Raw genomic sequence first — 90,951 nt, 5'->3', positions numbered from 1 at the left:
TTCGTTGAGTACGCAAAAAGAGCCGGTCCTGCAGCGGCAGTCCAGGTTGCAGCCGGATCAGTCAGGGAAATTCTTTTCGGCGGCGGTGGCACTGGATTGGCTTGTTCCAGAGCCGCCAAATACTCTCGCACTGGTCGACTTGCCTGCTCTGGATTACCCCAATCGATACCGGCTTCGCCCGAACACGAACGTTGACGCTGGGCGTCAGCCTTGATCATACTGGCATCAGTTGCAAACCCTTCGCCYTGCACCAAGCCCTCGGCCATACAACGTCGAAGAACGGAATCGAACAGCTGACGAAACGCATCATGGTCACGGAAACGACCATGTCGATTTTTGGAAAARCTCGAATGATCTGGCACCTTGTCCTTTAGTSCCAGCCTACAGAACCAACGGTACGCCAGGTTCATGCCCACTTCTTCGCACAACCGGCGTTCTGATCGGATGCCATAGCAGTAACCGATGATCAGCATGCGGGCCATGAGCTCGGGATCGACTGATGGCCGACCGGTATGGCTGTATGACTCAGCCAAGTTCTCGCGAAACTCGCTCAGATCGAGATACCGGTCCACCGCTCTCAGCAGATGGTCTTCGGGAACGTATTCGTCTAGACTGATCATGACGAACAGTTCCCGCTTCGTTGCCTGACGTCCCATCATCTCGGCCTCCGTCTTCGCGCTCTACCTAGATAACGGTAGGCGCTGACGGGGCTGCCATCAAGGGGAGTTTTTCAACACAATAGGTCGGCATCGGTCAACCGGATCCCGAGCAGCGCGGCGGCTTCCTGCAAACCGACGCGCTGCGCCATGATGATGGCGGCGTCCTGGTGACCGGGCTTTCGGCCCTGGCGGGCGCCGATCTGGATCAGTTGACGAAAAGGCGCGCGTTTGTCGCGAATCTCGACGAGCGTACCGTAGACATCGAAGAGGATGGCTTTTACCGCGCCGCTATCAAATTCTTCCATAGATCATCCCAGGCGCCGTACCAGATCCGCCAGGCGGCGGCAGTCGGCGGCCACACGGTCCGCATCCACGTTGGTCACGCCCAGCAGCAGCCCTTGCCGCCGGGGAGGCTGCGCATACCACGGCGACAGCGGCGTCGGCGCGAGGCCGAATTCGCGCGCGCGCACGGCAATCTCCACGTCCGATGCGGCACTCCGGAGCCGCGCCACCACCGCCATGCCGGCCGTCGCCTGGACCGCGATCGCGTCCGCGGCTTCCTCGCGCAGGCTGCGCAGCAAGGCTTCGCGGCGGGCAGCGTACACGCGCTTCATGCGGCGCAGGTGACGCAGATAGTGGCCTTCCCGCATGAAGTCGGCCACCGCCCGCTGGATCAGCTCGCTTGGCGCCGGCGCCAGGCAGGCCACCAGGTCGCCGAAGCGCCGGACCAGTGCCGGCGGCACCACCAGGAAGCCCAGGCGCAAGGCCGGGCTGATCGTCTTGCTGAAGGTACCGATATGCAGTACGCGCTCGCCTCGGTCGAGCGAGGCGAGGGCCGGGGCGGCCCGTCCGGCCAGCTGCAGCTCGCTCAGGTAGTCGTCCTCGACGATCCAGGCATCCTTGCGCCCGGCCCATTCGAGCAAGGCCAGCCGGCGCGGCAGCGACATCGTCATGCCGAGCGGCGCTTGCTGGCCCGGCGTCACGACGGCAAGGGCGGCGTCGGCGGCGGTCCGCATGCCGGCTTCCACATCCAGGCCTTGTTCGTCGACCGGCACCGCCACCGCCGTCATCCCGGCCAGGCCGAGCGCGGTACGGGTGAGCGGAAAGCCCGGTTCTTCCATCCAGGCGGTCCTGCCCTCGAGTCCGAGTCCGCGGCATGCGATGCCCAGTGCGCCGCAGAAGCCGGCCGTGACCAGCACCTGCGAGGGGCTGCATCGCAATCCCCGCGCGATGCCGAGATAGGCCGCGATTTCATTGCGCAGTCCCGGCTCGCCGCGCGGATCCGGGTAGCCGACCGCGCCGGCGCCGCTGCGCCTGGCCTCGCGCGTCAGGATGCGCGACCATGGCTTGTCGGGGAACTCATCCTGGGCCGGCACGCCCATCTGGAAGGGCAAGGGCACGGTGCCGAAGTCGTGGAACAGCTCGGGCATCGGCGGCGCATCGACCGACCATGGGGAGGCGGAAGCGCCGGGGCGGCGCTCGGTGACGCGGGTGCCGGCCGCACCCAGGCCGAGGGCAAGCTGCTCGTCGATGAGGCGTTCGTAGGCCAGGCGCACGGTGCCGCGCGAGACGCCCAGCTGCGCAGCCAGGTCGCGCCACGAGGGCAACCTGGCATGGGGAGGAATCCGTCCCGCCTCGATGCCTTCGCGGATCGTCGCATAGATTTGCGTGGCGAGCGGCGTCTTTTTGGCGCGGTCGAGGCTGATGGAAAATTGGTCCATCGGCGGATGGTACATTAAAACTTTCAATTCTTGGCCCTGTTTTTTGACCACCCGATGGACCATCCTTCTCCTGTGACTCATTCAATCAAGGAGAAAACAGATGACACAGCGAATGGACTACAACGCCGCAACCCCGGCCGGCATGAAAGCACTGGGCGGCGTCTACGGGCATGTCCTGCAGTCGGGCTTGCCGAAGGTCCTGGTCGACCTGGTCTACCTGCGCGTCTCGCAGATCAACGGCTGCGCGTTCTGCATCGACATGCACTCGCGCGACCTGCTGAAGGAGGGCGTCACGATCGACAAGCTGGTGCTGGTGCCGGGCTGGCGCGAGGGCGGCGGATTGTTCAGCGCCACCGAGCGTGCCGCCCTGGCCTGGGCGGAAACCGTCACGCGCGTCGCCGAGACCGGCGTGCCGGACGCCGAGTATGAAGCGGCCGCCAGCGTGTTCGACCAGAAGCAGCTGGCCGACCTGACGATCGCGATCGGCCTCATGAACGCCTACAACCGCATGGCGATCAGTTTCCGCGCGGTGCCGGCGGCGGTGCAATGATGAAGCGCGCCATTCCCGCCATCTGCCTGGCGCTGCTGTCCATCACGGCGCTTCCCGCCGGCGCACACGGCCCGGAGACGGTCACCCCGCTGTTCAAGCGCGCGCTGCCGAATGTGCCCGGCAAGGCGCTGGTCGCGGTCGAGGTGTCCTTTCCGCCAGGCGCAGCATCGCCGGCGCACACCCATCCGAAGTCAGCCTTCATCTACGCCTACGTGCTGTCCGGCGAAATCGTCAGCGCGGTCGGCGACGAGCAGCCGCGCCTGTACCGGGCGGGAGAAAGCTGGTACGAGGACCCGGGAGCACGCCATACCGTGGCCCGCAACGCCAGCAAGGACAAGCCGGCAAAGCTGCTCGCCGTGTTCGTGACGGACCGGGACGATCGCGAGCTGGTCCTGCCCGCTACCAGGTGAGAGGGGGACCTGCCATGGAAAACAGCGGCATCTGCGGCGTGCGCCTGCCGGACAGCAGGATCGCGCGCGAGATTACCGAGCTCGTCCGCGATACCGAAAGCGATCTGCTATACCAGCATTCGGTGCGCGTCTATTACTGGGGCGCCCTGGCCGGCCGACCAGTTCACGGCGGAAGAGCGCGCCGCCGTGATGGCCGCCCACCCGCGTGGACGGGATTTCGGCCACCGGGTGATCGACGCCTTCTACGAGGGCTTGAGGCAGCGCCCGGACACCACTTTCGGGACCTTCAATGACGATTTCCTCGCCTTCAAGGATCCCGCATTCCAGCGCGGGAACATGTGCAGCATCCTTCTCGGCTCGCGCTGGGAAGGATGAGGCGTGCGCCCGGCTCAGGCCTGGCCGACCACCACCTCGCTGATCTGGACGACCGGCGACTGGTTGGTGTAGTTCGGAATGTCGCCCATGATTTCCTTCGTGTGCGGGCCGAAACCGGCCTGGAAGGCATCGACGGAGTCGCAGAACAGGTGGCCCATGGCGATGTAGGGCGCATCCGACGCCGGCGCACCGCCGGCCATTCCCTTGTCGACGGTGTAGTACCTCAAGGAGTCGCCCATCAACTGCTTGACCATCGGCATGTGCCGGTCCCGGTAGTAGGCGTCGTCGAAACGGGCGTCCGGACCGTTGGGATACATTACGCTCACCTTGATCATCTCTGTCTCCTCGTCGTGGTTGCTTCAGTTCGATTTCGATGCCGGAATTTCGTAAAAACAGATATCGCCATCGCGATTCGCCATTTTCGTGCCGACCTGGTCCAACGCCTTTCGCGCAGCGTCGTTGTCCTTCGGGCAGGTGATGATGAACGAGTCCATTCCGTGTCGCGACGCCAGCTCGCCCAGGGCCTTGATTGCTTCTTTGCTGTGACCTCTGTTCCGGTACGCTGCTTCCACGTATCCCCCGGCGTTGCCGATTTCTCCCACTGCTTCCGGCGCGCCCGGTGCAAAGTGATACCGGCCGACAAGAGCTCCGTCGTCGTCGATGAGGTTGAAGACATAGAGTGGAAGGTGTCGTATCGGATCGAATCGGAACCCTTCCAGATCGAGCCGGGTTCGGCCTTCGTGCAAACTACCAATGTCCTCAAGAAGCCCATGGCGGGATGGCGCGCCCGAGAGTTCTTCAACTAAGTTACTTGTCGTCATGTCGACCTCCGTTTTTGCTTGGCCTACGTCCGGACGACCAGCATGTACCGACTGGCTCTTATTGTCGAGGGGAGCGCCTGAAATACAACTCCCTGGCTGCCTGATCATGCCATCGGACTGCACTGCTCGGTCCCGGCCGCCATCGCCTTCAGCCGCGCCGGTTCCAGCAGGGTCACTTCGCGCTTGTCGACCTGCAGCAGGCCGAGCTTCTTGAAGCGCGACAGCAGGCGGCTGATGCTCTCGATGGTCAGCCCCAGGTAGTTGCCGATGTCTTCGCGCGACATGCGCAGCTGGAAGCTGTTGGCCGCATAGCCGCGCGCGGCGTAACGGGCGGACAGGTTGACCAGGAAGACGGCGAAGCGCTGCTCGGCGCGCATATTGCCGAGCAGGAGCATGACGTTCTGCTCGCGCGTGATTTCCTGGCTCATGATGCGGTGGAAATGGCGCAGCAAGGCCGGCACCTGGCCGAACAGGTCTTCCAGGTTGGTGAAGGGGATCTCGCAGACTTCGCTGTCTTCCAGCGCGACGGCGTCGCAATGGTGGCGGTCGCCGGAAATCGCATCCATGCCCAGCAGTTCGCCGGCCATCTGGAAGCCGGTAATCTGGGCTTCGCCGGCCGCGTTCACCTGGTAGGTCTTGAAGTGGCCGAAGCGCACCGCGTACAGGTTGCGGAAGGGCTCGCCCATCTTGTACAGGGCTTCGTCGCGCTCGAGGCGGCGGCGGCGGCCGATGATCTTGTCGAGGCGGTCGATGTCCGCTTCTTCCAGGCCCATCGGCAGGCACAGCTGGTGCATGCTGCAGGCCGAGCAGCTGGCCTTGAGCGCGGAAACGTTCAGCGGCTTGTCGTCGTTCTGGAAAGAGATGGCCTGGATCATCGGATAAAGGAAGCGAATGGATGTCAATACCTGCGATTATACGGCCACATGCCGGGCTGGCGTCCGTAAAGCCGGGGCTTCTTGACTGCCTGATCATACTCTGTGGCATTTTGAACGCGGCCAGCCATCGCCACGCCGCCAATCGTGCGCGGCTCAGCACGTGCTAGATTCTACACACGACAATAACGGAGGGGACTCATGTTCGGCTTGGCGGCATTGGACCTGGCGCGCCTGCAGTTCGCGTTCACGATGTCGTTCCACATCATGTTCCCGGCCATCACCATTGGCCTGGCCAGCTACCTGGCCGTGCTCGAGCTGTGCTGGCTGAAGACCAAGCGACAAGTCTTCGTCGACCTCTACCACTTCTGGCTGAAGATCTTCGCCGTCAACTTCGGCATGGGCGTGGTCTCCGGCATCGTGATGGCCTACCAGTTCGGCACCAACTGGAGCTATTTCTCCGAATACGCCGGCGCCATCACCGGGCCGCTGCTGGCCTACGAAGTGCTCACCGCCTTCTTCCTGGAGGCCGGCTTCCTCGGCGTGATGCTGTTCGGCTGGACCAAGGTCGGCCCCGGGCTGCACTTCCTCGCCACCTGCATGGTCGCGCTCGGTACACTCATTTCCGCCACCTGGATCCTCGGTTCGAACAGCTGGATGCAGACGCCGCAGGGCTACGACATCGTCAACGGCCGCATGGTGCCGGTCGACTGGTTCAGGATCGTCTTCAATCCCTCCTTCCCCTACCGGCTGGTGCACATGTCGATCGCGGCCTTCCTGTCGACCGCGCTGTTCGTCGGCAGCTCCGCGGCCTGGCATTTGCTCAAGGGGCGGGGGAACGAGGCGGTGCGCACCATGCTGTCGATGGCGATGTGGATGGTGCTGATCGTGGCGCCCATCCAGGCGGTGGTCGGCGACATGCATGGCCTGAACACCCTGAAGCACCAGCCGGCCAAGATCGCCGCCCTCGAGGGACATTGGGAAAACGAGGGCGACAAGCCCCTGCCACTTTTGCTGTTCGGCATTCCCAGCATGAAGGACGAAGAAACCAAGTTCGCCATCGGCATCCCGCGCGTGGGCAGCTGGATCCTGACCCATACCTGGGGCGGCCAGATCAAGGGTTTGAAGGAATTCCCGCGCGACCAGCGGCCGAATTCCCTGATCGTCTTCTGGAGTTTCCGCGTGATGGTGGGCCTGGGCCTCCTGATGATCGCGCTGGGCGCCTGGGGCGTGTGGCTACGCTTCAGGAAGCGCCTGTTCGACAGCCGCGGCTTCCTGCGCATGGCCATGTGGATGGGACCGGCGGGCCTGGTGGCGGTGCTGGCCGGCTGGATCACCACCGAGGCCGGGCGCCAGCCCTGGATCGTCTATGGCGTGCTGCGCACCGCCGACGGCGCCTCGAAGATCGAAGCCGGGCCGGTGGCGCTGAGCCTGGCGCTGTTCGTGGTCTCCTACTTTTTCGTGTTCGGGGTCGGCATCGCCTACGTGCTGAGGCTGGTGCGCAAGGGGCCGCAGGCCTTCGATACCACCCGCATTCCGCAGGGCGGGCCGGGCAGGGGACGGACCCCGGCGCGGCCGCTGTCGGTGCCGGAAGCGAGCGCCTCCGTCAACGAAGACAACATGACTTGAAGATGGGCATCGACATGGACATCGACATCACCGCGGTCTGGGCCGGCATCATCTTCTTCTCCGTGTTCATGTACGTGATCCTGGACGGCTTCGACCTCGGCATCGGCATGCTGTATCCCTTCGTCCCGTCCAGGCGCGACCGCGACGCGATGATGAATTCGGTGGCGCCGATCTGGGACGGCAACGAAACCTGGCTGGTGCTGGGCGGGGAGGGGCTGCTGGCCGCCTTCCCGGTCGCCTACGCGGTGATCCTGCCGGGCCTCTACCTGCCGCTGATCTTCATGCTGCTGGGCCTGATCTTCCGCGGCGTCGCCTTCGAATTCCGCTTCAAGGCGAACGACCGCGAACGGCCGGTCTGGGACCTGGCCTTCATCGGCGGTTCGATGACGGCGGCCTTCTTCCAGGGCGTGGCGCTGGGCGCTTTCCTGTCCGGGATCCCGGTGTCGGGACGCAGCTTTGCCGGCGGGCCGCTCGACTGGTTCGCGCCGTTTCCGCTGGCGGCCGGCCTTGGCGTGATGATCGCCTATGCCTTGCTGGGCGCGACCTGGCTGGTGATGAAGACCGAGGGCGAGCTGCAGCGCCGCATGGTCGCCCTGGCGCGGCCCTTCGCCCTGCTGCTGCTGGCGGCGGTGGTGGTGGTCAGCATCTGGACCCCGCTGTCCCAGCACCAGGTGGCCGAGCGCTGGTTCAGCTTCCCGAACCTGCTGATCCTGTCGCCGGTGCCGCTGCTGGTGGCCGGGTCGGCGTTCTGGCTGCTGTGGTCGCTCAAGCGCGATCCGCACCGCCAGCCCTTCATCGCCGCCCTGGCGCTGACCTTGCTCGGCTATATTGGCATGGCAATCAGCATCTGGCCGCACATCGTGCCGCCCGCGATCACGATCTGGGAAGCGGCCGCGCCGCCGGCCACCCAGAGCTTCGCGCTGATCGGCACCCTGATCGTGCTGCCCTTGATCCTGGCTTATACGGGGTGGTCGTATTACGTGTTCCGAGGCAAGGTAGTCGACACGGAGGGTTATCACTGATGAATACGCTCTGGATGCGCAGGCTGGGCTGGATGCTCGGCCTCTGGCTGCTCGGTGTCGCGGCGCTGGGCGCCGTCGCCTGGCTGTTGCGGGTGCTGATGCATGCGGCCGGCATGAAATAGAAAAGGCGGCGAAGTTCAACCGTGCGCTCCTCCCGGGTTCCCCGGGGCTACACTTTCAGTGCAGATTTGCTAACGGGAGAACCGCTCAGTGCCGCAGGGAACCACGTCTTTTCAAACGATCTCCATGCCCATGGCTGTCCAGCTAAGCGACGAGGACCAGGCCAGGGCCGATTTTTATGCCCTGATCGCGCGCCTGATGCTGGCGCCGCCCGACGATGCCCTGCTGGCTGCCCTGGCGGCGGCCGACCCGATCGCCGCCGACGGCGAGGACGAGGCAGGGCGTGCGCTCGAAGACGCATGGCTGAAACTGACCCAGGCCGCCAGCGTGGTCGATGCCGGCGCGGTGTCGGAGGAATTCTCGGACCTCTTCATCAGCACCGGCACGCCGCTCCTGAATCCCTATGGCTCCTTCTACCTGACGGGCCACATGAACGACTTCCCGCTGGCCGGGCTGCGCCAGGACCTGGCGCGCCTGCGCATCGCGCGCGCCCGTGGCGTCGGCGAGTTCGAAGACCACCTGGGCGCCCTGTGCGAGACCATGCGAGTCCTGATCGCCGGCGCGCCGGGCATCGCGCGCCAGCCGCTGCTGGAGCAGAAGCAGCTGTTCGTCACCCACATCCAGCCCTGGTACGCGGCCTGCGTGGCCGCCATCGCGGGCGCGGAACCCGCCAATTTCTACCGGGTGGTCGCCGCCTTCGCCGGCGCCTTCCTGGCGGTCGAAGCCCATGCCTTCAAGGTGTGGGAGCCGGCCGATGCACCACTAGCCGCATGAGGATCGTCATGGCAGACAAGCACACAAACAAGGACAAAGCTCCCGACCCCGCCCGCCGCAGCCTGCTGAAGGCCGCGCCGCTTGGCGCCCTGGCCGTGGTGGCCGCCCGCGCCGGCGCCGCCGAAACCGCGCCGCCCGCGCCGGCCCCGGAGCCGCAGGCCAAGCCCAAGGGCTACCACGAGACCGAACACATCCGCCGTTACTACCAGACGGCCGCTTACTGGTAAGGAGTTGCCATGACCCTGGTGAAGACATCGCGCGACAGCGGGCTGAAACGCCGCAAATTCCTGGTCGGTGCCGGCGTCACGGCCGGCGCCGCGGCGGTCGCGCGCCACCTGCCGCTGAACGTCATCGAACCGGCCAGCGCGGCCGATCCGGCGAATGCGGCCGAGACCAAGACCGAGATCAAGCACACCGTCTGCAGCCACTGCTCGGTCGGCTGCTCGGTGGAGGCGGTGGTCAGCAACGGGGTCTGGGTGCGCCAGGAAGCCGCCTTCGATTCGCCCATCAACATGGGCGCCCACTGCGCCAAGGGCGCCTCGGTGCGCGAGCACGGCTTCGGCGAGCACCGCCTGCGCTATCCGATGAAGCTGGTCAACGGCAAGTACGAACGCATCTCCTGGGACCAGGCCATCAACGAGATCGGCGACAAGCTGCTCGAGCTGCGCCAGAAATCCGGACCCGATGCGCTGATGCTGATCGGCAGCTCGAAGCACAACAACGAGCAGTCCTACCTGCTGCGCAAATGGGTTTCCTTCTGGGGCAGCAACAACTGCGACCACCAGGCGCGCATCTGCCACTCGACCACGGTGGCGGGCGTGGCCCAGACCTTCGGCTACGGCGCGATGACGAACTCCTTCAACGACCTGCACTACAGCAAGGCCGTGATGTTCATCGGTTCGAATCCGGCCGAGGCCCACCCGATCTCGATGCTGCACTTCTTGCACGCGAAGGAGCTGGGCGCCAAAATGATCGTGGTCGACCCGCGTTTCACGCGCACGGCGCGCTTCGCCCACCACTACGTGCGGGTCCGGCCGGGCACCGACATCCCGCTGGTGTGGGGCATCCTGTGGCACATCTTCGAGAACGGCTGGGAAGACAAGGAATACATCGCCGCCCGCACCAACGGCATGGATGACGTCCGCAAGGAAGTCGCCAAGTGGACCCCGGACAAGGTGACCGACGTCACCGGCGTGCCGGAAGCCTCGGTACGCATGGCGGCCGAGATGCTGGCCAAGAACCGCCCGTCCTCGGTGGTCTGGTGCATGGGCATCACCCAGCACCACGTCGGCACCGCCAACGTGCGCGCCCTGTGCATCCTGCAGCTGGCGCTGGGAAATATCGGCATCCAGGGCGGCGGCGCCAACATCTACCGCGGCCACGACAACGTGCAGGGCGCCACCGACGTCGGCCCGAACGGCGATTCGCTGCCGGGCTATTACGGCATCGCCGAGGGCGCCTGGAAGCACTTCGCCAACGTCTGGGGCGTCGACTACGAGTGGATCAAGTCGCGCTTCGGCTCCAAGGAGCTGATGGAGAAGCCGGGCATCACGGTGTCGCGCTGGTTCGACGCGGTCAACGAGCAGAACCAGTACGTCGACCAGCCGAGCAACCTGCGCGCCGTGATCTATTGGGGCCACGCGCCGAACAGCCAGACCCGCCTGCCGGACATGAAGGCGGCCATGCAGAAGCTCGACATGCTGGTCGTGATCGACCCCTACCCGAGCATGACGGCCTCGATGCACGGGCGCGAGAACGGCGTCTACCTGCTGCCGGCCGCCTCGCAATTCGAGACCCAGGGCTCGGTGACGGCCTCGAACCGCTCGATCCAGTGGCGCGAACGCGTCATCCAGCCCCTGTTCGAGTGCAAGACCGACCACGAGATCATGTACCTGTTCGCCCGCAAGCTGGGCTTCGGCGAGGAACTGGTCAAGAACATCAAGGTGGTCAACAACGAGCCGGTGATCGAGGACATCCTTCGCGAGATCAACCGCTCCTGCTGGACCATCGGCTATACGGGCTGCTCGCCAGAGCGCCTCAAGCTGCACATGCAGAACAAGCACACCTTCAACCCGACCACGCTGCGCGCCGAGGACGGGCCCTGCAAGGGCGATTACTACGGCCTGCCCTGGCCCTGCTGGGGCACGCCCGAGATGAAGCACCCGGGCACGCCGATCCTGTACGACCTGCATAAATCCGTGGCCGAGGGCGGCTTGCCGTTCCGCGCCAACTGGGGCGTCGAGCACAACGGCGAGACCCTGCTGGCGGCCGACGGCTCGACCAACAAGGACAGCGAACTCGACGTCGGCTATCCGGAATTCGACCACGTCTTCCTGAAGAAGCTCGGCTGGTGGGCCGACCTGACGCCGGAAGAGCAGGCGGCGGCGGAGGGCAAGAACTGGAAGACCGACCTGTCGGGCGGCATCATCCGCGTGGTGATCTCCCACGGCTGCGCGCCCTGGGGCAATGCGCGGGCCCGCTGCAACGTCTGGAACTTCCCGGACCCGATCCCGACCCACCGCGAACCGCTGGTGTCGCCGCGCCGCGACCTGGTGGCGAAGTACCCGACCTACGACGACAAGGCCGCCTTCTGGCGCCTGCCGACCCTGTACAAGTCGGTCCAGCAGGTCGACTTTTCGAAGGACTATCCGCTCATCATGACCTCCGGCCGCCTGGTCGAGTTCGAGGGCGGCGGCGAGGAGACCCGCTCGAATCCCTGGCTGGCCGAACTGCAGCAGAACATGTTCTGCGAGGTCAATCCGAACGACGCGGCCCAGATCGGGGTCAAGATCGGCGACTTCATCTGGGTCCAGACCCCGACCGGCGCCAACCTCAAGGTGATGGCGATGGTGACCGAGCGCGTGCCGCAAGGCCTGGTGTGGATGCCCTTCCACTTCGGCGGCTGGTGGATGGGCGAGGACCTGGAAAAGCACTATCCGGAGGGCGGGGCGCCGGAAGTGCGCGGGGAGGCCGTCAACACTGGCTGGACCTATGGCTACGACGCCGTGACGATGATGCAGGAAACCAAGGTATCGCTGTGCCGCCTGGTGCGCGCATGAAAATTCCGTCATTCCCGCGCAGGCGGGAATCCAAGTTTTAGGAGGTCACATGGCCCGAATGAAGTTTATTTGCGACACGGAGCGCTGCATCGACTGCAACGGCTGCGTGACGGCCTGCAAGAACGAGAACGAGACGCCGTGGGGCGTGAACCGGCGGCGCGTGGTGACGATCAACGACGGCGTCCCCGGCGAACGCTCGATCTCGATGGCCTGCATGCACTGCACCGATGCGCCTTGCCTGGCGGTGTGCCCGGTCAATTGCATCTACCACACCGAAGACGGCATCGTGCTGCACTCCAAGGACCAGTGCATCGGCTGCGGCTACTGCTACTACGCCTGTCCCTTCGGCGCGCCGCAGTTCCCGGAGAGCGGCCTGTTCAACCACCGCGGCAAGATGGACAAGTGCACCTTCTGCGCCGGCGGTCCGGAACCGGATACCTCGGAAGCCGAGTTCAAGAAATATGGCCGCAACCGCATCGCTGAAGGCAAGCTGCCGGCCTGCGCCGAGATGTGCGGCACCAAGGCCCTGATCGGCGGCGATGCGGGCGTGATCTCGGACATCTACCGCCAGCGCGTCGAAACCCGCGGCTACGGGCCGGAACTGTGGGGCTGGAAGATCGCCTACGGCAAACCGAAGCGCGGCGGCGACATCAAGGCCACCGGCCAGGGTCCGCGCGAAAACCAGAACCTCAAGGATTCGCAGAACGACGAGGGGAGGCTGCCGACATGAAGCGTCTCATCCTGATGCTGGTTCCCATGGCGCTGCTGGCCGGCTGCCTGGAAGTCGACCAGCACCCGCACTGGATCAAGGGCCAGTACGCCGGCAAGAAGGACAACCTGCCGTTCGCCACCCACTTCCACAACGACAGGCTGGCCTGGTGGGGGACGATCAGCAACCGCAACCAGCACCAGAACGAATACAACCGGGCCAATCCCTGAGGAGCCGACCATGCGATCGATCATCCTATGCGTGCTCATGGCGCTCAGCCTGTCGGCGGCCTGGGCCGGCGTACCGAACAACCGGGCCGAGCCGGCCTATGCCGAGGAGCAGACCATCCTGCAAGCCCAGCAGGACTCGCGCGTGCCCGATCCCGGCCTGGCCTCGAAGGATTCCGGCCGCGTGCACATCGACCGCCACTACCTTGGCCAGTACGGCAACAAGGAAGGGGACGTCATCGTCCAGCGCGGCGGCAACCAGTGGCGCGTGTTCCGCAACGGTCCGCTCGCCACCCTGGCCGGCACCGTGCTGGTGCTGGCCCTGCTGGCCGTCTTCCTGGTCGCCAAGGTGGTCGGCAAGCTGCAGACCGGCTCCCCGGATACCGGGCGCCGCATCCAGCGCTTCACCAACTGGGAGCGCAACATCCACTGGGCGACGGCGATCAGCTTCATCATCCTGGCCGTCACCGGGCTGGTGATCTTGTTCGGCAAGAAGCTGCTGATCCCGCTGCTTGGCCATGACGTGTTCGCTTTCATTGCCTATGTCTTCAAGTACCTGCACAACTTCGTCGGGCCGCTGTTCATCGTGTGCTCGGTGCTGATGTTCTTCACTTTCCTGCGCCGGAACTTCTTCCGCAGGGTCGACTGGCTGTGGTTCAGGAAGGCCGGCGGCATGCTGAGCCACGAGCACGTGCCGGCCGGCTTCTTCAATGCCGGCGAGAAGAGCTGGTTCTGGTTCGGCGTGACCCTGCTGGGCCTGGTGATGTCGATCAGCGGCCTGATCCTCGACTTCATCGCCTTCGGCCAGACCCGCTACGTGCTGCAGATCGCGAACTACCTGCACCTGCTGGGCGCCACCTTCTACATTGCCGCCGCCATGGGCCACATCTATATCGGCACCTGGGGCACGCCGGGCGCCTACCACGCGATGCGCCATGGCGACGTCGACGAAGCCTGGGCCAGGGCCCACCACGGCATCTGGTACGACCAAGTCAAGGCCGGCGTGCCGCCGGGAACCTTCGACAATCGCCCATTGCCGCCCGATCATTCGCCGCCCGACCATCCTTCGGCCGGCGGCGCACCGGGCAAGCTGCCGCCGGGAGTCAGGCCATGAAAGCATTAGTTTTCCTTATGCATGCGGGCGCCCTGGCGCTGGTGCTGAGCGCGGCCGGCTGCAAGAAGCACGGCGACGAGTCGATGCGCCAGACCAAGTTCCCGGGCATGGTAACGGCCGGCGGCGAGTCCAGCGGCGTGGTGATGGCAAGGAGTAACAAGCCGAAGACCGACGCCACCTATGCGGGCGGTACGCCGGGTATCGCCGGCGGCGCCGGCGGCAATACGGCGGGCGCCGGCACCGGCGGCAGCACGCACGAAACCGGCCAGGGCCCGAGCTCGGGCGTGTCGACGCCTTCCAGCGGCACCGCCGCGCAGACGGGCGCGACCGAGAAGCCGTCCGGCGACAGCGGCAACAACCCGGTGAAACCGCCGGCGGAACCGGCGCCGCAGCCGGCCGCCGCCCACCGCGATCCGGGTCCCAACAGTGCCGCACCGGGACGTTGAGCCAGGCCTTGGGTGAAGCGCGGAAACGACGAGGACGATGCGATGAGGACCATTCATATCAAACGGGCGCACAAGGGGCGCCACCCGGCGATCAAGGCGGCCCTGCTGATCGCCGGCCTGTTGATTGCCAGCGTGGCCTGGGCGACCCTGCCGCCGCCGACCCCGGCCCAGCAGCAGGCCGCGGCCGAGAAGAAGGCCAAGGCCGACGCCCAGGCCGCCAAGGACAAGGAAAGCCTGGCGGCATCGATGGACGCCGTCAGCGCACGCTGGCGCGCGCGCGCCGGCGAGCAGGGCTGGAAGACCCATCCCGCAGTGGCGATCGCGGCCGCGGCGCCGGCGGCAGGCGCGGCCGTTACCGCCGCCGGGCCGGCAAATCCGCCGCCGGCGGGCTCGCCCGGCGCCGGCAACACCACGCCCGCCGGACAAGCGGCCGTGGTTCCTGCGATCAAGAGCGAAAAGCTGGGCACGGCGCCGCCGAGCGAGGACGTCAAGAAATACCCGACCCAGGCCCAGCCGAAGGATGCGCCGCCGACGGTGCAGAAGGACACGCCGAAGAGTGTCAGCAAGAAGTGAGGATGACGTGAGGAGCATGAGGTGAGCGAACGATGAAGATGGGCAGCATGCCGATCGCGGTGCTGATGCAGCGTCGCAGCGTCCGCCACGTGTGGGCGGACGACGCCTGGGAAGCGGTGGGCGTGGTGCCCGACCGCGGCCACCTGCCGGCCGTGCAGATGCTCAGCCAGACGCCGGAGCGCGATTACTACCTGGTCTCCGGCCTCGAACTGGAACTCTATCCGGACGAGAACGAGGGCTATTATGAGAACGTGATGGCGCCCGAGTCCAAGGTTTTCGTCTTGTGGCGCATGGAAGACGGGCGGGCGATGCCGGTACGGGCCTCGGTCAGCTATGTCGAGGGCACGCGCATGTTCGATTCGGGCGAGAACGCCGACGGCGTCACCATGTCCGCCGAGATCTATGCCTGGGTGGCCGGCTATCTGCGCGAGCACTACCAGCCCAAGCCGCGGCGCGGCCGCCAGCACGGGTGACCATGTCCGACGAAGGCTTCCTGCGCCGCTGGGCGCGCCGCAAAACCGAAGTCCGGGAAGGGGGCCCGGCCCCGGCCGGGCCGGCGCCGGCCCTGCCGGGGCCGCTGCAGCCGGCCGATGCCGCCACCGTTGCCGCGCCCGTCGTGCCGTATGGCGCGTTGCAGCGTCGGCCGCAGCCGCTCGTCCAGCCGGAGCTGCCGCCGCCGACGGTCACGGAGCGCCCGCTGCCCACGATGGAAGACGTCGCCACCCTGGACAGCGGCTCCGACTTCTCGGCCTTCGTCGCCCGCGGCGTCGACCAGGCCGTGCGCCGCAGCGCGTTGAAGAAACTGTTCGCCGATCCGCACTTCAACACCATGGACAGGCTGGACGTCTACATCGACGACTACACCCAGCCCAGTCCGGTGTCGGAACAGATGCTGGCCTCGCTCGATCACGCCAAGAGCGCCTTCCTGAAGATGATCGAGGAACAGGAAGACGGACCACAAACACAAACAAAACAGCCACAACCACCTGAGCAAGAGACACAATGAATATCCGCTTCATCGAAGGGCAGGGCGCCGATCCGGCAATCGAAGCACGCAACCTGCTCGCCCGCACGGCCGCCGTCGCCGCGCTCGGCAGCATCGAGCCGCCGGAGGCGCTGGACACCGTCGGCTACCGCTCCGCCGGCCGCACCCTGGTGATCGGCAGCAGCGCCCAGGCCTTGCCCTGGGCCGACCGCCTGGCCAGCGGCCTGGACGTGACGTTGCTGCTGCTGGATGCCGACGACAAACCGCCGCTGCGCATCTACCCGGTATTCCCGGCCCGCGCCATCGTCCTCAGCGGCTGGCTGGGCGCCTTCCAGGCCACCTGGCAGGCGCCGGGCCGCGCGCCCGAGCACGGCAAGTTCGACCTGGTGCTGGACCTCGGCGCCAGCCCGCAGATCGCAACCCACCAGCATCCGCACGGCTACTACGCGCCGGGACCCGACGAAGCCGCGCGCGCGGCCGCCGTCGAGGAACTGCTGGAGATGGTCGGCGAATTCGAAAAGCCGAAATACTTCAGCTACAAGGAGCGCCTGTGCGCCCACAGCCGCAACCAGCTGGTCGGCTGCAACGCCTGCGTCGAGATCTGCTCGGCCGGCGCGATCGAAGGCGCCGGCGACCTGGTCAAGGTGAACCCCTATCTGTGCGCCGGCTGCGGCGCCTGCACCACGGTCTGCCCGACGGGCGCGATCTCCTACGCCTATCCGTCCGCCGGCCACACGGGCGGCCGCATCAAGACCGCGCTGCAAGCCTATGCGGACGCCGGCGGCGTCGACCCCGTCCTGCTGCTGCACGGTGCCGAAGGGACGGCCCTGCTGGCCCGGCTCGGCGATGCCGTCCCCGGCCGCCTGCTGCCGCTCGGCCTGCATCACACGGCCTCGACCGGCATCGACGTCTGGCTGAGCGCGCTGGCCTATGGCGCGTCCGGCATCACGGTGCTGACGACGGAGACCGAGGCGCCGCAATACGCGGCCGCGCTGGCCCGGCAGATGGAGATCGCCCAGGCCATCCTCGACAGCCTCGGTTACGCCGGCCCCCACCTGCAGCTGCTGCGGGCGGGCAACGTGGACGAGCTGGCGCTCGGCCTGCAGCACGCGCCGCGCGGACAGACCCCGGGCCAGCGCGCCGGCTTCAATATCGCCGCCGACAAGCGCAACACGCTGGACTACGCCCTCGACCACCTGGTGCGCCACGCCCCGGTCAAGGTCGACGAGATCCCGCTGCCGGCCGGCGCACCGTTCGGCACGCTGGCGGTGGACAGCGCCGCCTGCAGCCTGTGCATGTCCTGCGTCGGCGCCTGCCCGAGTTCGGCGCTGATGGATGGCCAGAACGCGCCCCAGCTGCGCTTCGTCGAGAAGAATTGCGTGCAGTGCGGCCTGTGCGCCACCACCTGTCCGGAAGACGCGATTCGCCTGGTGCCGCGGATGAACCTGCTTGAAACCCGCAAGCAGACCGTGGTGCTGAACGAGACCCAGCCCTTCCACTGCATCCGCTGCAGCAAGCCCTTCGGCACCCTGCGCATGGTCGAGACCATGCTGGCGCGCCTGGCCTCGCATCCGGCCTTCGCCGGCAACCTGGACCGCATGCGCATGTGCGGCGACTGCCGCGTCATCGACATGATGACGCCGAAGGATGAGGTCGACATCCGCGAAGTGAAGGAATTGCGCCGCCCCTGAAGCAGGTGTGGCAGGGATGCCGCCAAGCATGGCAGAATGTTCGAAGGAGAACATAACAGGAGACAGCCATGGCAGCATCCCCCTACGAGCGCTTCATCCGCACGCGCGACTTCCTGCAGCAGCACCGCACCGACTACGACACCGCCTACCGTGACTACCCGGCCCCGGAATTCGACGAATTCAACTGGGCCCTCGACTACTTCGACGTCCAGGCGAAGGACAACCAGACCCCGGCCCTGTGGGTGGTCGAGGAAGACGGCAGCGAAAAGAAGATCAGCTATGCCGACATGGCAGCCCGCTCCGGCCAGGTGGCCAACTGGCTGAGGGAGCAGGGCGTGCGCCGCGGCGACCGCGTACTGCTGATGCTGCCGAACCGGGTCGAGCTGTGGGAGATCATGCTGGCCGGGATCAAGCTGGGTGCCGTGCTGGTGCCGACCACGATGCTGGTCTCGCCCGCCGACCTGGAAGACCGCCTGCAGCGCGGCCATATCCGCCACGTCATCGCCCAGGCCTCCGAAGCCCACAAGTTCGCGGAACTGGCCGGCGACTACACCCGCATCGCGGTAGGTGGTGGAAATGCGGGCAGGCCCGACGGCTGGCACGACTTCGCCGACAGCAGCATGGCTGACGGGCAGTTCTCCCCGGACGGCTCTACGCGCGCCACCGACCCGCTGCTGTTGTACTTCACCTCCGGCACCACCGCGAAGCCCAAGCTGGTGCTGCACAGCCACCAGAGCTATCCGGTCGGCCACCTGTCGACCATGTACTGGATCGGGCTGAAGCAGGGCGACGTCCACTGGAACATCAGCTCGCCCGGCTGGGCCAAGCATGCCTGGAGCTGCTTCTTCGCGCCCTGGAATGCCGGCGCCACCATCTTCGTCTACAACTACGAGCGCTTCTCGGCGCGCGCCTGCCTGGACGTGATCTGCCGCTGCGGCGTGACCTCGCTGTGCGCGCCGCCGACCGTGTGGCGCATGATGATCAAGGAAGACCTGGCAGCTTGGCGCCCGCCGCTGCGCGAACTGGTCGGCGCCGGCGAGCCGCTGAATCCGGAGGTGATCGAACAGGTCGAGCGGGCCTGGGGCATCCGCATCCGCGATGGCTTCGGCCAGTCCGAAACCACCTGCCAGATCGGCAATCCGCCGGGCCAGCTCCTCAAGCCGGGCTCGATGGGCCGTCCGCTGCCGGGCTACCGCGTCGCGCTGCTGGACGCCGACGAGCAGCCGGCCGAGGAGGGCGAGATCTCCCTGGTCCTGGACCCGGCGCCACTGGGCCTGATGCTGTGCTACGAGGGCGACGAGGCCAAGACGGCGGACGTCATGCGCGCCGGCCATTACCACACCGGCGACACCGCCACCGTCGACGAAGACGGCTATTACTTCTACGTCGGCCGCAACGACGACGTGTTCAAGTCCTCGGACTACCGCATCAGCCCCTTCGAGCTGGAGAGCGTGCTGATCGAACACCCGGACGTGCTGGAAGCGGCCATCGTGCCCAGCCCGGACCCGCTGCGCCTGTCGGTGCCAAAGGCCTTCATCACCTTGCGGCCCGGGGTCGAACCGACCCGCGAGCTGGCCGGCGCCATCTTCGCCTTCGCACGCGAGCGCCTGTCGCCGTACAAGCGGATCCGGCGCCTGGAGTTCACGGAACTGCCGAAGACCATCTCCGGCAAGATCCGCCGCGTCGAGCTGCGCAGGGCCGAGCAGGCGGGGAGCCGGGCCGGCGCCGAATTCCGCGAGGAAGACTTCGGCGCCTGAGGCCGGGAAATGGGGGCGGTGTGGCAGGCTTGCCGGAATTCAGGCAATAATGAGGCTTCCGTCCCCTCAATCTTTCCGACCCAGAAATGAGCACCACGAAGAAATCCGCCGCTTATGAAGTCAGGAAGTCCCCGGTCCACGGCAACGGCGTGTTCGCCCTGCGGCCCATCCAAGCCGGGGAACGCATCATCGAATACCGCGGTGAGCGCATCAGCTGGGACGATGCCACCGCCCGCGCCGCCGAGCGCGGGGGACCGGTCAACCACACCTTCTATTTCAGCCTCGCCGACGGCAACGTGATCGACGGCGGCCGGCGCGGCAACGACGCGCGCTGGATCAACCACGCCTGCGAACCGAACTGCGAAGCCTACGAGGAAGACGGCCGGGTATATATCCACGCCCTGCGCGACATCGACGAGGGCGAGGAGCTGAACTACAATTACGCGCTCATTTATGACGAGCGCCACACCCCCGCGCTCAAGCGCCTGTTCGCCTGCCGCTGCGGCACGCCGGGCTGCAGCGGCACCATGCTGGCGCCGAAGCGCCGCACGAAAAAACAGGCGCGAGCCCGAGCCTGAACCGAAAGAACCCGATGAAACCAGTCGTCCGCAGCCTGATCGAAACCGACCTCTATAAATTCACGATGTGGCAGGCCTTCCTGCACATGCACCCGAACGCCATCGGCGAATACGAATTCAAGTGCCGCAATACGCCGGCCTTCCCGCTGGCCGAACTGAAGGACGAAGTCGAGCGCGAACTCGATCACCTGTGCGAGATGATGTTCACGGAAGACGAGGTCGAGTACATGCGCTCGCTGCGCTTCATCAAGAGCGACTTCGCCGACTTCCTGACCCTGTTCCGCTTCCAGCGCAAGTTCATCGAGGTGACGACCGACGGCCCCCACCTGCGCATCCGCGCCATCGGCCCGGTCGTGCACGTGATGGGCTTCGAGATCTTTGTCCTCTACATCGTCAACGAGCTGTATTTCCGCCGCTTCGACCAGGCCGCCGCGCTGGAAGAGGCTCGGCGGCGCCTGGCCCAGAAGATCGAGGAACTGCGCGCCTTCGATGCGGAACCGAAGCGCCTGAATCCCTTCGACTTCTTCGACTTCGGCGTGCGCCGCCGCTTTTCCGGCGAATGGCACGAGGAAGTGGTGCGCACCATGGCGCGCGAGCTGCCGCAGTTCTTCAAGGGCACCTCGAACGTCTACCTGGCCAAGAAATTCAACCTGGTGCCGATCGGGACCATGGCCCACGAATACATGCAGGCCTTCCAGTCCTTCGACGTGCGCCTGCGCGACTTCCAGAAGAAGGCGCTGGAAGACTGGGTACAGGAATACCGCGGCGACCTCGGCACCGCGCTGACCGACGTGGTCGGCATGGACGCCTTCCTGCGCGACTTCGACCTGTATTTCGCCAAGCTCTTCGACGGCCTGCGCCACGATTCCGGCGATCCGGTCGAATGGGGCGAGAAGGCGCTGGCCCATTACACCAAGCTGCGCATCGACGCCCGCACCAAGCGCCTGGTGTTCTCGGACGCGCTGACGGTGCCGAAAGCCCTGAATCTCTACCGCCACTTCGCCGACCGCGTGCAGCTCGGCTTCGGCATCGGGACCAAGCTCACCAACGACACGCAATTCGAGCCGCTGAACATCGTCATGAAGCTCACGCGCTGCAATGGCCAGCCGGTGGCCAAGCTGTCCGACAGCCCGGGCAAGGGCATGGGCACGGATGAGACTTTCATCGCTTATCTGCGTCAGGTGTTCGATCAACGCATTTGACAAGGAGGAGGCCGCCATGAATCTCGACCAGCGCAGTGCCATCGTCACCGGCGCCGCCGGCGGCATCGGCTATGCCACCGCGCGCCGCCTGTTGCAGGATGGCGCCAGCGTGCTGCTGGCCGACCTCGACCAGAAGCGCCTGGACGATGCCGCAGCCCGGCTGGCGGAAGACACGAAAGCCGATCCCCAGCGCATCGCCACCATCGTCTGCGACGTCTCGCACGAAGACCAGGTCGCGGCCGCGGCCGATGCCGCCAGCGCCCATTTCGGCCACTGGGACATCCTGGTGAACAATGCCGGCCTGATGAGCTTCAAGCCGATCGAGGAGCAGACCGTCGAGGACTGGCAGCGCATCCTCGGCGTCGACCTGCTGGGCGCCTTTCTCTTCATCAAGCAGGCCTTCCTCAAGATGAAGGGGGGCGGCACGGTGGTGAACGTCTCCAGCGTGCATGCGATCAGGACCGAGCCCCTGGTCGCGCCTTACGCGGCGGCCAAGACGGCGCTGCTGTCGCTGACCCGCTCGGCTGCGCTGGAAGGCAAGCCGAAGGGCATCCGCGTGAATGCCGTGCTGCCGGGTGCGGTCGATACGCCGATGCTGTGGGACAACCCGAACGTGCGCTCCGGCGCCGAGACCATCAACAAGGCCGATATCGGTTCGCCCGACGATATCGCCGCGGCGATCGCCTTCCTGGCCGGGCCCGCCGCCGCCTTCATCTGCGGCGACGCCATCCGCGTCGACGGCGGGCGCCTGGTGCGGCTCTGATACCTCGACCACGACTCTGCTTGCACATCCCCCGATAGCACCTATGCTGCATGGATGGCGCCCTGTGGCGTCCTCTTTGGTGGAGGTGGAGCATGACCAATATGAAAAACGAAGTGGTCGATGCATTCAAGGCCACGCTGCGGGGGCCGGTGCTGCAGCCGGGCGACCCCGGCTACGACGACGCGCGCGCGATCTGGAACAGCATGATCGACCGCCGTCCGGGGCTGGTCGTGCGCTGTTCCGGCACCGCCGACGTGGTGGCGGCGGTCGGCTTCGCGCGCGAGAACGGCTTGCCGCTGGCGGTGCGCGGCGGCGGCCACAATATCGCCGGCAGCGCGCTCTGCGATGACGGCCTGGTGATCGACCTGTCGGGCATGCGCGACGTCCACGTCGACCCGCGCTCGCGCCTGGCCTGGGTGAGCGGCGGGGCGCTGCTGTCCGACGTCGACCACGAGACCCAGTCCTGCGGGCTGGCGGTGCCGCTCGGCATCAATTCCACCACCGGCGCCGGCGGGCTGACCCTGGGCGGCGGCTTCGGCTGGCTCAGCCGCATGTACGGGCTGGCGGTCGACAGCCTGGTCGGCGCCGAGGTCGTCACCGCGGACGGCCAGCGCCATTGGGCCAGCGCCCAGGACGAGCCCGACCTGTTCTGGGCCATCCGCGGCGGCGGCGGCAATTTCGGCGTGGTGACGCTGTTCCAGTTCGCCCTGCACCCGGTCGGACCCGAGGTCACGGCCGGGCTGGTCGTCTTTTCTGCGGCGCAGGGGCGCGAGGTGATGCGGCGCTACCGCGACCTGGTCGACACCCTGCCGGACGAGATGAGCGTGTGGGCGGTGCTGCGCAAGGCGCCGCCGCTGCCTTTCCTGGCGCCCGAGGTGCACGGCAGCGACATCGTGGCGCTGGCGCTGTTCTCGCCGCAGCCCATGGATGCGGTGGCGCCGCTGCTGGCGCGGGTGCGTGCCTGCGGCCAGGCAGTGGGCGAGCACGTGGGGGCGATGCCCTACGAGGCCTGGCAGAAGATCTTCGATCCGCTGCTGGCCCCGGGCGCCCGCAACTACTGGAAATCGCACAACTTCACCCATCTGTCCGACGAGGCCATCGACGTCGTGCTGCGCTATGCCGGTGCGCTGCCGACGCCGCATTGCGAGATCTTCCTCGGCCTGATCGGCGGCAAGGCGAATACGCGTCCGCCGGACGCCACCGCCTATCCGCACCGCAACGTGCAGTTCGCGATGAACGTGCACGGCCGCTGGACCGATGCGGCGGACGACGGCAAGGTGATCGCCTGGGCGCGTGAATTCTTCGGCGCCGCCGCACCGTATGCCGCCGGCAGCGTCTACGTCAATTTCCTGACCCAGGACGAAGGGGGGCGCATCCACGAGGCCTACGGCCCGAACTATGCCCGCCTGGTCGACGTCAAGCGCCGCTACGACCCGGACAACCTGTTCCGCTTCAATCACAACATCCGTCCCGACGCATGACGCGTCGAATGGATGCCCCGGGGCGCCGTCAGCGGCGCCTCGGGGTCCCATGCTACACTCGGCCGATGCCTCCCTCCGTCGACCTCCACCTGCGCAGTTACGGCCAGCCCAGCGCCCCCGACCGCCACGAATTCGCCCAGCTGGTGCTGCCGCTGACGGGCGAGCTGCTGCTCGAGGTCGAGGGACGGGAGGGCGTGCTGGATCCGCTGCGCGCCGGTTTCGTCGCCCCCGGCGCCTGGCATGCCCAGCACGGCGATGCGTCCAACCGCTCGATCATCGTCGACATCGGCACCGAAGCGCTCGACGCCGGCACCGCCGGGCGCCTGTTCGAGCGCCCCTTCGCGCCGCTCGGCGCGGCCTCGCGCAAGCTGGTCGAGTTCATGGCGCTGATGGCGGACGGCGGCGCCGTGGCGCCATCGGTGGTGCGGGGCTGGGTGCCGCTGCTGCTCGACACCCTGACCCTGGACGCGCCGCGTCCGAGCTCGCGCCTGGCCGCGCTGCTGGCACGCATCGAGGCCGAGCCGGGCCTCGCGTGGAGCACCGGCGCGATGGCGAGCTCGCTGGGCTGCAGCGTCAGCCGCCTGCACGCGCTGTTCCGCGAGGAGCACGACACCACCCCGCATGCCTGGCTGCTGGAACACCGCCTTGCCCGCGTGCGCGAATGGCTGGCGCGCACCGATGTGCCGATCGCCGAGCTGGCTTTACGGAGCGGCTTTTCGGAACAGAGCGCGCTGACGCGGGCGCTGCGCAAGGCCACCGGCATGACGCCGGCCGCCTACCGGCGCCGGCATCGGGAAGCAAGCCTGGAGAATACGTCAAAACAATAGTAGGGCCGGTCAAGACAATCCCGGGGTGGACCGGAGATCATTCCGGACTCGGGAGGTTGGTAGAACATGCTAGTACGACATCACTGGCTCGGCATTGGCGCGAGCATCCTGGCCGGAGCCTTCTGGGGCCTGGTCTTTCTCACACCGGAACTGACGCGCGGCTTCCAGCCGATCCAGCTGTCGGCCGGCCGCTACCTGGCCTACGGCCTGGTCGCCGCGGTACTGCTGGCGCCTTCGTGGCGGCGCGTGCGGCCCTTGCTCGGCTGGCGCGAATGGAAAACCCTGGCCTTGCTCAGCCTCGCAGGCAACATCATCTATTACGTGTTCCTGGCGAATGCGGTGCTGCTGGGCGGGGTGGCGATGACTTCGCTCATCATCGGCCTGTTGCCGGTCACCGTCACCCTGGCCGGCCGCCGCGATGCCGATGCCGCGCCTTTCCTGCGCCTGCTGCCCTCGCTGGCGCTGGGCGTGGCGGGGCTGGTCTGCATCAGCTGGCAGTCGCTGTCGGCGCCCCAGCACGGCTCGCTGCAGGGATCCCTGCTCGGCCTGCTGTGCGCGGTGGGCTCGCTGGCTTCGTGGACCTGGTACGCGGTCGTCAACAGCCGCGCGCTGACCCGCCTGAAGGGCATCACGGCCCAGGACTGGAGCCTGCTGGTGGGCGTCGTGACCGGCGCCCAGGCGGTCGTGCTGGCGGTGCCGGCCTTCATCCTGCATCCCGGCGCGCATGCATCCTCGGCCTGGTGGTCCTTCGCCGGCATCGTCACCACGGTTGCGATCCTGTGCTCGGTGGTCGGCAACGCCCTGTGGAACCACGCCAGCCGCCTGCTGCCGCTGACCATGACCGGACAGATGATCGTCTTCGAGACCCTGTTCGCGCTGCTGTACGGCTTTGTGTGGGAGCAGCGCTGGCCGAGCGGGCTGGAATGGCTGGCGATGGGGCTGTTGCTGGGCGGCGTGCTGTCCTGCGCGTCGGCGCACCGGAAGAAGGCGGCGCCGGAGGTCGAGCCTGAAACGGCGCTGAGTGCCTGAGTCGCCGGCACGGGACTTACGAAAGAATGTTGACGGCTCGTGCGGCCACCAAACCGACGGTCAGCAATGACGCGGCCGATTCCACCATGAAGAGCAGTTTGGCGCGTACGCTGAGCGGCAGCGTATCCGTTGGTGAAAATGCCGTTGCATTGGTGAATGACACGAACACATAGTCGAAGAAACCTGGGGTCCACGTCCCGTGTCCGGGGCAGTCCGCATTCATCTGCGGGAACAGGAAGTCCGCGACAGGCTGTCTGTTCAGGCCGCGCGCCGCGGGACCGCCACGGTCAATGTTCCAGAACCAGAGTGCGAACACGACGATATTCGTCAGCCAGATGTTCAGGGCATCGACCAGCAGGCTTTGTCCGGTCGTCCCTTTTGCCCCGTATAGAAGCGCTCGCGTCACGCCGTACAGTGCCTGGAAATTAATGAGCGTGATGATCATGGTGAGGACGATCGCGGCACGCCGGATTTTTCGTCGCCGATGATGAATCAGCGTCCAATGGTGCTCGCTGGTGGCGCGGCGCATTTCGTTATGGTTCCACGCCGTGGCGACCGATAGCGGAACAAGCAGCGCCAGTTCGACCAGGGAAGCAAGCCACCAGGGGAAGATGGTCAGGTCATTGATGAGAAAAGCATTGAGTGCCGCCGTCACCACGATTGCGCCGCGCGCGATCCAGATCTCGCGCATATGCTTTGTCAAATCCTGGTTCATTGCGGGTGAAGGTAAGTGGCCGGGCGGCGAATGTCTTCGGACACCCGGCCATGAGTGCGATGAGCTTCGACGGAGCTTACTTGGTCGTGCCGGTCGCGCCGCTTGCCGGCGCCGGCGTGGCCGATGCGGCGCTTGCCGCAGCCTGTTTCTTCTTCGCGGAATGGTGACCGATCGCGCAGCCGGCGGCGGCGCCGGCAGCGGCATGCTTGCCTGCCATATGACCGACGACGGCACCGGCAACCGCACCTTTGCCGCAGCCCGCATGGGCGGAAGCGGCAACGAAGGCGAAGACGACCGGGGCCAGGGCGAGTTTCAGTTTCGTATTCATGATGGTTCCTCCTTGTGTTAGTCCTGGCTACACAAGCTAGGCTTCTCGCCCGGACGAGACTGTGCGCCCGCTAACAGATTACCATTTTGTAATCTTCACTTTCCTTCCCTTGCCAGCGCCATCATCGTCTGCACCTGGATGTGCGGATGGCTGGCCAGCGGCTCCCACTCGTCGATGAAGGCGAAGCCGTGCTTGCGGTAGAAGCGGGCGGACGGTTTCGAGGCTGTTCCTGTCAGCTTCGGTGGTGGGGCGGATGGTCATCGACATGTATCTCCTTGACGGCGAAATCGACAAAGGCGCGCAGCCGCGCCGGCATGTGGCGGCTGCTCGGCAGCACCAGGTGGACCGGCAGCGGTTCCGGCTCGTAGTCCCGCAGCAGGCGCTGCAGGCTGCCGGCGCGCAGCAGGGGCTCGACCTGGTAGGACAGGGCGCGGGCGATGCCGAAGCCGTCGCAGGCGCTCGACAGCATGGCCTCGACGTCGTTCACGCGCAGGCGCGGACTGTAGCGCACCACCTGCTCGTGGGCGCCGGAGCGGAAACGCCATTCGGCCACGCTGCGCACCGAGGTCGACATGATCAGTTCGTGCGTGGACAGGTCGGCGGGCGTTGCCGGGGTCCCGCGCCGCGCCAGGTAGGCGGGGCTGGCCACCGTCACCCGGCGCACCTCGCCGAGGCGACGCGCCACCAGGCTCAGGTTGGTCAAGGGGCCGATGCGCACGGCGGCGTCGATGCCTTCCTCGATCAGGTCGACGTTGCGGTCCGACAGCAGCAGCTCGGCCTGCACGTCCGGATAGGCGGCCAGGAAGCGCGTGACGACCGGCGCCACGTGGCGGCGTCCGAACACGTTCGGCGCGGCGATGCGCAGCAGGCCGCGCGGCGTCGAGGTTTCCTCGGCATCCAGCGCGGCCTCGTAATCGGCCAGCAGGCGGCGCGCCTGTTCGGCCAGGCGCAGGCCGGCCTCCGTGGGTGTCAGGCGGCGCGTGCTGCGCTCCAGCAGCCGGGCGCCGGCCCGCGCTTCCAGGGCGCCCAGCACGCGGGTCACGGCGGCGGGCGAGCGGCCCAGCTTGCGCGCGGCGGCGGCCATGCTGCCGGTGTCGAGGATGGCGACCAGCACCTGCAGCTCGTCGAATCGGTCCATTATTGCGAATCTTGGAATGGTGAATTGCGATTATGCTGGATTCTCGCAATAAGGCAATGGGCCTAGGATGGCATCTCCCATCACATGACGAACAACGAGAAACGAGACCACCATGGACCAGCCAGCACGCATCCTCCACGGCACCCGCCTGTCCGGACATACCCACCGGGTCATGCTCTTCCTGCACCTGCTCGACCTGCCGTATGCGTTTTCGGACAGCCCGGCCGCGGTGCGCCAGTCGCCCGCATTCCGCCGCCTGAATCCGCTCGGCCAGATCCCGGTGCTGGAAGACGATGGCCAGGCGCTGGCCGACAGCAATGCCATCCTCGTCTACCTGGCCAGGCGCCATGCCCCCGGCAGCAACTGGCTGCCCGAGGATCCGGTCGGCGCGGCGCGCGTGCAGCGCTGGCTGTCGCTGGCCGCCGGCGAGATCGCCTACGGTCCCGCCGCCGCCCGCATCAACGCGCGCTTCTTCGATACCGGCGTGCCGGCCGCGCTGGCGCAGCGCCTCGGCGCCAGGGTGCTCGGCCTGATGGAGGAGGAACTGGGCGCGCGGGACTGGCTGGCCGGCACCGCGCCGACCATCGCCGACCTGGCCTGTTACGCCTACATCGCCCACGCGCCCGAAGGCGGCATCGCGCTGGATGCCTTTCCACAGGTGCGTGCCTGGATCGCCCGCGTGCAGGCCTTGCCCGGCTTCGTGCCGATGCCTGCGGATTGAGGCCGCCATGGACACCGACCGCATCGTCCAGCCTTTCCACGCCGGCGAGCTGCAGGCCCAGCGCCTGGCGGGAGCGGCGCCGGCCGCCGCACCGATCCGCACCCGCATGCCGGAACAGCATCGCAGCTTTTTCCCGCTGCTGCGCTTCGTCTGCGTCGCCGTGCCTGACGCCGAGGGTTGGCCGCTCGCCACCCTGGTGGAAGGGCCACCGGGCTTCGCGAGCTCGCCGGATCCGGCGCAGCTACACATCGCCGCCTTGCCGCAGTCCGGCGACCCGGTGCGCGCGCACCTGCACGCGGGAGCGCCGGCCGGACTGCTCGGCATCGACCTCGGCACGCGCCGCCGCAACCGCCTGAACGGCATCGTCGCCCGGGTGGATGAGGGCGGCTTTTCGGTGGACGTGGTCCAGTCCTTCGGCAACTGTCCACGCTACATCGAGGTGCGCAGCCTGGCGCCGGTGGCGCGCACGCCCGGTGCGGCGACGGCATTCGGGGCCGAGCTGCCGGCGCGGGCGCGCGCGATGCTGGCGGCCTGCGCCACCCTGTTCGTGGCCAGCGCCAGCGGCGCCGCCGCGCAGGGCGCCGCGGCCGGGCTGGACATCTCGCACCGCGGCGGCCCGCCCGGCTTCGCGCGGCTGGAACATGGCGTGCTGGCGGTGCCCGACTACAATGGCAACCGCTACTTCAACACCCTCGGCAACTTCATCGCCGAGCCACGCGTCGCCATCGTGCTGGCCGATTTCGCCAGCGGCGACCTGTTGCAGCTGCAGGGAAGGGTCGACATCGACTGGGCGGCGGCCGATCCGGACCGGACGCCCCCGGTCGAGCGGGTCTGGCGCTTCCGCATCGTGCGCGGGCTGCTGCGCGAAGGCGTGTTCGGACTGGGCTCAGAGATGGCGCAATAGCCACAGCCAGGCCGGAATGGTGGCCGCGCACAGGAGGCTGGACAGCAGGATGGCCGAGTTGACCAGCTGGGCGCCGCCGCCCGCCGGCCTGACCACGAAGGCGGCGTTGACGCCGACCGGGCAGGAAGCCAGCACGATCAGCACCATCGCCGCCGCCGGCGGCAGTCGAAAGACAAACACCGACAGCAGCATCACGCCCAGCGGCAGGAAGACCAGCTTGGCCAGCACGATGGCGCCGGTGGCAAGCCAGCGTCCCGGCGCCAGCGAAGCCACCGAGGCACCGAGCGACAGCAGCGCGCAGGGCAGGGCGGCCGCACCCAGCATGTCGAGCACGCGCAACAGGGCCGCCGGCAGCACGACGTGGCCGAGATTCAGTGCTAGGCCCAGCAGCAGCGCCGCCACGATCGGGTTCTTCAGGGTGTTGAGGACGGGCCCGAACCAGCCGGACGGCCCGCCTTCCTCGCTCAGGTGATAGAGCGTGAAGCAGCACAGGCTGTGGAAGGCGATCACCGGATAGGCGAATTGCAGGCTGCCTTCGCCGAGCACCTGGATCAGCACCGGCACGCCGACGAACACGGTGTTCGAATAGGTCGCCGCCAGGGCCGCCGCCGCACCCGTGCCGGCGCGTCCGGCGAACAGGCGTGCGCCGATGAACAGGAGGCCGAGCGGCAGGTAGAAGGCGCACAGCACTTTCCAGGACAACGAGGGCGGGATGCCGGTGCGCCAGGCGCTGGCGAACAGCAGCGCCGGCACCAGGAATTTCGCCGTCAGGTCGGTCACGCCCGTATGCCAGCCGGGACGCAGCCAAGGGAGTTTCACGAGCAGGGCGCCGAGGCCGGCGAGCAGGAAGACCGGCAGCAGCAGGGTAAATGGCATCGGCGCGAAGAGGAGTCGGGGCAGCCGTATTCTAGTCGAGTGTTGCGTTCTTGTGACTCGTTACAATTCGCGTATTTTTAGCGATCGCGGCTTGGTATGCTGATCGGCTAGAAGTACGTAAATACCAAAACTAGGATAAGAACATGAGACACGCCCTCCCTTCCACCCGCTATCGCCGCCTGCGCGTGCTGACCATCCTGGCGGCCCTGGTGGCGCTCGCCAGTATCGGCCTGCAGGCGCACGCCGGCACGGCGCAGCCCGCCCAGGCCGCCGCCCCTGTCGTCAGCGGCGCCTGAGCGCCCTCAGCCGAAGCGCAGTTTCCACAGCTGCGTCGGCAGCGCCGGCGGTGCGTCCGGCTTGAAGAAGGCCGAATCCTGGATGTGCGAGGTGGTCACGTAGATCGTGCCGTCCGGGCCCTGGCTGAAGGTATCCGGCCAGCGCAGGCGCTCGTCCTGCACCACGACCTTGGCCTCGGCCTGCGGGCCGTCGGACAGCTTGCGCACCTTGATGGCGTTGTCCTGGACCGAGGTAAGGTACATGTCGTCGGTGCCGCGTGAGATCAGCAGGCCGTCGTTGACGCCGTTGATGCCGTATTGCTCGACCTGGCTTGATACGTCGTCGCCCTTCAAACCAGCGCCGATCAAGGCGGCGGTCGGGATGCGGTACAGCTCATCGCCCTTGATCGCCTGCCAGTACAGGTAATCGCCATCCTTGGACAGTTCGATGCCGTCGGCCGAGAACTCGACGCCGCGGCCGTCCGGCCGGCGCAGTTCCTTGCCGTCGGCCGTCACGTTCAGCCCCTTCTTCATCTGCGTGGACGGATGTCCGTCCAGCACGCGCACCGACTTGCCGGCCGCGATGTCGACCACCAGCAGCGCGCCCTGCACGCCCGAATCGGTGATGAAGGCGTATTTGCCGTCCTGCGAAAAGCGCACGTCGTTCAGGTAGGAGCCCTGCGGCGCGGCGTCCTCGTCGAAGGCGATCGTCTGCGCGACCTTGTCGCTGGCCAGGTCGATCCTCACCAGCTTCGGCCCTTTCGACACCACGTGGGCCTGGGCCGGCGCCGCCGGATCCAGTACCCACAGGCTGCCGCGCTGGTCGGCCACCACGCTCTGCACGCAGACCCAGTGGTCGTTCGGCGTGATCTCGTCCTTCTTCGCATTGCGCCAGGCGTTCCATTCCTCGTCGGGATAGGGCTTGACCCCGCCGTCCTTCAGCTCCGCCACCGAGACGGCGCTGTCCTCGGTCCAGCGCGGGAAGTTCACGAAGATGCGTCCTGTTTCCGAGACCGAGACGCCGGTCACCTGGTGCCCGAATTCGGCCACGAGCTCGATACTTGCTGGCATGCTGCTTCCTTTCCTGGTCGTTTGGGATCACGCGGCCTTGCGCGTGTGCTGCACTTTCCTGGGTAACGTCGGCACCTCCTGCGCCAGGCGCTGCTGCAGCATGGCCAGCACGGCCGCCTCCTCGGGCTGCAGGTCCTGCAAGTCTTCGGCCAGCTTTTCCTCGGCGCGCGCGAGCAGTCCTTCGACCATGGTGCCGTCCATATAGGACTCCAGCACGGCCGGATGGACATAGCACTTGCGGCACACCGAGGGCGTGTTGCCGAGCTTTTCGGCCACCGTCTCGATGGCGCGCACCACGTTCTTCTTGGCCTGGGCCTCGGAATCAAACTTCTCGAATTCCTGCAGCGCGATCGCGGCCAGCACCGTGCCCGACCAGGTGCGGAAGTCCTTGGCCGTGTAGTCTTCGCCGCTGATCTCGCGCAGGTAGTCGTTGACGTCGGCGGAGCCGATGGTGTGCGTTTCGCCGTCCTCGTCGAGGTACTGGAACAGGTCCTGGCCCGGCAGGTCGCGGCTGCGCTGGACGATGCGCGCCAGGCGCCGGTCGTTCACCTTGACGTCGTGGTAGACCCCGCTCTTGCCGCGGAAGCGGAACTCGACCTCGCTGCCGTCGATCTTGACGTGGCGGTTGCGCAGCGTGGTCAGGCCGTAGGATTTGTTTTCGCGGGCGTATTCGTCATTCCCGATGCGCATCATGGTCGCTTCGAGCAGGTAGACGATGGTCGCCAGCACCTTTTCGCGCGGCAGCCCGGGTAGGCTCAGGGCGCGGTCGACTTCCTTGCGGATCTGCGGCAGGGCCTTGCCGAACTTGATCATGCGCTCGTATTTCACCTCGTCGCGCACCTCGCGCCACTTGGGGTGGTAGCGGTACTGCTTGCGCCCGCGCGCATCGCGCCCGGTGGCCTGCAGGTGGCCGTTGGCCTGGGGGCAGATCCACACCTCGGTCCAGGCCGGCGGAATGGCCAGCGACTTGATGCGCTTGAGCGTGGCCTCGTCCTCGACCGGATCGCCGCGGGCGTCGAGATAACGAAAGCCCTCCTTGTCCGGCTCGCGGCGGATGCCGGGGCGGTCGTCGTGCACGTAGCGCAGGCCGGCCGCCTTGGCGGCGGCGGGCGGATCGCTGTTCGGTATCGGGTCGCTGCCCGATGCGCGTTCTTCCAGGTCGGTATCGCTCTTCATGATGCTCCCGTTCGACATGCAAACCGTCGCCGGCGGGCACGCGGTGCCCACCGGCGGTCATGCGAAGTCTACGCGGTCGGAGCGGGCGCTCCGTACGGGAGCGCACTTTGTGCGGCCGGCTTGGGGCGCAATAGAAACGTGTGCAGAGTGAAAAAAATCATCACTGGCTGAACATGATTTTCGCTGAATGAATATAAGCGTGGCTTGCTCTGATGGTAACTCGGTTCGTATATTGTTCGCTTGCTGACTTCCGCAATCGGCCCCATTGCGGTCATTCAACAGTAGAACTAAATCGTGACATTTAAAAATTTTTCGATCATTTATTTTCCGGCAATACCGCTCGGTGGCCATAGCTAATGGCTCTTGATAACTTCCAGTCCTTCCCGTTAAGCAGCATCACATGCGTGAAACGGGCACGAGTCACCAACTGATCCGGCTTTCCACTGATAACTGCATAAAACAAATGCTCGCCACTTACCACAGCACCGTAGAGCTTATTGCCATCGTGGACATTTCTTAAAGGCTCGTAGCTCATAGACTCAGGGACAGCTTTCCGCCGCATGTCGGAATACTTGCAGACGTTTTCCATTGTCAGTTCAACGAATGCCTTCTTTCCACGATAGATACCGATTTCGTCGTGAACGAATTCAATGTCGCTAGCGAGCATATCCTCCATTTTTTTCTTGTCACAATGGTTAAACGCCACCTCCCACCAGGTTGCATCGGCTTGTTTCACTTGTGCCAGCCACGGCTCGGTAGATGCAGCTGCAGAAACCGTTTTCGCCAGAAAAACACACGACAGTACTCCAACGCAAAGAAAGCGCATCATTGAGCCCCTTGAATAGATGAACGAGAACGTCTCTATCGCTGTCGGCCTTCTATCGTTCGAGGCCGGCTGTTCAGCAATGAGCAATGTAGCATTCACTGCCATTTAAAAGCAATAAAAATACTACAGCATCGCAAGAAAATTTCGCGCCATAGAGTAGTCGGTATGAAGAATGACTTCGGCAACCACCGATTTTGACCCCTTAGACATCTGCAACTGGTCTGCTTTCGACCTATTGTGTTGAAAAACTCTTGGGCAATAGCGGGGCGGATGAAGTAACTGTACAGCAATGCGGGCGGCTCGGCCCGTCCCAAGCTTGGCTAACTCATCACTAGATTGTCGGCTCTGCCTACCGGCAACAGCTTTTTGGCCATTCGACGGAGATTTTGCGCTGTCGCCGCCAGCAGAAACTCATCATGGGCACCGCTGGGCCCACGCAAGCGCAATTGCCGGAGTTTGAGGATGCGTTTAAGGTGGGCAAACAGCATTTCCACCTTCTTTCGTTCCCGGCGCGAATGACGATAGGCTTCGGTCTTGCCGATTGCGCGTGCCACGTCACGCGCAGGCTCACATGGACTACGGTCGATCTTTCGAATATCCATGTTGGGACAGCACTGCGGTTTTAGCTGGCAAACTTGGCAGTCGTACAAACTGGCGCGATAGCGAAACGGGTTTTTCTGTTGACTGCGCTGAGCTGGCTTCAGGTATTTGCCAGCAGGGCAAACATACCGGTTGTTTTCGGCATCGAAGATGAAGTCGCTACGGCTGAAGGTACCGTCGTGGTGCTCGGATTTGTCCCATACCGGAACGTGCGGAGCGATCCCTTTTTCATCGACCAGCCATCCCAGCATTGCAGCGACACCGTAGTTCGTATTGCCTACCAGACGTCTCGGCTTGATAGCAAACTTTTCCTCGACCCGATTGATCATCGTTTTCGTGGCATCGACCTCGGCCATTTTGTTCACTGACGACGCTTCGACATCGACAATAACGCCGGCTTTCAGATCAATCAGGTAATTCGTCGAGTAGGCAAAAATAGCCGGTCCGGCAGCGGCAGTCCAGGTTGCAGCCGGATCGGTCAAGGAAATTCGTTTCGGCGGCGTTGGCACTGGATTGGCTTGTTCCAGTGCGGCCAGATATTCCCGCACCGGCCGGCTTGCCTGCGCTGGATCACCCCAATCGATACCGGCTTCGCCGGAACCGGCGCGTTGACGCTGGGCGTCAGCCCTGATCATGCTGGCGTCGGCCGCAAATCCTTCGCCTTGTACCAATCCCTCGGCCATGCAACGCCGAAGAACGGCATCAAATAGCTGGCGAAACGCATCGTGATCACGAAAACGACCATGCCGGTTTTTGGAAAAGATCGAGTGATCTGGCACCTTGTCCTTCAATCCCAGTCGACAGAACCAGCGGTACGCCAGGTTCATGCCGACTTCTTCACACAACCGGCGCTCTGATCGGATGCCGTAGCAATAACCGATGATCAGCATGCGTGCCATGAGTTCGGGATCGACCGAAGGCCGACCGGTATGGCTGTATGACTCGGCAAGATTCTCGCGAAACTCGCTCAGGTCGAGATACCGGTCCACTGCTCTCAGCAGATGGTCTTCGGGAACGTATTCGTCTAGACTGATCATGACGAACAGTTCCCGCTTCGTTGCCTGCAGTCCCATCATCGCAGCCTCCGTCTTCGCGCACTGCCTAAATAACGGTAGGCGACGACAGACCCTGCATCAAGGGGAGTTTTTCAACGCAATAGGCCGGTTGCGGACGCTACGATAGTCCGCAACCGGCGAAAAGCCGTCCTTGTTAAATAATGGTCTACATCAATATTCGTTACCCTTATTGATCTGATATATGCCGAGAAGTGCACGCTTAACGAACATCGCAGCCGGATTGTGCGGCTCGTTCGCTAGCCGTAACAATGATCTTGCTGGCTATTGGGCAATCGGGAAATTGCGTTCGCTTGCAGAGCAATATTCGCAAAGTGCGGTGTCGCTTGACTTGCTGGCCCTATCTATTCAGCCATCGTCTCCTGAGTTCGCACAAATGCTCGCGGACTATCACCTCCTTCTTCGAAAGTTGGCGAGCCGATCCGGTATCCTGCTCGAGACAATCAATGCGGCGTATACCACCGTGGATTTTTTGCCCTCTCCGTGGCCCAGGGCGAGCTATTACAAGAAGCAGTGGGGTCAGCAGTTCCTCGTAACTGTGAGTATTAGCAGCGACGGCAGAGCAGAAGGCATTGTTAGCCATGCTGGCTATTGTCGGCCGCACGATCCGATTAGAGAACGTCGTCGGTCCGGTGCTTGACGAAGATGGGCTGGGTCCGCTTCGGGTCGTGAACTGCCGTACACTGGACGGCAGAAATCGACCAAAAGCGGCCAACGCACCGTAAGTACCTGCCCTCAGCCCAACTCTGTGCATTCTCACGAATTTTGTAGGATTTCCCCTACATTCCTAGCTCATTTGCAGGTAAAGTAGCGCGACATGAAGCCTATCCTTACCATAACGCTGAGTTCGGAACTCGAGGTCATCGCATCGCGCCAACGTGCACGCCAGATTGCGGCATTTTGCGGCTTCAATCGGCAGGACCAGACACGACTGGCTACGGTTGTCTCCGAACTCGCGCGGAATGCGTTGGCCCATAATGGGGTAGTGGAGTTCTCGGTGACGACAGAGCCTGGCCAACAGGCGCTGCTTATTCGTGTGGAGTCCGGTTCTACGGCAGTCCTCGAAATCGACGGCATCGAGCTTTCGATAGAGCAATATAACGTGGCCGAAGGTAGCGGGCGTACCCGCGTCACTTTTCGTAAGTCGTTTCCATCGAAGTCACCTCACCTGAACGCGTCTGCTCTCCAACATGCGATGCTTCGGCTTGACGCGCTGCCGGCTAATGTGGCGTTGTCGGATGCAACACAGCAAAATAGGGATCTGAGCGATGCGCTGTTGGCGCTCAAATCGAAGCAAGATGAATTATTGATCGTTTCGAAGAATCTGGAAGAAACCAACAAGACTGTCGCGACGCTGAACCGCTTGCTACACGAAAAAGCGGAATCGCTGATCCTCGCAGACCGGCGCAAAGACGAGTTTCTCTCGCTCTTGAGCCATGAATTGCGCAGCCCTCTGTCAGCGACGGCGATGGCAGCACAGATGCTGCAACGAAATACTTCTGACGCGGCCCAACCAGCCAAGCTCGGTGAACTGATCGCCAGGCAAACAAGCCATATGAGCCGCCCGGTCGAAGACCTGCTCGACGTATCTCGTATCGGCATGGGACTGATTACGATCGAGAAGACGCCTGTCGATATGCGCGAGGTCGTCAAGATCGCTGTCGAACAGCTGACACCCGCGATGCATCGGAAGAAGCACAATATCGACATTTTCGTTCCGCAAAACGCGTGCTTCGTGGATGGCGATCAGGCCAGGCTCATCCAGGTGATCGGTAATCTTCTCGCCAACGCCATCCGCTATACGCCCGACGGCGGCGAGATCACGGTGACTTTACGGGCGCTTGAGACGACGCTCAGTGTGGAGGTGAGGGACAACGGTGCGGGCATTTCAGCTGCGCTGCTGCCCCATCTGTTCGACATGTATGTCCAGGCAGAGCGGTCCTCCAACAGGCGGGAGGGTGGACTTGGCCTCGGGCTGGCTTTGGTGAAAAGCTTGGTCGAAATCCATCATGGTACGGTTCTCGCCGCCAGCGATGGTGAGGGCCGAGGCAGCGCCTTCACGGTCATTTTGCAGCTGATCAAGCATGACGGTGCAGCTGCATTACTTGACGAGTCTAACTCGGCGGCCGGCTAATCCGCTTTGCCTCGACCAGGGCCGTCTGTGGCCCCGGCAAATGTCATAAATCTTGCTACGAGTTGAATGAATGTTATAGTCGATTGGTTTTGCACTTGAAACCCGATGCTTCCTCGGTCGGATATGAATTTACCGCTGGACCGACAAGGAGCAAACCAATGACCACCATCAGCCATTCCCCTCTCATCGCCGAATTGATCCGGGATCAAAGCGCCGCCATCCGCACCGAATGGGAAATACAGCTCGACAAGGCCAGGCTGGGCAATTGGCGGATCAAGAAAGATGAGCAACGCAGCCGGTGCGAGGACTTCATCTCCGCGTTTACGAAGGCAATGGCTGACGATGCACCCGACAATATCGAGGACCGCGCCTGGAACGAGGTGCGTCAGGTGCTGGACGACATCTCTTTCTCCAGCGCAAAGAACGGATCCACTCCTTTTGAAACAGCAAGCTTCGTTTTTTCGTTCAAGCAGCCGCTGTTCGCCGTCCTGAATATCCGCCTTGCCAAGCAGCCCGACGTGCATGTCCTCGCTTTCTGGATAGCCAGCACGGTGCTGGACCGTCTCGGACTGTACACCGTCGAGGTGTTTCAACGCAGTCGCGACCAGATCGTCGCGCGCCAGCAGCAAGAGCTGCTCGAGCTTTCCACACCTGTCATCACCTTGTGGGAGGGCGTGCTGGCCTTGCCGCTGATCGGCACGCTGGATAGCATGCGTTCGCAGGTCGTGATGGAAAGCATCCTTCAGAAAATCGTCGATACCGGTGCCACGGTCGCCATCATTGATATCACTGGCGTACCGACCGTGGACACCTTGGTGGCCCAGCATCTGATGAAAACGATCGCGGCCGCGCGCTTGATAGGCGCCGATTGCATCATCAGCGGTATTCGCCCACAAATTGCCCAGACCATCGTCCACCTTGGTATCGATCTGAGCAACGTCACCACGAAAGCAACCTTGGCTGACGCTTTTCTAGTAGCTCTCGAGCGCACTGGCGCGCGGCCTGCCGCTGCCGGTTACTAAAGCGTTTAATCGAAATACTTATTTCCGGCGTTGCCATCGTTACCGTTACGGCACTGCAGTTTGGATGATTTCGGTGGCCGACTATGAGTGCTTTGGGCCGAAATCCCGTCGGTGCTACCACTCTGCTGCGACCAAGCCGCTGTCCACAGTGGCCTGGAGACACGCCGGTCGACCCCGGACCAACTCACTCAGCGCGGATAAACGAAACCAGTGCGGATATCAGTGGGCAGCAGACGCTTACCGTCACGTACCATCAAGCGCTGGGGCGGTTCGTCGCCGGCCAGCGCGCGCCATATGACGGGCAGCCCTTCGCCCTTGCGCAAAAGTTCATTACTGCGTTCGAATACGTTGAGGCAGCCCGTCGCCGCCAGCAGCGCCTGCACGATGGTCACCTTCCACAAGTCGACCCCGGCAGCGTTGAACTGGCATACCAGGTAACCGCCGGTTCCACCGTAGCTGTGCACCAGAAGGCCCGGCAGGCCATCTTTTTCGCCATCGATCACGAGGACCAATGCTTGCGGATCGGCGTCGCGTATCGCAGCGGCCCGCCGCGCGACCGCAGCCTGCACTCGACGCTTGATCATTGCGTGGTCGACCGGCTCGTCCTCGCGGAGGGTCCAGACGCGGGCCGCGATCTGCGACTTGGCGTTATACGCCGCGCGCGCCAGAAACTGGCGCGACGACGACTGCACGATCGCCGTGGCGCCGGACTTGCCGCGTTCCTGGGGGCGCCCCTCGACCTTCTCGATGGCTGAGAGGTAAATCCAGGGATCGCCGGAGAGCAAAGCTTTTTCCTTGCCTTGTTTGACGGTGATGATGAGCATATACAGGCTTCGTTTTCGGGAGACGAATGATACAGCAAGACCTTGTCGCCCCGGCTGTCCTGCTAAGGCTGGGCATCCCCGGCCCTGAAGAGTATGATGCTGACCGGTAACGTAGTCCTGCCGAAGTCCGAAAGCATCAATGAAGCCCAGCCTGAAAATCGCCGCGCTCGCGTTCTGTGCAGCCGTGGCGCTCGCTCCCCGTCCCACCCTCGCGCAGCCCGTCCCCGCCACCATCCGCAGCCTGGCCGTCCAGGCCGCGCAGTCGCCGGCCACGCCGGCGGGGCCCTACGACGAACGCGGCTGGCTCGACCGTTTCTACGCCCCGCGCAAGTACGCGCCGGCCTGGACGACGTCGACCGCCGCGGCCGCCTTGTGGGTGCTGCGCCAGGCCAGGGTGCAGGGCCTCGACCCGCGCGACTACGGCGCCGATACGCTGCAGCGGCAACTGCTGGCGGGCGAAGCCGACACCGCCCGCTTCGACGTCGCCCTCACGGCGGCGATGCTGCGCTACCTGGCCGACCTGCGCGTCGGCCGCGTGCGTTCCGAATATCACACCCGCCTGCCCGATGCGCGCCTGAAGCAGTACGATCCGGTCGAACGCCTGCGCACCGGGCTGGCCGCCGGCAAGCTGCAGGCGGCGGTACAGGCGGCCGAGCCGCAGTTCAGGCAGTACGGGCAGGTCAGGGCGGCGCTGGCGCATTACCGCGAGCTGGCCAGGCAGCCCTGGCCGGCGCTGGCGAAACCCCAGGCCAAGGTCGCGCCCGGCGGCGCCTATGCGGATGCGAAGGCCTTGTACAAGCGCCTGGTGCTGCTGGGCGACCTGCCGCCCGAGACGGCGGCGCCGCCCGACGGCAACTACGGCGCGCGGATGAAAGAGGGCGTGCGGCGCTTCCAGACCCGTCATGGCCTGGATGAGGACGGGGTGCTGGGCCGCGGCACCATCGACGCGCTCAATGTGCCGCCGGCGCTGCGCGTGCGCCAGCTCGAACTGACGCTGGAGCGCCTGCGCTGGCTGCCGGACATCGGTTCCGGTCCGCTGATCGTGGTCGACCTGCCGGCTTACCGGCTGTGGGCGCAAGCGCGGGACAGCGCCGAGCCGCCGCTCGAGATGCGGGTCGTGGTCGGCACTTCCGCGAAGACGGAAACGCCGCTGTTCGTCGGCCAGATGCGCTACCTCGAGTTCAACCCCTACTGGAATGTCCCGCGCAGCATCGTCGACAAGGAAATCCTGCCGAAGCTGCAGCGCAATCCCGCCTATCTGAAGCAGAACGAGCTGGAGACGGTGCCGCCCAACGCCAGCGTCGCCGACCTGCAGTCAGGCCGGGCGCGGCTGCGGCAGCGTCCGGGGCCGAAGAACTCGCTCGGCGCGATCAAGTTCGCGATGCCGAACCCGATGGACATCTACCTGCACTCGACCCCGGCGCGCGAGCTGTTCAAGCGCAGCCGGCGCGACCTGTCGCATGGCTGCATCCGGGTCGAGGACCCGGCTGCGCTGGCGCGCTATGTGCTGGCCGGGCAGCGCCAGTGGAATGCCGATGCCGTCAAGGGTGCGCTGCAGCCGGGGCCGACCCGGCATGTGGACCTGGCGCGTCCAATTCCCGTGGTGCTTTTCTATACGACCGCCACCGTCGACGGCAAGGGAAGCCCGCGCTTTGCGGCGGATATCTATGGCCGCGATGTCACGCTCGAACGGGAGCTGGCGGCGCGGCACAGCCAGCTGCTTTCCCCGGTGAGCCAACCGGCGAAATAGCTGTCCTCACCAGTTCAAGGCCCGGGCCTTGCAGCGCTGCCGATCCTCGCAAGTTCGTCGGAAGCAAGCACCCTCAAGCCCCGCGTCAGCGGAAGCGTTCGCACCAGCGCGGCCGCCACGGCGCCGGCTTCGACCGGCGCGTAGCGGCCGGGCATGAAGGGACCGAGCATCCGGGCAAAGGGCATGGCGAGCTTTTCGCCCCATCGCGTCGGCTGTTTCAGGCGATCCCGATCGCCAAGCAGCAGAGAGGGGTGGGCGATCAACAGGTTCGGATACAGGGTCTTGAGCGCATCTTCCAGTTCGCCTTTGACGCGGTTGTAGAAGACCGACGATGCGGCGTCGGCGCCGACCGCGCTCACCAGGCCGGCGCGCGAGGCGCCAGCCGCGGCGGCAGCCTTGGCCACGGCAAGGTTGGCGTCCAGGTCGACGGCCCGGAACGCCTGCTGGCTTCCCGCGACCCGGATCGTCGTGCCGAGCGCCAGGTAGACCTCATCCACCCCGGGCAAGGCCGGCAGGCGGGTGAAATCCACGAGTTGGACCTGCACCCTGGGATCGGCTTCGGCGAGGGGCCGCCGGCTGAGCACATGAATGTCGCTCACTGTCGGGTCGTCCAGCAGGGCGCGGAGGATATGCCCTCCGACCAGCCCTGTGGCGCCGGCAAGCAAGGCCCGTCGAGGTGCGAGATGTTCAGGCATGGTTGTCCAGGTAAGTTCAGGCGCGGATGTTCAGGATGATGCCGGCAGCGTTCGTGCCGATTGTACTGCGCCTGGATGGCGGATTATCGCCGCATGCGTCGCTTCTGCCTCGGCCAGGATCCAATCCCGTACCGCCGCCAGCGCATCGCTGCCGGCGCCGCGCCGCTCCAGCAGCCAGTAGCCGTGATCGGTGGCCACCGGCGGCCGCTTGCTGGCGACCGCGAGCTGGCCTTCGGCAAGCAGCTTGCCGACCAGGGCCAGGCGGCCGAGCGCCACGCCCTGTCCGGCGAGCGCCGCCTGCGCCACCTGGTCGTACTGGTTGAAGAGCAGCCGCCCGCTTCCGGAGGCGCTTGCGGAGGCGCCTTTCTTGAGGCCGGCGGCCCGCAGCCAGTTCTTCCACTGCATCCAGGGCCGCGAACTGTCGTCGTAATCGATCAGCACCTGCCCGCGAAGCTGCGTCGGGTCCTCGATCGCCGTCACGCCCAGCGAGGGATGGGCCACCGGTACCAGCACCTCGCCGAACAGCCGTATCGCACCCTCCGGCGCCAGCGCGTCCGGACAGAAGCGCAAGGCCAGGTCCATGCCGTCGCGCTCCAGGTCCATCACGCGGTTGGTGGCGGCCACCCGCACGTCGATGTCGGCGGCCCTGCGCTGGAAGGCGCCCAGCCGGGGCAGCAGCCACAATGCGGTCACACCGATGGTGGCGGTGATCGTGATGCACGGCCGCTCGCCGGCGGGTTGCAGGGAGCCGATCACGCTGCCCAGCTGTTCCAGCATCGGGTCCGCGGAGCGGAACAGGTGCCGGCCTTCCGGCGTGAATTCGATACTCCGGTAGGCGCGCACGAACAGGCGGCAATCGAGCGCCGTCTCCAGCGCCTGGATCTGGCGGCTGACGGCGGACTGCACGATGCACAGGTCCTGGGCGGCGAGCGTGATGCTCATGCGGCGGCCGACCGCGACGAAGGTGCGCAGGAGGTCGAGGGGCGGCAAGTCGATCAGGCGGTTCGGCATTCGTCAGCTCTCCCAGGCGGATGGTATCGTCGGTCTCGCATGCTCGTTCGGCATGCCAAGGGGTCATTTTAAACGTTTGAACGGCGCCCGGCATCGTCGTGTAATGAAGGCTTCAGACCACATCATTCCTTCGAGGGACCAGCATGCATCCGACACCCGTCAACATCGAGCCCGTCAGCGCGACGCTCGAGTATCTCCAGAGCGCGCTTCACAAGCCCGTCACGCATATGCTCGCGCCGCCGGGCGGACATACCTGGGAAACCGGCTACTACGCCGCGATGCCCGTGACGATCCGCGACGGCCGCGGCAGGGCCGAGGCGCCGTCGCTGGCACGCGAAGGCTTCCAGCTGTGCGCCGCACCGAGCGCGATGCGCGATTTCTCGGAACGCGAAGCCATCGTGCGCGTCTACTATCCGGAGATGGAGGAACTCGCGCGCTCACTGAGCGGTGCGCGCCGGGCCATCGTGTTCGATCATCTCGTGCGGCGGCGCGCGCCCGGCACGCTGTCGCCCTTCGGCGCGCGCGAGGGCCAGCGCCCGAGCGCCGCCACGCGGGTCCACTGTGATTTCACGCCGGCGTCGGCGCAGCGCCGGCTCGCACTGGAAATGGAAACGCACGGCATCGGGCAGGTGTCCCGTTATGCCATCCTCAATCTCTGGCGCACGACCCGCCTGCCGGTGCTGGACGCTCCGCTCGCCGTCTGCGACGCGCGCACCGTGGCCCCGACCGACCTCGTCGCCGCCGATATCGTCTATCCGACCCGCACCGGCGAAATCTTCGAGCTGCTGTACAACCCCGCACATGCATGGACCTATTTTCACGGCATGGAATTCGACGAGGTGCTGGTATTCAAGCAGTTCGACTCGGCCGAAGATATGCCTTGCTACACGCCGCACGCCGCCTTCGCGCATCCGGCCACGCCGCCAGGTACGCCGCCGCGAGAGAGCATCGAGATCCGCTGCCTGCTCATCTTCGACTGAAAGGAGCACCGCATGAACGCCATCGAATTCTGGTTCGACTTCGGCAGCAACTACAGCTACCTGAGCATGATGCGGATACGGCGTCTCGCCGCCGACGCCGGCGTGCAGGTCCGCTTGAGGCCCTTCATGCTCGGGCCGATCTTCAAGACGCTGGGATGGGAAACCTCGCCTTTCGTGCTGCAGGCGGCGAAGGGCAACTACGTGTGGCGCGACATGCAGCGGCAGTGCGCCAGGTATGGCCTGCGCTGGCAGCGTCCCTCGGTATTCCCGCGTAACGCGCTGCTCGCCGCCCGGGTCGCGCTGCAGGGCGAGGGGGCGCCCTGGCTCGACGCATTCTGCGAGCAGGTCATGCTGGCCAATTTTGCGGACGACCGCGAGATAAGCGACGAAGCCCTCATTGCCGGCATCCTCGCCGGCCTCGGTGCCGACAGCGAGGCCATCCTTGCCGCGGCCAGGACCGATGCCTGCAAGGCCGCGCTGCGCGCCCGCGCCGCCGAGGCCCAGGAGCGCGGCATCTTCGGCGCGCCGATGTTCTTCGCGGGCGGCGAGATGTTCTGGGGGAACGACCGCCTCGAGGAAGCCCTCGCCCACGCTGCTTCAGCCATGTGCGATCCGCCGCGGCCGGCGACGAGACTGGGCTTCATTGGCCTGGGCAATATGGGCTCGGCGATGGCGATGAACCTGGCGCGTTCAGGCGCCGAGCTGGTCGTCTGGAACCGCACGCCGGACAAGGCGGAAGCACTGGCCGGAGCGGGAGGACGGGTACGTACGGCGGCATCAAGGGCCGAGGTCTTCGCCCAGGCGCCCATCGTCTTCCTGATGCTCGCCAACGGCGGCGCCATCGACGCCGTCCTGTCGCGGGGCGGACCCGGGTTCGCGGACCTGGTCCGCGGCCGCACCATCGTCCAGATGGGCACGACGGCGCCCGACTATTCACGCGGGCTGGAAGCCGACATCGTTGGCGCGGGCGGCCGGTATGTCGAGGCGCCGGTGTCCGGATCTCGGGTGCCGGCGGAGCAGGGCGCGCTGGTCGGCATGCTGGCCGGCGATCCGGCGGCGGTGGCCGAGGTCGAGCCGCTGCTGCGGCCGATGTGCGAGCGGACCTTCGTCTGCGGCGCGGTGCCGCAGGCGCTGCACATGAAGCTCGCCGTCAACCTCTTCCTCATCACGACGGTCACGGGACTGGCGGAGGGCGTCCACTTCGCCGAACGGCATGGCATCGACCTGGGCGTGTTCCGCGCCATCGTCGACGCGGGGCCGATGGCCAGCAAGGTATCGAGGATAAAGCTGGCCAAGCTGGTCGACCGGGATTACGCGGTTCAGGCCTCGGTTGCCGACGTCCACATGAATACCCGGCTGATCGCCGAAGCTGCGCGCGCGGCCGGCATGGCGACGCCTCTCCTCGACCGCTGCCGCACGCTGTTTGCCCGCACCGAGGAACTCGGATACGGCACGGCGGACATGGCCGCCGTCATCCTCGCGCTTTCTCGACCGGAGCCGTTTTGAGCCATTCCGTGCTCAGTCGAACCCGACCTCCTTGCGGTTATCGCGCGGCACCCGGTCGATCATCTTGTTGTATGGATCGACCCCGACCTCGAAGGGCTTTTCCTTCACCGTCACGGTCAGCACCGGATTGTCGCCCGACAGCTTGCGCTTCTCCAGCAACAGCACCTTCTCGTCCGCTTCCTTGGCTCCCTTGGCGCGCGCAAACACGCCAATTTCCACCGGCTCGTCATAGGCGCGAGCGCTTTCCTTGCCCTTGCCGTCGGCTTCCATCTTCGCCAGGTGCAGCTTCATGGTCACGTCCCACTGGCCGTCGGGGCGCTGCCTGGCCTTCGCCTCGAGCACGCGGTTATCGTAGAAGACGATCTTCTCGAACAGGTCGGTGATCAGGGCCTGTTTGTCGGCCGGCGCTTCGGCGCGGATGTAGCCGAGCAGTTCGGCGGAGGTCGTGAACGGCGACTCCTGGTAGCCCTTGTCCTGGAGGAAGCGCTTGAGCGCGCGGTTCAGCGCTTCCTCGCCGATCTCGTCGCGCAGGCGGTAGAACACCAGGCTGCCCTTGCGGTAGTGGATGTACTGCTGGTTCTCCACGCGTACCAGCGGCAGTTCCTCGATCTTCTCGCTGCCGCGCGAGCTCAGGTAGCGATCGAGTTCGTAGCGCAGGAAGCGGCGCATCTGGCCGCGGCCGTATTCCTTCTCCATCACCATCAGCGCCGAGTATTGCGACAGCGATTCGATCAGCATGGTCGAGCCCTGCACGTTGGCGGCCGTCACCTGGTGACCCCACCACTGGTGGGCCATCTCGTGGGCCGTCACGTAGAACACATAGTCGATATCCTCCTTGTCGCGCAGGTCGGCGATGAAGCCGATCGATTCAGAGAACGGAATCGTGTTGGCGAACGACTGGGCGAAGCTGGCGTAGTTCGGGAATTCCAGGATCCGCACCTGCTTGTGCTGGTAGGGCGTGAACTGGGCCGTGTAGTGGTCCAGCGACTTCTGCGTGGCCGAGATCATGCGGTCGACGTTGTAGGCGTGCTTGCGGTCGTAGTAGATCTCGATCGGGATGCCGTGCCAGTCGCCTTTCTTGACCTGCCAGTTGGCGGACAGGTAGGCGAAGAAGGGCATCATCTTCCGGTCCATCTTGTACTGGAAGACGTTGCGGCCATTTTCCTTCCACGACTTCTGCAGGTAGCCGGGCGCCAGCGCGATCTGGTCGCCGCTGGTCGAGACGGTGGTCTCGAAATTGATCCAGTCCGCATCCGCGCCGAACATCGTGTTCCTTTGCGCCGCCTTGTCCTCCAGCTTGGCCATGCGCTCCGGTTCGCCCAGGCCGGCCTTGCGGCGGTCGTTGCGGTCCCTGAGTTCCTGGTCGGGCTGGTAGCCGATCAGCGGGAAGAAGGCGCGGTTGTTGAAGAAAGTGCCGTTCAGGTTGATCGTGTCGGGTTCGCCGTTGTTCTGGAAGCCCGGACGGCGTATGTCGACCGTGAAGTCGAGTGGCAGGTGTCCGCCCGGCAGGATCGCATGATTCAGCTTGATGATGCGGAAGCCGAGCCGCTTGTCGTCCAGCTCGACCCAGTGCTCCGGTAGTCCGGACAGGGTAGTGACCACGTCCGGATTGAGCTGCAGGCGCAGCACGTCGATAGGCTGGCCGGTCTTGTTCTCCAAAACATAGCTGCCCTTGATCATGACGCGGCGTTCGTCCGGATAGATATCCACCGCAGCGCGCACATCGGTGATCTTCGGTTGCGGCAGGTCCTTGAACTTGCGATAGGTCTTCTCGTACAGCGCCTGCTTGTTCCTGGCTGCGTCGCTGGATTCGTAGTGCGCCAGGACGTTCGTGTTGTAGAAGATCCAGCCGCCCATCCCGGCGAAGGCGATGCCGCTCGCGGCCAGCGCCGCGCCCAGGGGACCCTTCAGCCGGCGGCCGGCTTCGCGCGCGCGGGCCCGCCACTCGACCGACAGCCCGCGCACCCAGAAGGCCTGGGCGATGATGAGGGCGGCGACCGTGAACAGGGTCCAGTACAGCGCAAACCAGGCCCAGCCCCTGATGAAGTGGCCGTAGCCGTTCATGTCCGAGTAGGGCGTGCGCGGCAGCCCGTCGATGTTGTACAGGTTGTGGTCGAGGTGCACGACGCCCATGACGACCTGCGACACCATCAGCAGGATCATCAGCAGGTAGCCGATGAACTTGTTGTTGGTGACCACCTGCAGCACGACGGCGAACAGGCCCATGAGGACGAAGGGCAGGCCGGAAATCAGGACGCCCTTCAGGTAGACCAGGGGTTCGATCGGCGCGCCGCCCTTGACCAGCTGGATGCCGATCGCGGCCAGCACGCCGGCCAGCATGAAGGCCAGCACCACGCCGACCACGGCCAGGCTCTTGGCCACCAGCGGCGCCCAGTTCGGCACCGGGGTCGCATCGGTGACGTCGGCAATCTTCACCTGGCGCTCCTTGAATACCAGCTCGCCGGCATAGAAGGTCACGATGATCAGCAGCAGGAAGTTGAAGCTGCTGTTCAGCAGTTCGACCATCAGGTGGGTCATCGGATAGACGGAGGTGCCGAACATCTTGCCCATCTGGGTGCCGGAACCGACCATGTTCAGCACGCCGAACAGCAGCATCACGAGGAAGGGCACGCTCCTGAACACCGCCACGGCATCGAAGGTGAAGATATGCCAGCACTGGATCCAGCGCGTGGCGCCGCTGAAGCGCGGTTCGATGCGCGGCAGCGCCACGTGGGCCGGCATGGCGGCGCTTGTCGCCGGTGCCCTGGCCTTGCCGAACAGGCGCTTGCCGGTGCCGGCGCGCTGCGGCTTGAACAGGACCAGGGTCAGGCCGAACAGCGCCAGCGCGACGGCGGTCCAGAGCAGGCGGTTGGCCAGCATGTAGCCGGCGATGTCCGGCAGGCCGGCATTCGCCTCGGCGGTCGAGAAGTAGCGGGTGGCGCGGCCCAGCGCGCGGATGCCGAAAGGATCGGTCAGGACGGCGATCCATTCGTTGTCGATGTTCGCGGTGAACTTCCCGGCCACGACCCACAGGACGAAGAAGGCCAGCACGCCGACGTACACCAGCATGATCGAGCGCGTGGTCGAGGCCAGCAGCATCAGCACGGCGCCGATGAAGAACAGGTTGGGCACCACCAGCACGCCCAGCGCCCACAGGTAGGCGGCGCCGGCGAAGGGGCCCACGCGCTGCGGATCGACCCAGGGCATCAGCGGCCCGAGGATCATGCCGGCGACGATCACGGCGAAGATGAACAGGCAGGCTACCAGGCCGGCGGAAAAGCGCCCGACCAGGTAGTCGCGCTTCTTCATCGGGGTGGCGAACAGCATGTCGGCGATGCCGACTTCCGCATCGCGCAGCACGGTGCCGGCAATGAAGATGGTGACGACGAACATCGACATCAGGCTGAAGATGCCGAGCATCTGGGCGACCACCACCGGCGCATTGCGGTTCACGTTGCCGATGCTGCCGCCGACCTGGACCGCGTCGGTGGTGCTGGCGCCGAAGGCCAGGGCGCCGAATACCAGCGCGCAGACCCACAGCAGGGGCTGGCGCAGCTGGGTGCCCAGCTCGAAGCTGAAGAATTCTCTCAACATGGCCGCTCCTTAAGCCGGGACCGCGGCGGCGGGCGAGGCGGCGGCCGGCGCCGATCCGCCGGCCCGGCCGGCGTTGCGGACCTGCAGGAAGTAGACGTCCTCGAGATCCGGCTCGACGCTGGTGAAGCCGTCGTCCGGCTGCGATTCGGCATACACGTTGATCTGCGGGCGGCCGGCAACCAGGCGGGTCGACAGCACGTTGAAGCGTTCCTGGTAGCCGGCCAGCGCTTCCTGGCTGACGGTGCGGCGCCACACGCGGCCCTTGAGGGTGTCGATCGCGGCCTGCGGTTCGCCCTGCAGCAGCACGGTGCCCTTGGCGATCATCGCCATGCGCGGGCAGAGGTCGGTCACGTCTTCGACGATGTGGGTGGAGAGGATGACGACCACCTGCTCGCCGATCCTGGCCAGCAGGTTGAGGAAGCGGTTGCGCTCGTCGGGGTCGAGGCCGGCGGTGGGTTCGTCGACGATCACCAGGCGCGGCGCGCCGAGCAGGGCCTGGGCGATGCCGAAGCGCTGGCGCATGCCGCCGGAATAGGTGCCCAGCAAACGCTTGCGCGCGTCCCACAGATTGGTCTGGTGCAGCAGGGCTTCGACCGCTTCCTTGCGTTCGCCCTTGGCGGTCAGGCCCTTGAGGACGGCGAAGTGGTTCAGCAGCTTCTCGGCGCTGACTTTCGGATAGACGCCGAAGTCCTGGGGCAGGTAGCCCAGCTGGCGCAGCAGGCCTTCCTTGTTCGCGAGGACGTCGAGGCCGTTGAAATGGATGCTTCCGCTATCGGGATCCTGCAAGGTCGCGATGGTGCGCATCAGCGAGGACTTGCCGGCGCCGTTCGGACCGAGCAGGCCGAACATGCCGTTCGGGATCTCGAGACTGACATCGTTGATGGCCTTGACGCCATTGGCATACGTCTTGTTGAGCTGCTTGATGGATAACATCGCGTTTCTCCAGGTTATTAAAATTGTTGCCCTAGAGATAATGTACTGTTAACGAAAAGTAAAGTCAGCATTTTGCGACGAACTGCGGATTCCAGCGTCTGAAATGCTGGCTTGACTTCTCCTGCAAGCGTACTAGGCTGCTTTGATCGACCATCCCCGGCATGACCAGCCGCGATTGCCGTCCGAGGCCGATCCACTGGAGAGACACCATGAACGCCGAAGAAAACAAACAGATGGTCCAGCAGCTGTACCGGATGTTCCAGCAGGGCGACATCCCGGGCATCCTCGCGCATTGCAGCGACGATTCGGACTGGATCAGTCCGGAATCCGAACTGGTTCCCTTCTCGGGACACTTCCACGGCAAGCGGGGACTCGCCGAATTCTTTACCAAGCTGGGCGAGAACATGCAGGCACTCCGCTTCGAACCGCTGGACTTCATCGCGGATGGCGACAAGGTGGTGGCCATGGGCGAATCCAGCTGGCTGGTGAGGTCGACCGGACGCCGCCTCGACTCGCCCTGGGTGCACGTGTTCACGCTCCGCGACGGCCAGATGGTGCGCTGCCAGGCGCTGACCGATACCGCGGCGACCGTGCAGGCCTTCCTGCCCGAACCGGCCGCCCAGGCCTCGCCGAGGCCAGAGTTGCACCACTGAAGCCGGCGGCCTTCAGGCTTCCCGGTAGCGCGCCTCGACCAGGTCGATCTCGCGCAGCAGCTTGCGTGCCGTCTCGTCGGAGATTTCGCCGCGGCGGCCCAGGCGCAGGATGGTGTCGCGCTCGGCGTGCAGGGCGGTGAGCCGGTATTCGCGCTCGGCCTTGCGGCTGGCATGGAAGTCGGGCCGGACCTCGTCGCTGTCGCTCACCTGGATGTCGCGCAGGCGGTTGCGGTACAGGTTGGCCACCATGCCGCAGGCGTTGGCCTGCAGGTTGGCGTCCGGAGCGCCGCTGTGCTTGCGGCCGCTCTCTTCGACCGCCTCCACGGCGGCCACGATGGCGGCGTGGCGGGCCTTGTCTTCTTCCTGTGCGTCCGCGGTCTCGGCCGGCACCTCGAGTCCGCGCAGCAGGCGCGGCAGCATCACGCTGGCCAGCAGCAGCGAGACCAGGATCACGGCGCTTGCCAGCAGGATCGCCAGCTGGCGCCCGGGAAAGGGCGAGCCGTCGGGCAGGGCCAGCGGCAGCGTCATCACGCCGGCCATGGTCAGCGCGCCGCGCACGCCGGCGAACGAGGTCGCGAAGATCAGCCGCTTGCGCGGCTTGTACACCTGGTGCCCGAGGCGGCGCTGGTTCAGGATGGTCAGGCGCAGCGATACCCACACCCACACGAAGCGCAGCAGGATCAGGCCCAGGCTGAGCGCCAGCGCCATCCCTGCCAGCCACCACGGGTTGTAGGGGGCACCGCCGCCGGGCGGGTGCAGGGCCTCGCGCACGATGTCGGGCAACTGTTCGCCGAGCAGCACGAACATCACGCCGTTCAGGCTGAACTGCAGGGCGTCCCAGATGACGTTGCGGCGGATGCGGGTGGACGGCGTGGCCGAGCCGCCGAGTTCAACGTAGCTCATGGTGATGCCGGCCGCCACCGCCGCCAGGATGCCCGAGGCCTCGATGTGTTCCGCCGCCAGGTAGGCGCCGAAGGGCGTCAGCAGGTTGATCAGGATCGGCATGCCCTCGTCTTCGCCGAAGCGCCGCTGCAGGAAGCCGTGGATGCGCGTGATGGCCCAGGTGACCGCGACCCCGGCGCCGATGCCGGCAAGCGCCACCCACAGGAAGGTCAGGCTGGCCTGGGTCGGCGAGAAGGTGCCGGTCATGGCGGCCGCCACGGCGAAGCGGAAGCACACCAGGCCGCTGGCGTCGTTGAGCAGGGACTCGCCCTCGATGATGTGCATCAGGCGCGGCGGCACCGGGATCCTGCGCGTGATTGCCGACACCGCCACCGGATCGGTCGGGGCCACGATGGCCGCCAGCGCGAAGGCGACCGGCAGCGGCAGCTCCGGGATCAGCCAGTGCATCAGGAAGCCGGCGCCCACCACGGTGAACAGCACCAGGCCGAAGGCCAGTTCGAGGATCGTGCCCTTGTCGCGGAACAGGCCGACCTTCGGGATGCGCCAGCCGTCCAGGAACAGCAGCGGCGGCAGGAACAGCAGGAAAAAGAAGTCCGGATCGAGCGCCACGCCGTGGCGGAACACGCCCGAGATCACGGCGCCCAGCGCGATCTGGATCAGCGGCAGGGGAATCGCGAACGGCAGCAGCCGCCCCATCCAGCCACTGGCGACCACGGCGAGCAGCATTGCGAGGACGACTTCGACCGACTCCATCAGGTTCTCCCTATCCGAAAACCCGATGATAAAGGATGCGGCGGCCGAGTGTGGTGTTGCTTTGCGCCGATCAGCTCGACCCGGCTCAGTTCCTGACCTTGGCCTCCGCGGCGGCCGCCAGGATGTCGGACAGCTGGGTCGTATTGACGGGCTTGACGAGGTAGTGGTCGAAGCCGGCCGCCATCGAGGCGTCGCGGTCCTGCTGGCGGCCGTAGCCGGTCATCGCGATCAGGGTCGCGTTGCTGGCCTCGGGCAGCATGCGCAGGCGGCGCGCCAGTTCGTTGCCGTCGAAGTCGGGCAGGCCGATGTCGAGCAGGCAGACTTCCGGCGCCATGGTCCGGGCCAGTTCCAGCGCGTCGCCGGCCGAGTACGCGACCTCGACTTCGTGGCCGGCCGAGTGCAGGAACAGCTGCAGGGTGTGGACGGCGTCGACGTTGTCGTCCACCAGCAGGATGCGCAGCGGGACGGCGCCGCTCTGCGCGCGTTCGCCGGCCGGCTGCGCGGCCGGCACCACGTCCTGGCTGTAGCGCGGCAGGCGCACCGTGAAGGTCGAGCCCTTGCCCGGGCCCGGGCTGTACGCGGACACGCTGCCGCCATGCAGCTCGACCAGGCTCTTGACGAGGGCCAGGCCCAGTCCGAGGCCGCCCTGCGAGCGGTCCGGGGTGCGCTCGGCCTGGGTGAACAGGTCGAACACGCGGTCCACCAGTATCGGGTCCATGCCGATGCCGTCGTCGTGCACCGTCAGCACGTATTCCTCGCCGCCGGCGTCCAGGCGCAGCTGCAGCGAGCCGCCTTCCGGCGTGTACTTGGTCGAATTGTTCAGCAGGTTGGCGATCACCTGCACCAGGCGCTTGTGGTCGCCCTTGACGTGGGCCGGCGCGGGCGGCAGGTCGATCACCAGGCGGTGGCGGCGCGCGGTGATCAAGGGGCGGATCTGCTCGGCGGCGTCGTCGATCACGCGGCGCAGGTCCAGCACCTGGGTCGACAGCGACACCAGGCCGCGCGTGACCCGCGAGACGTCCAGCAGATCGTCGACCAGGCTGGTCATGTGGTCGACCTGGCGCACGATGATCGAGCAGGTCTGGGTGATCTGGGAGTTGTCCGAGTGGAGCAGCTTCAGGAGGTGGGCGCCGGTGCTGATCGGCGCCAGCGGGTTGCGCAGCTCGTGCGCCAGCATTGCCAGGAATTCGTCCTTGCGCTGGTCGGCGGCGCGCAGCTCGCGTTCGGCCAGCGAGCGCGCCGCTTCCTTCTTCTGCAGCGAGGCGGCCATGCGGTCGAGGGCCTGGGCCAGGTTGCCGATCTCCTCGTTGGCGTAGTCGATGCCGGAGCGGGCGTCGAGGTCGCCGGCGGCGATGCGCTCGGCGGTGCCCATCAGCTTGCGCACCCGCTGCACGATCAGGACGTCGCCCACCAGCCAGGCCGCCAGCAGGGCCAGCAGGGTGGTCGCGGCCAGGCCCAGCAGCGACATCAGCTGGTCGTGGCGCGCGGCCGAGGTGATGGTGTCGGTCGGGATGCCGATCGTGACGGTGTAGTCGGTCAGGGCCGGGGCGCCGACGCGGGCGAAGGTATGCAGGCGCTCGACGCCGTCGTCGCCGCGGATGGTCACGGCGCGCTGGCCGGCGGTGGACATCGCCTCCAGCGTCGCGGGCGACAGGCGGGTGCCGAAATAGCGTTCCGGGTCGGGACGGCGCGAGATCACGGTGCCGCGCGCGTCGGCGGTTGCCAGCACCGAGCCGGGCGGCAGGTTGATGTCGTTGATGAAGGTGTCCAGGCCTTCCAGGTCCATCGCCGCGAACACCACGGCCAGGACCTTGCCGGTGCGGTCGATCACCGGATAGGTCAGGTTGATGGTGTGCTTCTTGATCACGCGGCCGAACACGTAGTCGCCGGCGATGAAGCGGCGTTCCGAGATCGCGCGGCGGAAGTGGCTGCGGTCGCCCAGGTTGACCGGGTGGAGCAGGGGCACGGCGGAGCAGGTGACGTCGCCGTTCAGCTGGATCAGGCCGAAGTTGACGAAGCCCTCGTTGCGGTCGAGGACATCCGACAGCAGCGAGGTGCACTTCGCGGTATCGCCCATCAGGTCGGGCACGGACGCGAGGTCGACCAGGATCTGGCGCGCGCCCTCGATCGACTGGGCCTCGTTGGCCGCCGCCATGCCGGTCAGGCGGCGCAGGTTTTCCTCGGACGCCTTGATGGCATGTTGACGCTCGCGGATGCCCGACAGGATCGTCATCACCGCCAGCGGCATCATCGCCAGCGCGACCAGCAACATGAGCCTGCTGCGCAGGCTGTTCAAGCGAAAACGGCCCTGCGCGAAGCTGCGGCCCAACCCAGATGTCATTATCTATTCTTCAAATCGCCGAATTCCACAATCCTGCGAATGCCGTCGCGCAGCGTCGCCACGTCGTCGGAAATGTAGCCGAGGCGGATAAAGCCCGGTACGCCCAGCGCGTCGCCGGGCATGATGGCCACTTTCTTCTCTTCGATCAGGCGCTCCGCGAAGCCGACGGTATCCATCGTCAGGCTGCGCACGTCTCCCCACAGGTACGGACCGGATGCCGGCGCATGCATGACGATCCAGGGGACCTCGGCAAACAGCTTCACCGCCAGGTCGCGCCGCTGGCGGTAGTCCGCCATCATCTCGTGGGGCGCGCCGGTGGCGAAAGCGGCGACGGCCGCCACCTGCGAGAGGTGGGGCGCGGCGGCCGTGATCGGTCCCTGCAGCGTCTGCATCGCGTCGACCACATCGGCCGGGGCCAGCGCGAAGCCGACCCGCCAACCCATCATCGCGTAGCTCTGCGAGGCGGAAAAGATGGTGATCACGCCGATCTTCCGCCAGTCGCACAGCGCGGCCAGGCTGGTGTGCTCGCCTTCGAAGATCAGGTGCTCGTAACTTTCGTCGACGATCACCTTTGCCCCAATACGTTCCACCCAAGCACGAATGTGTTCCAGTTCGTCGCGAGTGTACACCTTGCCGGTCGGATTGTGCGGGTTATTGATGATGACGACCTTCGGGATTTCCAGACTGTCCAGCAACTGCGGGGTAATCGTGTCCGGCAGGTCGACCAGGATGGGGCGCAGGCCCAGCAGCTGGGAGGTGGCGACATAGGCCGGCCAGTGCGGCTTGAAGATCAGCACGCTGTCGCCCGGATCGGCGATCGTGTACAGGGCCTCGTACAGCGCCTGCTTGGCGCCGTTGGTGACGATGATCTCGGAGGCGGAGGCCTCGATGCCGTTTTCCTTGCGCAGCTTGTCCGCCAGCCGGGCGCGCACGTCGAGGGCGCCGACCACGCTGGTATAGGGCATGGTGCGCTCGCATTCGACCGCATGGGCGACCGCGTCCAGCACCGGCCGCGGCGCCGGGAAGTGCGAGATCGCGATCGAGAAATCGATGACCGGCTGACCCTCCGCACGCAAGGCTTCCACCCGCCCATGCATGGCGGTGGTGGCAAGTGGACGGGAGGAAGCGATCCGGGCCGATGTGTGCATTCTTGTCTGTCTCCGTAAGTATTTGAAAAGGCGGGGTTTCTTGCCACTTCTGACTCGAGTGTTGCCTGATTGTACTAGTTTTGAAAAATTGTGACGCACGAGACACACATATAATTTTTTGGCAATTCTTGCGCGCGACCGGCACCGGCGCGAGCGCCGCGCGGCGGCCGTTTCTGGTACGGTGGACCGGACCGAATCATTTGTTGGAGCTAAGCCATGGCTATGGAAAATGTGATTGTGCGGACCTTCATCCACCCGGGCGCCGCCGAAGAGGCGCGCAACGAGCTGCTCGCCGCCGGCATCCCGGCCGACGACGTGGAAGTCACGGTCCGCATCGAGGAAACCGGCCCCGTCCAGGGCAATTTCACGGTGGGCGACGCCCCGTCGGTTACGGGCAAGACCGCCTACAGCCACACCTACGCGCCGGTGGCCCAGGACGACGTGCGCGACTGCCAGATCACGGTGAACGCCGGCGATGCGGCCCAGGCCGCGCGGGCGGCGGCGATCCTGGACCGGCTGGGGGCGCTGGATCCGGATCCGGCGCATCGGCATTAACGCCGTCGTCCCTGCGAAGGCGGGGACCCAAGTTCGGTGCGTACAGCGAACACTGTTCCGGCTGTTCAGCTAAACTTGGATTCCCGCCTTCGCGGGAATGACGTGCGTAAACCAGTGGAATGAATATGAGCGCCATCCATCTTGATAACACCGACGCCCTCTTGATCATCGACCTGCAAGTCGACTTCCTCCCCGGCGGCGCCCTCGGCGTCGCCAGCGGCCACGAAGTCGTCGCGCCGATCAACCACCTGATCGAGCTGTTCCGCGAACAGGGCCTGCCGGTCTATGCCTCGCGCGACTGGCACCCGAACGACCATTGCTCGTTCACGGCCCAGGGCGGACCCTGGCCGCCGCATTGCGTGGCCGGCACGCCGGGCGCGGCATTCACCGCCGAGCTGGCGCTGCCGGACGACGCCATCGTCGTCTCGAAGGCCGACACCGCAGCGGTCGACGCCTATTCGGCCTTTGCCGGCACCGACCTGGCGGCCCAGCTGCGCACGCGCGGCGTCGGCCGTGTCACCGTGTGCGGCCTGGCCACCGATTACTGCGTGCTGAATACCGTGACCGACGCGCTGGAAGAGGGCTTCGACGCCATCGTGGTGCCGGAGGCGATGCGCGCGGTGGACGTCAAGCCGGGCGACGGCACCCGCGCGCTCGACCGCATGGTGGCGCGCGGTGCGGTGCCGGTGCGGCTGGGCGAGTTCGGGATGACGGCGCTGTCGGTGGCCTAACGCCGGTCCCTTGCTGCCTTACTGGCAGCCCGCGATCTTGACGGACGCGATCCGGGTACTCCAGTTGAAGGCGCCGTTGGCCGGCAGGTATTCGCTGGTGTAATTACAGCTGTTTCACAAATGTCTAAACGGCGCGCATGAGGACAAGATGGCCGGCCACGTCGATGCCGTGCTCGCTGCGCAGGGCCGCGTCGGACCTTTCCTCGACCGTGAAGCCGGCCGCGGCGGCCAGCCTGTCGATATAGGCCAGCGAGTGGACGAAGCGGTTCGATGGGGTGATCGCATAAGCGGCGCCGGGCCGCGCCGCGCCATCCATCGCTTCGACCGAGCAGGCGAACAGGCCGCCCTTCGGCAGTACGCGGCGGATAGCGGCGAATACCGGGGCCAGCTCGCCGAAGTAGACGAACACGTCCGCCGCCAGTACCAGTTCGAAGCCTTGTCCCGTGTGCTCGAGGTAGCTCGTGATGTCGGCGGCCGCGAGTTCGTCGTACAGGCCCAGGCTGCGGGCATTGTCGAGCATCTTTTCCGACAGGTCGACGCCCACCAGCCTGCGTGCGAGCGGGCGCAGGTAGGGCGCGCACAAGCCGGTGCCGCAGCCGAGGTCAAGCACGGCGTCGAAGCAGGGAAGCGGCCGGCCGGCGGGCAGGTGGCGCAGCAGCAGCGCGTTCAGCAGTTCCGGCGTCCGGTAGCCCAGCACCTCGACCAGGTGACGGTCGAAGTGGCCGGCATACTGGTCGAACAGGCCCTTCACGTAATCGGCAGGCGCCGAAGCGGGCAGCTGGCCTTCGCCCAGCGCCGCCAGCGCGAAATCGATGCCGGCCGGGTCGGCGCCCAGCTCGCGGGCGCGGCGATAGGCGGCGATCGCCTCGTCGCGCCGGCCCAGCGCGCGCAGCGCGTTGGCGCGGTAGTGCTCGGCCATCGCGTAATCGGGACGACAGCGCAGGGCGTGTTCGTAGCTGTCCAGCGCGCGGGACAGCTCGCCGGACTTCTTCAGGGCCGCGCCGCGTGCGCACCAGATCTCGGCCTGGCGGGCCGGCACCGCGCTTCCCAACGCGGCGTCGTAGGCATCCACGGCTTGCGCGAAGCGGTCGAGCGCCTGCAGGGCGTTGCCCAGTGCCTGCAGCGCGTCCGCATAGCCGGGGCGGGCGGCCAGGGCCTGTTCGGCGCTGGCGGCGGCGTCGCCATGGCGGCCGAGATCGTTGAGGACGATGGCGCGATGGCACCAGGCTTCCGGATAGCCGGCCTGCAGGGCCAGCGCGCGTTCGTAGCTGTCGAGCGCATCGGGCAGGCGGCCGAGGCGGCGCAGGGTATTGCCGCGGTTGTTCCAGGCGAGGGCATAGCGCGGGTCGAGGCGCAGCGCCGTTTCGACGCTCTGGAGCGCGGCCTCGGCCTGGCCCAGGTCCTGCAAGGCGGCGCCGAGGTTGCAGTGGGCGCGCGCCTGCTGGGGATCGATCGCCAAGGCCTGCCGGATCAGCTCGACGGCCTGCGCCGGATTGCCGTGCTGGCGTTCGATGACCCCGCTCAGGTGCAGGGCGTCGAACTGGCGTGGATCGAGCGCCAGCACCTGCCGGTAGAGTTCGCGCGCCTGCTCCAGCCGTCCCTGCTGGTGCAGGGCGACGGCCTGGCGGAGCAGGGCAGCCGCATCCAACTCAGCTCCAGCTCAAGTCGGTCTTGCTGAGCGGGAGTTCGCGCACGCGCTTGCCGGTCGCGGCGAAGATCGCGTTGCAGACGGCCGGCGCCAGCGGCGGGAAGACCGGTTCGCCCAGGCCCGTGACCGGATAGTCGGTCTTCAGGAAGTGGGTTTCGATCCTGGTTGGGGTGTCCGGCATGCGCAGCAGCGGGTAGTCGTGGAAGTTGCTCTGCACGATGCGGCCCTTCTCGAGGTTCAGCGAGGGGTACATCAGCGTGGACAAGCCGTCGATCACCGAGCCCTGCACCTGGTTCTCGGCGCCGGACAGGTTGACGATCTGGGCGCCGATGTCGCTCACCACCACCACGCGGTCCACCTTCAGCTGGCCTTCCTTCGACACCGTGACCTCGGCCACTTCCGCCACATAGCCGCGGTGGCTGAAGTGGAAGGCCACGCCGGCACCCTTGCCGCGCGCGAACTTGCGCTTGCCCCAGCCGGACTTCTCGGCCACGGACGTCAAGACATTGCGCATGCGCGAAACGTTGTAGGGCACGCCGCGTTCGCCGGTGCCGGCCACCATGTCGGCGTCGCCCAGGATCTCGAGGCGGAAGTCGATCGGGTCGCGGCCGGCCGCATGCGCCAGCTCGTCGATGAAGCTGTGGAAGACCCAGGCGAACACGTTCGAGCCCGGCGCGCGCCAGGGTCCCATCGGGATCCGGCATTCGAGCGGGGTCTGCTCCAGCAGGCAGTTGGCGACCCAGCGGCCAGGGAACTCGTCGCCCGACAGGCTGGCGCCGCTGCCCGGCCGCAGCACGCTGCCGGTGGTGCCGTCGCTTTCCTTCTGCTCGACCCGGTTGGCGAAGGTGACGAAGTGATCGTGCCAGGCCACCAGCTTGCCGGCGGCGTCGACGCCGCCGCGCAGGAAGTGGAAGCCGCCGGCGCGGAAATGGTCGTGCTGCAGGTCGTCCTCGCGCATCCAGGTCAGCTTCACCGGCGCCTTGACCTTCTGGGCGATGGCGACCGCGTCGACGATGAAGTCGGACGACAGGCGCCGCCCGAAGCCGCCGCCGCTGCGCGTGATGTGCAGGGTGATCTTCTCTTTCGGGATGTTGAAGGTGCTGGCGACCAGGGCCTGGCCGGCGCCCGGGTTCTGGGTCGGTGCCCACAGTTCCACGCTGCCGTCCTTCGGATCGATGGCGGCGGTGCAGTTCTGCGGCTCCATGCTCGCGTGCGAGATGAAGGGGTAGGTGTAGGCCGCTTCCACGGTGCGGGCGGCGCCGGCCAGCGCGGTCTCGACGTCGCCGTCCTTGCGCATCGTGACCGTGCCCGGCTGTTTCGCCGCAGCCTGGGCCTGGGCCAGGAAGCCCGCCCAGCTGTGGTGCGCGCCTTCGCCTTCGTCCCACTGCACCTGCAATTTCTTGCGCGCGCGGATCGCGTTCCAGGTGCTGTTGGCGACGATCGCCACGCCCGGGCGCAGGCCGTTCAGGTTCTCGGTGCCCTCGACGATGAAGGCATCCTTCACGCCCGGCATGGCCTTGATGGCGGCCAGGTTGGCGGACCTTGGTGCGCCGCCCAGCACCGGGCATTTCACGTACACGGCGTACAGCATGCCGGGCAGCTGGACGTCGATGCCGAACAGCGGCTTGCCGGCCACGACCTTGTCGTTGTCGACGCCGCCGATGCGGGTGCCGAGCAGGCGGTAAGTCGCCGGATCCTTGAGCTGGACGCCTTTCGCATCCGGCACCGGCAGCGCGGCGGCGGTCTTGACCAGCTGGCCGTAGCCGAGGCGGCGCTTCGATGCATCGTGCAGCACGGCGCCGCGTTCGGCGCGGCACTCGCCGGCCGGCACGCCCCAGGTCTGGGCGGCGGCCTGGACCAGCATGGTGCGCGCGGTGGCGCCCAGGCGGTGGAAGTTCTCGTAATTGGTCGGGGTCGAGGTCGAGCCGCCGGCGCCCTGCGGACCATAGGCCGGGTTCAGGTCGCCCTGGACCACGCGCACGTCCTTCCAATCGACTTCCAGCTCTTCGGCGATCACCATCGGCAGCGAGGTCTTGATGCCCTGGCCGATTTCCGGCTGCTTGGACACCAGGGTCACGACGCCGTCCTGGGCGATGCGGATGAAGACGTTCGGCGAAAACTCGGACGACTGCGCGGTGGCGGCCCCGGCCTGGCCCTGGGCGAGGGCGGCGATGGTGCCGCCGCCATACAGGCCGAGGGCCAGCAGCGAGCCGCCGGCGGCGGACTGGCGCAGGAAGCTGCGACGCGAAGCGGAAACGGGAGCGGATGTCAGTTCGTCTTGGCGGGCGCTCATTTCTTGCCCTTTCCGGTGGATGCGATCTCGGCGGCGCGGTGGATGCCGGCGCGGATGCGGACATAGGTGGCGCAGCGGCACAGGTTGCCGGCCATGGCGTCGTCGATCTGGGCGTCGGTCGGGCGCGGATGCTGCTTGAGCAGGGCGCAGGCGCTCATGATCTGGCCGGACTGGCAGTAGCCGCACTGGGGCACGTCGAGTTCCTGCCAGGCCTGCTGCAGCGGGTGGGCGGCGTTCGCGTCCAGTCCCTCGATGGTCGTGATCTTGCGCTTGCCGATGCCGGACACCGGCAGCTGGCAGGCGCGCGCCGGCTGGCCGTCCACGTGGACGGTGCAGGCGCCGCAGGCGCCGACGCCGCAGCCGTACTTGGTGCCGACCAGGCCCATGGTATCGCGCAGGGCCCACAGCAGCGGCGTATCCGCTTCGACGTCCACGGTCTGCGCCTTGCCGTTGACGCTCAAGGTGTATTTACTCATGTCTTCCGTTTCCGAGTTGCCAGAACATAACGACGCACATCCTAAACCAAAGCGGGGCGTCGAGACCAAGGTTTTATTACACACGGCGTTTTGCAGGCTAAGATGATGCCATTTCGATACGCCGGCGGGCTGTCCGGACAAGGGGAAGCGATGATCGAATTGAATCCGGACGTGGTCCGGGCAATCGCCGCCAGGCAGGAAGGGCGTCCTGGCGACACGCTGGCGATCCTGATCGGACTGTTTGCCCGCGTCTGCAAGGATGAAGCCTTCGCCGGCAAGAACATGTTCATCGTGATGTTCGAGTGGGAAATGCTGGCCGGGGAGTACGCGCCGGCGCGCGATGCCCTGGCCCGCGCGCGCGACGCCCAGGCCCGGCAGCTGCTGGACGGCGACAATACGTTCCGCTCGGGCCGCGGCTATCCCGGCACGCGTTTCCAGCTGATTGCCGGCATCAACAAGACGCTGGCGGATCCGCAGTCGACCGTCGACCTGTTCGTGCACATGGAAGGCGCGATGCCGGAGGATGCGCGGCAGGCGGCCTGGACGGCCTTGCCGGCAATGGTGGCGGCCGGCGACTTCGAACGCGCCGAGCGCTACCTACCCGATCCCCTGGCGCGTATCGGCGACCTGAACGCACTGGCGGCGAGCCTGCCGCTGTTCCCGCCGCTGGGCGCCGCGCCGCGGCTGGCGGCCGAGCTGGCCAATGCGATGAAGGACGTCTGGCTATGCGCCGCGACCTTCGAGGGACTGGAGCGAGCCGTCGAGGCGGCGGCCTTGCGCTCGGCGGCGCTGGACGGCATCGAGCCTGACGATATGCGTGCGCTGGCCGCGCGCGAGCTGGCCGAACCGGGGACGATCTTCCGCGAGATCGGCGAGCACCGGGAGGCGCTGGAGGCGCGCGCCGGCCGCCTCCAGCTCGTACCGAATCAGAATCCGCCCGGATAGGTTTCCGGCGGCTCTTCCGAATGCCAGCCGCCGCCCGGATCGAGGGGCGTGACGGCCGTGGTGCGGTCGATGTGGATCACGGCGTCGAACTGGACCGCCATCTGGGCCGAGAAGTAATGGCTCTGGCGTTCCGTGCGCGGCAGGTAGATGACGCCGATCGCCCGTTCCAGGCGGCGCTGCATCAGGGCTTCGCGGGCCGGGCTGTCGCCCGCATTGTTGCCGCTGAGCGGCAGCAGAAAGCGTTCGATGCCGGTCTCGTGCAGCAATTCCTCATAGCTGCCGGGCATGCCGGGACGCACCCGCTTGTGTTCGGCCGGGCCATCCCATTCCGAGGCCGCCGTGACGAAGCCTTCGTAGGTCGAAAAGCCGATCAAGCGTGTCTGGCCATCGTAGGCCTTGCGCGCCAGTTCGCCGACATTCCACTCGCCCAGTTGGCCGACCTCGGTGGCGCGGGCATCGCCGATGTGGGAGTTGTGCTCCCACACGACGATCCTGGCCGGCTCGCCGTGCCGCGACAGGTGCTGGGCAAGGGCTTCCAGGGTCTCGGCCATGTGACTGTCGCGCAGGTTCCAGGACGAGACGCGGCCGCGGAACATGGTCCGGTAGTATTCCTCGGCATTCTTCACCAGGCGCGCATTCTGCTGGGCGTAGAAGAAGCCGTCCTCGCTGCCGTCCCTTTGCGAGTATTCGTAGGCGCGCCGCTGCATCTGGTTCAGTTGCTCGATCACGCCTTCCTCGCAGGAGGCCGACAGGTCCAGGTTGGCCGAGTAGCCGTAGTGCTGGCTGTCCTCGTAATAATGGTCGAAGCAGGCGTAGCGTTCGCGCGCGATCTTCGCGGCCTGCGGATCGACCTTGTCAAGATAGGCCAGCACTTCGCGCAGCGAGGTGAACAGGCTGTACAGGTCGAGGCCGTAGAAACCGACCGCCTTGCCGCCGGCCTGTTTCGCATTGTGCTCGCGCAGCCAGTCGACGAAGGCGGAGACGTCGGTATTCCGCCACATCCAGCTCGGAAAGCGTTCGAAGCCGGACAGGGCGGCGTCGGCGTCGGCGTCGTCACTCTGGCCGCGCACGTAGCGGTTGACCCGGTAGGCATCCGGCCAGTCGGCCTCGACCGCCACGGCATGGAAGCCTTTTTCCTCGATCAGCCGTTGCGTGATGCGCGCACGCTCTTCGTAGAACTCGTGGGTGCCGTGCGTGGCTTCGCCCAGCAGCACGAAGCGGGCGTCGCCCACCAGGTCGAGCAGTTCATCGTAGTCGCGCCGGCCGCCACCCAGGGGGATGGCGGCGGCGCGGATGGCGGCAACGGGGTCGAGGCTGGCCATGATGCCAGGTTCCGCTTCAGTGCAGCAGGCGGCTCATCCAGCCGGACTGCGCGGCTTCGCGCGGCATCGAACCACGCTCGATGAAGGCCTTCATGCGCGCCAGGTCCTCGTCCATCTGGGACTTCGGATCGGCGCCCAGCAGCAAGGCCAGGCCGTGGCCGATGGCGCCGGCCGGCGGCGTATAGGACATGCGGATGGTGACCAGGGTGCCGCCGCGGTGGCGCTCGAACTGGATCGAGCCGGTCTGCGGGATCTCGGCGCCCGGTTCGCTGCGCCAGGCCAGGCGGTTCGGACGGTTCTGCTCGGTCAGGACGGAATTCCACTGGAACTCGGAACCGCCCGGGCCCTTCACGATCCAGTGCGAACGGCGACGGCCGAGGTCGCGCACTTCGACGACGTGGGACATGAAGCGCGGGAAGTTCTCGTAATTCGCAAATTGCTGGTAGACCTCGTCCGGCGACGCGTCGATGTGGACGGTCTTCTCGAAGTCGATGGTCTGGTCCATGCCCAGGCTCAAGCCCTTGGCCATGCCGAGACCGGCGGCGCCGCGGCTTGCCAGGCTGCGCAGCGGCTGGTTGGCGACGCCGCGCGCCAGCAGGGCGGCGCCGGCCAGGCCCAGCACGGCGGTCAGCGGCGAGCGGCGCATCAGGCCCATCAGGGCCAGCAGGCCGCCGCCGACCAGGGCGGTGTTGCGCATCGCCGGGTTCCAGGCGCCTTCGCTGTCGCCGCGCACTTCCTCGGCCACGCGCTTGCCGAGGCGGCCGGCGGTCTTGCGGGTGTCGTCATAGAAATCGGCGACGCTGTCGGCGGCGCGGCTGACCGCGCTGCGGGCGCTGGCGTAGCCGTCGCTGTCCCTGGCCTGGCTGACTCCGCTCCTGGCTTTCGAGATCGTGTCGTCGGCCAGGTCGCCGGCGGCGCTGGATGCGCGGGCCATGACGTCCTTCGCCTTCGAGACGGTGTCGTCGATCATGTCGCCGGCCGCGCTTTTCACGCGCGAGATCGTCGAACCGATGCTGCCGTCCGGCCTGGCCGAGTCCATCAGCCCGTCGGCGGCGGCGCCCATGCGGCTGCCGCTGCCGTGCCAGACATTGCCGATGGCGCCGGACGTGCGTGAGCCGACGTTGCGCACGGCGGCGGCCGACTGCGCGCGGCGTGCGCTGCCGCGGTCGGGGTCGAGCATGTACATCAACAGGGCGCCGGCGGCGGCGCCGCCCAGCCATTTGGCAAGTTCAAGCCCGGTGTCCGTCGTCGTCGTGCTTTGCGTCGGCAGTCTTTGCATGATGTTCGTCCTCCATTGGTTGTTGTCGGTCGGCCGTCCGCGCATGCCAGGCGGCGGCCAGCAGATCCTGTACTTCCTCGTCGCTGGTCTGGTCGAAGGCCTCGTACCACTGGCCCACGGAGCGGAACAGCGGCGGCGCCGACAGGCAGACCAGCAGGTCGACCTCGCCCTCGAGCGCCGCCAGGGTTTGCGGCGGCGCCACCGGCACCGCCAGCACCAGCTTCGCCGGCTGCAAGCTGCGCGCCACGCGGATCGCCGCCAGCATGGTCGAACCGGTGGCAACGCCATCGTCGACCAGGATCGCGGTCCGCCCGGCCAGCGCCAGCGGCTTGCGGGCGCCACGGTAGGCACGCTCGCGCCGCTGCAGTTCGGCCAGTTCGCGCGCGGTAACGGCCTCGACCTGTTCGGCGCTCACGCCCAGCAGGCCAGGCACGCCCGGCTGCAGCACCCGTACGCCACCGCTGCCGACCGCGCCCATCGCGTATTCCTCGTGCCCGGGCATGCCCAGCTTGCGTACGAGAAGGATATCGAGTTCGATGCCGAGCCGCTGTGCGATAGCGAACCCAACTGGCACTCCGCCGCGCGGCAGCGCCAGCACGACCGCGTCCGCGCGCCCCGCATATTCACGCAGCTCGCGGGCCAGCAGCTTGCCGGCCTGTCTGCGGTCCTTGAAGTGGCGAAACTCGGTCATGCTGTGCTGCGCCTCCTGGCTGCGGCGGGCCTACTGGATGGTCAGCCGCTTTGCCGCGCCACCCTGTTTCTTGGGCAGCGTGAGCATGAGGATGCCATTCTCGAGCCGTGCTTCGGCGCCGGCATCGTCGACCTCGGAAGGCAGCGTGAAGCTGCGCTGGTACCTGCGTGTCGAACGTTCAGAATACACCACCTGTTCGCCCTCACGCTGTTCGTTTGCCTGCTGGCATTCCCCCTCGATCGTGACGCGCTGGCCGTCGATCGAGACCTTCAGATCTTCCTTCTTGACGCCCGGCAGCTCGGCCTTTACTTCGAAGGCTTTCTCGTGTTCGCTGACGTCGAGGCGCGGCATGGCGAGGCCGTCGTCGGCCCAGCGCCCGCCCTGGGCCAGGGGCGCGAAGAAATCCTGGAACATGCTCTCGACCATGCGGCCGAACTGGTCTTCCATGGGGCCGCCGCGCAGGGTGGACAGCGGGCTATTGTTTCTACGGATGAGATTCATGATGACCTCCATTACAAATGGATGCACCATCATTTATAGGGCGGCCGGAAACCGATTTCAAGGGCCGCACAAGCAGGTTTGATGCCCGCCAGCCGGCGGGCGTGTGGAGGGAATTTTGGGACTCAGGCCAGGTTGCGGCGGTGGAAGCGCAAATGGTCTTCGACGAAGCTCGAGATGAAGTAATAGCCGTGGTCGTAGCCGGGGTGGCGGCGCAGTTCGAGCGGCTGGCCGGCGGCGCGGCAGGCTTCCTCGAAGGCTTCCGGATACAGCTGCTCCGCGAGGAATTTGTCGGCCAGGCCCTGGTCGACCAGGATGCCGTCCGGGAATACCGCACGGCCGGCATCCTTCACCAGCTCGCTCGCATCGTGGGCGCGCCAGGCCGCCTGGTCCGGGCCGAGATAGCCGCCGAAGGCCTTCTGGCCCCAGGGACAGCGGGTCGGCGCGGCGATCGGCGCGAAGGCCGAGACCGAGCGGAACAGGTCCGGATGGCGCAGTGCCAGGGTCAGCGCGCCGTGCCCGCCCATCGAGTGACCGAAGATGCCGACCCGGCCCGCGTCCGCCGGCAGGGTGGCCAGCACCAGTTCGCGCAGCTCGAGGATGTAGCTCTCCATGCGGTAGTGGCGGGCCCAGGGCGCGGCGCTGGCGTCGAGATAGAAGCCGGCGCCCACGCCGAAGTCCCAGCTGTCGGTCTCGCCGGGAACGCCGGCGCCGCGCGGGCTGGTGTCGGGCGCGACCAGGATCAGGCCGAGCTCGGCGGCGACGCGCTGGGCGCCGGCCTTGATCATGAAGGTTTCTTCGGTGCAGGTCAGGCCGGCCAGGTAGAACAGCACCGGCAGCTTCCCGCCTTCGGCCCCGGGCGGCAGGTAGACGGAGAAGCGCATCGGCAGGCCGATGGCTTTGGCGTCGTGCTGGTAGAAGCGCTGCACGCCGCCGAAGCAGGCGTGTTCGCTGAGTACATTAGCTTGGGCAAGATCGGTCATCGTCTTTTCATCGATAGGTGAACAATAGTGCAAGTATGCCTGCTGCGCGGCGGTCTTGCACTGGATGGAAGCAGGCATTCAGACGATGCCGAGCGCGCCGAGCAGGGCGCCGGCCGCCAGCACCCACAGCAGGTGCAGCCGGGTACGCCAGATCACGGCGCCGGCGGCGATCGAAAGCAGCCACAGCCGCCATTGTCCGCCGCCGGCCGAGCTGCCGAGGATCCAGGCGGTCGACAGCAGCAGGGCGATCACCACCGGCGCCATGCCCTGCTTGAAGGCGCGCACGGCGCGCAGGTCGCGGTTGCGGTGGCCCCAGCGCGCCGCGCTGTAGGTGATGATGGTCGAGGGCGTCATGATGCCGACCATGCAGACCAGCACGCCGAACAGGGCGGCGCCGACGCTGCCGGCGTTGAGGCCGACGTGCCAGCCCATCAGCGCCACGAACAGCACGTTGGGGCCGGGCGCGGCCTGGGCCAGGGCGATCGCGGCATTGAACTGGTCCTGGGTCAGCCAGTGGTGCTGCTCGACCAGGAAACGGTGCATCTCGGACGAGGTCGAGATCGCGCCGCCGATCGACATCGTCGACAGCAGCAGGAAGTGGCCGAACAGGTTCAGCCAGTCGGACCAGGCCAGCGCCAGGTGGACGGTCTCGTGCGCCGGGCTCATGATGCCAGGCGGCGCCAGGTGAGGACGCAGCCGAGGCCGCCCAGCCCCAGCAGCACGTACGGCAGCGGGCATTTCAGCAGCGCCACCAGCACGAAGCCGAGGGCGGCGATGGCCATGCACCAGGACCTCGGCAGCGGGCTGCGCTCGAGGGCGGCGGCCAGGCGCAGGCCGGCGACGCCGATCAGGCCGGCCGAGACCGCCGCCATGCCACGCAGGGCGCCGGCCACTTGCGGGCTGTCGGCAAAGCGGTCGTGCAGCACCGCCAGGGTGAGCACCAGCACCAGCGGCAGGGCCAGCAGCCCGGCGAGGGCGGTCATGGCGCCGGGCAGGCCGAAATAGCGGCCGCCGATCATCAGCGACAGGTTGACCACGTTCGGGCCCGGCATGATCTGGGCGACGGCCCAGTCTTCGATGAATTCTTCCTGGGTCAGCCAGCGCTTGCGCTCGACCAGTTCGCGCTGGACGACGGCGAGCACGCCGCCGAAACCCTGCAAGGCCAGCAGCGTGAAGGAGATGAAGAGGTCGGACAGGGATTGCGGGCGGGGCGGGGAGCCGGGCGCCCCCGGCAGCGGATGCGGCGAGGTGGTCATGCCTGGATTATCGCGCTGCGCCCACCCTCCTGTCCATGCGTCAATGGCTGAGGTCTAGCCGCCGCCGATGCCGCGCATCACGCGGCCGGAACCTTCGCATTCCGGGCAGATCTTGCCGTCGGCCAGCTTGCCGCTGCCGCCGCAGGTCTCGCACAGGTCCTCGCCCGCGCCCGGAGTGCCCGGTTCGGCTTCGTCGCCCGGTTTCAGGTCTGGATCGGGAGTCATGGTCATGGGGTCCTCGCTGGTGATGGTTGACGAGGCCATTCTAGGCCGTGCGGCCCGGCGGCGGCGCACACTGCGTGTCATCGGCCTGTCATTTGCGGCTGCGATATTTCTCCTTGACTTGGCATTAAGCTGGCCGATACTGCATCTGCGGCAAGCGGCCGCGATTCGACTTGGAGATGCAATGGAGCAAACTATCCTGACCCAGCGCCTGGATCTGCAGCGCAGCGGCATCGTCGATCTCGGCCTTGCCGTGCAATCACGCGACGGCACGATCTCGGCCGTGGAATTCCTGCGCTCGCGGGACATCGATCCCGCCGTCATCGAAAGAGTGCTGGGCGAGCCGGAACGCCGTCGCCCGCCCTCGAGCACCTAACAAAACCTCCATGGCCGCGTTGCATCGTCTCGCCGTACTAGCGTACTGTCTTCGACGATGCGCCTTGCCCTGAAGTTTTTCTTAGGTGCTCTAAGTGTTTCTTGCGGGTCGTGGTTATGCACAAATTTTTCTGCAATGCATCTTGCAAAAATATTTGAATCGTGCGCCACTTGACACCGTAAACCCTTGATTTTGCGTGCTTCACAGGCTGCACGCACAATGGGCAAGTTGTTGAAAGCCGCATCATTCCTTGCTTCCGCCATGTCAAGGGGGTGCTTTTCCACATGGTTATGCACAGATTTTGTGGATATCTGAACAAGCCTGGCCAGCGTATGGGACTTGCCTAACTCTACTGGATAAATGTACAGTTCTGGCATCTCCAGACCTGTCGCATTATGCCCGATACCGCCGACCCCAGCGTTTCCGAACCCGCGCTGCATGAACCGCTGCCCGACCCTTATGCGTCCCTGAATCCGGAACAGCGCGCGGCCGTCGAGCACGACGTCGGCGCGCCGATGCCGCGGCCGCTGCTGGTCGTTGCCGGCGCCGGCTCGGGCAAGACGAATACGCTGGCCCACCGCGTGGCCCGGCTGATCCAGTCCGGCGCCGACCCGCAGCGCATCCTGCTGCTGACCTTTTCGCGGCGTGCCGCCAACGAGATGGTGCAGCGCGCCGGCGGCGTCCTGCAGCGCATTTTCGGCACCTCGGCCCAGGCGGTGGCCGGCTTGCCCTGGGCCGGCACCTTCCACAGCATCGGCGCGCGCCTGCTGCGCGAGTACGCCGGCCGCATCGGGCTGGAGTCCTCCTTCACCATCCACGACCGCGGCGATTCCGAAGACCTGATGGGCATGGTGCGCCAGGATATCGGCTTGACGGGAGGGCAGAAGCGGTTTCCCTTGAAAGCTACGTGCCTGGCCATCTATTCGCGCGTGGTGAACAGCCAGGACGCGCTCGGCGAGGTGCTACAGTCGACCTTCCCCTGGTGCAGCGAATGGGAAGAGCAGCTGAAGCGCCTGTTCGGCGCCTATGTCGACGCCAAGCAGGAGCAGAACGTGCTCGACTACGACGACCTGTTGCTGTTCTGGTCCGAGATGGCGTCCGACCCGGAACTCGGGCCGGAGCTGGGTGCGCTGTTCGACCACGTGCTGGTCGACGAATACCAGGACACCAACCGCCTGCAGGCCGCCATCCTCCAGGGCATGAAGCCGGACGGGCAGGGCGTGATGGTGGTCGGCGACGACGCCCAATCGATCTACTCGTTCCGCGGGGCGACGGTGCGCAACATCCTCGACTTCCCGCAAGCCTTCTCGCAGCCGGCCCGCGTCCTCACCCTCGACCGCAACTACCGCTCGACGCAGCCGATCCTGGATGCCTCGAACGCCGTGATCGCCGCCGCGCTGGAGCGCCATGCGAAGACGCTGTGGACGGACAAGGCATCGACGGCCAGGCCGCAGCTGGTGCTGATCCCGGACGAGGCCGAGCAGGCGCGCTGGGTCTGCAACCGCGTGCTGGAACAGCGTGAAGCCGGCACCAGGCTGACCCAGCAGGCGGTGCTGTTCCGCGCCGCCAGCCACAGCGCCGCCTTGGAGCTGGAACTGGTGCGCCGTAACATCCCCTTCGTGAAGTTCGGCGGCCTGAAATTCCTGGAGGCGGCCCATATCAAGGACATCCTCGCGGTGCTGCGCTTCGCCCAGAACCCTGCCGGACGCCTGGCCGGCTTCCGCGTCGCCCAGCTGATTCCCGGCATCGGCCCGGCCACCGCGGCGCGCCTGCTGGATGCGGTGGGCGAAGCCGCCGATCCCCTGGCCGCCGTGGAAGCCTTCGATGCGCCGGCGCGCGCCCAGGGCGACTGGGATCCCTTCGTGGCCCTGTTCCGCAGCCTGCGGACGCCCGGGTTGCGCTGGCCGATGGACATCGAGCTGGTGCGCAGCTGGTACCAGCCCCACCTGGAGCGCCTGCATGACGACGCCCCGGTACGGGCGGCCGATCTCGAGCAGCTGGTGGCGCTGGCCGGCGGCTACGGCTCGCGCGAGACCTTCCTGACCGAGCTGACCCTCGATCCGCCGGAAGCGACCAGCGACCGCGCCGGCCCGCCGCTGCTGGACGAGGACTACCTGATCCTGTCGACCATCCACTCGGCCAAGGGCCAGGAGTGGAAGTCGGTGCACGTGCTGAACGTGGTCGACGGCTGCATCCCGTCCGACATGGCCACCGGCAGCGGCGACGACATCGAGGAGGAGCGCCGCCTGCTGTATGTGGCGATGACGCGCGCCAAGGAGCAGCTGCACCTGGTGGTGCCGAACCGCTTCTTCATCAAGCAGCAGGCGCAGATGGGCGACCGGCATGTCTACGCCCAGCGCACCCGCTTCATCAGCCCGGCGATGCTGAAGCATTACGAGGAATGCGTATGGGTCAACGCCGAGACGCCGCACAGCCGCAAACCGATGCCGGACGAGGTGAGGATGCTGGTACGCGAGCGGGCGCGAGATCGCTGGAAATAAGGTGGAAATGCGGCGCTTTTCAGGGGAGTCCGGGTGAGTTATCCCCCGTGTCCTACCCTTGTAGGAATTTGCCGCATAGCCATGTCTTATATAAAACCGAGGCTAAGCTAAGTCCTTGATTTTACGGGCCTAAGATTTTGCCTGTTGAACGGGCAATTTGTTGAAACCCGCATCAATACTGCGCTCCCGGCTTGTCAAGAGGCGCTTGTCCACAACCTTATCCACATTTCCTGTGGATATGAAAATAAAGGCTGTGGAATCAAGCATTTAGGCCCCGAACTTGAGAAAAGACTTAGCATTTTCGTAAGATCAATTCTTGCGCCGGTCGCATTGCCCCAGCCGGCTCAGCCCAGGTGTTGGCGCAGGCGCCGCAAGGCTTCCAGCGCCCCGGCCGGAATGCCGACGTCGCGTGCGGACTTCACCTGCGGCTCGCGCGGATTGATGCGGACCAGCGGCGCGCCCGGCGACTCGCACATGCGCCGCACCGAGGGCACGTCGGTGCCGGCGCCGAGTTCGACCACGACCAGGCGCCGCGCCTGCGCCAGCCAGGCCTCGAAGCGGTCGTACTGCGCCTCGGTGCGCTCGTCCAGCCAGGCGCCGTCGTTGAACATCAGGACGTTCGGCCGCGCCAGCGCGCCGCAATGCGGGCAGGCCGGCAGCGGCGGGCGCATCAGGCAATCAGCCGGATCGATCTCGGGCCGGACCGCGTCCGCCGGCCAGATCGCGTCGCCGCAGGGGCGGCTGCATTGCAGGTGGTGGATGGAGCCGTGGCATTCGACCAGCCGCTCCTCGGGAAAGCCGGCGCGCTGGAACTGGCCGTCGACATTGCTGGTGAAGACGAAGGCGCCCAGCGGCAGGCGCGCGCCCAGTTCGCGCAGGATCGTGAAACCTTCGTGGGGCACCGTGTCGCGGTAGAGCGCCAGCCGGTGTCCGTAGAAGCCCCAGGCCAGCTCGGGATGGCGGGCAAAGCTGCGCGGGTTCGCGATCTCGACGAAGCGGATGCCGAGTTCGGCCAGCGGCGGATAGGCGCGCCAGAACCCGTGGTCGCCGCGGAAGTCGGGCAGGCCGGAATCGACGCCGATGCCGGCGCCGGCACCGATCAGCAGGGCGTCGGCGTCGCGGATCAGCGCGGCGGCGCGGGCGATGGCGGCGTCGAGGGCCTCAGTCACGGACATCTTCGGCATCGATGAGCCGCCTCTGATGGTCCAGTTCGGCCAGGAAACGCTCGGCCGCGACGGTCGGCGGCCATGGCTCCCAGGGACGGCAGCGGTAGCGCGCCGCCAGCGGATCCTCTTCCAGCACGGCGGCGCGGATCTTCAAGGTATTGCGCACCTCTTCTTCCTTCCAGCCGACCACGTGGACGGCCTCGCTGGCGGCGGCCAGGCGGTCGGCCTGCTTGTGCTTCGCGTGTTCGGACGGCGTCCAGGCCGGCAGGCCGTAGCGCAGGAAGACCATGTGTTCGAGTCTTTGCGTGAGCGCCTTGAAGCCTTCCCCGAGGAAGGGCTTGAGCGGCGACACGGCGTCGAAGCCGAGCAGGCCTTCCTCGGCGTCATGCAGCAGTTCGCGCAAGGCGATCACGGGGGATAGCGGGACCGGCGAGGCGGCGCGCCGCAGCAGCATCACGCAGATCGAGTGCTGGGCCACCGACAGGGGCAGAGGCCAGGCCGAGTGCCCGCCCCAGCGGTAGGTGCGGGCCAGGCCCAGGGCCAGGTCGGCGTCGTCCCAGTCGAAGGGCGTGGGATTCAGCAAATCGAGCCGTTTGCCGGAAGGCATACGAACCCAGGCACGCAGGTCCTGCACCATCAAGAAGCCCCATCATCGTTTTCTTCGGATGGGGTGATTGTACAGCAGCGCCTAATCCAGCCGGGCTTCCTCGATCACGCCCTCGGCCGCGAAACCGTCGATCTCGGCGTCGCCGTAACCATACTCCCTGAGCAGTTCGCGCGAGTGCTCGCCCAGCATCGGCGCATGGCGGTCGACGCGGGTGGGCGTCGCCGAAAAATGCACGGGGCAGCCGAGTGCGCGCGTGGTACCGGCCTGGGGATGCGCGACCTCGACCACCATGCCGCGCGCTTCCACCTGCGGATGGCTGAGCGCTTCGGCGATCGTGTGCACCGGCCCGACCGGCACGCCGGCGGCGTCGAAGGCGGCGATCCATTCGTCGCGCGAGCGCGTCTTCAGCACCGCGGCCATCGCATCCGTCAGGACGCCCAGGTTGCGCATGCGGGCGCCATTGTCGGCGAAGCGCGGATCCGCGCGCCATTCCGGGTGGCCCAGCACGTCGGCGATGCGTTCCCAGTTGGCCTGGTTGGCGCCGCCGATATTGATCCAGCCGTCGCTGGCCTGGAAGGCCTGGTAGGGGGCGGTCAGCAGGTGGGCCGAGCCGGTCGGGCCGGCAGACTGTCCGGTCGCAAAATAGATCGCCGCGTGCCAGTAGGTCTGCTGCAGCGCCGCTTCCATCAGCGAGGTGTCGACCACCTGGCCCTGGCCGGTCTTCTGCTTGTGCGCATAGGCGGCCAGGATGCCGACCACCGCCAGGATGCCGGCATTGATATCGGCGATCGAGTTGCCGGTCTTGGCGGGCGGGCGTCCGGGTTCGCCGGTCACCGACATCAGGCCGGCAAAGCCCTGGGCGATGAGGTCGAAGCCGCCCTTGTCCGCGTAGGGGCCGTCGCGGCCGTAGCCGGACACCGAACAGTAGATCAGGCCCGGATTGATCTCCTTGAGGGTGTCGTAGCCCAGGCCCAGTCGCTCCAGCGTGCCGCGGCGGTAGTTCTCGGTCAGGACATCGGCTTCCTTCACCATCCGCAGCAGGATCGCGCGCCCCTTCGCATGCTTCAGGTTGAGGGCGATGCCGCGCTTGTTGCGGTTGAGGATCAGGAAGGGCGCCGAGACGCCGTTGATGCGCGGTTCGCGGTAGCCGCGCGAATCGTCGCCGCCGGGGAGCTTTTCGACCTTGACGACGTCGGCGCCCATATCGGCCAGCATCATGCCGCAGGTGGGCCCGGCCATGATCTGCGCGAGTTCGAGCACGCGCATGCCGGTCAGCGGTCCCGGATGGGGAGTGGTGTGTGTGCTTGTCATGGTTGTCGTGTTCAGGAGCCGGACCAGGCCGGTTTCTGCTTGTCGAGGAAGGCGGTCACGCCGATCTTGAAATCGCGGCTGCCGTAGCAGGCGGCCACCAGGTCGTCGCCCTGCGGGACGGTCTCCGCCACCACCCGCCGGATCGCTTCCTTCGACACGCGCTGGGTCACCGGCGCCAGCCTTTCGAGGCGGGCGCACAGCTTGTCGGCGGCATCGTCGAGGGCGCCGGCGCCGGCGCCGGCGATCTCGGTCAGGAAGCCGCAGTCGAAGGCTTCCTGGGCCGTGAGGAGGTCGGCCAGCAGCAGCATGCGCTTGGCGCGCGCCACGCCGAAGGCCGCGACCACGCGCGCCGTATTCGCCATCGACAGGCAGTTGCCGAGCGTGCGCGCGATCGGCACGCCGAAGGATGCGGTGGGGGCGGCGATGCGGAAGTCGCAGGCGGCGGCGATCGCGAGGCCGCCGCCGATGGTCCAGCCGTCGAGGATGGCGACGGTCGGCATCGGCAGTTTTTCGATCTGGCCGATGCGCTGGTCGATCACGCGTTCGTAGGCAAGGCCGTCGTCGCCGCCTTCGAAGGCCTTGAATTGTTCGATGTCGGTGCCGGCCACGAAGGCTTCGCCGCCGGCGCCGCGGAAGGTGGTCACGCGCACGTCCGCGCGTTCGGAGAGCTCGTCGCAGATGCGGCCCAGCTCTTCGTACATGGCCCAGGTCATGGCATTGCGCGCTTCCGGGCGGTCGATCAGGATGGAAGCGATGCCGTTCCGGACGCTCAGTTGTACTTGGCCCTTGTTCATGGATCTCCTTTATGCGCTTGGCTGGGCAGCCGGCCGGCCCGTGCGGCGCGGCCGGCTGCCGGGGCTCAGACGGCGACGGTGGGCTGCGGCTGCAGCGCGCCGTGCGCGGTTTCGTCGAACTGCTTGCCCGGCTTCATGGCGAAGGCGGTGATCGAACCGACGACCATCAGCGCCATCGAGAAGATGAAGGGCGTGTCCCAGTTGCCGGTCTTGTCGATCAGCCAGCCGCCGAACAGCGGGCTGATGATGGCGGCCAGGGCCGAGCCGGTGTTCATCATGCCGCTCGCGGTGCCGGAGAATTTCGGCGCGATGTCCATCGGGATCGCCCACATCGGGCCGATGGTGAATTCGATGAAGAAGAAGCCCAGGCTCAGGCACACCGCCGAGATCACGAGGTCGTGCACGAACATCAGCGGCACCAGCGAGGCCAGGGTCAGCAGCATGCAGATCACGACCACGTTGCGGCGCGCGGTGTTCAGGTTGCCGGTCTTCTTCAGCAGGTGGTCGGAGACGATGCCGCCCAGCGCATCGCCGACCACGCCGGCCAGGAACACGCCGGCCGAGAAGATCGCCGACTTCTTCAGGTCGAGCTGGTAGTTGTGCAGGAAGTATTGCGGAATCCAGCTCAGGAACAGCCACAGGATCCAGCCGTAGCAGAAGTAGGTGATCGTCACCGGCGACATGCGGCGGAACAGCGGCATCCACGGGACTTTCGGACGGTCCTTGAACTGCTTGTACTCAGGCAGGGCGGCCAGCTCGTCCTTCGTGATGTGCGGGTGGTCGGCCGGGTTGTCGCGGAAGCTGATCGCCCACCACAGCACCCACAGCAGGCTGATGCAGCCGAGGATGATGAAGGAGCCGCGCCAGCTGGTGGCGGCCATCAGCGCCACCACCAGCGGCGGGGTGACGGCGTTGCCGAGGCGCGCGCAGGCGTGGGTGATGCCCTGGGCGAAGCCGCGCTTCTCGGCCGAGAACCAGCTGGCCATGGCGCGGGTGGCGGTGGGGAAGGTGGCGCCTTCGCCCAGGCCCAGCAGCATGCGGGCGAGGAACAGGGAGACCAGGCCGGTGGCCAGGCCGCTGAGGATGGTGGCGCCGGCCCACACCACGGCGCAGACGGTCAGGGTCTTGCGCGCGCCGAACTTGTCGCCCAGCCAGCCGCCGATGATCTGGAAGACCAGGTAGGGATAGGCGAAGGCGGAAAACACGAAGCCGAGCTGGGTCTTGCTGAGCCCGAACTCCTTGCCGAAACTGGCGGCGGCGGTACTGACGTTGACGCGGTCTACATAGGTAATCAGGTACATCACGCAGAGTAGTAACAGCACCTGCGTCGTGGCACGGCTTGCTTTCATGTGGTGTCTCCTGTCTGATTTTTTCTTGGGTGCGGCGCGGCGCTCGTCAGGCGGCCTTGGCCAGGGTCTCGACGTGCTTCCCTCGTGGGGCGGTCGCCGTCAGGTATTGCATGGCGGCCAGTACGCCGCCCTTGCGGTGCGGGATGCCCGCCACCTCGAAGCCCATCTCGACACCGGCGAGGGTGCCCATCAGGGTCAGGTCGTTGAAGTCGCCGAGGTGGCCGATCCGGAATACCCATCCGGACAGCCTGGTCAGGCCCTGGCCCAGCGACATGTTGAAGTTGTCCAGCACGGCCTTGCGGAAGGCGTCGGCATTCGCGTAGTTACCCGAGGCGTCCTTCGGCATCACGACCGCGGTCAGCACGCCGCTGTACTCGGCCGGGTTCTGGCACAGGATCTCCATGCCCCAGGCCTCGACCGCGGCGCGGGTGGCGGCCGCATGGCGCTGGTGGCGCGCGAACACGTTGTGCAAGCCTTCCTCGAGCAGCATGTCGCAGGCTTCGGACAGGCCGTAGAGCAGGTTGGTGGCCGGGGTATAGGGCCAGAAGCCGTTCTTGTTGGCTTCGAGGATCTCGTCCCAGCCCCAGTAGGCTTTCGGCAGCCTGGCCTGGCGCGAGGCGGCGATGGCCTTGTTCGATACCGCGTTGAAGGACAGGCCGGGCGGCAGCATCAGGCCTTTCTGCGAACCGCTGACGGTGACGTCCACGCCCCATTCGTCGTGGCGGTAGTCGATCGAGCCGAGCGAGGAGATGGTGTCGACCAGCAGCAGGGCCGGGTGGCCGGCGCGGTCGATGGCGCGGCGCACGGCGGCGATGTCGGAGGTGACGCCGGTCGAGGTTTCGTTATGCACCACGCATACCGCCTTGATGCTGTGCCGCGGGTCGGCGGCCAGGCGCGCTTCGATGGCGGCGGCATCGGCCCCGCGGCGCCAGTCGCCGCCGAGGAATTCGGCATTCAGCCCGAGCTTGTCGGCCATCTTCTTCCACAGGGTGGCGAAGTGGCCGGTCTCATACATCAGCACGGTGTCGCCGGGCGACAGGGTGTTCACCAGCGCGGCTTCCCAGGCGCCGGTGCCGGAGGCCGGATAGATCACGACCGGGTTCCCGGTCTGGAAGATCTTGCGGACGTCGGCCAGCACCTTCTTGCCGAGGGCCTGGAATTCCGGCCCGCGATGGTCGATGGTCGGATAGTCCATCGCGCGCAGGATGCGGTCGGGGACGGTGGAAGGGCCGGGAATTTGCAGGAAGTGGCGGCCGGCGGGATGGGAGTTCAGTTTGACCATGTGGGACCCTGTCGTGGTGAGAAAATGGCGAGAACGTTTTGTATACAATATTCAAACTTAAAACCAAGTCAATGCGGATTGCATTTTCCCCCATCATTCCCTAGCAGGATAGACAGGGTGTGCTGGTATGAGGATTTGTATGTGGTATACAATTTTGGAACTATGAATAATCCTGCAACTCCACCCGTCATCGCCAGCATCGACCGCCTCGGCCTGTCCGCCGCCGTCGGTGCGCGTCTGCGCGACATGATCGTCGAGGGCGTGCTCGCCCCCGGCACCCGCCTCAACGAACGCATGCTGTGCGAGCAGCTGAACGTCTCGCGCACGCCGCTGCGCGAAGCCTTCAAGACCCTGGCGGTCGAAGGCCTGATCGTGCTGCAGCCCAACCGCGGCGCCGTGGTCGCCCAGATGTCGGTACCCGAGATCGAGCAGACCTTCGAAGTGATGGGCGCGCTGGAAGGAATGTCGGGCGAACTGGCCTGCGCCCGCGCCACCGATGCCGAAATCGCCGAGGTCCGGGCCCTGCATTACGAGATGATGGCGGCCCACGCGCGGCGCGACCTGCCCACGTACTACAAGCTGAATCACGCGATCCACGACTGTTTCAACGCGATGGCGCGCAACGCGGTGCTGACCGAAACCTACCAGCAGATCAATGCGCGCATCCAGAGCCTGCGCTTCCGCTCGAACTTCAACCAGGACAAATGGGATACCGCCGTCAGGGAGCATGGCGCCATGCTCGACGCCCTGGAGAAGCGCGACGGCGAGGCCCTGCGCCAGATCCTGCTGCAGCACCTGCGCAACAAGCGCGACGCGGTGCTCGCCGTGCTGCGCGCAGCGTCGCAGACGCCCGACGACACCCCACCCGGAGCCCCATGACATGAACGATTCAGTACCTTCCAGCGTATTGCTTTCCGCCGGCCTGCAGGCGCGCATCGACAGCCAGGAACTGGCCGGCCGGCTGCGCAAGGAAACGACAGGGGAGGTACTGTTCGACCGCGGCTCGCGCGGGCGCTACGCCACCGATGCCTCGATCTACCAGATCGAGCCGGTGGGCGTGTTCGTGCCGCGCACCCCCGGCGACGTGGCGCTGGCGCTGGCCATCGCGCGCGACGCCCGGGTGCCGGTGCTGCCGCGCGGGGCCGGCACCAGCCAGTGCGGGCAGACGGTCGGCGCCGCGCTGGTCCTCGACAACAGCAAATACCTGAACCAGGTGATCGCCTTCGACAAGGACGCGATGACGGTTACGGTGCAGCCCGGGATCGTGCTGGACCACCTGAACGCCTGGCTCAAGCCGCACGGGCTGTGGTTTCCGGTGGACGTCTCTACCGCCGCCCAGTGCACCCTCGGCGGCATGGCCGGCAACAATTCCTGCGGCTCGCGCAGCCTGTATTACGGGAATATGGTGCACAACGTGCTGGCCATCGACGCCTGGCTGGCCGACGGCAGCCAGGCGCGCTTCTGCGAACTGGACGCGATGCGCGCCGGCGCGTCCGGCCGCATCGCCCGATTGGTCGACACGGTGGAGGCGATCGCCGTCCGCGAACAGGCGGAAATCGCCGAACGCTACCCGAAGGTGCTGCGGCGCGTGGGCGGCTACAACCTCGACATCTTCCATCCGCAATCGGAACGGCCCTATACCCGCGACGGCAGCGTCAACCTGGCCCACCTGCTGGTGGGCTCGGAAGGCACGCTGGCCTATACCGGCCAGATCACGCTGGCGCTGGCGCCGCTGCCGAACGCCAAGGCGCTCGGCATCGTCAACTTCACGGACTTCAGCAAGGCGATGGACAGCACCCGGCACATCGTCAAGCTGGGACCGGTGGCGGTGGAGCTGGTCGACCGCACCATGATCGAACTGGCGCGCGGCAATCCGGCCTTCCGCCCGACCATCGAGAAGGCCCTGATCGGCAAGCCGGATGCGATCCTGCTGGTGGAATTCGCCGGCGAGGACAGGGTCGAGCAGCTGCGCAGGCTGAAGCAGCTGGTCGACCTGATGGGCGAGCTCGGGCTGCCGGGCTCGGTGGTCGAGATGCCCGACGAGCCGGAGCAGAAGGCGCTGTGGGAAGTGCGCAAGGCCGGCCTGAACATCATGATGAGCCTGAAGGGCGACGGCAAGCCGGTCTCCTTCATCGAAGACTGCGCGGTGCCGCTCGAGCACCTGGCCGAGTACACCGACCAGCTCACCGAAGTCTTCGCCAGGCACGGCACGCGCGGCACCTGGTATGCCCACGCCTCGGTCGGCACCCTGCACGTGCGCCCGATCCTCGACCTGCGCCGCGACGGCAGCGCCAAGATGCGCGCCATCGCCGAGGAAGCGGCAAGCCTGGTGCGCCGCTACAAGGGCGCCTTCTCGGGCGAACACGGCGACGGCCTGGTGCGCAGCGAATGGGTGGACTGGCAGTTCGGCGAACGCATGATGGGCGCCTTTGCCGACATCAAGGATGCCTTCGACCCGGACGGCCTGATGAACCCGGGGAAGATCGTGCGCGCGACGAAAATGGACGATGCCTCGCTGTACCGCTTCAAGCCCGGCTACGCCGAGCAGCCGCTGCGCACGGCGCTCGACTGGTCGGCATGGAATGTACAGACCGATCCGGTCACGGAAGAGGTGAGCGCGCCCGGCACCGGCGGCGATGCGAGCGGCGGCTTCGCCAAGGCCATCGAGATGTGCAACAACAACGGCCACTGCCGCAAGTTCGACAGCGGCACCATGTGTCCGAGCTACCGCGTGACGAAGGACGAGCAGCACCTCACGCGCGGCCGCGCCAACACCCTGCGCCTCGCCGTGTCGGGCCAGCTCGGGCCGGACGCCATGACGTCCGAAGCCCTGCACCAGACCCTCGACCTGTGCGTGAGCTGCAAGGGCTGCAAGCGCGATTGCCCGACCGGCATCGACATGGCGCGCATGAAGACCGAATTCCTGTACCACTACCGCAAGCGCCACGGCATGCGCCTGAAGGACAAGCTGGTGGCCAACCTGCCGCGCTATGCGCCGTGGGCGGCGAAATTCGCCCCGCTGCTGAACCTGCGCGACCGCCTGCCCGGCGCCGCCCGCCTGTCCGAACACTGGCTGGGCCTCAGTGCGAAGCGTTCGCTGCCGCGCTGGCGCGGCGATACCTTCATGGCCGGCGTGGGCGCGCCAGGCGCGGCGCCGGCGGGGGCGGCGGAAGTCGTGCTGTTCGCCGACACCTTCAATAACTATTTCGAGTCCGAGAATGCGAACGCCGCCCTGCGCGTGCTGCAGGCCGCCGGCTACCACGTGCACGTGGCGCGGGCGCAAGGGGAATCAAGGCCCCTGTGCTGCGGCCGCACCTACCTGGCCGCCGGCCAGGTCGACCAGGCGAAACAGGAAGCGCGCCGCAGCATCGATGCGCTGCTGCCCTTCGTGGCGCGCGGCATACCCGTCGTCGGGCTGGAACCGTCCTGCCTGCTGACCATGCGCGACGAGTTCCTGGCCTACGGCTTCGGCGAGGAAGCCAGGCTGCTTTCCGGCGCGGCCATGCTGTTCGAGGAGTTCATCGCGCGCGAATCGAAGGCGGGCAGGCTGGACCTGAAGCTGAAGGCGCTGCCGCAATCGACGGCCCTGCTGCACGGCCACTGCCACCAGAAGGCCTTCGATGCCGTCAAGCCGGTACTCTCCGTGCTCGGGCTCATTCCCGGCCTCGAGGTCAAGCTGATCGAGAGCAGCTGCTGCGGCATGGCCGGCAGCTTCGGCTACGAGGCCAGGCACTACGAGGTATCGATGAAGATGGGCGAGCTGGCGCTGCTGCCGGCCGTGCGCCAGGCCGGAGCGGATACACTGATCGTGGCCGACGGCACCAGCTGCCGCCACCAGATCCTCGACGGCGCCGGGCGCGAAGCCCTGCATGTGGCGCGGGTACTGGAGGCGGCGCTGGCTTGATATGGCCGAACACCCGGGCCGGGAGGGGCACTAAACTTGTCTGCTGCGGCCATCCGGGGCCGTCCAGGCGAGGGAGCGGCAGATGGGAGACAATCCGAAGCGTATCGATTGCGACGTACTGGTGGTGGGCGGTGGCATCAACGGCGCCGGCATCGCGCGCGACGCCAGCGGGCGCGGCCTGCGCGTGCTGCTGTGCGAGAAGGACGACCTGGCCCAGCACACATCCTCGGCGTCGAGCAAGCTGATCCACGGCGGCCTGCGCTACCTCGAACAGTACCACTTCGGCCTGGTGCGCAAGGCCCTGGCCGAGCGCGAGGTGCTGCTGAAGAGCGGCCCCCACATCATGCATCCGCTGCGCTTCATCATGCCGCATACGGCCGGCCAGCGTCCGGCCTGGCTGATCCGCATGGGACTCTTCCTCTACGACCACCTGGCGCGCCGCGACTTCCTGCCGGGCTCCGAGGCGCTCTCGCTGCAGGGCCATCCGGCCGGCGCGCCGCTGCAGCCGCGCTTTGTCCACGCCTTCGCCTATTCCGACGCCTGGGTCGACGACGCGCGGCTGGTGGTGCTGGCCGCCGTCGATGCGCGCGACCGCGGCGCCAATGTCCTGACCCGCACCCGCTGCACGGCCCTGGTGCGCGAGCCGCAGCGCTGGATCGCCACCCTGCAGGGGCCGGACGGCGAGCTGCGCGTGCATGCGCGCTGCCTGGTGAACGCGGCCGGCCCCTGGGCCGCCGGCTTCCTCGGCACGGCCACCGGCAAGGCAGGCGCCACGCACCCGCTGCGCCTGGTAAAAGGTAGCCACATCGTGCTGCCGCGCCTGTTCGAACACGACAGCGCCTACATCCTGCAGCAGCCGGATGGCCGCATCGTGTTCGCGATTCCCTACGAGGGCCAATTCACCCTGGTCGGCACCACCGACTCCGATTACCAGGGCGACCCCGACCGCGTGGCCATCGACGCCGCCGAGATCGACTACCTGTGCGCGGCCGTGAACCGCGTGTTCGCGCAGCCGGTGGCGCCGAAGGATGTGGTGTGGACGTATGCCGGCGTGAGGCCGCTGATCGGGGAAGAGGGCAGCAAGGGGGCAATGAGCGCGTCGAGCGCCAGCCGCGACTACAGGCTGGAGACGAACCTGGACGGCGCGCCGCTGCTGTCCGTCTTCGGCGGCAAGGTCACTACCTTCCGCAAGCTGGCCGAACAGGCGGTGGACTGGATCGCGCCGGCGCTGGGCCGGCGGGTGCCCGGCTGGACCGACAAGGCCTGCCTGCCGGGCGGCGACCTGTTCGGACGCCAGCCCAGCGCGCGTTCGGTGCTGGAATTCGATGCCTGGACCCGCACCCGCCAGCAGCAGTACGCCGGCCTGCCGCCGGCGCTGGTGGCCCGTTATGCGCACGCCTACGGCACCCGTCTGAGCGCCATGCTGGGACACCGCCGCAGCCGCGCGGATCTCGGCGAAGAAATCGTGCCGGGCCTGTTCGAAGTGGAAGCGGACTGGCTGGTGAAGCAGGAATGGGCGCAGACCGCGGACGACATCCTGTGGCGCCGCACCAAGCTGGGCCTGCACATCCCGCCGGGCAGCGAGCGCCGCCTGGAGGCATGGCTGGCGGCGCGCCGCGGTGTGCCGCTACCGGCCGCATAGAGAACAGCAGCTGAAGAACGTCATGCCCGGCATTGCCGGAAATGACTTGCCGCGCAGGCGGGAACCCAGGTTTCCTTGCCCTCCCGCTCAACCACCATTCTGCTTAAGCCAGGCATCAATCTCCGGCAAGCGCGCCGCATTCGTCCTGATCCGATCCTGGATCGCCGCAATCGCCGCATCGACATCGCCGCGCGAGCTCGGCGCCAGGTTGGCCTGGGCATAGGACTTCAGCTTGTCGATCATCGCCGGATTCGCCGACACGCTGGCCAGGCGCGCAAAGTAGCGGCTGCGCGAGCTGGCGTCGACGCGCTGGTTGATCTTGTCCACGTTCGCCAGCGCGAAGTCGACCGCCATGTCCGGGAAGTTCTGGGCCACGGTGGAGATCATCGCAGCGCTGTTGGTCAGGCCGGGTTCGTCGGTCAGGGCCAACTGCAGGGCGCGCTGGGCCAGGGCCTTGTCCTTGGCAGCGGCCAGCAGCACGTAGAGGTGGTCGCGCAGCAGCGGCGTGGTCTCGGCGCGGGCGCGGGCGCGCAGCGCATCCCAGGTGGCGGCGTCGGCATGCTGGGCGACCACCGCCAGCACGGTCTTGCGCAGCGGGCCCGGCACCGCGGACGGATCCTTGTCCATGGCGGCGTAGCGGCGGCGCGCTTCGGCGATCACGGTGGTGTCGCCCAGTTCGCTCAGGGAGTCGATCAGGGTTTCGCGCAGGTTGGCGACGGCGGCGGCTTCGCCGTGCCGCGCTTCCCAGCCGGTCTGCGCCATCACCGGCGCCAGGCGGGCGATGGCGAAGGCATCCAGGCGGTGCTGGCGTTCCTGGTCTCCCTGGTAGCGCCAGTGCAGGCCCGCGAACAGGTGGGCGATGCGGCTCCAGACCTGCGGATCGGCGCTCACCGGCGTGGCCTTGACCAGCTCCAGCGCGCTCGATGCCGGCTGCAGGCCGGCCAGGCCCAGCGCCGAGCTGTCCGACAAGAGGCCGAGCTGGTCGATCGGCGCCAGGCCGGCGAAGGCTTGCGCCAGCTGGGCGAATTCCTTCGGCGCGTACAGGGTGCGGTAATAGCCGCTCTGGCCGGCGTTGACGATCACCGCGCCGCAGCCCGGCAGGGTGACCGTGCCCTTGCCGCCCGAGACCAGGGCGGTGGCCTGCTTGGCATTACCGGCGACTTGCGCGATGACCGGCACGCGCCAGGCCAGCGGCTTGCGGTCCGGCTGGTCGCGCGAGAACTCGCCCTGGACCAGCGGAACACTCGTGCTGCCGTTGCGGCACACCGGTTCGCCGACGCGGATCAGCGGCACGCCCGGCTGCAGCGTGAAGTCGTGGGCGATCGCCGTCACCGGCTTGCCGGCCGCCTTCTCGATCTGCTTCCACAGGTCGTCGGACACGGTATTGCCGTAGGCATGGGCCTTCATGTAGCTGCGTACGCCGTTGCGCCAGGCGTTCTCGCCGACATAGGCTTCCAGCATGCGGATCACCGCCTCGCCCTTCTGGTAGGTGATCTCGTCGAAGGCCTGGTTGGCCTGCTCGACGGTCTCGATGTGCTGCACCACCGGGTGGGTGGTGGCGACCGAGTCGCGCTGCATGGCGCCGTCGCGGCTGCCGACCGCGCCCAGGTGGGTATTCCATTCCGGGTGCAGGCGCTGGGTCATGCGGCTTTCCATCCACGAGGCGAAGCCTTCGTTGAGCCACAGGTCGTCCCACCAGCGCATCGTGACCAGGTCGCCGAACCACTGGTGCGCCATCTCGTGGGCCGCGGTGGCGAAGATCTCCTGGCGGTCGTGCTGGGTCGAGCTGGCCGGATCGAACAGCAGCGCGTATTCGAAGGTGAAGATGGCGCCCCAGTTTTCCATCGCGCCGAAGAACTGGCTGCGGCCGGGGCCTGCGATGTTGTCGAGCTTGGGCAGCGGATAGCGCACGCCGAAGTAATCGTTGTACTCGCGCAGGATGTCCTTCGAGGAGTCCAGCGCGAACCTAGCCTGGTCGATGGCGCCGCGGCGGGTGACCACGCCCAGTTCGATGCCCTCGACCTTGGTGGTGGCGCGCTCGAAGTCGCCGGCGCCGAAGAACAGCAGATAGGTCGACATCTTCGGCGTCTTCGCGAACACCACGCGCTGGCGGCCGTCCGGCAGTTTGGTGACGCTCGCTGCCGGCATATTACTGACCGCCATCTGGCCGGCCGGGATGGTCGCTTCCAGCGAGAAGCTCGCCTTGTAGGCCGGCTCGTCCCAGGACGGGATCATGCGGCGCGCGTCCGAGTTCTCGAACTGCGTATAGATGGCGCGCTGCTGCTTGCCCTCGAGCCCCGGGTAATCCAGCGAGAACAGGCCCACGGCCTGGGTGCCGATCACACCGCTGTAGTCGATGCTCAGTTTGTACAGGCCGGGCGCCAGCGGACGTTCGAAGCCGAAGGTGGCGGTCTGGGCATCGGCGTCGACCTTGACCTTGGCCGCCTGCGCGTTGCCGCCGGCGGCCGGGGCCAGGCTCACGCTGTTGAAACTGAGGTCGGCGGCGTTGAGGGTGATGCTGTCGGTCGCCTTCGTGATATTGACGGTGATGCCGGCCCTGGCCGTGAAGCGTCCGCCGGCGGCGTCGGGCGTCAGCGCGATATCGTAATGGCTGGGGATCACGCCGCGCGGCAGCTGGGTGGTCGCTTCCTGGACCGCGGCCGCTTTCGGCGCGGCGGCGGCATGCTGGAAGGGAAGGGTGGCGAAGGCGAGTGCGACGGCGGCGGAGATCAGGCTGCGATGCATGGAAAATCCTGTGTGGAAGGGAGCTAGTCAGCGAATCTACGTTCAACATGCATGCCTGTCAATCGGCATTCACGGATGCGCTATGATCGTCCTTACAAGCATAAAACCGGAGGAGACACATGAAGCTGTACACCAGCCACCGCACCCCGAATCCGCGCCGCGTCCTCATGTTCATCGCCGAGAAAGGCATCGCCGGCATCGAGCTGGTTCCGGTCGACCTGTTCAAGGGCGAGCACAGGGATGCGGTATTTACGGGGCTGAATCCGATGGCCCAGGTCCCGGTGCTGGAGCTGGACGACGGCCGCCGGCTGGCCGAGACGCGCGCCATCTGTACTTACCTGGAAGGGCTCTACCCGCAGCACAACCTGATGGGCGAGGGTTTCGAGGAACGCGCCTTCATCGAGATGGCGGACCGCCGCGCCGAGCTGCAGCTGCTCCTGAAGGTGGCCAACTGCATCCGCCACACGCACCCGGGGCTGGCGCCGCTGGAGCAGCCGCAGTTCGCCGACTTCGGCGCGTCCCAGGGCCAGAAGGTGCGCGATACGGCGCGCTGGCTGGACGGGGTGCTGGGGCAGCAGGAATACGTGGCGGGCGGGCGTTTCACGATCGCCGACATCACCACCTTCTGCGCGCTGGAGTTCGCGCGCGGGCTGATGAAGTTCCGGCCGGGGGCGGAGGGGTTCGGGAATCTGCAGGCCTGGCGGGATCGGATTGCGGAGCGGCCGAGCGCGCAGGTCATCTGATCAAGGCCCGCAGCGCCAGAACGGCGTCCCCGCCTTGGCGGGGACGACGATGTCATTAGCTTATCCGACTCGTTTATACCACGGCCGATCCCCCTCGATCGCCTGGTAGGTTCCCGCATACGCATCCGCGACCGACATCTGCTGGTCCAGGCACAGCACCCCGAAACGCGCCAGGCTGTCGTGGAACAGGCGCAGCACGCGCTGGCGCAGCACCGGACCGAAGTCGCCCAGCGCATGGCAGCAAAGGATGGCCTGGAACTCGTTGAAGGAGGCGTCGGTCACCAGGCTGTACTGCGACCAGGTGATGCGGCGGCGCAGGTCGGCGCGCAGCCGTGCGCAGCGTTCGCCGTTCTCGCCGGTCTCGATCTCGAACCAGGACAGCAGGTTGCCGCGTCCGCCGCTCTCTTCGTGGCGCCCGCGCGCTTCCTCCAGCGCGGCCAGCGGCAGGCAGGCGTCCTGCATGTCCGCGACCAGCTCCTCGTTGGCGAGGGTGGCGTGGATGTCGAGCTTGCCCAGCACGCCTTCCTCGGCCAGCACGATCGCCAGGGTCCAGGCTTCGCCCACGCCGGCGCACTCGGCCAGCCAGACCCGCGGCAGTGGCCAGGCGCGCAGCGACGGCGCCAGCACCCCGCGCAGCCTGGCGGCATGGCCGACGCAGTCGAACAGGGGCGCCGGCGGCGGCGTCAGCGCACGCAGCAGCTTCGATGCCGCGCCGGCATCGTGGAGCGCCTTCTCCTGCAGTCCGGACAGGGTGGCGACGCCGCTCGCGCGTGCGGCCTGGCTCAGCTTTTGCCGCAGGGCGGCGCGGTCGTAGGCGCGGAAGTCGTAGCCGAAGCGCTGGAAGATCGCTTCCAGCAGCAGCTCCGTTTCCAGCTCCTCGACCGCGAGGCCGGCGGCGAGGCCGGTCCACGCATTCATAGCCGCCCCCTCAATGCAACCACACCCGCATCATCGACAGCAGCTGGGCCACGTCGACGGGCTTGGTGATGTAGTCGGAGGCGCCGGCGGCGATGCACTTGTCGCGGTCGCCCTTCATCGCTTTCGCGGTCAGGGTGATGATGGGCAGCGACTTGAACTTCGGGATGCGGCGGATTGCCCGCATGGTGTCGTAGCCGTCCATCTCCGGCATCATGATGTCCATCAGGACGATCTCGATGCTGGGGTCCTTCTCCAGCACCTCGATGCCGTCGCGGCCGTTCTCGGCAAACAGGACCTGCATCTGCTGGCGCTCGAGCAGCGAGGACAGCGCGAAGATGTTGCGCAGGTCGTCGTCGACGATCAGCACCTTGCGTCCGGCCAGGCCGGAATCGAGGGCCTGGATCTCTTCGAGGATGCGGCGCTGGGTGTCCGGCAGGCTGGCGTGCGAGCGGTGCAGGAACAGCGCGGTCTCGTCCAGCAGGCGCTCGGGCGAGCGGGCGTCCTTGACCACGATGGTCTTGGCGTAGCGCTTGAGCTTCGTGACTTCCTTGCGGCCCAGTTCCGCGGCCGTGTAGATCACGATCGGCAGGTCGCGCAAGGCCGCCTTCTTGCCGATCCGGTCGAGCAGGTCGAAGCCCGAGATGTCCGGCAGGGTCAGGTCCAGCACCATGCAGTCGAAGTGCTGGCCGGCCAGCGCAGCCAGCGCGGCCTCGCCGGTTTCGACGGTGACGATGCGGACGTCGGAATCGCCGATCAGCGAGACGATCGCCTCGCGCTGGGCCATGTCGTCCTCGACCACCAGCAGCGAGCGCTTGCCGCCCATCAGGAACTTCTGGATACGCGTGAATTCTTCCTGCAGCATCTCGCGGCTGACCGGCTTGTTGATGTAGCTGATCGCACCCTGGCGCAGTGCGCGTTCCCGTTCGCGCATCGCCGACAGCACGTGCACCGGGATGTGGCGGGTGCCCGGGTCGCGCTTCAGGCGTTCGAGCACCGTCAGGCCGTCGATGTCGGGCAGGTCGATGTCGAGCAGGATCGCGGCCGGCTGGAAGTCGCGCGCCAGCGACAGCGCGGAGTCGCCGCGGTGGGTCACGATGCCCTTGAAGTTCTTCTCGCGGGCGAAGTCGAGCAGGGTCTTGGCGAAGCGCTCGTCATCCTCGACGATCAGCACCGAAGCGTCGCCCGGTACGATCAGGCCGCGGTCGTCCAGCGTGGACGCGTACTCGACCAGGCCGCCGGACGGGTCGGGCACGGCGATGCTGGTGGTGGCGACCACGGTCTCGGCTTCGGCTTCGGCGTCCAGCCGGGCGCGCGGCGCGGGAATCACGGCCGGAGCGGCCTGCGGCGGCGCCAGGCGGGCCGGCTGCGGCTGGCGGGTCTGCTCGTAGTTGATGAAGCCGGCGCGGTTGTAGGGCAGGTAGAGGGTGAAGGTGGAGCCGATGTTGACCGTCGATTCGACCCGGATCTCGCCGCCCAGCAGGCGCGCCAGTTCGCGCGAGATCGACAGGCCCAGGCCGGTGCCGCCGTATTTGCGGGCGGTCGAGCCGTCGGCCTGCTGGAAGGCTTCGAAGATCAGCTGCAGCTTGTCGGACGGGATGCCGACGCCGGTGTCGCGCACCGAGAAGGCCAGCACCGCGTCCGCATGCAGCAGGTGCGGGTGATCGGCGGTCCAGCCACTGGTCACCAGGCTGATGGTCAGCGAGACGTTGCCGTGGCTGGTGAACTTGAAGGCGTTCGACAGCAGGTTCTTCAGGACCTGCTGCAGGCGCGTCGTATCGGTCATCAGCGCGGTCGGCAGGTTGTCCGCCAGGTCGACCTGGAAGCCGAGGTGCTTGGCTTCGGCCATGTGGCGGAAGGTGCGGTCGACGTAGTTGCGCAGCGCCGAGAAGCGGTACTCGGACACGTCCAGCGTGACCGTGCCGGACTCGATCTTCGACAGGTCGAGGATGTCGTTAATCAGCGTCAGCAGGTCGGAGCCGGAGCCGTGGATGGTTTTCGCGAATTCCACCTGCTTCATCGACAGGTTGCCCTCGGGGTTATCCGAGAGCTGCTGCGCGAGGATCAGCAGCGAATTCAGCGGCGTACGCAGTTCGTGCGACATATTCGCCAGGAACTCGGACTTGTACTTCGAGGACAGCGCCAGCTGGGTCGCCTTTTCTTCCAGCGCCAGCTTGGCCTGTTCCACCTCGCGGTTCTTGCGTTCCACCTCGATGTTCTGCTCGGACAGCAGGCGCGCCTTTTCTGCCAGCTCCTGGTTGGTCTGCTGCAGCTCCTGCGCCAGCGACTGCGACTGGGTCAGCAGCGATTCGGTACGGCTGTTCGCCTCGATGGTGTTGAGCACCACGCCGATCGATTCCATCAGCTGGTCGAGGAAGGACAGGTGGGTTTCCGTGAAGCGGTCCAGCGAGGCGATCTCGATGACGGCCTTGACCTGCTGTTCGAACAGGATAGGCAGCACCACGATATTGGTCGGCGGCGCCGCGCCCAGGCCGGACGAGACCTGGATGTAGTCGCGCGGGACGTCGGTCAGCCAGATGCGGGTCTTCTCCAGCGCGCACTGGCCCACCAGGCCTTCGCCCGGCAGGAAGGAGGTCGGCAGCTTGCGGCTGGAACGGTAGCCGTAGGAGGCGATCAGGCGCAGGCGCGCATCGCTTTCCTGCGAGTCCATCATGTAGAACACGCCGTGGTGGGCGGTGATCAGCGGAGCCAGTTCGGACAGGATCAGCTTGGTCACGGCCTGCAGGTCGCGCTGGCCCTGCAGGAGGCGGGTGAAGCGCGCCAGGTTGGTCTTCAGCCAGTCCTGCTGGGCGTTCTTCTGCGTGGTTTCCTTCAGGTTGCGGATCATCTCGTTGATGTTGTCCTTCAGGTAGGACATCTCGCCGCGCGCTTCCACGGTAATCGAACGGGAAAGGTCGCCGCGGGTCACCGCCGTCGCCACCTCGCCGATCGCACGCATCTGGTTGGTCAGGTTCGCCGCCAGCTGGTTCACGTTCTCGGTCAGGTCCTTCCAGGTGCCGGCCACGCCGGACACGTTCGCCTGGCCGCCCAGCTTGCCCTCGGTACCCACCTCGCGCGCCACCCGGGTCACCTCGGATGCGAAGGAGGACAGCTGGTCCACCATCACGTTGATGGTGTCCTTCAGCTCGAGAATCTCGCCCTTCACGTCCACGGTGATCTTCTTCGACAGGTCGCCGCGCGCCACCGCGGTGGTCACCGCCGCGATGTTACGCACCTGGCCCGTCAGGTTGGACGCCATGAAGTTCACGTTGTCGGTCAGGTCCTTCCAGGTGCCGCCCACGCCAGGCACGTAGGCCTGGCCGCCCAGCTTGCCTTCCGTACCCACCTCGCGCGCCACGCGGGTCACCTCCTC

General features: G+C 66.5%; 83 protein-coding genes and 2 pseudogenes. 43 read left to right on the top strand and 42 right to left on the bottom strand.

Going from position 1 to position 90,951, the window contains the following annotated elements:
- The 3 genes from AC1DOQ_RS23270 to pdxR form a co-directional block, all read right to left on the bottom strand.
- Window positions 1–659 (bottom strand): transposase (locus AC1DOQ_RS23270; RefSeq protein WP_477369587.1); only part of this gene is annotated, 659 nt, incomplete at its 3' end.
- 71 nt (window positions 660–730) lie between these two features.
- Entirely contained in the window at window positions 731–964 is a 234-nt protein-coding gene (locus AC1DOQ_RS23265; protein ID WP_477369585.1) for a hypothetical protein, read from the bottom strand.
- A 3-nt stretch (window positions 965–967) separates the two neighbouring features.
- Window positions 968–2,380: a MocR-like pyridoxine biosynthesis transcription factor PdxR gene (gene pdxR, locus AC1DOQ_RS23260; protein WP_477369583.1), complete on the bottom strand. Its 1,413-nt coding sequence runs from the start codon at window positions 2,378–2,380 to the stop codon at window positions 968–970.
- A gap of 100 nt (window positions 2,381–2,480) precedes the next feature.
- On the opposite strand from pdxR, the gene AC1DOQ_RS23255 reads away from it, so the two are divergent.
- From AC1DOQ_RS23255 to AC1DOQ_RS23245, 3 genes and pseudogenes are all read left to right on the top strand, one after another.
- Entirely contained in the window at window positions 2,481–2,930 is a 450-nt protein-coding gene (locus AC1DOQ_RS23255) for a carboxymuconolactone decarboxylase family protein (protein ID WP_477369581.1), read from the top strand.
- Window positions 2,927–3,340, top strand: a complete 414-nt coding sequence (locus AC1DOQ_RS23250) for a cupin domain-containing protein (protein WP_477369579.1) — start codon at window positions 2,927–2,929, stop codon at window positions 3,338–3,340. The genes AC1DOQ_RS23255 and AC1DOQ_RS23250 overlap by 4 nt, the downstream gene beginning before the upstream one ends.
- A gap of 14 nt (window positions 3,341–3,354) precedes the next feature.
- Window positions 3,355–3,715, top strand: a pseudogene (locus AC1DOQ_RS23245) (hypothetical protein).
- A 14-nt stretch (window positions 3,716–3,729) separates the two neighbouring features.
- Here AC1DOQ_RS23245 and AC1DOQ_RS23240 read toward each other — a convergent pair.
- The 3 genes from AC1DOQ_RS23240 to fnr all read right to left on the bottom strand — a co-directional run bounded on the left by AC1DOQ_RS23240 (window position 3,730) and on the right by fnr (window position 5,411).
- A complete protein-coding gene (locus AC1DOQ_RS23240; protein WP_477369577.1) occupies window positions 3,730–4,050 on the bottom strand; it encodes an EthD family reductase in 321 nt (106 codons plus the stop codon).
- A 24-nt stretch (window positions 4,051–4,074) separates the two neighbouring features.
- Complete coding sequence (locus AC1DOQ_RS23235) at window positions 4,075–4,536, bottom strand: GNAT family N-acetyltransferase (protein WP_477369575.1); 462 nt, start codon at window positions 4,534–4,536, stop codon at window positions 4,075–4,077.
- A gap of 104 nt (window positions 4,537–4,640) precedes the next feature.
- Window positions 4,641–5,411 carry a fumarate/nitrate reduction transcriptional regulator Fnr gene (fnr, locus tag AC1DOQ_RS23230; protein ID WP_477369598.1) on the bottom strand — a complete coding sequence of 257 codons (771 nt, stop codon included), beginning with the start codon at window positions 5,409–5,411 and terminating at the stop codon, window positions 4,641–4,643.
- A 198-nt stretch (window positions 5,412–5,609) separates the two neighbouring features.
- Between fnr and AC1DOQ_RS23225 the strand changes: the two genes are divergently transcribed.
- The 21 genes from AC1DOQ_RS23225 (at window position 5,610) to AC1DOQ_RS23125 (ending at window position 25,394) form a co-directional block, all read left to right on the top strand.
- The gene (locus AC1DOQ_RS23225) at window positions 5,610–7,037 is read left to right on the top strand and encodes a cytochrome ubiquinol oxidase subunit I (RefSeq protein WP_477369573.1); all 1,428 of its coding nucleotides are present in this window, start codon (window positions 5,610–5,612) and stop codon (window positions 7,035–7,037) included.
- Between the two features lie 14 nt (window positions 7,038–7,051).
- The gene (gene cydB, locus AC1DOQ_RS23220; RefSeq protein ID WP_477369596.1) at window positions 7,052–8,059 is read left to right on the top strand and encodes a cytochrome d ubiquinol oxidase subunit II; all 1,008 of its coding nucleotides are present in this window, start codon (window positions 7,052–7,054) and stop codon (window positions 8,057–8,059) included.
- A complete protein-coding gene (locus AC1DOQ_RS23215) occupies window positions 8,059–8,181 on the top strand; it encodes a DUF2474 family protein (RefSeq protein ID WP_441934083.1) in 123 nt (40 codons plus the stop codon). Before cydB ends, AC1DOQ_RS23215 begins: the two co-directional genes overlap by 1 nt.
- Before the next feature lie 130 nt (window positions 8,182–8,311).
- Window positions 8,312–8,953: a TorD/DmsD family molecular chaperone gene (locus tag AC1DOQ_RS23210; RefSeq protein ID WP_477369571.1), complete on the top strand. Its 642-nt coding sequence runs from the start codon at window positions 8,312–8,314 to the stop codon at window positions 8,951–8,953.
- Between the two features lie 8 nt (window positions 8,954–8,961).
- The gene (locus AC1DOQ_RS23205) at window positions 8,962–9,180 is read left to right on the top strand and encodes a formate dehydrogenase (protein ID WP_477369569.1); all 219 of its coding nucleotides are present in this window, start codon (window positions 8,962–8,964) and stop codon (window positions 9,178–9,180) included.
- A 9-nt stretch (window positions 9,181–9,189) separates the two neighbouring features.
- Entirely contained in the window at window positions 9,190–12,012 is a 2,823-nt protein-coding gene (locus tag AC1DOQ_RS23200; protein WP_477369567.1) for a formate dehydrogenase subunit alpha, read from the top strand.
- Window positions 12,013–12,061: 49 nt separating this feature from the next.
- The gene (gene fdh3B, locus AC1DOQ_RS23195; protein WP_477369565.1) at window positions 12,062–12,742 is read left to right on the top strand and encodes a formate dehydrogenase FDH3 subunit beta; all 681 of its coding nucleotides are present in this window, start codon (window positions 12,062–12,064) and stop codon (window positions 12,740–12,742) included.
- On the top strand, window positions 12,739–12,951 hold the full coding sequence (locus AC1DOQ_RS23190; protein WP_477369563.1) for a hypothetical protein: 213 nt from the start codon (window positions 12,739–12,741) through the stop codon (window positions 12,949–12,951). Before fdh3B ends, AC1DOQ_RS23190 begins: the two co-directional genes overlap by 4 nt.
- 10 nt (window positions 12,952–12,961) lie before the next feature.
- A complete protein-coding gene (locus AC1DOQ_RS23185) occupies window positions 12,962–14,062 on the top strand; it encodes a formate dehydrogenase subunit gamma (protein WP_477369561.1) in 1,101 nt (366 codons plus the stop codon).
- Entirely contained in the window at window positions 14,059–14,508 is a 450-nt protein-coding gene (locus tag AC1DOQ_RS23180) for a hypothetical protein (protein ID WP_477369559.1), read from the top strand. The genes AC1DOQ_RS23185 and AC1DOQ_RS23180 overlap by 4 nt, the downstream gene beginning before the upstream one ends.
- A 42-nt stretch (window positions 14,509–14,550) precedes the next feature.
- Window positions 14,551–15,081, top strand: a complete 531-nt coding sequence (locus AC1DOQ_RS23175; protein ID WP_477369557.1) for a hypothetical protein — start codon at window positions 14,551–14,553, stop codon at window positions 15,079–15,081.
- A 32-nt stretch (window positions 15,082–15,113) separates the two neighbouring features.
- Entirely contained in the window at window positions 15,114–15,554 is a 441-nt protein-coding gene (locus AC1DOQ_RS23170) for a DUF3305 domain-containing protein (RefSeq protein WP_477369555.1), read from the top strand.
- Between the two features lie 2 nt (window positions 15,555–15,556).
- Entirely contained in the window at window positions 15,557–16,087 is a 531-nt protein-coding gene (locus tag AC1DOQ_RS23165; protein WP_477369594.1) for a DUF3306 domain-containing protein, read from the top strand.
- A complete protein-coding gene (locus AC1DOQ_RS23160) occupies window positions 16,084–17,757 on the top strand; it encodes a 4Fe-4S binding protein (protein ID WP_477369553.1) in 1,674 nt (557 codons plus the stop codon). The genes AC1DOQ_RS23165 and AC1DOQ_RS23160 overlap by 4 nt, the downstream gene beginning before the upstream one ends.
- 68 nt (window positions 17,758–17,825) lie before the next feature.
- Window positions 17,826–19,514: an AMP-binding protein gene (locus AC1DOQ_RS23155; RefSeq protein ID WP_477369551.1), complete on the top strand. Its 1,689-nt coding sequence runs from the start codon at window positions 17,826–17,828 to the stop codon at window positions 19,512–19,514.
- Window positions 19,515–19,600: 86 nt separating this feature from the next.
- Window positions 19,601–20,092 carry an SET domain-containing protein gene (locus AC1DOQ_RS23150; RefSeq protein WP_477369549.1) on the top strand — a complete coding sequence of 164 codons (492 nt, stop codon included), beginning with the start codon at window positions 19,601–19,603 and terminating at the stop codon, window positions 20,090–20,092.
- 14 nt (window positions 20,093–20,106) lie between these two features.
- A complete protein-coding gene (pncB, locus tag AC1DOQ_RS23145) occupies window positions 20,107–21,294 on the top strand; it encodes a nicotinate phosphoribosyltransferase (RefSeq protein ID WP_477369547.1) in 1,188 nt (395 codons plus the stop codon).
- Window positions 21,295–21,310: 16 nt separating this feature from the next.
- Window positions 21,311–22,057 (top strand): SDR family NAD(P)-dependent oxidoreductase, encoded by a 747-nt coding sequence (locus AC1DOQ_RS23140; protein ID WP_477369545.1) that lies wholly within the window; start codon window positions 21,311–21,313, stop codon window positions 22,055–22,057.
- A gap of 92 nt (window positions 22,058–22,149) precedes the next feature.
- A complete protein-coding gene (locus AC1DOQ_RS23135) occupies window positions 22,150–23,538 on the top strand; it encodes an FAD-binding oxidoreductase (RefSeq protein WP_477369543.1) in 1,389 nt (462 codons plus the stop codon).
- 65 nt (window positions 23,539–23,603) lie between these two features.
- The gene (locus tag AC1DOQ_RS23130) at window positions 23,604–24,365 is read left to right on the top strand and encodes a helix-turn-helix transcriptional regulator (RefSeq protein ID WP_477369541.1); all 762 of its coding nucleotides are present in this window, start codon (window positions 23,604–23,606) and stop codon (window positions 24,363–24,365) included.
- A gap of 66 nt (window positions 24,366–24,431) precedes the next feature.
- Window positions 24,432–25,394 carry a DMT family transporter gene (locus tag AC1DOQ_RS23125; RefSeq protein ID WP_477369539.1) on the top strand — a complete coding sequence of 321 codons (963 nt, stop codon included), beginning with the start codon at window positions 24,432–24,434 and terminating at the stop codon, window positions 25,392–25,394.
- 16 nt (window positions 25,395–25,410) lie between these two features.
- Here AC1DOQ_RS23125 and AC1DOQ_RS23120 read toward each other — a convergent pair whose 3' ends face one another.
- The 3 genes from AC1DOQ_RS23120 to AC1DOQ_RS23110 form a co-directional block, all read right to left on the bottom strand.
- Entirely contained in the window at window positions 25,411–26,085 is a 675-nt protein-coding gene (locus AC1DOQ_RS23120; RefSeq protein WP_477369537.1) for a hypothetical protein, read from the bottom strand.
- Window positions 26,086–26,185: 100 nt separating this feature from the next.
- Window positions 26,186–26,437, bottom strand: a complete 252-nt coding sequence (locus tag AC1DOQ_RS23115) for a hypothetical protein (protein WP_477369535.1) — start codon at window positions 26,435–26,437, stop codon at window positions 26,186–26,188.
- A gap of 232 nt (window positions 26,438–26,669) precedes the next feature.
- Window positions 26,670–27,575, bottom strand: a complete 906-nt coding sequence (locus AC1DOQ_RS23110; protein WP_477369533.1) for a LysR family transcriptional regulator — start codon at window positions 27,573–27,575, stop codon at window positions 26,670–26,672.
- A 112-nt stretch (window positions 27,576–27,687) separates the two neighbouring features.
- Between AC1DOQ_RS23110 and AC1DOQ_RS23105 the strand changes: the two genes are divergently transcribed.
- Complete coding sequence (locus tag AC1DOQ_RS23105) at window positions 27,688–28,296, top strand: glutathione S-transferase family protein (RefSeq protein ID WP_477369531.1); 609 nt, start codon at window positions 27,688–27,690, stop codon at window positions 28,294–28,296.
- A 7-nt stretch (window positions 28,297–28,303) separates the two neighbouring features.
- Complete coding sequence (locus tag AC1DOQ_RS23100) at window positions 28,304–29,200, top strand: pyridoxamine 5'-phosphate oxidase family protein (RefSeq protein WP_477369529.1); 897 nt, start codon at window positions 28,304–28,306, stop codon at window positions 29,198–29,200.
- On the opposite strand, the gene AC1DOQ_RS23095 is transcribed toward AC1DOQ_RS23100, so the two are convergent.
- The gene (locus AC1DOQ_RS23095) at window positions 29,183–30,076 is read right to left on the bottom strand and encodes an AEC family transporter (protein WP_477369526.1); all 894 of its coding nucleotides are present in this window, start codon (window positions 30,074–30,076) and stop codon (window positions 29,183–29,185) included. The two genes, AC1DOQ_RS23100 and AC1DOQ_RS23095, sit on opposite strands and share 18 nt — an antisense overlap.
- A 143-nt stretch (window positions 30,077–30,219) precedes the next feature.
- Between AC1DOQ_RS23095 and AC1DOQ_RS23090 the strand changes: the two genes are divergently transcribed.
- Window positions 30,220–30,372, top strand: coding sequence for a hypothetical protein (locus tag AC1DOQ_RS23090; RefSeq protein WP_477369524.1), 153 nt, complete (start codon window positions 30,220–30,222; stop codon window positions 30,370–30,372).
- 6 nt (window positions 30,373–30,378) lie between these two features.
- Here the strand turns inward: AC1DOQ_RS23090 and AC1DOQ_RS23085 are convergent, their stop codons facing one another.
- From AC1DOQ_RS23085 to AC1DOQ_RS23070, 4 genes are all read right to left on the bottom strand, one after another.
- A complete protein-coding gene (locus AC1DOQ_RS23085) occupies window positions 30,379–31,422 on the bottom strand; it encodes an L-dopachrome tautomerase-related protein (protein WP_477369522.1) in 1,044 nt (347 codons plus the stop codon).
- Window positions 31,423–31,449: 27 nt separating this feature from the next.
- Entirely contained in the window at window positions 31,450–32,598 is a 1,149-nt protein-coding gene (locus AC1DOQ_RS23080; protein ID WP_477369520.1) for a DNA topoisomerase IB, read from the bottom strand.
- 316 nt (window positions 32,599–32,914) lie between these two features.
- The gene (locus tag AC1DOQ_RS23075) at window positions 32,915–33,427 is read right to left on the bottom strand and encodes a nuclear transport factor 2 family protein (protein ID WP_477369518.1); all 513 of its coding nucleotides are present in this window, start codon (window positions 33,425–33,427) and stop codon (window positions 32,915–32,917) included.
- Between the two features lie 317 nt (window positions 33,428–33,744).
- Complete coding sequence (locus AC1DOQ_RS23070) at window positions 33,745–35,100, bottom strand: transposase (protein ID WP_477369516.1); 1,356 nt, start codon at window positions 35,098–35,100, stop codon at window positions 33,745–33,747.
- An 814-nt stretch (window positions 35,101–35,914) separates the two neighbouring features.
- Between AC1DOQ_RS23070 and AC1DOQ_RS23065 the strand changes: the two genes are divergently transcribed.
- Window positions 35,915–37,231: an ATP-binding protein gene (locus tag AC1DOQ_RS23065; RefSeq protein WP_477369514.1), complete on the top strand. Its 1,317-nt coding sequence runs from the start codon at window positions 35,915–35,917 to the stop codon at window positions 37,229–37,231.
- A 158-nt stretch (window positions 37,232–37,389) separates the two neighbouring features.
- Window positions 37,390–38,253 (top strand): STAS domain-containing protein, encoded by an 864-nt coding sequence (locus AC1DOQ_RS23060; protein WP_477369512.1) that lies wholly within the window; start codon window positions 37,390–37,392, stop codon window positions 38,251–38,253.
- 188 nt (window positions 38,254–38,441) lie between these two features.
- On the opposite strand, the gene AC1DOQ_RS23055 is transcribed toward AC1DOQ_RS23060, so the two are convergent.
- Window positions 38,442–39,077, bottom strand: a complete 636-nt coding sequence (locus AC1DOQ_RS23055; protein ID WP_477369510.1) for a class I SAM-dependent rRNA methyltransferase — start codon at window positions 39,075–39,077, stop codon at window positions 38,442–38,444.
- Between the two features lie 139 nt (window positions 39,078–39,216).
- On the opposite strand from AC1DOQ_RS23055, the gene AC1DOQ_RS23050 reads away from it, so the two are divergent.
- On the top strand, window positions 39,217–40,827 hold the full coding sequence (locus AC1DOQ_RS23050) for a L,D-transpeptidase family protein (protein WP_477369508.1): 1,611 nt from the start codon (window positions 39,217–39,219) through the stop codon (window positions 40,825–40,827).
- A 14-nt stretch (window positions 40,828–40,841) separates the two neighbouring features.
- Here the strand turns inward: AC1DOQ_RS23050 and AC1DOQ_RS23045 are convergent, their stop codons facing one another.
- Window positions 40,842–41,522 (bottom strand): NAD(P)H-binding protein, encoded by a 681-nt coding sequence (locus AC1DOQ_RS23045; RefSeq protein WP_477369506.1) that lies wholly within the window; start codon window positions 41,520–41,522, stop codon window positions 40,842–40,844.
- 30 nt (window positions 41,523–41,552) lie between these two features.
- Entirely contained in the window at window positions 41,553–42,533 is a 981-nt protein-coding gene (locus tag AC1DOQ_RS23040; RefSeq protein WP_477369504.1) for a LysR substrate-binding domain-containing protein, read from the bottom strand.
- 143 nt (window positions 42,534–42,676) lie between these two features.
- Here AC1DOQ_RS23040 and AC1DOQ_RS23035 point away from each other — a divergent pair, with 143 nt between their 5' ends.
- The 3 genes and pseudogenes from AC1DOQ_RS23035 to AC1DOQ_RS23025 all read left to right on the top strand — a co-directional run bounded on the left by AC1DOQ_RS23035 (window position 42,677) and on the right by AC1DOQ_RS23025 (window position 45,019).
- Window positions 42,677–43,513: a CmcJ/NvfI family oxidoreductase gene (locus AC1DOQ_RS23035; RefSeq protein WP_477369502.1), complete on the top strand. Its 837-nt coding sequence runs from the start codon at window positions 42,677–42,679 to the stop codon at window positions 43,511–43,513.
- Between the two features lie 12 nt (window positions 43,514–43,525).
- A pseudogene (locus tag AC1DOQ_RS23030) lies at window positions 43,526–44,080 on the top strand (DsbA family protein); the annotation flags it as partial.
- Between the two features lie 36 nt (window positions 44,081–44,116).
- On the top strand, window positions 44,117–45,019 hold the full coding sequence (locus tag AC1DOQ_RS23025) for an NAD(P)-dependent oxidoreductase (protein ID WP_477369592.1): 903 nt from the start codon (window positions 44,117–44,119) through the stop codon (window positions 45,017–45,019).
- A gap of 12 nt (window positions 45,020–45,031) precedes the next feature.
- Here AC1DOQ_RS23025 and AC1DOQ_RS23020 read toward each other — a convergent pair whose 3' ends face one another.
- Window positions 45,032–48,613, bottom strand: a complete 3,582-nt coding sequence (locus AC1DOQ_RS23020) for a M1 family aminopeptidase (protein ID WP_477369500.1) — start codon at window positions 48,611–48,613, stop codon at window positions 45,032–45,034.
- A gap of 9 nt (window positions 48,614–48,622) precedes the next feature.
- Window positions 48,623–49,546, bottom strand: coding sequence for an ABC transporter ATP-binding protein (locus tag AC1DOQ_RS23015; RefSeq protein WP_477369498.1), 924 nt, complete (start codon window positions 49,544–49,546; stop codon window positions 48,623–48,625).
- A 209-nt stretch (window positions 49,547–49,755) separates the two neighbouring features.
- Between AC1DOQ_RS23015 and AC1DOQ_RS23010 the strand changes: the two genes are divergently transcribed.
- Complete coding sequence (locus tag AC1DOQ_RS23010; protein ID WP_477369496.1) at window positions 49,756–50,199, top strand: nuclear transport factor 2 family protein; 444 nt, start codon at window positions 49,756–49,758, stop codon at window positions 50,197–50,199.
- Between the two features lie 12 nt (window positions 50,200–50,211).
- On the opposite strand, the gene AC1DOQ_RS23005 is transcribed toward AC1DOQ_RS23010, so the two are convergent.
- From AC1DOQ_RS23005 to AC1DOQ_RS22995, 3 genes are all read right to left on the bottom strand, one after another.
- Window positions 50,212–51,855 (bottom strand): Na+/H+ antiporter, encoded by a 1,644-nt coding sequence (locus AC1DOQ_RS23005; RefSeq protein WP_477369494.1) that lies wholly within the window; start codon window positions 51,853–51,855, stop codon window positions 50,212–50,214.
- An 85-nt stretch (window positions 51,856–51,940) separates the two neighbouring features.
- The gene (locus AC1DOQ_RS23000; RefSeq protein ID WP_477369492.1) at window positions 51,941–54,196 is read right to left on the bottom strand and encodes a hybrid sensor histidine kinase/response regulator; all 2,256 of its coding nucleotides are present in this window, start codon (window positions 54,194–54,196) and stop codon (window positions 51,941–51,943) included.
- Window positions 54,196–55,344, bottom strand: a complete 1,149-nt coding sequence (locus AC1DOQ_RS22995; RefSeq protein ID WP_477369490.1) for a pyridoxal phosphate-dependent aminotransferase — start codon at window positions 55,342–55,344, stop codon at window positions 54,196–54,198. The genes AC1DOQ_RS23000 and AC1DOQ_RS22995 overlap by 1 nt, the downstream gene beginning before the upstream one ends.
- A gap of 216 nt (window positions 55,345–55,560) precedes the next feature.
- Between AC1DOQ_RS22995 and AC1DOQ_RS22990 the strand changes: the two genes are divergently transcribed.
- Window positions 55,561–55,899 (top strand): hypothetical protein, encoded by a 339-nt coding sequence (locus AC1DOQ_RS22990; protein WP_477369488.1) that lies wholly within the window; start codon window positions 55,561–55,563, stop codon window positions 55,897–55,899.
- A gap of 125 nt (window positions 55,900–56,024) precedes the next feature.
- Window positions 56,025–56,630, top strand: coding sequence for an isochorismatase family protein (locus AC1DOQ_RS22985; protein ID WP_477369486.1), 606 nt, complete (start codon window positions 56,025–56,027; stop codon window positions 56,628–56,630).
- A gap of 124 nt (window positions 56,631–56,754) precedes the next feature.
- On the opposite strand, the gene AC1DOQ_RS22980 is transcribed toward AC1DOQ_RS22985, so the two are convergent.
- Genes AC1DOQ_RS22980 through AC1DOQ_RS22970 form a run of 3 tightly spaced genes read right to left on the bottom strand, consistent with a single transcriptional unit; the run spans window position 56,755 to window position 61,047 of the window.
- Window positions 56,755–58,278, bottom strand: a complete 1,524-nt coding sequence (locus AC1DOQ_RS22980) for a tetratricopeptide repeat protein (RefSeq protein ID WP_477369484.1) — start codon at window positions 58,276–58,278, stop codon at window positions 56,755–56,757.
- A 1-nt stretch (window position 58,279) separates the two neighbouring features.
- Entirely contained in the window at window positions 58,280–60,571 is a 2,292-nt protein-coding gene (locus AC1DOQ_RS22975; protein WP_477369482.1) for a xanthine dehydrogenase family protein molybdopterin-binding subunit, read from the bottom strand.
- A complete protein-coding gene (locus AC1DOQ_RS22970; protein ID WP_477369480.1) occupies window positions 60,568–61,047 on the bottom strand; it encodes a (2Fe-2S)-binding protein in 480 nt (159 codons plus the stop codon). The genes AC1DOQ_RS22975 and AC1DOQ_RS22970 overlap by 4 nt, the downstream gene beginning before the upstream one ends.
- Before the next feature lie 102 nt (window positions 61,048–61,149).
- On the opposite strand from AC1DOQ_RS22970, the gene AC1DOQ_RS22965 reads away from it, so the two are divergent.
- Window positions 61,150–61,992, top strand: coding sequence for a hypothetical protein (locus AC1DOQ_RS22965; RefSeq protein WP_477369478.1), 843 nt, complete (start codon window positions 61,150–61,152; stop codon window positions 61,990–61,992).
- Here AC1DOQ_RS22965 and AC1DOQ_RS22960 read toward each other — a convergent pair.
- The 8 genes from AC1DOQ_RS22960 to AC1DOQ_RS22925 all read right to left on the bottom strand — a co-directional run bounded on the left by AC1DOQ_RS22960 (window position 61,974) and on the right by AC1DOQ_RS22925 (window position 68,246).
- Window positions 61,974–63,314, bottom strand: coding sequence for an erythromycin esterase family protein (locus AC1DOQ_RS22960; protein WP_477369476.1), 1,341 nt, complete (start codon window positions 63,312–63,314; stop codon window positions 61,974–61,976). The genes AC1DOQ_RS22965 and AC1DOQ_RS22960 overlap by 19 nt on opposite strands.
- A gap of 16 nt (window positions 63,315–63,330) precedes the next feature.
- Window positions 63,331–64,593, bottom strand: a complete 1,263-nt coding sequence (locus tag AC1DOQ_RS22955; RefSeq protein ID WP_477369474.1) for an SRPBCC family protein — start codon at window positions 64,591–64,593, stop codon at window positions 63,331–63,333.
- Window positions 64,544–65,284 (bottom strand): phosphoribosyltransferase, encoded by a 741-nt coding sequence (locus AC1DOQ_RS22950; RefSeq protein ID WP_477369472.1) that lies wholly within the window; start codon window positions 65,282–65,284, stop codon window positions 64,544–64,546. Before AC1DOQ_RS22950 ends, AC1DOQ_RS22955 begins: the two co-directional genes overlap by 50 nt.
- Before the next feature lie 30 nt (window positions 65,285–65,314).
- A complete protein-coding gene (locus AC1DOQ_RS22945; protein WP_477369470.1) occupies window positions 65,315–65,785 on the bottom strand; it encodes an Hsp20/alpha crystallin family protein in 471 nt (156 codons plus the stop codon).
- Window positions 65,786–65,907: 122 nt separating this feature from the next.
- Entirely contained in the window at window positions 65,908–66,765 is an 858-nt protein-coding gene (fghA, locus tag AC1DOQ_RS22940) for an S-formylglutathione hydrolase (RefSeq protein ID WP_477369468.1), read from the bottom strand.
- A gap of 78 nt (window positions 66,766–66,843) precedes the next feature.
- Window positions 66,844–67,431: a chromate transporter gene (locus tag AC1DOQ_RS22935; protein ID WP_477369466.1), complete on the bottom strand. Its 588-nt coding sequence runs from the start codon at window positions 67,429–67,431 to the stop codon at window positions 66,844–66,846.
- Window positions 67,428–68,021, bottom strand: coding sequence for a chromate transporter (locus tag AC1DOQ_RS22930; RefSeq protein ID WP_477369464.1), 594 nt, complete (start codon window positions 68,019–68,021; stop codon window positions 67,428–67,430). Before AC1DOQ_RS22930 ends, AC1DOQ_RS22935 begins: the two co-directional genes overlap by 4 nt.
- Window positions 68,022–68,075: 54 nt before the next feature.
- Window positions 68,076–68,246: a hypothetical protein gene (locus AC1DOQ_RS22925; RefSeq protein ID WP_441934174.1), complete on the bottom strand. Its 171-nt coding sequence runs from the start codon at window positions 68,244–68,246 to the stop codon at window positions 68,076–68,078.
- A gap of 181 nt (window positions 68,247–68,427) precedes the next feature.
- Between AC1DOQ_RS22925 and AC1DOQ_RS22920 the strand changes: the two genes are divergently transcribed.
- Complete coding sequence (locus AC1DOQ_RS22920; protein ID WP_477369462.1) at window positions 68,428–68,619, top strand: hypothetical protein; 192 nt, start codon at window positions 68,428–68,430, stop codon at window positions 68,617–68,619.
- A 395-nt stretch (window positions 68,620–69,014) separates the two neighbouring features.
- Window positions 69,015–71,120: an ATP-dependent helicase gene (locus tag AC1DOQ_RS22915; RefSeq protein ID WP_477369459.1), complete on the top strand. Its 2,106-nt coding sequence runs from the start codon at window positions 69,015–69,017 to the stop codon at window positions 71,118–71,120.
- Window positions 71,121–71,464: 344 nt separating this feature from the next.
- On the opposite strand, the gene AC1DOQ_RS22910 is transcribed toward AC1DOQ_RS22915, so the two are convergent.
- The 6 genes from AC1DOQ_RS22910 to AC1DOQ_RS22885 form a co-directional block, all read right to left on the bottom strand.
- Window positions 71,465–72,295 carry an SIR2 family NAD-dependent protein deacylase gene (locus AC1DOQ_RS22910; RefSeq protein ID WP_477369590.1) on the bottom strand — a complete coding sequence of 277 codons (831 nt, stop codon included), beginning with the start codon at window positions 72,293–72,295 and terminating at the stop codon, window positions 71,465–71,467.
- Window positions 72,282–72,893, bottom strand: a complete 612-nt coding sequence (locus tag AC1DOQ_RS22905) for a phosphohydrolase (protein ID WP_477369457.1) — start codon at window positions 72,891–72,893, stop codon at window positions 72,282–72,284. The genes AC1DOQ_RS22910 and AC1DOQ_RS22905 overlap by 14 nt, the downstream gene beginning before the upstream one ends.
- A gap of 81 nt (window positions 72,894–72,974) precedes the next feature.
- The gene (locus tag AC1DOQ_RS22900) at window positions 72,975–74,204 is read right to left on the bottom strand and encodes a CaiB/BaiF CoA transferase family protein (RefSeq protein WP_477369455.1); all 1,230 of its coding nucleotides are present in this window, start codon (window positions 74,202–74,204) and stop codon (window positions 72,975–72,977) included.
- Window positions 74,205–74,215: 11 nt separating this feature from the next.
- Window positions 74,216–74,998 carry an enoyl-CoA hydratase/isomerase family protein gene (locus tag AC1DOQ_RS22895; protein WP_477369453.1) on the bottom strand — a complete coding sequence of 261 codons (783 nt, stop codon included), beginning with the start codon at window positions 74,996–74,998 and terminating at the stop codon, window positions 74,216–74,218.
- A 65-nt stretch (window positions 74,999–75,063) separates the two neighbouring features.
- Window positions 75,064–76,347, bottom strand: coding sequence for an MFS transporter (locus tag AC1DOQ_RS22890; protein ID WP_477369451.1), 1,284 nt, complete (start codon window positions 76,345–76,347; stop codon window positions 75,064–75,066).
- Between the two features lie 46 nt (window positions 76,348–76,393).
- Window positions 76,394–77,629, bottom strand: a complete 1,236-nt coding sequence (locus tag AC1DOQ_RS22885) for a pyridoxal-phosphate-dependent aminotransferase family protein (protein WP_477369449.1) — start codon at window positions 77,627–77,629, stop codon at window positions 76,394–76,396.
- Window positions 77,630–77,791: 162 nt separating this feature from the next.
- Here AC1DOQ_RS22885 and AC1DOQ_RS22880 point away from each other — a divergent pair, with 162 nt between their 5' ends.
- The 3 genes from AC1DOQ_RS22880 to glpD all read left to right on the top strand — a co-directional run bounded on the left by AC1DOQ_RS22880 (window position 77,792) and on the right by glpD (window position 83,175).
- Entirely contained in the window at window positions 77,792–78,508 is a 717-nt protein-coding gene (locus AC1DOQ_RS22880) for a GntR family transcriptional regulator (protein ID WP_477369447.1), read from the top strand.
- A 1-nt stretch (window position 78,509) separates the two neighbouring features.
- Window positions 78,510–81,533: an FAD-binding and (Fe-S)-binding domain-containing protein gene (locus AC1DOQ_RS22875; RefSeq protein ID WP_477369445.1), complete on the top strand. Its 3,024-nt coding sequence runs from the start codon at window positions 78,510–78,512 to the stop codon at window positions 81,531–81,533.
- Between the two features lie 82 nt (window positions 81,534–81,615).
- Window positions 81,616–83,175 carry a glycerol-3-phosphate dehydrogenase gene (gene glpD / locus AC1DOQ_RS22870; protein ID WP_477369443.1) on the top strand — a complete coding sequence of 520 codons (1,560 nt, stop codon included), beginning with the start codon at window positions 81,616–81,618 and terminating at the stop codon, window positions 83,173–83,175.
- An 87-nt stretch (window positions 83,176–83,262) separates the two neighbouring features.
- On the opposite strand, the gene AC1DOQ_RS22865 is transcribed toward glpD, so the two are convergent.
- Entirely contained in the window at window positions 83,263–85,920 is a 2,658-nt protein-coding gene (locus tag AC1DOQ_RS22865; RefSeq protein ID WP_477369441.1) for a M1 family metallopeptidase, read from the bottom strand.
- Window positions 85,921–86,039: 119 nt separating this feature from the next.
- Here AC1DOQ_RS22865 and AC1DOQ_RS22860 point away from each other — a divergent pair, with 119 nt between their 5' ends.
- Window positions 86,040–86,663: a glutathione S-transferase family protein gene (locus AC1DOQ_RS22860; RefSeq protein ID WP_477369439.1), complete on the top strand. Its 624-nt coding sequence runs from the start codon at window positions 86,040–86,042 to the stop codon at window positions 86,661–86,663.
- Between the two features lie 60 nt (window positions 86,664–86,723).
- Here AC1DOQ_RS22860 and AC1DOQ_RS22855 read toward each other — a convergent pair whose 3' ends face one another.
- Together AC1DOQ_RS22855 and AC1DOQ_RS22850 are read right to left on the bottom strand one after the other, a co-directional pair.
- A complete protein-coding gene (locus AC1DOQ_RS22855) occupies window positions 86,724–87,581 on the bottom strand; it encodes a protein-glutamate O-methyltransferase CheR (protein WP_477369437.1) in 858 nt (285 codons plus the stop codon).
- 10 nt (window positions 87,582–87,591) lie between these two features.
- The coding region (locus tag AC1DOQ_RS22850) for a response regulator (protein ID WP_477369435.1) at window positions 87,592–90,951 on the bottom strand (3,360 nt) is incomplete at its 5' end.

The sequence above is a fragment of the Massilia sp. 01N417 genome, from assembly GCF_056399645.1.
Note: the sequence above shows the minus strand (reverse complement) of the source record. Positions and strands in the feature narration are given on the sequence as shown.

What these genes read in the sequence shown, in the direction of transcription:
- AC1DOQ_RS23265 (WP_477369585.1), bottom strand. Translation starts at nt 964, where the DNA reads ATGGAAGAATTTGATAGCGGCGCGGTAAAAGCCATCCTCTTCGATGTC.
- pdxR (WP_477369583.1), bottom strand. Translation starts at nt 2,380, where the DNA reads ATGGACCAATTTTCCATCAGCCTCGACCGCGCCAAAAAGACGCCGCTC.
- AC1DOQ_RS23255 (WP_477369581.1), top strand. Translation starts at nt 2,481, where the DNA reads ATGACACAGCGAATGGACTACAACGCCGCAACCCCGGCCGGCATGAAA.
- AC1DOQ_RS23250 (WP_477369579.1), top strand. Translation starts at nt 2,927, where the DNA reads ATGATGAAGCGCGCCATTCCCGCCATCTGCCTGGCGCTGCTGTCCATC.
- AC1DOQ_RS23240 (WP_477369577.1), bottom strand. Translation starts at nt 4,050, where the DNA reads ATGATCAAGGTGAGCGTAATGTATCCCAACGGTCCGGACGCCCGTTTC.
- AC1DOQ_RS23235 (WP_477369575.1), bottom strand. Translation starts at nt 4,536, where the DNA reads ATGACGACAAGTAACTTAGTTGAAGAACTCTCGGGCGCGCCATCCCGC.
- fnr (WP_477369598.1), bottom strand. Translation starts at nt 5,411, where the DNA reads ATGATCCAGGCCATCTCTTTCCAGAACGACGACAAGCCGCTGAACGTT.
- AC1DOQ_RS23225 (WP_477369573.1), top strand. Translation starts at nt 5,610, where the DNA reads ATGTTCGGCTTGGCGGCATTGGACCTGGCGCGCCTGCAGTTCGCGTTC.
- cydB (WP_477369596.1), top strand. Translation starts at nt 7,052, where the DNA reads ATGGACATCGACATCACCGCGGTCTGGGCCGGCATCATCTTCTTCTCC.
- AC1DOQ_RS23215 (WP_441934083.1), top strand. Translation starts at nt 8,059, where the DNA reads ATGAATACGCTCTGGATGCGCAGGCTGGGCTGGATGCTCGGCCTCTGG.
- AC1DOQ_RS23210 (WP_477369571.1), top strand. Translation starts at nt 8,312, where the DNA reads ATGGCTGTCCAGCTAAGCGACGAGGACCAGGCCAGGGCCGATTTTTAT.
- AC1DOQ_RS23205 (WP_477369569.1), top strand. Translation starts at nt 8,962, where the DNA reads ATGGCAGACAAGCACACAAACAAGGACAAAGCTCCCGACCCCGCCCGC.
- AC1DOQ_RS23200 (WP_477369567.1), top strand. Translation starts at nt 9,190, where the DNA reads ATGACCCTGGTGAAGACATCGCGCGACAGCGGGCTGAAACGCCGCAAA.
- fdh3B (WP_477369565.1), top strand. Translation starts at nt 12,062, where the DNA reads ATGGCCCGAATGAAGTTTATTTGCGACACGGAGCGCTGCATCGACTGC.
- AC1DOQ_RS23190 (WP_477369563.1), top strand. Translation starts at nt 12,739, where the DNA reads ATGAAGCGTCTCATCCTGATGCTGGTTCCCATGGCGCTGCTGGCCGGC.
- AC1DOQ_RS23185 (WP_477369561.1), top strand. Translation starts at nt 12,962, where the DNA reads ATGCGATCGATCATCCTATGCGTGCTCATGGCGCTCAGCCTGTCGGCG.
- AC1DOQ_RS23180 (WP_477369559.1), top strand. Translation starts at nt 14,059, where the DNA reads ATGAAAGCATTAGTTTTCCTTATGCATGCGGGCGCCCTGGCGCTGGTG.
- AC1DOQ_RS23175 (WP_477369557.1), top strand. Translation starts at nt 14,551, where the DNA reads ATGAGGACCATTCATATCAAACGGGCGCACAAGGGGCGCCACCCGGCG.
- AC1DOQ_RS23170 (WP_477369555.1), top strand. Translation starts at nt 15,114, where the DNA reads ATGAAGATGGGCAGCATGCCGATCGCGGTGCTGATGCAGCGTCGCAGC.
- AC1DOQ_RS23165 (WP_477369594.1), top strand. Translation starts at nt 15,557, where the DNA reads ATGTCCGACGAAGGCTTCCTGCGCCGCTGGGCGCGCCGCAAAACCGAA.
- AC1DOQ_RS23160 (WP_477369553.1), top strand. Translation starts at nt 16,084, where the DNA reads ATGAATATCCGCTTCATCGAAGGGCAGGGCGCCGATCCGGCAATCGAA.
- AC1DOQ_RS23155 (WP_477369551.1), top strand. Translation starts at nt 17,826, where the DNA reads ATGGCAGCATCCCCCTACGAGCGCTTCATCCGCACGCGCGACTTCCTG.
- AC1DOQ_RS23150 (WP_477369549.1), top strand. Translation starts at nt 19,601, where the DNA reads ATGAGCACCACGAAGAAATCCGCCGCTTATGAAGTCAGGAAGTCCCCG.
- pncB (WP_477369547.1), top strand. Translation starts at nt 20,107, where the DNA reads ATGAAACCAGTCGTCCGCAGCCTGATCGAAACCGACCTCTATAAATTC.
- AC1DOQ_RS23140 (WP_477369545.1), top strand. Translation starts at nt 21,311, where the DNA reads ATGAATCTCGACCAGCGCAGTGCCATCGTCACCGGCGCCGCCGGCGGC.
- AC1DOQ_RS23135 (WP_477369543.1), top strand. Translation starts at nt 22,150, where the DNA reads ATGACCAATATGAAAAACGAAGTGGTCGATGCATTCAAGGCCACGCTG.
- AC1DOQ_RS23130 (WP_477369541.1), top strand. Translation starts at nt 23,604, where the DNA reads ATGCCTCCCTCCGTCGACCTCCACCTGCGCAGTTACGGCCAGCCCAGC.
- AC1DOQ_RS23125 (WP_477369539.1), top strand. Translation starts at nt 24,432, where the DNA reads ATGCTAGTACGACATCACTGGCTCGGCATTGGCGCGAGCATCCTGGCC.
- AC1DOQ_RS23120 (WP_477369537.1), bottom strand. Translation starts at nt 26,085, where the DNA reads ATGCGCGAGATCTGGATCGCGCGCGGCGCAATCGTGGTGACGGCGGCA.
- AC1DOQ_RS23115 (WP_477369535.1), bottom strand. Translation starts at nt 26,437, where the DNA reads ATGAATACGAAACTGAAACTCGCCCTGGCCCCGGTCGTCTTCGCCTTC.
- AC1DOQ_RS23110 (WP_477369533.1), bottom strand. Translation starts at nt 27,575, where the DNA reads ATGGACCGATTCGACGAGCTGCAGGTGCTGGTCGCCATCCTCGACACC.
- AC1DOQ_RS23105 (WP_477369531.1), top strand. Translation starts at nt 27,688, where the DNA reads ATGGACCAGCCAGCACGCATCCTCCACGGCACCCGCCTGTCCGGACAT.
- AC1DOQ_RS23100 (WP_477369529.1), top strand. Translation starts at nt 28,304, where the DNA reads ATGGACACCGACCGCATCGTCCAGCCTTTCCACGCCGGCGAGCTGCAG.
- AC1DOQ_RS23095 (WP_477369526.1), bottom strand. Translation starts at nt 30,076, where the DNA reads ATGCCATTTACCCTGCTGCTGCCGGTCTTCCTGCTCGCCGGCCTCGGC.
- AC1DOQ_RS23090 (WP_477369524.1), top strand. Translation starts at nt 30,220, where the DNA reads ATGAGACACGCCCTCCCTTCCACCCGCTATCGCCGCCTGCGCGTGCTG.
- AC1DOQ_RS23085 (WP_477369522.1), bottom strand. Translation starts at nt 31,422, where the DNA reads ATGCCAGCAAGTATCGAGCTCGTGGCCGAATTCGGGCACCAGGTGACC.
- AC1DOQ_RS23080 (WP_477369520.1), bottom strand. Translation starts at nt 32,598, where the DNA reads ATGAAGAGCGATACCGACCTGGAAGAACGCGCATCGGGCAGCGACCCG.
- AC1DOQ_RS23075 (WP_477369518.1), bottom strand. Translation starts at nt 33,427, where the DNA reads ATGATGCGCTTTCTTTGCGTTGGAGTACTGTCGTGTGTTTTTCTGGCG.
- AC1DOQ_RS23070 (WP_477369516.1), bottom strand. Translation starts at nt 35,100, where the DNA reads ATGATGGGACTGCAGGCAACGAAGCGGGAACTGTTCGTCATGATCAGT.
- AC1DOQ_RS23065 (WP_477369514.1), top strand. Translation starts at nt 35,915, where the DNA reads ATGAAGCCTATCCTTACCATAACGCTGAGTTCGGAACTCGAGGTCATC.
- AC1DOQ_RS23060 (WP_477369512.1), top strand. Translation starts at nt 37,390, where the DNA reads ATGACCACCATCAGCCATTCCCCTCTCATCGCCGAATTGATCCGGGAT.
- AC1DOQ_RS23055 (WP_477369510.1), bottom strand. Translation starts at nt 39,077, where the DNA reads ATGCTCATCATCACCGTCAAACAAGGCAAGGAAAAAGCTTTGCTCTCC.
- AC1DOQ_RS23050 (WP_477369508.1), top strand. Translation starts at nt 39,217, where the DNA reads ATGAAGCCCAGCCTGAAAATCGCCGCGCTCGCGTTCTGTGCAGCCGTG.
- AC1DOQ_RS23045 (WP_477369506.1), bottom strand. Translation starts at nt 41,522, where the DNA reads ATGCCTGAACATCTCGCACCTCGACGGGCCTTGCTTGCCGGCGCCACA.
- AC1DOQ_RS23040 (WP_477369504.1), bottom strand. Translation starts at nt 42,533, where the DNA reads ATGCCGAACCGCCTGATCGACTTGCCGCCCCTCGACCTCCTGCGCACC.
- AC1DOQ_RS23035 (WP_477369502.1), top strand. Translation starts at nt 42,677, where the DNA reads ATGCATCCGACACCCGTCAACATCGAGCCCGTCAGCGCGACGCTCGAG.
- AC1DOQ_RS23025 (WP_477369592.1), top strand. Translation starts at nt 44,117, where the DNA reads ATGTGCGATCCGCCGCGGCCGGCGACGAGACTGGGCTTCATTGGCCTG.
- AC1DOQ_RS23020 (WP_477369500.1), bottom strand. Translation starts at nt 48,613, where the DNA reads ATGTTGAGAGAATTCTTCAGCTTCGAGCTGGGCACCCAGCTGCGCCAG.
- AC1DOQ_RS23015 (WP_477369498.1), bottom strand. Translation starts at nt 49,546, where the DNA reads ATGTTATCCATCAAGCAGCTCAACAAGACGTATGCCAATGGCGTCAAG.
- AC1DOQ_RS23010 (WP_477369496.1), top strand. Translation starts at nt 49,756, where the DNA reads ATGAACGCCGAAGAAAACAAACAGATGGTCCAGCAGCTGTACCGGATG.
- AC1DOQ_RS23005 (WP_477369494.1), bottom strand. Translation starts at nt 51,855, where the DNA reads ATGGAGTCGGTCGAAGTCGTCCTCGCAATGCTGCTCGCCGTGGTCGCC.
- AC1DOQ_RS23000 (WP_477369492.1), bottom strand. Translation starts at nt 54,196, where the DNA reads ATGACATCTGGGTTGGGCCGCAGCTTCGCGCAGGGCCGTTTTCGCTTG.
- AC1DOQ_RS22995 (WP_477369490.1), bottom strand. Translation starts at nt 55,344, where the DNA reads ATGCACACATCGGCCCGGATCGCTTCCTCCCGTCCACTTGCCACCACC.
- AC1DOQ_RS22990 (WP_477369488.1), top strand. Translation starts at nt 55,561, where the DNA reads ATGGCTATGGAAAATGTGATTGTGCGGACCTTCATCCACCCGGGCGCC.
- AC1DOQ_RS22985 (WP_477369486.1), top strand. Translation starts at nt 56,025, where the DNA reads ATGAGCGCCATCCATCTTGATAACACCGACGCCCTCTTGATCATCGAC.
- AC1DOQ_RS22975 (WP_477369482.1), bottom strand. Translation starts at nt 60,571, where the DNA reads ATGAGCGCCCGCCAAGACGAACTGACATCCGCTCCCGTTTCCGCTTCG.
- AC1DOQ_RS22970 (WP_477369480.1), bottom strand. Translation starts at nt 61,047, where the DNA reads ATGAGTAAATACACCTTGAGCGTCAACGGCAAGGCGCAGACCGTGGAC.
- AC1DOQ_RS22965 (WP_477369478.1), top strand. Translation starts at nt 61,150, where the DNA reads ATGATGCCATTTCGATACGCCGGCGGGCTGTCCGGACAAGGGGAAGCG.
- AC1DOQ_RS22960 (WP_477369476.1), bottom strand. Translation starts at nt 63,314, where the DNA reads ATGGCCAGCCTCGACCCCGTTGCCGCCATCCGCGCCGCCGCCATCCCC.
- AC1DOQ_RS22955 (WP_477369474.1), bottom strand. Translation starts at nt 64,593, where the DNA reads ATGCAAAGACTGCCGACGCAAAGCACGACGACGACGGACACCGGGCTT.
- AC1DOQ_RS22950 (WP_477369472.1), bottom strand. Translation starts at nt 65,284, where the DNA reads ATGACCGAGTTTCGCCACTTCAAGGACCGCAGACAGGCCGGCAAGCTG.
- AC1DOQ_RS22945 (WP_477369470.1), bottom strand. Translation starts at nt 65,785, where the DNA reads ATGAATCTCATCCGTAGAAACAATAGCCCGCTGTCCACCCTGCGCGGC.
- fghA (WP_477369468.1), bottom strand. Translation starts at nt 66,765, where the DNA reads ATGACCGATCTTGCCCAAGCTAATGTACTCAGCGAACACGCCTGCTTC.
- AC1DOQ_RS22935 (WP_477369466.1), bottom strand. Translation starts at nt 67,431, where the DNA reads ATGAGCCCGGCGCACGAGACCGTCCACCTGGCGCTGGCCTGGTCCGAC.
- AC1DOQ_RS22930 (WP_477369464.1), bottom strand. Translation starts at nt 68,021, where the DNA reads ATGACCACCTCGCCGCATCCGCTGCCGGGGGCGCCCGGCTCCCCGCCC.
- AC1DOQ_RS22925 (WP_441934174.1), bottom strand. Translation starts at nt 68,246, where the DNA reads ATGACTCCCGATCCAGACCTGAAACCGGGCGACGAAGCCGAACCGGGC.
- AC1DOQ_RS22920 (WP_477369462.1), top strand. Translation starts at nt 68,428, where the DNA reads ATGGAGCAAACTATCCTGACCCAGCGCCTGGATCTGCAGCGCAGCGGC.
- AC1DOQ_RS22915 (WP_477369459.1), top strand. Translation starts at nt 69,015, where the DNA reads ATGCCCGATACCGCCGACCCCAGCGTTTCCGAACCCGCGCTGCATGAA.
- AC1DOQ_RS22910 (WP_477369590.1), bottom strand. Translation starts at nt 72,295, where the DNA reads ATGTCCGTGACTGAGGCCCTCGACGCCGCCATCGCCCGCGCCGCCGCG.
- AC1DOQ_RS22905 (WP_477369457.1), bottom strand. Translation starts at nt 72,893, where the DNA reads ATGCCTTCCGGCAAACGGCTCGATTTGCTGAATCCCACGCCCTTCGAC.
- AC1DOQ_RS22900 (WP_477369455.1), bottom strand. Translation starts at nt 74,204, where the DNA reads ATGACAAGCACACACACCACTCCCCATCCGGGACCGCTGACCGGCATG.
- AC1DOQ_RS22895 (WP_477369453.1), bottom strand. Translation starts at nt 74,998, where the DNA reads ATGAACAAGGGCCAAGTACAACTGAGCGTCCGGAACGGCATCGCTTCC.
- AC1DOQ_RS22890 (WP_477369451.1), bottom strand. Translation starts at nt 76,347, where the DNA reads ATGAAAGCAAGCCGTGCCACGACGCAGGTGCTGTTACTACTCTGCGTG.
- AC1DOQ_RS22885 (WP_477369449.1), bottom strand. Translation starts at nt 77,629, where the DNA reads ATGGTCAAACTGAACTCCCATCCCGCCGGCCGCCACTTCCTGCAAATT.
- AC1DOQ_RS22880 (WP_477369447.1), top strand. Translation starts at nt 77,792, where the DNA reads ATGAATAATCCTGCAACTCCACCCGTCATCGCCAGCATCGACCGCCTC.
- AC1DOQ_RS22875 (WP_477369445.1), top strand. Translation starts at nt 78,510, where the DNA reads ATGAACGATTCAGTACCTTCCAGCGTATTGCTTTCCGCCGGCCTGCAG.
- glpD (WP_477369443.1), top strand. Translation starts at nt 81,616, where the DNA reads ATGGGAGACAATCCGAAGCGTATCGATTGCGACGTACTGGTGGTGGGC.
- AC1DOQ_RS22865 (WP_477369441.1), bottom strand. Translation starts at nt 85,920, where the DNA reads ATGCATCGCAGCCTGATCTCCGCCGCCGTCGCACTCGCCTTCGCCACC.
- AC1DOQ_RS22860 (WP_477369439.1), top strand. Translation starts at nt 86,040, where the DNA reads ATGAAGCTGTACACCAGCCACCGCACCCCGAATCCGCGCCGCGTCCTC.
- AC1DOQ_RS22855 (WP_477369437.1), bottom strand. Translation starts at nt 87,581, where the DNA reads ATGAATGCGTGGACCGGCCTCGCCGCCGGCCTCGCGGTCGAGGAGCTG.